The organism is Microbacterium paludicola (genome assembly GCF_015235415.1).
Lineage (GTDB): Bacteria > Actinomycetota > Actinomycetes > Actinomycetales > Microbacteriaceae > Microbacterium > Microbacterium paludicola.
Genome location: NZ_JADGLL010000008.1, coordinates 1 through 106,431 on the forward strand (window position 1 = coordinate 1; position 106,431 = coordinate 106,431).

At 71.4% G+C, this 106,431-nt stretch carries 89 protein-coding genes; 32 read left to right on the forward strand and 57 right to left on the reverse strand.

The window, feature by feature from the left end; genetic code table 11:
* Positions 1-210 precede the first annotated feature (210 nt).
* The 5 genes from IR155_RS05245 to IR155_RS05265 form a co-directional block, all read right to left on the reverse strand.
* On the reverse strand, positions 211-1,887 hold the full coding sequence (locus IR155_RS05245; RefSeq protein WP_135113775.1) for a ribonuclease J: 1,677 nt from the start codon (positions 1,885-1,887) through the stop codon (positions 211-213).
* A 139-nt stretch (positions 1,888-2,026) separates the two neighbouring features.
* A complete protein-coding gene (dapA, locus tag IR155_RS05250) occupies positions 2,027-3,004 on the reverse strand; it encodes a 4-hydroxy-tetrahydrodipicolinate synthase (RefSeq protein WP_135113776.1) in 978 nt (325 codons plus the stop codon).
* A 134-nt stretch (positions 3,005-3,138) separates the two neighbouring features.
* Positions 3,139-3,966, reverse strand: a complete 828-nt coding sequence (locus IR155_RS05255) for an endonuclease domain-containing protein (protein ID WP_167760711.1) — start codon at positions 3,964-3,966, stop codon at positions 3,139-3,141.
* A 398-nt stretch (positions 3,967-4,364) separates the two neighbouring features.
* Positions 4,365-4,868 (reverse strand): dihydrofolate reductase, encoded by a 504-nt coding sequence (locus tag IR155_RS05260; RefSeq protein WP_135113778.1) that lies wholly within the window; start codon positions 4,866-4,868, stop codon positions 4,365-4,367.
* Complete coding sequence (locus tag IR155_RS05265; protein ID WP_135113779.1) at positions 4,868-5,728, reverse strand: thymidylate synthase; 861 nt, start codon at positions 5,726-5,728, stop codon at positions 4,868-4,870. The genes IR155_RS05260 and IR155_RS05265 overlap by 1 nt, the downstream gene beginning before the upstream one ends.
* 101 nt (positions 5,729-5,829) lie before the next feature.
* Here IR155_RS05265 and IR155_RS05270 point away from each other — a divergent pair, with 101 nt between their 5' ends.
* The 5 genes from IR155_RS05270 to IR155_RS05290 all read left to right on the forward strand — a co-directional run bounded on the left by IR155_RS05270 (position 5,830) and on the right by IR155_RS05290 (position 10,768).
* A complete protein-coding gene (locus tag IR155_RS05270) occupies positions 5,830-8,118 on the forward strand; it encodes an esterase-like activity of phytase family protein (RefSeq protein ID WP_233441108.1) in 2,289 nt (762 codons plus the stop codon).
* A 107-nt stretch (positions 8,119-8,225) separates the two neighbouring features.
* Positions 8,226-8,666 (forward strand): TlpA family protein disulfide reductase, encoded by a 441-nt coding sequence (locus IR155_RS05275; protein WP_135113781.1) that lies wholly within the window; start codon positions 8,226-8,228, stop codon positions 8,664-8,666.
* Entirely contained in the window at positions 8,659-9,225 is a 567-nt protein-coding gene (locus IR155_RS05280) for a DUF4395 domain-containing protein (RefSeq protein WP_135113782.1), read from the forward strand. Before IR155_RS05275 ends, IR155_RS05280 begins: the two co-directional genes overlap by 8 nt.
* 196 nt (positions 9,226-9,421) lie before the next feature.
* On the forward strand, positions 9,422-9,844 hold the full coding sequence (locus tag IR155_RS05285; protein ID WP_135113783.1) for an OsmC family peroxiredoxin: 423 nt from the start codon (positions 9,422-9,424) through the stop codon (positions 9,842-9,844).
* 39 nt (positions 9,845-9,883) lie between these two features.
* Positions 9,884-10,768 (forward strand): TIGR01777 family oxidoreductase, encoded by an 885-nt coding sequence (locus tag IR155_RS05290; RefSeq protein WP_135113784.1) that lies wholly within the window; start codon positions 9,884-9,886, stop codon positions 10,766-10,768.
* 22 nt (positions 10,769-10,790) lie between these two features.
* Here the strand turns inward: IR155_RS05290 and IR155_RS05295 are convergent, their stop codons facing one another.
* Both IR155_RS05295 and dapB read right to left on the reverse strand, forming a co-directional pair.
* Complete coding sequence (locus IR155_RS05295; protein ID WP_135113785.1) at positions 10,791-11,234, reverse strand: hypothetical protein; 444 nt, start codon at positions 11,232-11,234, stop codon at positions 10,791-10,793.
* Positions 11,231-12,037 carry a 4-hydroxy-tetrahydrodipicolinate reductase gene (dapB, locus tag IR155_RS05300; RefSeq protein WP_135113786.1) on the reverse strand — a complete coding sequence of 269 codons (807 nt, stop codon included), beginning with the start codon at positions 12,035-12,037 and terminating at the stop codon, positions 11,231-11,233. The genes IR155_RS05295 and dapB overlap by 4 nt, the downstream gene beginning before the upstream one ends.
* 229 nt (positions 12,038-12,266) lie before the next feature.
* Between dapB and IR155_RS05305 the strand changes: the two genes are divergently transcribed.
* The gene (locus IR155_RS05305; protein ID WP_135113787.1) at positions 12,267-12,734 is read left to right on the forward strand and encodes a GNAT family N-acetyltransferase; all 468 of its coding nucleotides are present in this window, start codon (positions 12,267-12,269) and stop codon (positions 12,732-12,734) included.
* Between the two features lie 31 nt (positions 12,735-12,765).
* Here IR155_RS05305 and IR155_RS05310 read toward each other — a convergent pair whose 3' ends face one another.
* The 4 genes from IR155_RS05310 to IR155_RS05325 all read right to left on the reverse strand — a co-directional run bounded on the left by IR155_RS05310 (position 12,766) and on the right by IR155_RS05325 (position 17,784).
* Positions 12,766-13,431 carry a hypothetical protein gene (locus IR155_RS05310; protein ID WP_135113788.1) on the reverse strand — a complete coding sequence of 222 codons (666 nt, stop codon included), beginning with the start codon at positions 13,429-13,431 and terminating at the stop codon, positions 12,766-12,768.
* A 50-nt stretch (positions 13,432-13,481) separates the two neighbouring features.
* The gene (locus IR155_RS05315) at positions 13,482-14,084 is read right to left on the reverse strand and encodes a histidine phosphatase family protein (RefSeq protein WP_135113789.1); all 603 of its coding nucleotides are present in this window, start codon (positions 14,082-14,084) and stop codon (positions 13,482-13,484) included.
* A 150-nt stretch (positions 14,085-14,234) separates the two neighbouring features.
* Entirely contained in the window at positions 14,235-15,269 is a 1,035-nt protein-coding gene (locus IR155_RS05320; RefSeq protein WP_135113790.1) for an aldo/keto reductase, read from the reverse strand.
* 241 nt (positions 15,270-15,510) lie between these two features.
* Positions 15,511-17,784 carry a polyribonucleotide nucleotidyltransferase gene (locus IR155_RS05325; RefSeq protein WP_135113791.1) on the reverse strand — a complete coding sequence of 758 codons (2,274 nt, stop codon included), beginning with the start codon at positions 17,782-17,784 and terminating at the stop codon, positions 15,511-15,513.
* A gap of 344 nt (positions 17,785-18,128) precedes the next feature.
* On the opposite strand from IR155_RS05325, the gene IR155_RS05330 reads away from it, so the two are divergent.
* Positions 18,129-18,311, forward strand: coding sequence for a hypothetical protein (locus IR155_RS05330; protein ID WP_135113792.1), 183 nt, complete (start codon positions 18,129-18,131; stop codon positions 18,309-18,311).
* Between the two features lie 65 nt (positions 18,312-18,376).
* On the opposite strand, the gene IR155_RS05335 is transcribed toward IR155_RS05330, so the two are convergent.
* Positions 18,377-20,341, reverse strand: a complete 1,965-nt coding sequence (locus tag IR155_RS05335) for a GDSL-type esterase/lipase family protein (protein WP_135113793.1) — start codon at positions 20,339-20,341, stop codon at positions 18,377-18,379.
* Between the two features lie 174 nt (positions 20,342-20,515).
* On the opposite strand from IR155_RS05335, the gene IR155_RS05340 reads away from it, so the two are divergent.
* The 4 genes from IR155_RS05340 to IR155_RS05355 all read left to right on the forward strand — a co-directional run bounded on the left by IR155_RS05340 (position 20,516) and on the right by IR155_RS05355 (position 24,475).
* The gene (locus IR155_RS05340) at positions 20,516-21,721 is read left to right on the forward strand and encodes a MalY/PatB family protein (protein WP_135113794.1); all 1,206 of its coding nucleotides are present in this window, start codon (positions 20,516-20,518) and stop codon (positions 21,719-21,721) included.
* A 48-nt stretch (positions 21,722-21,769) separates the two neighbouring features.
* A complete protein-coding gene (locus IR155_RS05345; RefSeq protein WP_135113795.1) occupies positions 21,770-22,357 on the forward strand; it encodes a DedA family protein in 588 nt (195 codons plus the stop codon).
* A 35-nt stretch (positions 22,358-22,392) separates the two neighbouring features.
* Positions 22,393-23,118, forward strand: a complete 726-nt coding sequence (locus IR155_RS05350; RefSeq protein ID WP_233441109.1) for an AAA family ATPase — start codon at positions 22,393-22,395, stop codon at positions 23,116-23,118.
* 70 nt (positions 23,119-23,188) lie between these two features.
* Positions 23,189-24,475, forward strand: coding sequence for an MFS transporter (locus IR155_RS05355; protein ID WP_233441110.1), 1,287 nt, complete (start codon positions 23,189-23,191; stop codon positions 24,473-24,475).
* Positions 24,476-24,480: 5 nt separating this feature from the next.
* Here the strand turns inward: IR155_RS05355 and IR155_RS05360 are convergent, their stop codons facing one another.
* A complete protein-coding gene (locus IR155_RS05360; protein WP_135113796.1) occupies positions 24,481-25,128 on the reverse strand; it encodes a CE1759 family FMN reductase in 648 nt (215 codons plus the stop codon).
* Between the two features lie 26 nt (positions 25,129-25,154).
* Entirely contained in the window at positions 25,155-26,360 is a 1,206-nt protein-coding gene (locus IR155_RS05365; protein ID WP_167760714.1) for an LLM class flavin-dependent oxidoreductase, read from the reverse strand.
* Between the two features lie 184 nt (positions 26,361-26,544).
* On the opposite strand from IR155_RS05365, the gene IR155_RS05370 reads away from it, so the two are divergent.
* Positions 26,545-27,687: an acyltransferase family protein gene (locus tag IR155_RS05370; protein ID WP_135113798.1), complete on the forward strand. Its 1,143-nt coding sequence runs from the start codon at positions 26,545-26,547 to the stop codon at positions 27,685-27,687.
* A 951-nt stretch (positions 27,688-28,638) separates the two neighbouring features.
* Here the strand turns inward: IR155_RS05370 and aztC are convergent.
* A complete protein-coding gene (gene aztC / locus IR155_RS05375; RefSeq protein ID WP_135113799.1) occupies positions 28,639-29,568 on the reverse strand; it encodes a zinc ABC transporter substrate-binding protein AztC in 930 nt (309 codons plus the stop codon).
* 522 nt (positions 29,569-30,090) lie between these two features.
* On the opposite strand from aztC, the gene IR155_RS05380 reads away from it, so the two are divergent.
* Positions 30,091-31,101 carry an isopenicillin N synthase family dioxygenase gene (locus IR155_RS05380; protein ID WP_135113800.1) on the forward strand — a complete coding sequence of 337 codons (1,011 nt, stop codon included), beginning with the start codon at positions 30,091-30,093 and terminating at the stop codon, positions 31,099-31,101.
* Between the two features lie 27 nt (positions 31,102-31,128).
* Here the strand turns inward: IR155_RS05380 and IR155_RS05385 are convergent, their stop codons facing one another.
* A complete protein-coding gene (locus IR155_RS05385; RefSeq protein WP_135113801.1) occupies positions 31,129-32,061 on the reverse strand; it encodes a helix-turn-helix transcriptional regulator in 933 nt (310 codons plus the stop codon).
* Between the two features lie 102 nt (positions 32,062-32,163).
* Here IR155_RS05385 and IR155_RS05390 point away from each other — a divergent pair, with 102 nt between their 5' ends.
* The 3 genes from IR155_RS05390 (at position 32,164) to surE (ending at position 35,411) form a co-directional block, all read left to right on the forward strand.
* Positions 32,164-33,573: an MFS transporter gene (locus IR155_RS05390; protein ID WP_135113802.1), complete on the forward strand. Its 1,410-nt coding sequence runs from the start codon at positions 32,164-32,166 to the stop codon at positions 33,571-33,573.
* Positions 33,574-33,636: 63 nt separating this feature from the next.
* Positions 33,637-34,671, forward strand: a complete 1,035-nt coding sequence (locus tag IR155_RS05395; protein WP_135113803.1) for a PfkB family carbohydrate kinase — start codon at positions 33,637-33,639, stop codon at positions 34,669-34,671.
* Entirely contained in the window at positions 34,668-35,411 is a 744-nt protein-coding gene (gene surE, locus IR155_RS05400) for a 5'/3'-nucleotidase SurE (RefSeq protein WP_135113804.1), read from the forward strand. The genes IR155_RS05395 and surE overlap by 4 nt, the downstream gene beginning before the upstream one ends.
* Before the next feature lie 1,182 nt (positions 35,412-36,593).
* Here surE and rpsO read toward each other — a convergent pair.
* Positions 36,594-36,863: a 30S ribosomal protein S15 gene (gene rpsO, locus IR155_RS05405; protein WP_018187174.1), complete on the reverse strand. Its 270-nt coding sequence runs from the start codon at positions 36,861-36,863 to the stop codon at positions 36,594-36,596.
* Between the two features lie 185 nt (positions 36,864-37,048).
* On the opposite strand from rpsO, the gene IR155_RS05410 reads away from it, so the two are divergent.
* Positions 37,049-38,359: an MFS transporter gene (locus tag IR155_RS05410; RefSeq protein WP_135113805.1), complete on the forward strand. Its 1,311-nt coding sequence runs from the start codon at positions 37,049-37,051 to the stop codon at positions 38,357-38,359.
* 58 nt (positions 38,360-38,417) lie between these two features.
* Here IR155_RS05410 and IR155_RS05415 read toward each other — a convergent pair whose 3' ends face one another.
* The 3 genes from IR155_RS05415 to IR155_RS05425 all read right to left on the reverse strand — a co-directional run bounded on the left by IR155_RS05415 (position 38,418) and on the right by IR155_RS05425 (position 40,916).
* Positions 38,418-38,966, reverse strand: a complete 549-nt coding sequence (locus tag IR155_RS05415) for a YceI family protein (RefSeq protein WP_135113806.1) — start codon at positions 38,964-38,966, stop codon at positions 38,418-38,420.
* A 152-nt stretch (positions 38,967-39,118) separates the two neighbouring features.
* The gene (locus IR155_RS05420; protein ID WP_135113807.1) at positions 39,119-39,490 is read right to left on the reverse strand and encodes an FKBP-type peptidyl-prolyl cis-trans isomerase; all 372 of its coding nucleotides are present in this window, start codon (positions 39,488-39,490) and stop codon (positions 39,119-39,121) included.
* 217 nt (positions 39,491-39,707) lie between these two features.
* Positions 39,708-40,916, reverse strand: coding sequence for a PrsW family intramembrane metalloprotease (locus tag IR155_RS05425; protein WP_228066683.1), 1,209 nt, complete (start codon positions 40,914-40,916; stop codon positions 39,708-39,710).
* A 112-nt stretch (positions 40,917-41,028) separates the two neighbouring features.
* Between IR155_RS05425 and IR155_RS05430 the strand changes: the two genes are divergently transcribed.
* Entirely contained in the window at positions 41,029-41,898 is an 870-nt protein-coding gene (locus IR155_RS05430) for a fumarylacetoacetate hydrolase family protein (RefSeq protein WP_135113808.1), read from the forward strand.
* 122 nt (positions 41,899-42,020) lie between these two features.
* Here IR155_RS05430 and IR155_RS05435 read toward each other — a convergent pair whose 3' ends face one another.
* From IR155_RS05435 to IR155_RS05450, 4 genes are all read right to left on the reverse strand, one after another.
* A complete protein-coding gene (locus IR155_RS05435) occupies positions 42,021-43,478 on the reverse strand; it encodes an aspartate ammonia-lyase (protein ID WP_135113809.1) in 1,458 nt (485 codons plus the stop codon).
* 88 nt (positions 43,479-43,566) lie between these two features.
* Positions 43,567-44,478, reverse strand: a complete 912-nt coding sequence (locus IR155_RS05440) for a phosphodiesterase (RefSeq protein WP_135113810.1) — start codon at positions 44,476-44,478, stop codon at positions 43,567-43,569.
* Positions 44,479-44,527: 49 nt separating this feature from the next.
* Positions 44,528-44,854, reverse strand: a complete 327-nt coding sequence (locus tag IR155_RS05445) for a peptidase (RefSeq protein WP_135113811.1) — start codon at positions 44,852-44,854, stop codon at positions 44,528-44,530.
* Positions 44,851-46,116 carry an inorganic phosphate transporter gene (locus IR155_RS05450; protein WP_135113812.1) on the reverse strand — a complete coding sequence of 422 codons (1,266 nt, stop codon included), beginning with the start codon at positions 46,114-46,116 and terminating at the stop codon, positions 44,851-44,853. The genes IR155_RS05445 and IR155_RS05450 overlap by 4 nt, the downstream gene beginning before the upstream one ends.
* Positions 46,117-46,321: 205 nt before the next feature.
* Between IR155_RS05450 and IR155_RS05455 the strand changes: the two genes are divergently transcribed.
* Positions 46,322-48,448: a S9 family peptidase gene (locus IR155_RS05455; protein ID WP_135113813.1), complete on the forward strand. Its 2,127-nt coding sequence runs from the start codon at positions 46,322-46,324 to the stop codon at positions 48,446-48,448.
* 44 nt (positions 48,449-48,492) lie between these two features.
* Here the strand turns inward: IR155_RS05455 and IR155_RS05460 are convergent, their stop codons facing one another.
* The 6 genes from IR155_RS05460 to IR155_RS05485 form a co-directional block, all read right to left on the reverse strand.
* Positions 48,493-49,158 (reverse strand): SDR family oxidoreductase, encoded by a 666-nt coding sequence (locus IR155_RS05460; protein WP_135113814.1) that lies wholly within the window; start codon positions 49,156-49,158, stop codon positions 48,493-48,495.
* 110 nt (positions 49,159-49,268) lie between these two features.
* Positions 49,269-50,297 (reverse strand): 6-phosphofructokinase, encoded by a 1,029-nt coding sequence (locus IR155_RS05465; protein ID WP_135113815.1) that lies wholly within the window; start codon positions 50,295-50,297, stop codon positions 49,269-49,271.
* Between the two features lie 245 nt (positions 50,298-50,542).
* Positions 50,543-52,687 (reverse strand): DEAD/DEAH box helicase, encoded by a 2,145-nt coding sequence (locus IR155_RS05470; RefSeq protein ID WP_135113816.1) that lies wholly within the window; start codon positions 52,685-52,687, stop codon positions 50,543-50,545.
* Positions 52,688-52,998: 311 nt separating this feature from the next.
* On the reverse strand, positions 52,999-53,670 hold the full coding sequence (locus IR155_RS05475) for a hypothetical protein (protein WP_135113817.1): 672 nt from the start codon (positions 53,668-53,670) through the stop codon (positions 52,999-53,001).
* A 62-nt stretch (positions 53,671-53,732) separates the two neighbouring features.
* Positions 53,733-55,982, reverse strand: coding sequence for a heavy metal translocating P-type ATPase (locus IR155_RS05480; RefSeq protein ID WP_135113818.1), 2,250 nt, complete (start codon positions 55,980-55,982; stop codon positions 53,733-53,735).
* Positions 55,979-56,194: a heavy-metal-associated domain-containing protein gene (locus IR155_RS05485; RefSeq protein ID WP_135113819.1), complete on the reverse strand. Its 216-nt coding sequence runs from the start codon at positions 56,192-56,194 to the stop codon at positions 55,979-55,981. Before IR155_RS05485 ends, IR155_RS05480 begins: the two co-directional genes overlap by 4 nt.
* Positions 56,195-56,278: 84 nt before the next feature.
* Between IR155_RS05485 and deoC the strand changes: the two genes are divergently transcribed.
* Positions 56,279-57,016 carry a deoxyribose-phosphate aldolase gene (gene deoC, locus IR155_RS05490; RefSeq protein ID WP_135113820.1) on the forward strand — a complete coding sequence of 246 codons (738 nt, stop codon included), beginning with the start codon at positions 56,279-56,281 and terminating at the stop codon, positions 57,014-57,016.
* A 241-nt stretch (positions 57,017-57,257) separates the two neighbouring features.
* Here the strand turns inward: deoC and IR155_RS05495 are convergent, their stop codons facing one another.
* From IR155_RS05495 to IR155_RS05520, 6 genes are all read right to left on the reverse strand, one after another.
* Positions 57,258-58,289 (reverse strand): IS110 family RNA-guided transposase, encoded by a 1,032-nt coding sequence (locus tag IR155_RS05495; protein ID WP_135113821.1) that lies wholly within the window; start codon positions 58,287-58,289, stop codon positions 57,258-57,260.
* 418 nt (positions 58,290-58,707) lie between these two features.
* Positions 58,708-59,679: a bifunctional riboflavin kinase/FAD synthetase gene (locus IR155_RS05500; RefSeq protein WP_135113822.1), complete on the reverse strand. Its 972-nt coding sequence runs from the start codon at positions 59,677-59,679 to the stop codon at positions 58,708-58,710.
* Positions 59,676-60,146, reverse strand: coding sequence for a hypothetical protein (locus tag IR155_RS05505; RefSeq protein ID WP_135113823.1), 471 nt, complete (start codon positions 60,144-60,146; stop codon positions 59,676-59,678). The genes IR155_RS05500 and IR155_RS05505 overlap by 4 nt, the downstream gene beginning before the upstream one ends.
* Positions 60,147-60,191: 45 nt before the next feature.
* Positions 60,192-60,560 (reverse strand): hypothetical protein, encoded by a 369-nt coding sequence (locus tag IR155_RS05510; RefSeq protein WP_135113824.1) that lies wholly within the window; start codon positions 60,558-60,560, stop codon positions 60,192-60,194.
* Positions 60,557-61,456, reverse strand: coding sequence for a tRNA pseudouridine(55) synthase TruB (truB, locus tag IR155_RS05515; RefSeq protein WP_135113825.1), 900 nt, complete (start codon positions 61,454-61,456; stop codon positions 60,557-60,559). The genes IR155_RS05510 and truB overlap by 4 nt, the downstream gene beginning before the upstream one ends.
* 42 nt (positions 61,457-61,498) lie before the next feature.
* Positions 61,499-62,176 (reverse strand): hypothetical protein, encoded by a 678-nt coding sequence (locus IR155_RS05520; protein WP_135113826.1) that lies wholly within the window; start codon positions 62,174-62,176, stop codon positions 61,499-61,501.
* A 119-nt stretch (positions 62,177-62,295) separates the two neighbouring features.
* Between IR155_RS05520 and IR155_RS05525 the strand changes: the two genes are divergently transcribed.
* Positions 62,296-62,727: a GNAT family N-acetyltransferase gene (locus IR155_RS05525; protein ID WP_135113827.1), complete on the forward strand. Its 432-nt coding sequence runs from the start codon at positions 62,296-62,298 to the stop codon at positions 62,725-62,727.
* 38 nt (positions 62,728-62,765) lie between these two features.
* The gene (locus IR155_RS05530; protein WP_135113828.1) at positions 62,766-63,635 is read left to right on the forward strand and encodes an HhH-GPD family protein; all 870 of its coding nucleotides are present in this window, start codon (positions 62,766-62,768) and stop codon (positions 63,633-63,635) included.
* 9 nt (positions 63,636-63,644) lie between these two features.
* Here the strand turns inward: IR155_RS05530 and rbfA are convergent, their stop codons facing one another.
* The 7 genes from rbfA to IR155_RS05565 form a co-directional block, all read right to left on the reverse strand.
* Positions 63,645-64,085, reverse strand: coding sequence for a 30S ribosome-binding factor RbfA (gene rbfA / locus IR155_RS05535; RefSeq protein ID WP_135113829.1), 441 nt, complete (start codon positions 64,083-64,085; stop codon positions 63,645-63,647).
* 115 nt (positions 64,086-64,200) lie between these two features.
* A complete protein-coding gene (gene infB, locus IR155_RS05540; RefSeq protein WP_135113830.1) occupies positions 64,201-66,951 on the reverse strand; it encodes a translation initiation factor IF-2 in 2,751 nt (916 codons plus the stop codon).
* Positions 66,952-67,010: 59 nt separating this feature from the next.
* Positions 67,011-67,394 carry a YlxR family protein gene (locus IR155_RS05545; protein ID WP_322783511.1) on the reverse strand — a complete coding sequence of 128 codons (384 nt, stop codon included), beginning with the start codon at positions 67,392-67,394 and terminating at the stop codon, positions 67,011-67,013.
* Positions 67,395-67,586: 192 nt separating this feature from the next.
* Entirely contained in the window at positions 67,587-68,576 is a 990-nt protein-coding gene (gene nusA / locus IR155_RS05550; protein WP_135113832.1) for a transcription termination factor NusA, read from the reverse strand.
* 118 nt (positions 68,577-68,694) lie between these two features.
* The gene (locus IR155_RS05555; protein WP_135113833.1) at positions 68,695-70,209 is read right to left on the reverse strand and encodes an alanine/glycine:cation symporter family protein; all 1,515 of its coding nucleotides are present in this window, start codon (positions 70,207-70,209) and stop codon (positions 68,695-68,697) included.
* 76 nt (positions 70,210-70,285) lie between these two features.
* Positions 70,286-74,959 carry an ExeM/NucH family extracellular endonuclease gene (locus IR155_RS05560; RefSeq protein ID WP_135113834.1) on the reverse strand — a complete coding sequence of 1,558 codons (4,674 nt, stop codon included), beginning with the start codon at positions 74,957-74,959 and terminating at the stop codon, positions 70,286-70,288.
* Positions 74,960-75,173: 214 nt separating this feature from the next.
* Positions 75,174-76,937, reverse strand: coding sequence for a proline--tRNA ligase (locus IR155_RS05565; RefSeq protein ID WP_135113835.1), 1,764 nt, complete (start codon positions 76,935-76,937; stop codon positions 75,174-75,176).
* Positions 76,938-77,001: 64 nt separating this feature from the next.
* Here IR155_RS05565 and IR155_RS05570 point away from each other — a divergent pair, with 64 nt between their 5' ends.
* Positions 77,002-78,429 (forward strand): RNB domain-containing ribonuclease, encoded by a 1,428-nt coding sequence (locus tag IR155_RS05570; RefSeq protein ID WP_135113836.1) that lies wholly within the window; start codon positions 77,002-77,004, stop codon positions 78,427-78,429.
* Between the two features lie 6 nt (positions 78,430-78,435).
* Here the strand turns inward: IR155_RS05570 and IR155_RS05575 are convergent, their stop codons facing one another.
* Together IR155_RS05575 and IR155_RS05580 are read right to left on the reverse strand one after the other, a co-directional pair.
* A complete protein-coding gene (locus IR155_RS05575; protein ID WP_135113837.1) occupies positions 78,436-78,915 on the reverse strand; it encodes a small multi-drug export protein in 480 nt (159 codons plus the stop codon).
* A 119-nt stretch (positions 78,916-79,034) separates the two neighbouring features.
* On the reverse strand, positions 79,035-79,784 hold the full coding sequence (locus IR155_RS05580) for a metallophosphoesterase family protein (RefSeq protein ID WP_135113838.1): 750 nt from the start codon (positions 79,782-79,784) through the stop codon (positions 79,035-79,037).
* 37 nt (positions 79,785-79,821) lie between these two features.
* Between IR155_RS05580 and IR155_RS05585 the strand changes: the two genes are divergently transcribed.
* Complete coding sequence (locus IR155_RS05585; protein WP_167760712.1) at positions 79,822-80,745, forward strand: LLM class flavin-dependent oxidoreductase; 924 nt, start codon at positions 79,822-79,824, stop codon at positions 80,743-80,745.
* Between the two features lie 106 nt (positions 80,746-80,851).
* Here IR155_RS05585 and IR155_RS05590 read toward each other — a convergent pair whose 3' ends face one another.
* Positions 80,852-81,487, reverse strand: coding sequence for an SIMPL domain-containing protein (locus IR155_RS05590; RefSeq protein ID WP_135113840.1), 636 nt, complete (start codon positions 81,485-81,487; stop codon positions 80,852-80,854).
* A 25-nt stretch (positions 81,488-81,512) separates the two neighbouring features.
* The gene (gene ispG, locus IR155_RS05595; protein ID WP_135113862.1) at positions 81,513-82,643 is read right to left on the reverse strand and encodes a flavodoxin-dependent (E)-4-hydroxy-3-methylbut-2-enyl-diphosphate synthase; all 1,131 of its coding nucleotides are present in this window, start codon (positions 82,641-82,643) and stop codon (positions 81,513-81,515) included.
* Between the two features lie 210 nt (positions 82,644-82,853).
* Between ispG and IR155_RS05600 the strand changes: the two genes are divergently transcribed.
* Complete coding sequence (locus tag IR155_RS05600) at positions 82,854-84,230, forward strand: HNH endonuclease signature motif containing protein (RefSeq protein ID WP_135113841.1); 1,377 nt, start codon at positions 82,854-82,856, stop codon at positions 84,228-84,230.
* 544 nt (positions 84,231-84,774) lie between these two features.
* A complete protein-coding gene (locus IR155_RS05605; protein ID WP_135113842.1) occupies positions 84,775-86,727 on the forward strand; it encodes an anthranilate synthase family protein in 1,953 nt (650 codons plus the stop codon).
* Here the strand turns inward: IR155_RS05605 and IR155_RS05610 are convergent.
* Together IR155_RS05610 and IR155_RS05615 are read right to left on the reverse strand one after the other, a co-directional pair.
* Complete coding sequence (locus tag IR155_RS05610) at positions 86,724-87,641, reverse strand: DMT family transporter (protein ID WP_135113843.1); 918 nt, start codon at positions 87,639-87,641, stop codon at positions 86,724-86,726. The two genes, IR155_RS05605 and IR155_RS05610, sit on opposite strands and share 4 nt — an antisense overlap.
* A complete protein-coding gene (locus IR155_RS05615; protein ID WP_135113844.1) occupies positions 87,641-88,930 on the reverse strand; it encodes a M50 family metallopeptidase in 1,290 nt (429 codons plus the stop codon). Before IR155_RS05615 ends, IR155_RS05610 begins: the two co-directional genes overlap by 1 nt.
* An 88-nt stretch (positions 88,931-89,018) precedes the next feature.
* On the opposite strand from IR155_RS05615, the gene IR155_RS05620 reads away from it, so the two are divergent.
* The 3 genes from IR155_RS05620 to IR155_RS05630 all read left to right on the forward strand — a co-directional run bounded on the left by IR155_RS05620 (position 89,019) and on the right by IR155_RS05630 (position 92,100).
* On the forward strand, positions 89,019-89,612 hold the full coding sequence (locus IR155_RS05620; RefSeq protein ID WP_135113845.1) for a hypothetical protein: 594 nt from the start codon (positions 89,019-89,021) through the stop codon (positions 89,610-89,612).
* A gap of 127 nt (positions 89,613-89,739) precedes the next feature.
* On the forward strand, positions 89,740-90,405 hold the full coding sequence (locus tag IR155_RS05625) for a YcnI family copper-binding membrane protein (RefSeq protein ID WP_135113846.1): 666 nt from the start codon (positions 89,740-89,742) through the stop codon (positions 90,403-90,405).
* A 78-nt stretch (positions 90,406-90,483) separates the two neighbouring features.
* Entirely contained in the window at positions 90,484-92,100 is a 1,617-nt protein-coding gene (locus IR155_RS05630) for a Mur ligase family protein (protein ID WP_135113847.1), read from the forward strand.
* 278 nt (positions 92,101-92,378) lie between these two features.
* Here the strand turns inward: IR155_RS05630 and dxr are convergent, their stop codons facing one another.
* On the reverse strand, positions 92,379-93,473 hold the full coding sequence (dxr, locus tag IR155_RS05635) for a 1-deoxy-D-xylulose-5-phosphate reductoisomerase (protein ID WP_135113848.1): 1,095 nt from the start codon (positions 93,471-93,473) through the stop codon (positions 92,379-92,381).
* On the reverse strand, positions 93,470-94,423 hold the full coding sequence (locus IR155_RS05640) for an FKBP-type peptidyl-prolyl cis-trans isomerase (RefSeq protein ID WP_135113849.1): 954 nt from the start codon (positions 94,421-94,423) through the stop codon (positions 93,470-93,472). Before IR155_RS05640 ends, dxr begins: the two co-directional genes overlap by 4 nt.
* Positions 94,424-94,555: 132 nt before the next feature.
* Between IR155_RS05640 and IR155_RS05645 the strand changes: the two genes are divergently transcribed.
* The gene (locus tag IR155_RS05645) at positions 94,556-95,344 is read left to right on the forward strand and encodes a lysophospholipid acyltransferase family protein (RefSeq protein WP_135113850.1); all 789 of its coding nucleotides are present in this window, start codon (positions 94,556-94,558) and stop codon (positions 95,342-95,344) included.
* 434 nt (positions 95,345-95,778) lie between these two features.
* Here the strand turns inward: IR155_RS05645 and IR155_RS05650 are convergent, their stop codons facing one another.
* Positions 95,779-96,249, reverse strand: coding sequence for an OsmC family protein (locus IR155_RS05650; protein ID WP_135113851.1), 471 nt, complete (start codon positions 96,247-96,249; stop codon positions 95,779-95,781).
* Between the two features lie 56 nt (positions 96,250-96,305).
* Here IR155_RS05650 and IR155_RS05655 point away from each other — a divergent pair, with 56 nt between their 5' ends.
* Positions 96,306-97,295 carry an asparaginase gene (locus tag IR155_RS05655; RefSeq protein ID WP_135113852.1) on the forward strand — a complete coding sequence of 330 codons (990 nt, stop codon included), beginning with the start codon at positions 96,306-96,308 and terminating at the stop codon, positions 97,293-97,295.
* A 37-nt stretch (positions 97,296-97,332) separates the two neighbouring features.
* The gene (locus IR155_RS05660; protein WP_135113853.1) at positions 97,333-98,025 is read left to right on the forward strand and encodes a nucleotidyltransferase domain-containing protein; all 693 of its coding nucleotides are present in this window, start codon (positions 97,333-97,335) and stop codon (positions 98,023-98,025) included.
* Between the two features lie 28 nt (positions 98,026-98,053).
* Here IR155_RS05660 and IR155_RS05665 read toward each other — a convergent pair whose 3' ends face one another.
* The 5 genes from IR155_RS05665 to IR155_RS16150 form a co-directional block, all read right to left on the reverse strand.
* A complete protein-coding gene (locus IR155_RS05665) occupies positions 98,054-100,768 on the reverse strand; it encodes a cation-translocating P-type ATPase (RefSeq protein WP_135113854.1) in 2,715 nt (904 codons plus the stop codon).
* Positions 100,769-100,873: 105 nt separating this feature from the next.
* Positions 100,874-103,657: an FtsK/SpoIIIE domain-containing protein gene (locus IR155_RS05670; RefSeq protein ID WP_135113855.1), complete on the reverse strand. Its 2,784-nt coding sequence runs from the start codon at positions 103,655-103,657 to the stop codon at positions 100,874-100,876.
* A 57-nt stretch (positions 103,658-103,714) separates the two neighbouring features.
* On the reverse strand, positions 103,715-104,626 hold the full coding sequence (locus IR155_RS05675; RefSeq protein ID WP_135113856.1) for a PP2C family protein-serine/threonine phosphatase: 912 nt from the start codon (positions 104,624-104,626) through the stop codon (positions 103,715-103,717).
* 127 nt (positions 104,627-104,753) lie between these two features.
* On the reverse strand, positions 104,754-105,731 hold the full coding sequence (locus IR155_RS05680) for an aldo/keto reductase (RefSeq protein WP_135113857.1): 978 nt from the start codon (positions 105,729-105,731) through the stop codon (positions 104,754-104,756).
* A 72-nt stretch (positions 105,732-105,803) separates the two neighbouring features.
* A partial coding sequence (locus IR155_RS16150; RefSeq protein ID WP_135113858.1) for a DUF4870 domain-containing protein occupies positions 105,804-106,431 on the reverse strand: 628 nt, incomplete at its 5' end.

The window sequence follows — 106,431 nt, forward strand, 5'->3', positions numbered from 1 at the left end:
CGCGCACTTCGGCGTCTGGCCCGACAAGATCTCCACAATCGAACGCGGCGCCCGCCGCGACGACGACTTCGCCAACGCCTACCGGCAATGGCTCAACGCCGCTTGACAGGACATAGGAGCATCAGCCAATCGAGCGCGAGCGCCGGCGCAAAGCGTCGGTCGAGCGATCGATCCGCGCGCGGCCTCAGAAGAACTGCGCCGCAGCGAAAGTCAGGCCTCGATGACGAGGGGCACGATCATCGGCCGGCGACGCAGCGACTGGTTGACCCAGCGGCCGATCGTGCGGCGCACCGTCTGCGACAGGGCGTGCGTGTCGCGCACACCGGACGCCGCTGCCTCCTCGAGCGCCTTGGCGATCTTGGGCTTGACGGCCTCGAACACCGAGTCGTCCTCGGCGATCCCTCGCGCGTGGATCTCGGGCCCGGTGATGATGCGGCCCGTCGCCGCGTCGACCACGACGATGACCGACACGAAGCCCTCCTCGCCCAGCGTGCGGCGATCCTTGAGGTCGGCGTCGGTGATCTCGCCGACGGTCGATCCGTCGACGTAGACGAAGCCGAGGTCGAGCTGCCCGACGACGCGCGCGATCCCGTCCTTCAGGTCGATGACCGAGCCGTTCTCGCCGAGGATGGTGCGCTCCTCGGCGACACCCGTGTCCTGCGCGAGCTTGGCGTTGGCCATCAGGTGGCGGTACTCGCCGTGCACCGGCAGCACGTTCTTCGGCTTCAGGATGTTGTAGCAGTAGAGCAGCTCGCCCGCCGCGGCGTGACCCGAGACGTGCACCTTCGCGTTCGACTTGTGCACGACGTTGGCGCCGAGCTTCGTGAGCCCGTCGATCACCCGGTAGATGGCGTTCTCGTTGCCCGGGATCTGGCTCGACGCGAGGATCACCGTGTCGCCCGCGCCAGGCTCGATCGCGTGGTCGAGGTTCGCCATCCGGCTGAGCACGGCCATCGGCTCACCCTGCGAGCCCGTCGACATGTAGACGATCTGGTCGTCCGGGATGTCCTTCGCCTTCTTGTAGTCGACGAGGACGTTGTCCGGGACCTTGAGGTAGCCGAGGTCGGCCGCGATCGTCATGTTGCGCACCATGCTGCGCCCGAGCAGCGCCACGCGGCGGCCGTTGGCCGCGGCGGCGTCGAGCACCTGCTGCACGCGGTGGACGTGGCTCGAGAAGCTCGCCACGATCACGCGTCCCGGCGTCTTGGAGATGACCTGGTCGATGACCGGGCCGATCGCGCGCTCGGTCGGCGTGAAGCCGGGGACGTCGGCGTTCGTCGAGTCGGGAAGGAACAGGTCGACGCCCTCCTCGCCGAGGCGGGCGAAGGCGCGCAGGTCGGTGATGCGGCCGTCGAGCGGCAGCTGGTCCATCTTGAAGTCACCGGTGTGCAGCACCAGGCCCGCGGGGGTGCGGATCGCGATGGCGAGCGCATCCGGGATCGAGTGGTTGACCGCGACGAACTCGAGCACGAACGGCTCGATGTCCCACTCCTCCTCTTCCTTCACGACCGTGAGCACGGGCTTGATCCGATGCTCCTTGAGCTTCGCCTCGACGAGCGCGAGCGTCAGCGCCGATCCGATCAGGGGGATGTCCTGGCGCAGCTTCAGGAGGTACGGCACGGCACCGATGTGGTCCTCGTGGCCGTGCGTGAGCACGACGCCGACGATGTCGTCGAGGCGGTTCTTGAGCGGCTCGAAGTCGGGCAGGATCAGGTCGACGCCCGGCTGGTGCTCCTCGGGGAAGAGCACGCCGCAGTCGACGATCAGGATCTTGCCGTCGAACTCGTACGTCGTCATGTTGCGACCGACCTCGCCGAGGCCGCCGAGCGGCGTGACGCGCAGGGCGCCCTTCTCGAGCGCGGGAGGATCGTAGACCGGAGTGGACATGGTCCGCCTTTCGCGGACGCCGCCGAGCGGCATCCGGGGTTCGCACCGGATGCCGCGCGCGGCATCCGGTCTCGTGTGTTGTGTTGTGTGCGGCGTTCTCGGCCGCGGGGAGATCTGTGGGTGGCGCGTGGCGCCGGGGTCAGCGGGTCGTGCCGGCGATCTTGGGCAGCGCTCCGCCGGCGGCCGCGTTGCGGTCGGGACGGAAGTTGGAGAAGTCGACGCCCGCGACATCCTTCACGAGGGCCAGCTCGTCCTCGATGATCGCGGCCTCCCACTCCTCCGGGCCCACCAGCGGCAGACGCACGCGGGGGCTGGAGATGCGACCGAGGCCGTGCAGGATGTACTTCGCCGACACGGTGCCGGGAACGTGCGTCATGACGGCGCGGACGAGCGGCTCGAGCTTCTTGTGCTGCTCGGTGGCCGTCGCGAGGTCGCCGCGGTTCACCGCGTCGACGATCGTGCGGTACGGCGTCGCGGCGATGTTCGCCGTCACGCCGATGAGGCCCGAGGCGCCGATCGCCAGGTGCGGAAGCACGTTCGCGTCGTCGCCCGAGAAGTAGAGCAGGTCGGTCTGGTTCAGCACCCGGCTGACCTCGCTGAAGTCGCCCTTGGCGTCCTTGATGGCCAGGATGTTCGGGTGCTTGGCGAGACGCAGGATGGTCTCGTACTTGATCGGCACGCCGGTGCGGCCGGGGATGTCGTACAGGATGACCGGCAGGTCGGTCGAGTCGGCGACAAGGCGGAAGTGCGTGAGGATGCCCGCCTGGGTCGGCTTGTTGTAGTACGGCGTGACGATCATGATGCCGTCGGCGCCGGCCTTCTCGCTCTTGCGGTAGAGCTCGATCGCGTGGGCGGTCTCGTTGGATCCGCCGCCGGTGATGATCTTGGCGCGGCCCGCGGCCACGTCCTTGCCGACCTCGACGAGGCGCAGCTTCTCGGGATCGGTCAGGGTCGACGTCTCGCCGGTGGTGCCGGTGACGACGATGCCGTCGGCGCCGGAGGTGATGACGTCGTCGATGTGCTTCTCGACGGCGGGCCAGTCGACCTCGCCGTCGGCCGTCATCGGAGTGACGAGCGCGACGAGCACCTGTCCGAAGGGGTTGCCCGAGTGCGTCATGCTCCCAGGCTATCGCCCTGCGACTGTGCGTCACCGCCCGGCTGCGGGTGGCGGTGCGGTGCCGCCATTCGTCGGAGGTGCCGCGCTCAGGGGATGTGGTGCGGATGTGTGCGTGTCGACCGCATCGGGCCCCTTCAGCCCCGGCGCCCCTGGGCGCGGGCCGGGGAGAGCTCCGCCAGGATGGCGGCCTCTACGATCGGCCACTCGTAGCGGACGAGCGCGTAGTCGAAGCGGAGCCTGCCGAATCCGCGCGCAGCGGCGAGCGCGTCACGGCGGAGGTCCTTGTGGCGCTCGCTCGGGCCATCGTGGTTCTCCTTGCCATCGATCTCCACGATGAGCCAGCCGTCGAGGACGAAGTCGACCCGGCCGACGCCATCGATCCTCACCTGGCATTCGACGCGGATCCCGCGACGCGCGAGACGGAGGCGGACGATGGACTCGAGTCCGCTCTCGGCATCCGGGCGTGCGAAGTCCACGAGCCAGCGGTGACGTGCTGAGAGTCGCTGCCTCACGCGCCGCCTGTCGGCCGCGGTCAGCTTGCCCTGCTGCCACGCCGACTCGTACGCGGCGAGAAATGCCTCCTGACCAAGACAGTCCGCAGCCTGGACGAGCGCATCGACAAGGGAGACGACTCCGAACGCGGCACCGGAATCGTCCCAGTGGGAGACACAATCGCACGCCGTGTGCGCATGGCGGCTGCCGTGTTCCCCCAACCAGACGTGGGTCTTCTGCTCGTCGTCGAGCACCCAGACGCCGTGGTGCCTGAGAGCGGACGCACACGCGAGGGCGCCGCCGTGCTCAGCCGCCCGTACCACCTCGCTGTCGGCCGACCTCTTCCGGTACAGACCACGCCTGATCCGGATCAGGCCGTTCGCGGAGCACGCCGCCACGATGTCGCGTTTCGTCATCCCGGCGGCGTACAGATCCGCTGTCCGCCAGACACCTGCCTCGATCACCTTCATGCCGCCAGCGTTCGGCCCGTCGGCTGCCGCCGGCCGACGTAGAGCGGAAAGTGGAGCAAGGTTCCGTGAGACCTCGGCTGTGGACGAGAGGCCGGGGTCGTGGGAGTCCCGCATTCAGGGGATGCGGGACGCGTGTGCACGCGCCCGGCACGCGAGCCGCGTTGCGCACCACCTCCCCTGAGCGCGGGACCGCCCCGCGTCACTTCGCGCCGCGCCTCCGACGCGGGATGTGCCGGACTCAGGGGTTGCGGGGCAGATCGACACGTGGCGACATCATCGGTCGCCGCCTGTCGCACATCCCCTGAGCACCGGACAGAACTCCGCGGCCTGCGCGGCGGCGCACCGACGACTGGGCGGGCGCACCGACGACTGAGCGCAACCGCGCGACGCGCGGGGGCTCAGGCGCGGCGGAGGACCTCGAAGCGGTAGCGGGTGCCGGTGCGGCTTGTGTGCCACTCCCCCGGTGCGGGGTCGGCGCGCACGAGGCGCCACGAGTCGTCGATCTCGGGGGCGAACGCGTCGCCCTCAACGTCGAGGTCGATGCGGGTGACCCACAGCTCGTCGAGGCGAGGCATCGCCTGGCGGTAGATCTCGGCGCCGCCGATCACCCACACCTCGTCGTCGAGCTCCGCCGCACGGTTCAGCGCGGCATCGAGCGTGTGCGCCACCTCGGCACCGGGCGCCTCGAACGACGCGTCGCGTGTGACGACGATGTTCGGGCGGTCGGGCAGCGGGCGGAACCGCTCGGGGAACGACTGCCAGGTGCGGCGCCCCATCACCACGGGCGATCCGGTCGTCGCGCGCTTGAAGAACGCCATGTCCTCGGGCAGGTCCCAGGGCATTCCCCCCTCTGCGCCGATCGCGCCCGAGGCCGCCTGCGCCCAGATCGCGCGGAGCGGCATCAGACCGCGACGGCCGCGCGGATCGGCGGGTGGTGCTGGTAGTCGTGAACCGCGAAGTCCTCGAACTCGTAGTCGAAGATCGAGGCGGGCTTCCGCGTGATCTCGAGCGTCGGGTACGGGAAGGGGTCGCGCGAGAGCTGCTCGGCGACCTGCTCGCGGTGGTTGTCGTAGATGTGCACGTCACCGCCGGTCCAGACGAACTCGCCGGGCTCGAGGCCCGCCTGCTGCGCCATCATCAGCGTGAGGAGCGCATACGAGGCGATGTTGAACGGCACGCCGAGGAACATGTCGGCGCTGCGCTGGTAGAGCTGGCACGACAGCTTGCCGTCGGCCACGTAGAACTGGAAGAACGCGTGGCACGGCGGCAGCGCCATGTTCGGGATCTCGGCGGGATTCCACGCCGAGACGATGATCCGTCGCGAGTCGGGGTTCGTCTTCAGCAGGTCGACCGCCTGCTGGATCTGGTCGATCTGCTCGCCGCTCGGCGTCGGCCACGAGCGCCACTGCACGCCGTAGACGGGCCCGAGGTCGCCGTCCTCATCGGCCCACTCGTCCCAGATGGTGACACCGCGCTCCTGCAGCCAGCGGACGTTGGAGTCGCCGCGCAGGAACCACAGCAGCTCGAGCGCCACCGATTTGAAGTGCACGCGCTTCGTGGTGATGAGCGGGAAGCCCTGCGACAGGTCGTAGCGCAGCTGCCGGCCGAAGACGCTCGTTGTGCCGGTCCCCGTCCGGTCATCCTTGTGCGTGCCGTGGGCGAGCACATCGCGCAGCAGGTCTTCGTAGGGGGTCGGGATCGCCTGGGTCACGCCCCCAGGGTAAGCCCGGCCACGGACATCCGGATCGTCGGCGCGCGACATCCGGATCCGTCGCGACCCGTGCCGGGCGGGCCGTGGGGAGTTCTGCCCCCGTTCACCGGATGGTCGCGCGCGCGTGGGTCGCAGCCGCCAGCGTCGGGCGCGTGACGACCTTCCCTTCGCAGCGCCGCCGGCACCCCTCGCCCGCCGCGCTCATCGCCCTGTCCGCCGCGACATCGCTCGTCGCAGCTCTCGTCCCCTCCGCTGCCTCCGCGGCGGTCACCGCGTCCGGCCACTCCGGCGGACCGAAGCCCGTGCACACGCACGTGCCCACGCTCGATGCACGTGCGACCCTGTCGGCGGACTTCCTCGCCGAGGGCCCTGCCTCCGGCGCGCAGATGACGCCCGCCAACGGCCGCACGGGTCCCTTCGACGGCCAGGTCATCCCCGGCTTCTCGGCGATGCTCGACAACGGCGACGGCACGTTCTGGGCCCAGCCTGACAACGGCTTCGGCAGCAAGGGCAACTCGGCCGACTTCCTCCTGCGCAACTACCTGGTCCAGCCCGACTGGCAGACCGTGGAGGGCGGCTCCGGCGAGATCGAGGTGCTGTCCCACATCTCGTACAACGACCGCAACGACGTGCTCGACTTCCCGATCGTCAACGAGGACACCGACGAGCGCCTGCTCACGGGAGCCGATTTCGACATCGAGTCGGTCGTCCGCGCCAAGGACGGCACGTTCTGGGTGGGCGAGGAGTTCGGCCCGTTCCTGCTCCACTTCGACGAGGACGGCACTCTGCTCGAGAAGCCGTATCCGCTCACCGGCGCCCAGTCGCCGCAGAACCCGTACCTCGGCGGCGCGCAGCCGACCGTGGCCGCCAGCCGCGGCTTCGAGGCCATGGCCGGATCGCGCGACGGGCGCTTCCTGTACCCCGTGCTCGAGGGCGCCTACCTTGCCGACACCGACCAGCGCCGCCGGGTCATCAACGAGTTCGACACCCGCAAGGGCGCGTACACGGGGCGGACCTGGTCGTACCAGACCGACCTCGCCGCGAACGTGATCGGCGACGCCTTCACGACCCGCGACGGCGACCTGCTGCTGATCGAGCGCGACGACTTCGAGGGAGACCAGTCGGTCATCAAGCGCGTCTACGAGGTCAGCCTCGGCAAGCGCACCGACGCGGAGGGATTCCTCGAGAAGAGCCTCGTGCTCGATGCGCTGCGCATCGACAACCCGCACGGCATCGACGCGGGCGAGGGATACGGCCTCGGCGAGACCTACTCGCTGCCGGTGCAGTCGTTCGAGACGGTGCTGCAGCTGCGCGATGGGCGCCTGCTGATCGGCAACGACAACAACTTCCCCGGCAACGACGCGCGCAACACGGGAACGCCGGATGACACGGAGTTCGCGATCGTCGACCTGCAGCGCACGAAGACGACGGCGGATGCGCTCACCGTCGTGGCCCACCGCGGCGCGAGCGGCTACCGCCCCGAGCACACGCTCGCGGCGTACGAGACCGCGATCACGCAGTGCGCCGAGTACATCGAGCCGGATGTCGTCTCGACGAAGGACGGCGTTCTCGTCGCTCGCCACGAGAACGAGATCGGCGGCACGACCGACGTCGCCGCGCACCCCGAGTTCGCCGACCGCCGCACGACCAAGATGATCGACGGCGTGCAGGTGACCGGCTGGTTCACCGAGGACTTCACCCTCGCCGAGCTGCGCACTCTCCGCGCCGAGGAGCGCCTGCCCCAGGTGCGCCCGCAGAGCGCCGCGTTCGACGGCCTGTATGGCATCCCGACCCTCGACGAGGTCATGGATCTCGCTCGCCACTCGCAGACGTGCGACGGCCGCCCGGTCGGCGTGTATCCCGAGACGAAGCACCCCACGTACTTCGACGGGATCGGCCTCTCGCTCGAGGAGCCGCTGGTCGCCGAGCTGGGCCGCAACGGCCTCGACCGCCGCGACGCTCCGGTGATCCTGCAGAGCTTCGAGACCGGCAACCTGCGCGACCTGAACGAGATGACGGACGTGCCGCTCGGGCAGCTCGTCAACAGCTCGGGCGCGCCGTACGACCTGGTCGCGGCGGGCGATGACCGCACGTACGCCGACCTCGTCACGGCGGAGGGCCTCGCCGAGATCGCCGGTTACGCCGACGGCCTGGGGGCCGAGAAGAGCGTGATCATCCCGCGCAACGCCGACGGCACGCTCGCCGAGCCGAGTGACGTGGTGGACGACGCGCATCGCGCGGGCCTGATCGTCCACGCCTGGACGTTCCGTGTCGAGAACCAGTTCCTCGCGGCCGACTTCCGCTCGAGCACCGACCCGAACGCGCCCGGCGACCTCGCCGGCGAGATCCGGGCCTTCCTCGAGACCGGCATCGACGGGTTCTTCAGCGACAACCCCGACATCGGCGCCGCCACGGCCGCCGAGCCCATCGCCGCCCAGTAGCCGGCGACAGGATCGGCCCGTCCCCACCCGGGGACGGGCCGATCCGCGTGTTACGGGCGGTGTCGCCGGCGGCCCGTGTCGCCTTCCGGGCGGGCTATCGTGCAGGCGTGGATCCCGTCACCGCCCTCGTCGTGCTGGGCGCCATCGTGCTCGTCGCGGTGGCGATCGGCATCGTGCTGCGCCGGCGGGACGGGCGCGTGCGCGCGACGCCGGCCGCCGAGGCCGCGACACCGGCCTCGCTCGACCTTCCCGAGAGCGCGTTCGGCGCGCACGCGACGCTCGTGCAGTTCAGCACCGAGTACTGCACGCGCTGCCCCGCCACCCGCCGCGTGCTGGGCGGCATCGCACGGGAGCGGGACGGCGTCGCCCACGTCGACGTCGACCTGACCCGCCGGCCCGACCTGACGCGCCGCTTCGGCGTGCTGCAGACCCCCACCACGCTGATCGTCGATGCGAGCGGCGCCGTGCGCGCCCGCATCGGCGGCGCGCCCCGCCCGCACGACGTGGCCCGAGAGCTCGATCGCCTCCTGGAGGACGCACATGCCTGACTCCCCCGCCGGAATCGACCCGCGCGGCCCGCGCTTCGCCGCCGGCATCACCACCGTGCTGCTCGTGGTCGCGACCTACCTGGCGCTCACGGGCGTCTCGCCCCGCCTGGGGCAGGAGACCGCGAGCTTCGGCTGGTTCGCGTATCAGCCGCTCGCCGACGCGGTCTTCGTCCCCGGCGCCTCGCCGTTCGCGCAGCGGATCGCGGATGCCGGCTTCGTGGCGGTGGCGATCGCGGCCGCACTGTTCCTGTGGGGCGTGCTGTCGCCCCGCACCGCGCCGTGGGGCGTCGTGTTCCGCCGGCTCGTGCGCCCCCGCCTCGCGCCGCCGACCGAGCTCGAGGATCCGCGCCCGCCGCGCTTCGCGCAGGGTGTCGGGCTGTTCGTGACGGTTGTGGGCCTGATCCTGCACGCGGCCGGGGTGCCCTGGGCGCTCGTCGTCGCCGCCGCGGCCGCACTGATCGCGGCGTTCCTGAATGCGACATTCGGCCTGTGCCTCGGCTGCCAGCTGTACCTGCTGCTGCAGCGGGCAGGCATCCTGGGGCGCTCGCGCACCGCCTGACACGCGGAAGCGGCCCCGGCGCGCTGGACGCGCCGGGGCCGCTTCGTCTGTCGCCGGGTCGGGGACGCCCCCTGAAGCGCCGGTGACCGGGCCGCGCGGCACCGCGGCGACGCAGAATCGGGGCACATCGTGACGCCGCCGAGCCACCGGGTTAGGCTGGCGACCACACCGCTCACCCCCCGATTCGGAGGACCTCATGACCGTCACCAGCGAAGCCACCACCGCCTGGACCGGAAGCCTCGCCGAGGGATCCGGAACCGTCTCCTTCGCGTCCGGGATCGGTTCGTTCCCGGTCAACTGGAAGGCCCGCTCGGAGGGCTCCGACTCGACCACGACGCCCGAGGAGCTCATCGCCGCCGCGCACGCCTCGTGCTTCAGCATGGCGCTGTCGCACGCGCTGAGCGAGAACGGCACGCCGCCCGAGAAGCTCGACACGACCGCCTCGGTCACCTTCAAGCCGGGCACCGGCATCACGGGCAGCCACCTGAATGTGAGCGCCACGGTCCCGGGCCTCGACGCGCAGAAGTTCCAGGAGATCGCCGAGGGTGCGAAGGCCGGCTGCCCGGTCTCCCAGGCGCTCGCGGGCATCGAGATCACGCTCGAGGCCTCGCTGGCGTGATGCGCCGCCCCTCGCGACGCGGTTGAGGCAGGCGACGCTGTGCACATCGTCATCGGGGGCGCGTCCGGTCTGATCGGACGCGCCCTCGTCACCGCCCTGCGCGATCGGGGTGACCGCGTGACCCGCCTCGTGCGCCACGCGCCATCGGCGCCGGATGAGGTGCGCTGGCTGAACGGCACTCCCCTGGATCCCGATGTCGTCGCGGGCGCCGACGCCGTCGTCGGGCTGAACGGCGCGAGCATCGGACGCCTGCCGTGGACCCGCGGTTACCGCAGCCGCCTGCTGTGGTCGCGGATCACCCCGGCGCGCACGCTCGCGCGGGCCATCGAGGCACTGCCGGCAGCCGAGCGACCCCTGTTCGCGTCGGCCAGTGCGGTGGGCTTCTACGGCTCGAGACGCGGCCAGACCCTCACCGAGGATTCGCGCCCCGGCAGCTCATTCCTCGCCTCGCTGTGCGTCGAGTGGGAGCACGCGGCGCGCATCGCGGGCGAGCGCGTGGCCCTGCTGCGCACGGCGCCCATCCTGCATCCGGACGCGGTGCTGAAGCCCCTGATCGCGCTCACCCGCGCGGGCATCGCGGGGCCGCTCGGATCCGGCACGCAGGCCTGGCCGTGGATCTCGCTCGAGGACGAGGTCGCCGCGATCCTGCACGTGCTCGACCGCGGGCTGACGGGTCCTGTCAACCTCGCGGGGCCCACACGCGCGACAGCGAACGACATCGGATTCGCGCTTGCGCGGCGTCTGAACCGGCCCTACGTGCTGCGCGCGCCGGCACCGGCGCTGCGGCTCGCGCTCGGCGAGAGGTTCGCGAACGACATGCTGCTGACCGACGCGCACGTGGTGCCCAAGGCGCTCGCGTCATCCGGCTTCGCGTTCCGCCACCGGACGGCCGAGGACGCGATCGCCGCCGCGATCGCCCGCTGAGTCGAGCGGCCCGCCACGCGCGTCAGCGGCTCGCGCGCTCGCGCCGGATCGCCTCCCGCGCGGCCTGACGCGCGCGGGCGCGGTCGCCGGCGGCGTCGTAGACGAGGCTGAGTCGGAACCAGGCCCGCCAGTCGTCCGGTCGCTCCTCGACCTCCGCCCGGTAGCGGGGGAAGAGAGCCTCGGCGTCGGCGCGCGTCGGACGACCGCTCGGGGTCGTCGCCACGACGTCGTCGGGAAGGCCTCCCTCGTCCTCGAGCCGGCGGGCGACCTGCTCGGCACGGATGCCGAACCACAGCTCGCGCCCCAGCGCCCAGGCGGCGATGAGGGGCAGCACGATCAGCGCGATCCCCATGGCGATGCCGACGGGCTCGCCGGTCTGCACGAGCTGCACAGCCCGCCATCCGACCACGCCGATGTACAGCGCGAGGAGCGCGGCCATCACGGCCGCGCCGATGCGGGCGCTCACGCGCTCGTCGCCCGCGCGACCTGCCCGGGGACCGACTCGTCCGCGACCGTGCGGGGCTCCGCCGCCTTGGGTGCGCCGATCCCGATGTCGATGAAGTTCTCCAGGCCGATGACGACGCCGCGCACGCCGATCGCGTGCTCGAGCGCGACACGGATGCCGGGGGCGTACGCCGCGGCAGGATCGATCGTGTCGTGGACGATCGTGAGGGCCTCGCCCGGGCCGGACAGGATGGTCTCCTGCCGCGCGATCACGCCGGGGCGCCGCAGCGAGTGGACGGGAACGCTCGCCACCTGCTGCCCGCGAGCGCGCTGATCCACGTGCGGCGCATCCACCGGCGTGCGACGGGCGGCGGCGATGAGCTCGGCCGTGCGCACCGCGGTGCCGCTGGGCGAATCGACCTTCGTGTCGCGGTGGGCCTCGACGATCTCGGCCGAGGGGAAGAACCGCGCGCAGGCCGCGGCGATCGCGCTGCCGATCACCGACCCCAGGGAGAAGTTCGGGATGAACACCGCGCCGGTGGCGGCGGCGTCCACGAGCGGGCGCACAAGCGCGATGCGCTCGGCCGACCATCCGCTCGTGCCGACGAGGACGTTGAGCCCGCGCTCGATCGCGGCGCGCACGACGTCGATGCTCACGGCGGGAACGGAGGCGTCCACCACGAGGTCGGCCCCCTCGAGCTCGGCGAAATCGCTGCGCGAGCCGAGCACGGCCGAGACCTCGAAGCCGTCCAGGCCGTCGATCACCTCGTGGATGATGCCGCCTAGCTTGCCGGTGCCGCCGACGAGGGCGATCCGTGTCGTCATGGTCCCATCCTAGGTTCGGCACCCCGGTTCCCCGGGCGGCTTGACTTCGCGCGCCGCTTCCCCGAAGTGCGCGCGCAAGGTGCCGGGTTCTCCGGCGGGCGCAAGGTGCCGGGTTCTTCGGAGACGTCGTGTTCTCCGGAGAGGATCCGCGATCTCGACCCGGAGAAGCCGGTTTCTCCGGAGAACTGGCGCGGGCACCGCGGCCGTGGCGCCGTCATAGGCTCGAACGGTGATCACGTTCCGCGCCGCATCCCCCGCCGACCCCGACGCCCACGAGCTGATCGTCGAGTACTTCGCCGAGCGCGCCGCAGGCTTCCCCGGCGACTACAAGCCCACCCTTCCGGGCCCCGACGCGTTCCGCGCGCCCGACGGCATCCTGCTGCTCATCGAGCACGACGAGCGCGGCCTCATCGGCTGCGGCGCCATCCGGCGCATCGCCGACGGCCCGCTCGGCGCGCGCTTCGAGGTCAAGCACGTCTACACCCGCCCCGCCGCCCGCGGCCTCGGCGCCGGACGCCTGCTCATGCAGGAGCTCGAGCGCCATGCCCGCGAGTGGGGCGGCCGCGAACTCGTGCTCGACACCCACCACACGCTCGAGGCCGCGGCGGCCCTCTACGCCCGCACCGGGTTCGCGCAGATCGAGCCCTACAACGACAACCCCAACGCCAGCCGCTGGTATGGGAAGCCCCTGGGCTGATCCGCCACTCGGGGTCCGGGCCGCCGGGTTGTCAGGAGATGTCGCGTTCTCCGGACCGCCGGGGCCCATCCGCTCCGGAGAAGCCGGGATCTCCGGCGAATCCGGCGCGCGCGGGCCGCTCGACCCGGAGCAGCGCCGCACACAGCAGGGCGGCGGACGGCAGGGTCGCGAGCCCGATCCCCGGCTGGATGACCGTGGCGATCCCGACACCGACGGCCGCGGATGCGGTGAGCCAGAAGGCCGCCCAGCGACGGAATCCCAGCGCGAGGACGGCGATGGCAAGCGCGATCGTCACCGTGAGGGCGGCCGGCCCTACCCAGATCATCCAGAAGTCGACGCGCGGGACGCCCGGCGGGAAGGAGACGAGCTCGTCCGAGCCGTACCGCGTCCACGCGAGCGTCCAGACGACGGGCAGGACAGCGAGCACGGTGAACCACCCACGCGCGACCAGCTCACGACGCGCGATCAACGCGACGACCAGTCCCACGATCAGGCTCAGGCCTGTCATCGCCAGCAGGATCACCCCGGGGATGATGTAGGAGATGCCGTCGGCGCAGGTCCACGCGCCTTCGCCCTCGCTGCCGGGCGGATAGGTGTTGCAGTTGATGCGCAGCTGCTCGCGAAGCAGCCCGACCGTCGGCACGCTGAACAGCAGCGCGGCGAATCCCCCGGCGACGATCACGAGCGCTCCGGCCACCTTCAATTCCTCGCGCCGCGCCATATCAGCCTCCCGAGAACCGACCGGGATCAGACCGGGATCTGGTCGGGCAGGCCCGTGCGCAGCTCCATCGGCAGGTGCGCGAGGTCGTTGTGGGTCAGGAGCGTCCAGGGGCGGCCCTGGCGCTGCCCGATGACGGTGAGGCCGCAGTTCGCCTGGTTGAGGGTCATCCAGCGCCACTCCGGGGCGCCGAGCACCTCGCGCACGAACCACGAGATCACGAAGTTGTGAGTGATGAGCAGCTCGTGCACGTCGCCGGCCTTGCGCACGAGGAACTCTCCCACCGCGTCGGCCATCTGCGCCTTGCCCGCCTCGATCTGCGCCTCGGTGACGCCGCCGAAGAACGGCTCGAACGCGGCAGGCGTCTCGTCGGTCATCCCGGTCGGGACGCAGTCGAACAGCAGGGCGTGCGGCTCGGGCGTGACGGCCGGCAGGCGCTCGGCGATGATGCGCGCCGTGTCGTCGGCGCGCACGAGCGGCGAGTGCCACATGTTCGCGAGCGGGATGCCCGAGAGGCGGTCGGCGATGAGCTCCGCCTGGCGCCGACCCCGAGGGGACAGCGGGCCGTCCTCCATGCCGTGCTCGGCGTCCATCTGCTCGCCGTGACGGACGAGATAGATGTAGTGCGCCACTGACCCACCCCCGTCATTCACCGCGTCGCGTTCACTCGTCACGGACTCTGCGTGCGGCATCGAAGCGCCCGCGGTCCTCCCCCACACTACGTGACGGGACCGACACCCCCCGGCGGATCCGTCAGCGAGCCGCGATCGAGGCGATCCGGATCACTCGGTCGCCTTCGTGAGCTCGGACAGGTGCGCGCGGGTCAGCCGCACCCCGACGCCCTGGACGAGCTCGTCGAGCTGCGACGGCGAGAACGTGTTCACGATCGGCGCCGCCACGGAGCGCTGCGCGAGAAGCCACGCGATGGCGATGGCCGCGTGCGGTACCGCCAGCTCGGCGGCGATCGCATCCAGCGCCTTCAGCACCCGCACACCGCGGCGGTTCAGGCTGCCGGCGAGCTGGCTTCCGCGCGTGGACGCCGCGACGCCCTGGCGGGAGCGATGCCGGCCGGACAGGAAGCCGTGCTCGAGCGCCTGCGACGGCGTGACGGCGAGCCCCTGCGCACCGGCGACCAGCCGCAGGTCGCCCTCGAACTCCTGGCGGCGCATGAGGTTGTACGGAACGTCCAGCGTCTCCAGGCGCGGGTAGCCGGCGGAGGCCAGGATGCGCGCCTCGATCAGCTGCTCGGCGGTGAACCCGTACGAGCCGATGTGACGGACCTTCCCCGTCTCGACCAGCCACTCGGCGGTCGCCAGCGCGTCCTCGATCGATCCGACCCGCTCGGCCGTCGCATCCAGGTACAGCACGTCGATCCGGTCGGTGCCGAGGCGCGTCAAGGAGGCCTCGACCGCGCGGACGAGGTTGGTCGAGCCGAGGCCCGGGTTGTCGGGGTGGTCGCCGACCCGCACTGCCAGCACGATGTCGTCCCGCAGTCGGCGGGTGTGCATCCACCGGCCGATGATGTGCTCGCTGCGCCCCGCCGAGAAGCTGTCGGCGGTGTGTACGGCGTTGCCGCCGAACGCCGCGAAGTGGTCGAGCAGCGCGTTGGCGCGATCCTGATCCACGGTCCAGCCGAACTCCGCGCCGCCGAGCATCAGCGGGAAGACCTCGAGACCCGTCTCGCCCAGCTTCTCGCGCACGAGCGTGCCGACCGCGGGGCCCACGACCGGGATCGGTGCCGAGGGGTGCTCGGCGGAGGCCGACGAGCCCGGGGCACGTCCGATCGGATCGACCGTGCCGACCTGCGCCTCATCCATGGCCTGCCCCCTTCACGCGGCAGCCGAGGCCCGGCAGCATCCACGTCACGCCGTTGACGGCGTGTGCTTCGAGGGTATTCCAGGGCCCGCGGAGCGAGACGCACCGCGCCGTAACACTTTCGTCACGCCGACCCCGAGCCGCCGTCCGGGGATTCCGACGCCCGGACGCGGAACGGCCCGCCCATCCCGGAGGATGAGCGGGCCGTTCGCGATGGACGACGCGGGGCGCCGCCCGGGAGGCTCAGGCCTCGACGGTCTCCTCGGCGGGCGCGTCGCCCGCCTGGCTCTCGTCGATGACCGGCTCGAGCGCCATCTTGCCGCGGTCGTCGATCTCGGCGATGCGGACCAGGATCTTCTGGCCCACCGAGACGACGTCCTCGATGTTCTCGACGCGCTTGCCGCCGTTCAGCTTGCGGATCTGCGTCACGTGCATGCGACCATCCTTGCCCGGAAGCAGCGAGATGAACGCGCCCGAGGGGATGATCTTCACGACCGTGCCGAGGAACTGCTCGCCGATCTCCGGGTTGGTCGGGTTGGCGATCGCGTTCACCTGCGCGCGGGCCGCCTCGGCCGAGGGGCCGTCGGTCGCGCCGATGTAGACGGTGCCGTCCTCCTCGATGGAGATCTGCGCGCCGGTCTCATCCTGGATCGCGTTGATCGTCTTGCCCTTGGGGCCGATCAGCTCGCCGATCTTGTCGACCGGGATCTGCACGCTGATGACGCGGGGCGCGGTCGGCGCCATCTCGTCGGGAGCGTCGATCGCGGCGTTCAGGACCTCGAGGATGCGCAGGCGCGCGTCCTTCGCCTGGGTCAGCGCGCCGGTCAGCACCTCGGTGGGGATGCCGTCGAGCTTGGTGTCGAGCTGGATCGCCGTGACGAACTCGCTCGTGCCCGCGACCTTGAAGTCCATGTCGCCGAGGGCGTCCTCGGCGCCGAGGATGTCGGTCAGCGCGGCGTAGCGCGTCTGGCCGTCGACCTCGTCGGACACCAGGCCCATGGCGATGCCGGCGACGGGGGCGCGCAGCGGCACACCCGCGTTCAGCAGCGACAGCGTCGAGGCGCAGACGGAGCCCATCGACGTGGAGCCGTTCGAGCCCAGCGCCTCCGAGACCTGACGGATCGCGTAGGGGAACTCCTCGCGGGTCGGCAGGACGGGGACGAGCGCGCGCTCGGCGAGGAAGCCGTGGCCGATCTCGCGACGCTTCGGGCTTCCCACGCGGCCGGTCTCACCGGTCGAGTAGGGCGGGAAGTTGTAGTGGTGCATGTACCGCTTGCTCGTCGTGGGCGAGAGCGAGTCGATCTGCTGCTCCATCTTCAGCATGTTCAGCGTGGTGACGCCCATGATCTGGGTCTCACCGCGCTGGAAGATCGCCGAGCCGTGGACGCGCGGGATGACCTGCACCTCGGCGTCGAGCGGACGGATGTCGGCGAGGCCGCGGCCGTCGATGCGGACGCCCTCGGTCAGGATGCGACCGCGCACGATCTTCTTCGTGACCGACTTGTAGGCGGCGGAGAACTCGAGCGGGGCCGCGGCGGGCAGCTCGCCTGCCTCGACCTTCTCGATCAGCTCGGCCTTGACGCGGTCCTTGATCGCGTCGTCGGCGGCCTGGCGCTCCTGCTTGTCGGCGATCTGGTACACCTTCACCAGCTCGTCGTAGGCCTTCTCGTTCACGAACGCGAAGGTCTCGTCGCTGTAGGCCGGGAAGACCGGGAACTCCAGCGGAGCCTTCGACGACTTCGCCGCCATCTCGGCCTGCGCCGCGACGAGCTGCTTGATGAAGGGCTTCGAGGCCTCGAGGCCCTGGGCCACGATCTCCTCGCTCGGCTTGGTGGCGCCGGCCTTGATGAGGTTCCAGCTGTGCTCGGTGGCCTCGGCCTCGACCATCATGATCGCGACGTCCTCGTTGCCCTCGGCGTCGGTGACGACGCGTCCGGCGACGATCAGGTCGAACACGGCCGACTCGAGCAGCTCGGCGTTCGGGAACGCGACCCACTGGTCGGCGCCCTCGCCCTGGCCGGGGATGAGCGCGAGGCGCACACCGGCGATGGGGCCCGAGAACGGCAGGCCCGAGATCTGGGTCGACGCCGACGCGGCGTTGATCGCGAGCGCGTCGTAGAACTCGCCCGGAGCGATCGAGAGGACCGTCACGACGATCTGGATCTCATTGCGCAGGCCGTCGACGAACGACGGGCGCAGCGGACGGTCGATCAGACGGCAGACGAGGATCGCCTCGGTGGAGGGGCGGCCCTCGCGGCGGAAGAACGAGCCGGGGATCTTGCCCGCGGCGTACGAGCGCTCCTCGACGTCCACCGTCAGGGGGAAGAAGTCGAAGCCCTCGCGGGGGTGCTTGCTGGCGCTGGTCGCCGAGAGGAGCATCGTCTCCTCGTCGAGGTACGCAGCGACGGCGCCCTGCGCCTGCTGCGCGAGGCGACCGGTCTCGAACCGGACCGTGCGGGTGCCGTAGCGGCCGTTGTCGAGAACGGCCTCGGCGGCGGTGATTTCAGGACCTTCCAAGAGGTCTGTCTCCTTCTGTATGCCCCGCGATAGCGGGGGCTCACGTCAGGAGCAGGGGAACAGGCAGATATAGACGCATGGCGCATCGATCACGCTCGCCTGCGCTGGCCACCAGGAGAAATCCACCAGACCGGATCCATCGGATCGTGCGCCTGGGAGACCACTTCAGGGGACCAGCTTCCTGCCAGCCTGCTCCGTGTGCATATGGAATTTTCGACCCGGGATCCGCCGAAGCGGGCCCGGGAGGCGGCCTCCGCAGAGCGAGGGCCTCGCTCAGCCTATCAGCGACATCCCGATCCGGTCAGGGGCTGTCGCAAGGCGCGGCGCGCTCCTACCGTGGCGGTATGACCGACTTCCCCGAGCAGAGCACCCCCGACGAAGAGCGCCCGGTCGATCTCGACGACGAGACCGAGCTCGAGCTTCCTCCGCCGACGCTGGATCCGGATGAGCGGGTCGAGGACGCGCCGGATCCCATCGAGGACGAGACCCGCGACGAGGCGCGCGGGCTCGGCGGCCTGGACGACTGACGCGACGGAGGGGCGGACCTTCTCGATCCGCCCCTCCCGTGCGCGTCGGCCGCAGAGCCGACGCGTCAGCTGAGCTTCGAGCGCTTCGGGGCGTTGCGTCCCGGGATCACGATGTAGTCGGCGTGCTTGGACACCATGCCGTCGCCGGCGGTGCGGCCGCGCATCCGGCGCCACACCCACGGCAGCGCGTGCGTGCGCAGCCAGTCGCCCTGCGGCGGGGCGTCCTCGCTCGGGTCGAACCCGTGCAGCGCGTCGTCGAGCTGGCCGACCGCCTCGGCGTCGGGGATGCCCAGTGCCTCGGCCGCGCGATAGGCGAGGTAGCGGTGGCCGCGCGAGCTCAGGTGCACGATGTCGTCCGCGTACATGGTGCGATCGCCGAGTGACGGCAGCGCCGCGGCGTCGAGCAGGTACGAGTCGGTGGCGGCGGCGACGCGGCGCAGCTCGGCCGCGTACAGCGCAAAGCGGCGGGCGAAGATGCGGGCCGCCGGCCGGTCGGGAAGGAACGGCGTGACGAGGAGCACGTCGGCCCCGATCGCGCGCAGGTCGCGCACCGCCTTCTCGACGTGCGCGGCGAGGCGCACCGGGTCGGCCCCGTGGCTCACGAGGTCGTTCGCCCCCATGAAGATCGACACGAGATCGGGTTCCATCTCGAGGGCGCGCGGCGCCTGCTCGTTCACGAGGTCGCGCACGCGACGGCTGCGGACCGCGAGGTTCGCGTACTGGAAGCGCCCGCGCCCCTGCGCCAGTAGCGTGGCGAGGCGGTCGGCCCAGCCGCGGTACTCACCGTTCGCCATGCGCGACGTGTCGCACAGGCCCTCGGTGAGCGAATCGCCGAGGGCGACGTACCGGGTCCACTGCTTGCGCTGCGGCGGCGCGACGGTGTCGGCCCTGACGGCGCCCCTTCCCCGGGTCGCGTCGTCGAGCGGACGCAGCCGCTGGGCCTCGCAGTAATACTCGATGAGCTGGTCGCCGAGCGACTCCCAGGTGCGGGACGTCACGCTCTCGCGCGCGGCGGCCCCGAAGGAGCGGCGCTTGGCGTCATCGCCCTTGAGGTCGAGCACCCGCTCGCGCAGGTCGTCGAGGTCGCCGGGTGCGTAGAGCCAGCCGTCGACGCTCGAGCGGACGAGGTCGACGGGGCCGCCGCGTCCGGTGGCGACCACGGGAACGCCGCTCGCGAGGGCCTCCTGCACGGTCTGGCAGAACGTCTCGCTCTCGCCGGGGTGCACGAACACGTCGAGGCTCGCGAGCGCCTTGGCGAGCTGGTCACCGCCGAGGAACCCCGTGAACACCGCGCCGGGGAGCTTCTTCTCCAGGCGCTCGCGCTCGGGGCCGTCGCCGATGATCACGAGCCGCACGCCCGGGATACCGCACAGCACCCGCAGATCCTCGACCTGCTTCTCGGCAGCGAGCCGGCCGACGTAGCCGACGAGCAGCTCGCCGCGCGCGACCTTCGCGCGCCATCCGTCGCTGCGACGGTCGGGGCGGAACCGCTCGGCGTCGACCCCGCGCCCCCAGCGGCGCAGTCGATCGACCCCGAGGCCGGCGAGCTGCGCCTCGGACGCGGAGGACGGCGCGAGCGTGAGCGTGGCGCGCTTGTGCAGGCGGGCGACGTGCGCGGAGGCGAGGGGAACGGCGCCGGGAACGCCGTAGCGCTCGGTGTAGGCGATGATGTCGGTCTGGTAGACGGCGACGCTCGGCAGCCGGAGCGCGTCGGCGGCCACCTGACCCTTCCAGCCCAGCGCGAACGGGGAGGCGAGGTGCACGACGTCGGGGTGGAACTCGCGCAGCACGCGGGCGATGCGGGCCGTCGTCGGATACGCGACGCGGACATCCGGATACGACGGCATCGGCATCGACGGCAGCAGCTGGGTGAGGCCCGTGGGGGCGTGCTCTCCCTTGCCTCCAGCGTCGGGCGCGACCACCAGCGTCTCGTGGCCTCGGCGCTCGAGGTGCCGCACCATCTGCAGCACGGAGTGCGTCACGCCGTTCATGTGCGGGAGGAAGGACTCTGCGACCAGTGCGACCCTCATGCCTCCAGGGTGACGCGCCCGGATGACACGGAGCCGCACCGCACGGGCCGCTTCGCCGACCGTTCACCCGGGAGGACCGAACCTTTCACCCTGCACACCCCGGCGCGTCACGGGGCGTCACGCGGGACGGCCGTGACGCCCCGATCGAGCCCCTGCCGCCCGGAGCGGGGCAGGATGGATGAGTCACCCCCGAGGAAAGCGAGCCGCCGCGTGTTCCAGAGCCACCACCCGTTCGACGACATCACGGTCGAGTCGCTGAAGGAGGTCGGCAGCCTGAAGTGGACGGCGTTCCCGGACCGCCTCGCGGCGTGGGTGGCCGAGATGGACTTCGGCGTCGCTCCGCCGATCGCCGAGGCGCTGCACGCCGCGGTCGACCGCGGGGCGTTCGGGTACCTGCCCGAGGCCGACGCGCGCGCGATGTCCGAGGCCTACGCGGCCTTCTCCGCCGACCGGTACGGCTGGGAGGTCGACCCCGCGGACGTCCACGCGTTCCCCGATGTCATCACGGCGCTGGACGTCGCGATCGAGCACTTCAGCGCCCCCGGATCGGCGATCATCGTCCCGACGCCGGCGTACATGCCGTTCCTCACCTGGCCCGCCACGCAGGGCCGTCGCGTCATCCAGGTGCCGCTCGCGCGAGACGGCGAGGACTGGGTCTACGACCTGGATGCGCTCGAGCGCGCGTTCGCGGACGGCGGCGGCCTGCTCGTGCTGTGCAACCCGCACAACCCCATCGGCAAGGTGCTGACGCGCGACGAGATGGCGGCGATCGGCGAGGTCGTCGAGCGGCATGGGGCGCGCGTGTTCTCGGACGAGATCCACGCTCCCCTCGTGTACGGCGAGCGCCGCCACGTTCCCTACGCATCGGTGAACGAGACCACGGCCGGGCACACGCTGACCGCGACGTCGGCGTCGAAGGCGTGGAACCTGCCGGGTCTCAAGGCCGCGCAGGTGATCGTGTCGAACGCGGCCGACCGCGAGCGGTGGGCAACCGACGGGCGGATGTGGGGTCACGGCGCGTCGAACCTCGGCATCGTCGCGAACACCGCGGCGTACGCCGCGGGCGTCGACTGGCTCGACGACGTGCTGCAGTACCTCGACGGCAACCGGCGGCGCCTTGCCGAGCTCGTGGCGGAGCACCTCCCCGGCGTGCGCTACGCCGCACCCGAGGGCACGTATCTGGCATGGCTGGAGTTCGCCGCGCTCGACCTCCCGGCATCCCCGGCCGACTTCTTCGGCGAGCGCGCGGGAGTCACGCTCACCGACGGCGGGATGTGCGGCGACGTGGGGACGACCGCGGCACGCCTGAACTTCGCGACGCCGCGGCCCATCCTCGAGCGGATCGTCGCCGCCATGGGCGAGGCCCTTCGCAGCCGCTGAACGGCCGTCGTTCGTCGGCCGTTCACCGTCGGCGCGTACACATGTGTCGTGGATGAGCTGATCGCCGGACTCGCGGCGAACCCCTGGGCGCTCGTGGTGCTCGCCGGCATCGTGTTCGCCGACGCGTTCCTTGTCGTCGTTCCCGGCGAGGTCGCGGTCACGGCGCTCGGCTCGGTGGCGGTGGCGCACGGGCTGCCTCCGCTGTGGGCGGTCATCCTGATCGGCGGGGCCGCGGCCTTCGCGGGCGACGTCTGCTGCTATCTGATCGGGCGCCTGCTTCATCCGCGCTCCTGGCGGGTGATGCAGCGGCCGAGCCTGCAGCGCGCACTCGACTGGGCTGCCCGACGGCTGCGCACCCACGCCGCGACCGCCGTGTTCACCGCGCGGTTCATCCCCTTCGGGCGACTCGCCGTGAACCTCTCCGCGGGCGCCGCGATGGTCCCCGCGCTCCGGTATCTGCCGATCGCGGCCGTCGCGGCGATGGCGTGGGCGGCGTTCCAGGCGCTCATCGGCGCCGCGATCGCGTCGATCATCCCGGGCGGCACGGTCGTCGCGGTGATCGTCTCGATCGTGATCGCGCTCGCCGTCGGGTGGACGGTCGACTTCGTCCTCGCCCGCGTGCGCCCGATCGAGTGAGCCGCGCTCGAGCCCGCCGCGCTTAGAGTCGCGGTGTGGATACGAGCGCGATCGGGCGGAGGGCGCTTCCCGTGCGGCGGATCGAGGAGCATCCGCTCGCGCCGGCGGACAGGGACGCGTGGCCCGCGACCCTGCCGCCCGTGCGACAGATGCTCGCCGAGGGACTCGACCTCGGCCCGGTGACTGTGCTCACGGGTGAGAACGGCGTGGGCAAGTCGACCCTCGTGGAGGCGATCGCCGTCGCGTACGGGATGAACGCCGAGGGCGGATCGACCGGCGCCATGCACGCCACCCGGGCGTCGGAGTCGCCGCTCGGCGAGCACCTGCAGCTGGTGCGCGGCGCGGGTGCGCCGAAGCGCGGCTTCTTCCTGCGCGCCGAGACGATGCACGGCTTCTACACGTACCTCGAGGACGTCGGCATAGGCGCGCCCCTCCACGAGCGCAGCCACGGCGAATCGTTCCTCGACCTCGTCAGCGAGCGCACGCACATCCGCGGTCTCTGGATCCTGGACGAACCGGAGTCGGCCCTGTCGCTGTCGGGGTGCCTGGCTCTGCTGGGGCTTCTGCGCGAGCTCGTCGCGCAGGGCTCGCAGGTGATCCTGTCCACGCACTCCCCCGTGCTGGCGGCGTTCCCCGGGGCGGATCTGCGGGAGCTCGGAGAGTGGGGAATCCGGCGCACGTCGTACGACGATCTCGACCTGGTGCGGACGTGGCGGCTGTTCCTCGGGGCGCCGGGAAGCTTCCTCCGCCACCTCGACTGACCTCGCCGTCGCGCGACACGGGTCCGCGCCGCGTGCGCTTCGCGGCGCCTCGTGCTGGTTGACTTCCACGGTGGCACGCACCTCCAACGACCTCTGGCAGACCCTCATCACGCTGCGCGGCAACCCGCGCGCCTGTGTCTGGACCGAGCCGCTCTGGGGTCTGTCGATGGCCCTCGTGCTGCCGTACCTGTCGGTGTTCATGCTGACCCAGGGCGTTCACGATGCGCAGATCGGCCTCATCGCCAGCGTCGGCATGGTGTCGCAGGTGGCGTTCGGCCTCGCCGGCGGCATCATCACCGACCGCCTCGGCCGGCGGGCCACGACGGCGTGGTTCGACGTGATCGCGTGGGTGATCCCGTGCGTGGTCTGGGCCTTCGCGCAGAACTTCTGGTTCTTCCTCGCCGCGGCCATCGTCAACGGCGCGCTGCAGGTGACCTCGAACTCGTGGGACTGCCTCATGGTCGAGGACGCCGAGCGCAGCCAGCTCACCCGCATCTACTCGCTCGTCCGCGTCGCCGCCGACTGCTCGGCCCTGTTCGCGCCCATCGCGGCCGTGCTGGTCTCGCAGCTCGGCCTGGACATCGCGGTGCGGGTGCTGTTCGTCAACGCGGCGGTCGTCATGCTCGCGAAGGTGATCTGGCTCTACCGCTGGTCGCACGAGACCCGGCGCGGCGAGATCCGGATGGCCGAGACCCGCGACGTGAGCGTGTGGCGTCTGCTCGCGGGCTACCGCGGCGCGGTGGGCCTGCTGCTGCGGTCTCGCGGATCCATCCTCGCGCTCATCATCGCCGCCCTCGTCGCGGCTGTCACCCTCGTGAACGGCACCTTTTGGCAGGTCGTCGCCAGCCAGCACCTGAACGTGCCCGACGCGCTGCTTCCGTTCTTCCCGATGGTGCGCTCGCTGCTGTCCATCGTCTTCCTGTTCACGGTGATCCCGCGTCTGAGCTCGGGCGTCGACCTGAAGGCCGCGGCGATGTGGGGCTTCGGCGTCTACCTCGCGGGTCAGGTTGTGCTCGTCGCGATCCCCGCCCCGGAAGGTCAGGCGACGTTCGAGACCTACGCGCTGCTCGGCGTCTGCCTCCTGCTCGACAGCTTCGGCGCGGGAGCGGTGTTCATGCTCTCGGAGTCGCTCGTCGCGCTGCACGTCGACGAGGCCGAGCGGTCGCGCGTGATGGCCGTGCAGCGCACGGTGATCATGCTCGCCGCGGCCCCGTTCGGCTGGATCTCCGGATGGCTGTCGGGGATGGACCGCACCTGGCCGTTCTGGCTGACCGCGGGCCTGCTCCTGATCGGGCTCGTGCTGTCATACGCGCGCTGGGTGCCGCATCACGACGATGCGGCACCCAGCGCGGTGTGACGGGATCACTCCCCCGCGAGACCACCCAGGAGGTGACCGAACCCACGACCCGCACCGAGGTACGTGTCGGGGTCGAACGGGTCGGCGTCCTCGACGTGCGGCTTGGCGGCGATCGCCTCGGCGAGCTCGCGCGCCCCGCGCTCGATGCGGGCGCTGAGCGGGGCGACCTCGTCCTCCTTGCCGCCCCAGTCGCTCGACGCGGCGAACACGCCCGTCGACACCGGCTCGGCGTGGAGGTAGGCGAACAGCGGCCGGATCGCGTAGTCGATCGCCAGCGAGTGGCGGGCCGTCCCGGCGTTCGCACCGATCAGGACGGGAGTGCCGGTGAGCGATTCGCGGTCGAGGATGTCGATGAACGACTTGAACAGCCCCGAGTAGCTCGTCGAGAAGATCGGCGTGACGACGATCAGCGCGTCGGCCGTCGTGACCTGGGTCAGCATCTTCTCGAGCGCCGGCGGCGCGAAGCCCGCCAGCAGGTTGTTCGTGATGTCGTGCGCGTAGTCGCGCAGCTCGAACGCCTCGACGGTCGCGTCGATGCCCCGCGCATCGAGCTGCGCCACCGCGGCGGCGGCGAGCCGGTCGGCGAGCATGCGCGTGGACGACGGCGTGGAAAGTCCCGCGGAGACCACGGCGATGCGGCGTGTGTCGGTCATGTTCCCTCTCCTTGTTCAGTTGTGCGTCAGCGAGTGGCGGCGGACCCGAAGGCCGAGCCGGCCTTCGGAGCGGCCGCGGGCGTGTCCTGGTAGGGGCCACCCGCGGTCAGGTTGTTGCCGCCGGCGGCGGTGGGACGCGCCTGGCGCGGCTCGGCGTCGCCGTACGCTGCCTTGACCCGCGCGGCGTGCGTGGGCGCGTCCGGCACGTTCGCCGGACGGTTCTGCGCGAGCTCCCGGCGCAGCACCGGCACGACCTCGCCGCCGAGCAGGTCGAGCTGCTCGAGCACGGTCTTCAGCGGCAGGCCGGCGTGATCCATCAGGAACAGCTGGCGCTGGTAGTCGCCGTAGTAGTCGCGCATGGCGGCGTAGCGGTCGATGACCTGCTGCGGCGAGCCGACCGTCAGCGGCGTCATCTCGGTGAAGTCCTCCATCGCCGGGCCGTGGCCGTAGACGGGGGCGTTGTCGAAGTACGGGCGGAACGCGTTGACCGCATCCTGCGAGTTCTTCGCCATGAACGCCTGGCCGCCGAGCCCCACGATCGCCTGCTCGGGCGTGCCGTGGCCGTAGTGGGCGTAGCGCTGGCGGTACAGCGCGATGAGGCGCTGGTAGTGCTCCTTGGGCCAGAAGATGTTGTTCGCGAAGAAGCCGTCACCGTAGTACGCGGCCTGCTCGGCGATCTCGGGCGTGCGGATGGAGCCGTGCCAGACGAAGGGCGCGACGCCGTCGAGCGGACGCGGCGTGGCGGTGAAGCCCTGCAGGGGCGAGCGGAACTTGCCCTCCCAGTCGACGACATCCTGATCCCACAGCTGGCGCAGCAGCGCGTAGTTCTCGATCGCGAGCGGCAGCCCCTGGCGGATGTCCTGGCCGAACCAGGGGTACACGGGGCCGGTGTTGCCGCGGCCCATCACCAGGTCGACGCGGCCGCCCGTCAGGTGCTGAAGCATCGAGTAGTCCTCGGCGATCTTCACGGGGTCGTTCGTCGTGATGAGCGTCGTGGCGGTCGAGAGGATGAGGTTCTCGGTCTGCGCGCCGATGTACGCGAGCGTCGTGGTGGGCGACGACGAGAAGAACGGCGGGTTGTGGTGCTCGCCGAGCGCGAAGACGTCGAGCCCGACCTCCTCGGCGTGCTTCGCGATGGTGACGATGTCGCGGATGCGCTCCGCCTCGCTGGGTGTGCGGCCCGTCGTGGGGTCGGTCGTGATGTCGCTCACCGAGAAGATGCCGAACTGCATCCCCGAGGTTCCCGGCTGCGGCGTGGTGGTCTCGCTCATCCCTGCTTCTCCGATCCGTCCCGTCGTCCCGGCGGGGGTGTTGGTGGTCTCGCGCATTTGTATGCGTGTGAATATACCTGGTCCAACGTGATCGTGCCAGATCTATTCCCATGGTCGCGCACGCCGCGACGGTAGCGTTGGGGGGATGAGCGCGCCTTCCCCGGCGACCGGATCGGTCGCCCGTCACCGTCGACGGGTCCCCTACTGGGACAACGCGCGCTTCGCGTGCATCGTGCTCGTGGTGCTCGGCCACGCGATCCAGCGCCTCACCTACGATTCGGACATCGCCTACGCGATGTACCTGGTGATCTACGCGTTCCACATGCCGGCGTTCGCGATCATCTCCGGCTACTTCTCGAAGGCCGACCCGCCCTCGCGGCGCCAGATGGCGCGCGTGATCACGGACATCCTGGTTCCCTACGTGATCTTCGAGGCCCTCTGGTGGCTGACGAAGGGACTGTTCGAGGGCGATCCCGATCCCAACCTGACCCAGCCGTCCTGGACGCTGTGGTTCCTGCTCGCGCTCGGCATCTTCCGGCTGATCCTGCCGTACCTCGCGCTGCTGCGCTGGCCGCTGCTGTGGACCGTCGTGATCTCGATCGGCGTGGGATACCTGCCGAACGTCGACAGCACGTTCTCGCTCGCACGCACGCTGGGATTCCTGCCGTTCTTCGCCCTCGGCTGGTGGCTGCGCGCGCACGACGTGGTCGGCCGGCTGCGCCTGCTCGAGCGCAAGGCCTGGTGGGCGCGGGCGAGCGCCGTCGCGGTGTTCCTGCTGGCGGGCTGGGCCGCCTGGGCGGGTCTCGAGACCTGGCACGGGATGGACATGCGCAACTGGCTCTTCTACGACCAGGACTACTCGCACTTCCTCGGCGAGACGCCGTGGTGGGCCGGCGGTGTGCGGCTGCTGCTGATGGCCGTGGCGGTCGTGCTGTGCGCCGCGTTCTTCGTGATCGTGCCGCGCGGCGAGTTCCCCTTCACGAGGCTCGGCACGTACACGATGTACATCTACCTGCTTCACTCGTTCGTGCTCTACCCGTTCCGCGAGTCGGGCGCGCTGCGCGACCTCGAGCCGACCTGGATCTGGCTGCCCCTGGTGTGCCTGCTCTCCGTCGTCATCACGGTGCTGCTCGCCTCCAAGCCGGTGCGCTGGCTGTTCCGCCCGCTCGTCGAGCCGCGCTCGCGCTGGCTCTTCGCCGACGCCGCCCTCCTCCCGCACGCGGGCGGGGCGGATCCGACCGGATCGCGTCGCCCTGCCGCGACGGACCGCCCGCCGTCGCGGGGATGACGCGAACGCGCGCGACGTCACGGAACGTGAACTGCACCTCATCCGGAAGGTCGACGACCTCGTAGGTCTCGGCGGCCGTGTCGAGCAGCGTGAGCGCGTTGAGCAGGTAGCCCTCCGCGTCGGGGTCGTTCTTGTAGTCGCCGACGACGATGGGGCTCGCCTCCGAGACGTACGCGTTGCCCATGCGGCCGTACTCGTCGGGGGCGGTCAGCTTCGTGAACTCCCCGTCCTTGAACAGCAGCGCACCGTCCTCGCATCCGAAGACGACCGCCTCGTCCGCGGCCGTGCCCTCTCCGTGGATGCCGGGGCACTCGTCGCTCGACGCCGCCTCGTCCCGGTGGTCCTCGTGCGGGTGAAGCGCCATGGCGCCGGAGCGCGAGGTCTCGTCGCCGACCGTGGTGAGCAGCGTGCCGTCCTCGAGCACGATGGACACGCCGTGGTGCGCGGCGTCCGCCTCGTACGTCTCCGTCTCGGGCTGCGCGCCGGCGCCATCCACCAGCGCATCCGTCTCGAGGATCGTCGTCGTGCCCGTGCCGTCGTCGAACAGGACCGTCTTGCCGTGGTGCACGACCACGTGCCCGGCGGCGCTCGCCTCGAACACGACGTCGGTCATCGCCGGAGCGGCGGTGTCGAGCACCTCGAAGCCCTGCGAGGTGGTGACGACCACGTGCCGGCCGTCGCCGAACGGGTTCAGCCGCGTGAACGCCTCGCTGGAGATCTCGTCGATGACCTCGAGCGTCGCGGGGTCGAGGACGGCGATGCCGTTCTCGTACGAGACGGCGACGCGCCCCTCCGCGGTCGCCTCCTCTGCCTGCTGGCTCGGGGCGGCCGCACCGGGTGCCGCCGACGTCGATGCGCACGCCGTCGCCAGGAGCGCCGTCCCCGCGAGCGCGGCTGCTGCTGCGACCAGTCGCGTCTGTCGTTTCATCATTTCCCTTTCCATGGATGACCTCACTGCGTGAGGCCCTGTGCGATGCGCTCGGTGTTGGCGCGCATCATCGTCATATAGGTGTCGGCGCCCACACCCGGAGGCGTGAGCGACTCGGTGTAGAGCTCCACCACCTCGACCTCGATGCCGACCTCGCTGGCGAGCGCCTGCATCAGCCGGTCGGGCTGGGACGACTCGGCGAAGATCGTTCGCACGCCGGCCTCCTCGATCGCCGTCGCCAGGTCGCGGAGATCAGCCGCACTGGGGGCCGCGAGCGTCGTGCCGCCGGGGATGACGGCACCGACGATCCGGAAGCCGAACCGATCGGCCAGGTAGCCGAAGACGTGGTGATTGGTCACGAGCGCTCGCCGGCCCTCGTCGATCGCCGCGAAGTCCTCGGTCATCTCGGCGTCGAGCCGGCCGAGCTCCGCGCGATATGCCTCGGCGTGCTCGTGGACGGCCGCGGTGTCCACGCCCTCTATGCGGGCGACCGCCTGCTCGAGCCCGTCGACGACGTCGACAACGCGCGCGGGGTCGGTCCAGAAGTGCGGATCGGGCGCTCCGGCCGCCTCCTCGTCGCTGTAGGCGAGGGCGTCGATCGCGTCCCCGGCGACGAACAGCGGCGCTCCGTCGGCGGCGGCGCGGTCGAGGTGCTGGGTCAGCCCCTCCTCCAGCCCCAGCCCGTTGGACACGACGAGGTCGGCGGAGCCGAGCATCGCCGCCTCCTGGGCCGAGATCTCGAACGAATGCGGATCCGCGTTCCGCTTCATCAGGGTCGTGACCTCGGCCTCGTCACCCACGACGTTCTCCACGATGTCGCCCAGGATGTTCGTGGTCACGACGATCCGGGGCCCCGCTCCGGTCGGCTCGCCGCCGGCGCGTCCGGCGATAACGAGCGCGGCCGCCAGGACTCCTGCCGCGCCGGCGAGGCGGCGAGCGGGCGCGCCGCTCATCGGCCGACCTCCGCGAAGAAGGCGGCATCGGTCGGCGTCTCGAGCGTGCGGGCGATGCGCGCACCGTCGGCGTAGGCGATCTCGTGGACGACGCCCGATCCGGGGTCGTTCACGTACGCGCGCTGTGCGTCGACGAACAGCGTGACGCCGGATCCGCCGGCCGCGACGTCGACGACGGGTTCGGTCGCGGCGAGCTCGCTCTCGCCAGGCGATCGCGCTGCGACCGGCCATCCTGCTGCTGGACGAGCCGGCCTCGGGCCTGGACGCGGACAGCCGCGAGCGCGCGCGTCAGATCCTCGCCGAGGAGGCCGCCCGCGGCGCGGCGGTCGCGTGCGTCACGCACGACGACACCGCGATCGACGCGGCCGACCGCGTCATCCGCCTCACCGCGGTGGACGACGCCACGGGGTCGCAGGTTACGGATCGCCTTCCTCCACAGGGCTGATCGCGCCCTCTCGTCATATTCGCCTGCGCGGGCGTCACACTGTCGCGGGATCGCGGCCGGATTCGTACCGTCGATCCATGACCGCTCTGAACCTGCCGATCCTCGACCTCTCTCAGCTCGACGAGGGCGACGAGGCCGCCGCCCGTTTCCGCGACGACCTCGCGGCCGCGACGCGGGACGTCGGCTTCTTCTACCTCGTCGGCACCGGCGTCTCCGCCGAGCTCGAGGAGCGCGTTCACCGCGTCTCCCGCGCGTTCTTCGACCTCCCCGAGGCCGACAAGCTCGCGATCGAGAACGTCACCAGCCCGCACTTCCGCGGGTACACCCGGATCGGCGGCGAGCGCACCCAGGGAAAGGTCGACTGGCGCGAGCAGATCGACATCGGTCCGGAGCGCGAGCCCGTGACCGACCCCGAGGCCGCCGACTTCTTCCGCCTGCAGGGTCCGAACCTCTGGCCGGAGGCACTCCCCGAGCTGCGCGAGGTCATCACCGAGTGGCACGACCGCCTGACCCAGGTCGCGAGGAAGCTGCTGCGCGCCTGGGCGCTCGCGCTCCACGCCGAGGAGGACTACTTCGACAAGCACTTCGGTGACCCCGCGACGCTGATCAAGATCGTCCGCTATCCGGGGGTCGACACGGACGAGCCGCAGCAGGGCGTCGGCATCCACAAGGACTCCGGCGTCCTGACCCTGCTCTGGGTGCAGCCCGAGCGCGGCGGCCTGCAGGTCGAGCGGGACGGACAGTGGGTGGATGCGCCCCCGGTGCCCGGATCCTTCATCGTCAACATCGGCGAGATGCTCGAGTACGCGACGCAGGGCTACCTGCGCGCGACGAACCACCGCGTGTTCTCGCCGCGTGCCCCGCAGGACCGCATCTCCATCCCGTTCTTCTTCAGCCCCGCGCTCGACGCGCGACTGCCGATCCTCGAGCTTCCCGCCGAGCTGGCGGCGCGTGCCCGCGGCGTGGAGCAGGATCCGTCGAACCCGATCCACTCGCTGTACGGCGAGAACGCGCTCAAATCGCGCCTGCGCGCCCACCCCGATGTGGCCGAGCGCTGGCACGCCGACCTTCTCGCCGCCCGATCCTGAGGCGGGGCCCGTTCGGACGCGGCGCGGTCAAGCGGCGTGAAGGAGGCGCAGCCCGGCCTCCGAGGCGCTTCCCCGCGGCGCGGTGAAGGTCAGCAGACGCTGCCCGTCGCCCTGGGGCAGGTGAAGCACCTCGTAGTCGAGGTCGAGGTCCCCCACCGAGGGGTGGTGGAGCAGCTTGGTGCCGCTCGTGCAGAGGCGCACGGAGTGACGCGCCCACATGCGCGCGAAATCGGGGCTGTCCGTGCTGATCTCGCCCACGAGGTGGGCGATGCGCACGTCGTCGGGGAACTCGGCCGCGACGTAGCGCAGTGACGCGACGGCGAGCGCCGCCTCGGACTCCCAGTCCCGGTACAGCGCGCGCGTGTGCGGGTCGAGGAACAGCATGCGGATCAGGTTCGGTCGCGCGCCGCGGTCGGCGGGCGCATCGGGGTCGAGATGACCCGCGACGAGGCCATGCGCGAGAGGGTTCCAGGCGAGGACGTCATTGAAGCGGCCGAGCAGCAGCGTCGGCCCCTCGGCGATGGCGCGCACCAGCTGCACAGCCCCGGGCCGGGGCGTCTCGGGCCGGACGGGACGGGAGCGCAGCGTGGGCTCGGCGTGAGCGAGCGCATGGAGATGTGCGCGCTCGTCGTCGTCGAGGCGCAGGGCCCGCGCGAGGCCCGCCAACACGGCGTCGGAGGCGTTGCGCGACTGCCCCTGCTCGAGCCGCGTCAGGTAGGTGATCGACACCCCGGCCAGCTGCGCGAGCTCCTCGCGGCGCAGCCCGGGGACGCGGCGGCGGCCGTAGGAGATGACCCCGGCGGCTTCGGGCGTCAGCCGGTCCCGGCGCGAGCGCAGGAAGTCGCCGAGCTCGCTCGAGCGCGACTGAAGCCGCACGTCGCTCGGCCGCGACGCTGCGCCGCGGCGAGCGCGGAGCCCCTCGTCCGTGGCGAGGTCCTGGTTCACGGCGGGGACGGTCATGCGCCAAGTCTCCTCCCCTCTCGCCCCGGTGTGCCTGTCCCTGTGGGTGCCAGGCTCTCCAGGGATCTGGCTGCGGGCCATCCGCTGCCGGAGGGTCGCACCATGACCTCCACGACGTCCCTCTCCCGTCCCGCACCGCCCGACATCCGCCAGCGCCTCGCGACGGCGGTGCTGCTCACCGCGAACTTCACCCTCGCCGTCGACTTCTCGATCCTGAACGTCGCCCTGCCGCGCATCGGAGCGGAGGTGGGCTTCGCCACCGAGCACCTGCAGTGGATCATCACGTCGTTCGCCCTCTGCGCCGCGGGGTTCACGCTGTTCTTCGGGCGCGTCGCCGACCTGTTCGGCCGGAAGCGGCTGTTCCTCGCCGGCATCGCGCTGCTCGGCGCGTCGTCGCTCGCCGGCGGCCTCGCGCAGGAGCCGGCGCTGCTGATCGCCGCCCGGATCGCCCAGGGCATCGCGACCGCGATGGTCACTCCGGCGGCCCTGTCGCTGCTGACAACGACCTTCGCGGAGGGGCCGCAGCGCAGCCGCGTGCTCGGATTGAACGGCGCGCTCATGGCCGCGGGCTTCACCGCCGGGGCGGTTCTCGGCGGGGTGCTCGCGGGAACCGTCAGCTGGCGATGGGCGTTCTTCGTCAACGTCATCGTCGCGATCCTGGTCCTCGTGATCGCCCCGACCGCGGTGCGCGAGAGGAGGTCGGACGAGCGTCCTCGGCTCGATGTCGCCGGCGCGATCCTGGTGACCCTCGCCCTCGTCGCGCTGGTGTTCGGCATCAGCAACGCCGGCGAGTCGGGCTGGGCGGATCCCTCGACGTGGCTGCCGCTCGCCGGCGCGGCGATCCTGGTGGTGGTCTTCGGCGTCGTGGAGTCCCGCGCACGCGAGCCGCTCGTTCCGCTTGAGCTGCTGCGCCGCCGGAACGTCGCCTGGGGCAACATCGCCGGCCTCATCGCCTTCGCCACCGAGACGTCGCTGGTCTTCCTGCTGACGCTGTACCTGCAGGAGATCCTCGGGCACTCCGCGCTCGATGCGGGGCTCACCCTCGGCGTCCTCGGCGTCGGCACCGTGATCGGCGGGCTCATCGCCCCGCGCGTCATCGCGCGGATCGGGTCGCGGGGCGCGATCGTGCTCGGCCTGCTCGTCCAGGCCGCGGTCACCGCCCCGCTTGCTCTCCTCGGTACGGCGGCAGGCTCCCTTCCCGCGCTGCTCTCGCTCACCTTCGTGGGCGGCATCGCGAACCTCGTCGCGATCGTCGGGTACGTCGTGACGGCGACCGGTTCGCTTCCCGCCGACAGGCAGGGGCTCGCCACCGGTCTCGTGACGCTGAGCCAGCAGGTCGGCATCGCGCTCGGCACCCCCGTGATGGCCGCGCTTGTGGCGAGCAGACTCGCCGAAGGGCTGCTCCCCGCGCTGCAGTACGCGATCGCGGGCTCTGCGGTCATCGCGGGTGTCGCCGGTGCGGTGCTGGCTGTCGCGCACCGGCAGCCGGCGGGCGCGGTTGGCCACGGGTAGCGCGGCCCCGGGCACCAGGCAAGGGGGCTGAAGTCGGGCGGCACCCGGCCTACCGTGGGGACCATGCCGGACATCGCCATCTTCGCCCCGTCGCCGACCCTCACCGTGACCATCGAGGATCACGGGTCGGACGGCGACGGCGGCGACCCGGAGATCCACGTCCACGCCGGTGGACAGGGAGTCTGGCAGGCGCGCATGCTGCGCCGGCTCGGCGTCTCGGCCACCCTGTGCTGCGCGCTCACGGGCGAGCTCGGCCGGGTCGTCCGCCGCCTGCTCGAGGACGAGGGCTTCCGCGTCGTCGGGGTCGAGCGCGAGGGCCGCGGCGCCGCGTACGTGCACGACCGCCGGGACGGCGAGCGCACCGCGGTCGCCGAGACGCAGGGCCAGCCCCTCGGGCGCCACGACCTCGACGAGCTGTACGGCGCGATGCTGCGCGAGGGGATCGACGCGGGCCTCGCCATCCTGAGCGGGCCGGACGGCGACGGTGTGCTGCCCGCCGACACGTACCGGCGCCTGGCGGCCGACCTGCGCACGAATGATGTGCGCGTGGTGGCCGATCTCGCCGGCGACCGGATGATCGCCACGCTCGAGGGAGGAATCGACGTGCTCAAGGTCAGCGATGAGGAGCTCGTCGCCGACGGCCTGCTCGCCGAGGACGCCGACACCGCCGCCGTCGTCGGCGCCATCGAGGAGCTGCGACGACGCGGGGCGCGCGACGTGATCGTGACGCGCGGCGGAGGCGCCTTCGTGGTGCGCGCGGGCGACACGATCCTCGACGTCACTCCCCCGCAGCTCGAGATCGCGGACCACCGTGGCGCGGGAGACTCGCTCACGGCCGGTGTCTGCGCTGGGCTCGCCACCGGCCAGTCGCTGCGCGAGGCGGTCGTCACCGGGGCTGCCGCCGGCGCGCTGAACGTCACCCGGCACGGCCTCGGCACCGGCGACATAGAGACCATCGAGCGGCTGCGCAGGAGCGTCAAGGTGCGTGAGCACGGCGCCGATCCGGACGACAGCCACGGCAGGATCAGCCCCGACGGCCTCGCCGCGCTCGCGGACACGGGCGATCACCGGACGGACGAGAGGGAGGGGGACGCATGACGCGCGTGCTGGTGACGAACGACGACGGGATCGAGGCGCCGGGACTGCACTCCCTCGCGCGGGCGGCCGCGGCGAAGGGCCTCGAGGTGATGATCGCGGCTCCGGAACGCCAGTCGAGCGGCGCGAGCGCGTCGATCATCGCCGGCGAGGAGGAGGGCCGGATCGCGATGGAGTCCCGCACGATCGAGGGCCTCGAGGATCTGCGGGCGTACGCGGTGCGCGGCGGCCCGGGTCTCATCGCGCTGATCGCCGCGCACGGTGCATTCGGCGATCCGTTCGACCTCGTCCTGTCGGGCGTGAACCACGGCGCGAACGTGGGGCGCGCGATCCTCCACTCCGGCACGGTTGGGGCGGCGCTGACCGGCGGCCTCAACGGCGCGTGGGGGCTCGCCGTGTCGCTGGACGTCGGGATGCGGCCCGAGGCGTTCGAGTGGGACGCGGCATCCGCCGTCGCCGTCGAGACGCTGCCCTTCCTGATGTCGCTAGAGCGCGGATCCGTCGTCAACCTCAACGTGCCCAATGCGCGCGAGCATCGCGGCGTGCGCGAGGCGCCGCTGGCGCCCTTCGGCATCGTCCAGACGACGCTGAGCGAACGCGGCGAGAAGTACATCCGCCTTGCGGTGGAGGACCTGCCGAACGTGCCGGAGCCCGGGACGGATGCCGCGCTCCTCGCGGAGGGCTACGTGACGCTCACGGGCATCGAGCCCGTCTCGCACCGCCCGCTCGGCTACCCCGCCTGAATCGGCGGTTGCTGAGCGAGCGCCAGCGAGCCGAAGCGACCCACCCTAAGCCGCGCAGCCGTGGAGCCGGTCATCTCGACTCGCAAGCTCGCTCGATAACCGGGGATGGGTCCGCCCAAAGGTGCGGCGAACGCACCGAATGAGGGGCGTGATGGTGCACACGCCGCACCTTTACCCCACCGGTTGCTGAGCGAGCGCCAGCGAGCCGAAGCGACCCGCCCTAAGCCGCGCGTCCGTGCGAGCGGGTCATCTCGACTCGCAAGCTCGCTCGATAACCGGGGTGAGGTAACGGAAACGGACATGTGCCCCCCAGCGGTTGCTGAGCGAGCGCCAGCGAGCCGAAGCGACCGACCCCGAGCCGCCCACTCGTGCGACCCGTCATCTCGACTCGCTCCGCTCGCTCGATAACCGGGGTGAGGTAACGGACCTGTGCCACCGCCGGGGTGACGTCCCCGGCCGGTTGCTGAGCGAGCGCCAGCGAGCCGAAGCGACCCACCCCGAGCCGCCCACTCGTGCGACCCGTCATCTCGACTCGCTCCGCTCGCTCGATAACCGGGGTGAGGTAACGGAAACGGACATGTGCCCCCCAGCGGTTGCTGAGCGAGCGCCAGCGAGCCGAAGCGACCGACCCAAAGCCGCGCAGCCGTGCGAGCCGGTCATCTCGACTCGCTCCGCTCGCTCGATAACCGGGGTGAGGTAACGGAAACGGACATGTGCCCCCCAGCGGTTGCTGAGCGAGCGCCAGCGAGCCGAAGCGACCGGCCCCAAGCCGCGCGGCCGTGCGAGCCGTCATCTCGACTCGCTCCGCTCGCTCGATAACCGGGGTGAGGTAACGGAAACGGACATGTGCCCCCCAGCGGTTGCTGAGCGAGCGCCAGCGAGCCGAAGCGACCGGCCCGGAGCCGCCCGTCCGTGCGAGCCGTCATCTCGACTCGCTCCGCTCGCTCGATAACCGGGGCGGGGTAACGAACCTGTACCCCTTGCGAACGAAGCGAACGTGGAGCGAAGCGACCAACGCAGCGCGAAGCGCTGCCGCAACGGAGCGCCAGCGACGGTGCCTCGCTCGCAAGGGCGCCGCTTGCGGCCCCGAAGCGTGCGAGACGCTTCTAAAGGAAACGAACAAGGGCCCGTCCACACCTGGACGGGCCCTTGAGAAGACGATTGAACGCTGGTGCGCTCTGCTTATCGACGCAGACCGAGGCGCTCGATGAGCGAGCGGTAACGGTTGATGTCGACATCCTGGAGGTAACCCAGGAGGCGGCGGCGCTGGCCGACGAGCAGGAACAGGCCACGACGCGAGTGGTGGTCGTGCTTGTGCTCCTTGAGGTGCTCGGTGAGGTCCTTGATGCGCTGCGTCAGCATCGCGACCTGCACCTCGGGGGATCCGGTGTCACCGGGGTGCGTCGCGTACTCTTCGATGATCGCCTTCTTGACGTCTGCTTCCAGTGCCATAGGTGATCCCCTCTCTCCTCATTGCGCGGCGCCCGACGCCTGATGCGCGAGCTCTCTTTATCCGCGGCCGATCGAACGGCAACCACAAGAGTCTACCAGCGATCCGCGGCCATCCGCACCGTGCGGCGCCCCGGTGCGCGCGGCACCGATTAGGGTCGATCCGTGCAGCACTCCGAGGCAGACGCGTGAGCGAGACCACGACCCGCCGCAGCCACTTCGTCGACCTGCGCCCCCTGCGCGAGAGCCCCGCCTTCGCCCGCCTCTGGGTCGGAACCCTGCTCGGCGGGCTCGGCAGCCAGCTCACGATCACGGCCGTGATGCTGCACATGTACGCGCTGACGGAATCGACCTTCGCGGTGTCGATGATCGCGGTCGCGGGGCTCGTGCCGATGATCGTCGCCGGCCTCTACGGCGGCATGCTCGCCGACCACTTCGATCGCCGCATCGTGGCGCTGACCGCCGCGACGATCGGATGGACGTCGACACTGCTGCTCGCCGTCCTCGCGTGGACCGGGCACATCGATGTGTGGTGGCTGTACGGCCTGTCGATCGTGAACTCCGCGGCGAGCACCGTCGCCGGCGCGACGAAGATGGCGATGACGCCGAAGCTCGTCGGCACGCACCTGATCGCGGCCGCCGCCGCGCTCACCGGCATCACGTCGGGAGTGATGGTGCTTGTCGGGCCGGCGATCGGCGGCGTGCTCGTCGCGCTGTTCAGCTACCCGATCACGTACACGATCGACGCCGTGCTGACCCTGTCGCTGTTCCTCGGCCTGGCGACGCTCCCCCGCCTGCGGCCGGAGGGGCAGACGGAGCAACCCGGTCTCCGGTCGATCGCCGACGGCCTCGCGTTCCTGAAGGTGGCTCCGAACATCCGGATGCAGTTCATCCTCGACGTCGTCGCGATGACCTTCGGCCACCCGATCGCCCTGTTCCCGGCGATCGGCGTCGTGCTGCTCGGCGGCGGCGAGGTGACCTCGGGCCTGCTGATGGCGGCGATCGCCGCCGGTGTGCTGGTGTCGAGCCTGTTCTCGGGGCGGATCGGCACGGTGCGGAGGCAGGGGGTCGGCATCGCGCGCGCGATCCAGGCATTCGGCCTCGCGACCGGCCTGTTCGGGCTCGTCCTGCTCGCCGCGGCGCTGGGGTGGTCGGGCGCGGGACGCATCGACGAAGCGCACCCCGACATCCTGCTCATCGTGCTCGCGTGCGTCTGCCTGGCGTTCACCGGCGCCGCCGACAACATCAGCTCGATCTTCCGGCAGACGATGCTGCAGGCGGCCGTCCCCGACGCGGTGCGCGGCAGGCTGCAGGGGATCTTCATGGTCGTGGTGGCGGGCGGGCCGCGCATCGGCGCGCTCTACACGGGGATCCTCGCCGGGATCGCGCTGTGGGTGCCGCCGCTGGTCGGCGGCGTAGTGATCATCGCGATCGTCGCGACGATCCTGCGGTTCGCCCACGGCTTCCGCGCGTACGACGCGGAGCATCCGACACCGTAGGCGCCGGACATGCAAGAGGGGCGGGCGCCATCCGGCACCCGCCCCTCTCCCGAAGCGCTTACGCCTGCAGCGCACCCTGCAGGTCGATCGTGATCGTGACGTCCTTGCCGACCAGCACGCCACCCGTCTCGAGCGCGGCGTTCCAGGTCAGGCCGAACTCCTCACGGTCGATCTTGGTCGAGCCCGTGGCGCCCGCCTTGTAGTTGCCCCACGGGTCGACGCCGAAGCCGCCGAACTCCACCGTGAAGGTGACGGGCTTGGTGATGCCCTTGATGGTCAGGTCGCCGTCGACGAGGAACTCGCCGTCCTGCTCGCGCACGCCGGTCGAGACGAACTCGATCGTGGGGTGGTTCTCGGCGTCGAAGAAGTCCGCCGAGCGGAGGTGCTGGTCGCGACCCTCGTCCTTCGTGTTGATCGAGGCGACGTCGGCCTTGGCCGTCACCTTCGCCTCGAGCGGGTTCTCGGGGGCGACGATGGTGCCCTCGATGACGTGGAAGGCGCCCTTCACCTTGGAGATCATCATGTGGCGGACGGTGAAGCCCACCTCGCTGTGCGCGGGGTCGATGACGTAGGTGCCGGGACGGTAGCCGGGGATCTCGATGGTCATAGCTCTCCTCGAAGGTCGTGCCGTGGGACGGCAGTGGTATACGGATCACAATACGCATTCATGCGCATATATTCCCGATCAGTTCGTGAACGTTGCGGGAACGACGAAGCGCCCTCCCGCCGAGGAGGGCGCTCCGTGTGGTTCAGGGTGCGTCAGGCGACGTCGATCAGGTCGATGATGAAGATCAGCGTCTTGCCGCTGAGGAAGTGACCGGCGCCGGCCGGGCCGTAGGCGAGGTGCGGCGGGATGACCAGCTCGCGGCGGCCGCCGACCTTCATGCCGGGGATGCCGTCCTGCCAGCCCTGGATCAGGCCGCGCAGCGGGAACTGGATGCTCTCGCCGCGGTTCCAGGACGAGTCGAACTCCTCGCCGGTCTCGTACTCGACGCCCGCGTAGTGGACGGTGACGGTGTCGCCGGGCTTCGCCTCGGCGCCGTCGCCCTCGATGATGTCGCGGGTGACGAGCTCGGTGGGCGCGGGGCCCTGGGGTGCGTCGAACTCGGGCTTGGTGCGATCTGCGCTCATGCGTTCAATCGAACCATGAACCCCTCGGCCACGGGGATGAGGTGCCGATGATTACGCCGAGAGCTGAGGTCTCGACCGCAGGACCGCCGCACGTCCGGGAAAGCACTCAGCGCCCGGGCTGCGGCGATGCCTGCGAGTCTTCCGGGCGCTGAGTTGATCTTCATTCAGGATGCGCCTGCCCCGCCGGGGTGTCAAGACCCCCGGCGCGTGATCCGGATCAGCGGGAGAGCAGCGCCTGGCGGGTGGTCGTGATCCGGGCGAGCAGCACGTGCTCGTCGTGCGCCGCCTGCGGGTCGCGTCCCGAGATGGCGCGCTGCCGGGCGGCGGCGAGCGCGGCCGCATCCCGGATGAACGTCGTCATCAGCTTGCTGCGCCCGCCCGGGAGGGTTGCCGCCCACGCACGCCCCGTGCGGCGTCCCGCGGGGGTCGCGAGCATGTCGACCTCCTGCGGCGTGAACCAGCCGGCCGCCGCGTAGTCGCCGAGTCGCTCGCGGGTCAGGCGCGCCTCCTCGCGGCGCAGCATGACGATCCCCCACACGAACAGCGCGAAGATCGGCACCTGCAGCACGAAGTAGTACCCCAGGAACTCGAAGAGCCCGCCACCGACGACGAAGGACGCGCCGTTCCAGAGCGCGTGAAGGAGCACGGCGGCGATGTAGCCGACCGCCGCGAGGCCGATCGCCCGTCCCGCCTTCATTCCGCGCCGCGCCGCGAGCCCCAGCGCGAAGCCCGTGCAGGCGGTGAACATCGCGTGCGCGAAGGGCGACAGGATCGCGCGCAGGAAGAACGTGAAGCCGAGCGAGGCGGCGCCGCCCTCGATGGTCGAGATCGCGAAGTACTGGATGTTCTCGGTGAAGGCGAAGCCGGCGCCGATCATGGCGCCGTAGACGACGCCGTCGACGGGCCCGTCGAACGCGCGGCGGCCCATCCAGAACACGAGCAGCAGGCCGAGGCCCTTGAATCCCTCCTCGACGAGAGGCGCCTGGATCACCGCGCTGAAGAAGTCGTTGCGCTCGGGGAGCACGAACGTGAGCGCAAGGTCGAACAGCAACGTGAATGCGATGGAGGCGATGCCGCCCCACGCGAGCGCGAAGAAGACAAGCCCCTTCGGCTCGGGCTCCCACCGGTCGATGAGCACGACCGTGGCGATCACGACCGCATAAGGGATGAGCGCTGCGACCAGGCCGACGAGCGACGCGAACGGACCGAGGAACGTCACGAAGTAGGCGATCAGCAGCAGCAGGAGCAGCCCGAGGACGGGCCACAGCCACACCCAGACGCGCCGCCCGCGGGGCGACGCGACGGGAAGAGCCTGGACGGCGGGAGGCGCCGGGGCGATCGCCGCGCCCATCCCGTAGGTCGGCTGGGCCAGCGCCGTCGGGAACGGCTGCTGGTGAGGCGGCGTCAGGCCGGTCCCGTAGGTCATGAGTCTCTCCCCGCACGTCTCGCGGCGCCGGCGGCGCCGTGATCACGGTCATCATATTGGCCGCGCGCTCCGGCGCCATCGAGGCGACGGCCGGTGCCGGTAGCCTGAGGGCATGCGTTTCGCCCACGTCGTGCTGCCCGGGGGCGACGGCCCCGTCCTCGTCCTCGTCGAGGACGGCGAGGCACTCCCGGTGCACACGCTGGTGCCCGACGGCCCTCGCACGCTCGAGCAGCTGATCGCCGGCGGCGGTCCCCTGCGCGACGCCGTGCGGCATGCGGCCTCGGCCTACCGGGGCGAGCGCACCCCGATCGACGAGGCGACGTTCGCGCCCGCCGTGCTCACGCCGCCGTCGATCATGGCCGTCGGGCTGAACTACGCCGCGCACTCGGGCGAGCTGAACCTCAAGACCGACGACACGCCCACGGTGTTCACGCTGTGGCCGAACTCCCTCGCGCCGCACGAGGGCACCACGTCGTGGTCGCGCTCGCTGAGCGAGGCGGTCGACTACGAGGCCGAGCTGGGCGTCATCATCGGCCGGCCCGCACGCGACGTGACCGAGGACGAGGCGCTCGACTATGTCTTCGGCTACACGGTCGTCAACGACATCACCGCCCGCAACGTGCAGTACTCCGAGTCGCAGTGGTGCCGCGCGAAGTCGTTCGACGGGTTCACGCCGGTGGGCCCGTACGTCGTGACGGCCGACGAGGTGCCCGACCCGCAGGACCTGCACATCTGGACGGTCCTGGACGGGCACACCATGCAGGACGCCTCGACCGGGACGATGGTGAGATCGGTCGCGAAGCTGATCGCGCACCTCTCGCGCGGCATCACCCTGCTTCCGGGCACGCTCATCTCGACGGGCAGCCCCGGCGGATCCGGCTACTCCCGCACACCGCAGGTGCTGATGCGCGACCGCTCCACCGTCACGGTGGGCATCGACGGCATCGGAGAGCTGACCACGCACTGCCGCGTGGTCGCCTGACCCGACGACGACGCGACGAGGCCGCACCCGGATCGGGTGCGGCCTCGCGGTCTGCGGGCGGGCCAGGCGACGCCCACCGGCTGCCGGGCGCGGACGCGGGGCGCGCCCGGCCGCGCGCGGCGTCACGACGAGGTCGTGAGGTCCTCCGGCGAGATGATCGGAATCGCCGCGGTGATCGCCTCGATGCCCGACAGGCGCGCCGGCGAGAGCTGCTTGTCGACCTCCTCGCGGTCCATGAGCCCGGCCTCGACGACGAGGTCGGCGACGTTGCGGTTCGTCAGCAGGGCGGCCTTCGCGAGCGCGGCCGCCGCGGCGTATCCGATGAAGGGGGTGAGGGCCGTGACGACGCCCACCGACGATCCGACCATGGCGCCGAGGCGCTCGCGGTTCGCGGTGATGCCGTCGACGCAGTTCACCCGCAGCGTCCGCATCGCCTGGCGCATCCAGGTGATCGACTGCAGGATCGAGTGGGCGATCACCGGCTCGAACGCGTTGAGCTGAAGCTGTCCCGCCTCGGCCGCCATGGTGACGGTCATGTCGGCGCCGGCGACCGAGAACGCCACCTGGTTCACGACCTCGGGGATGACCGGGTTCACCTTGCCCGGCATGATGCTCGACCCCGCCTGGCGGGCGGGAAGGTTGATCTCGCCGAAGCCCGCCTGCGGGCCCGAGGACAGCAGTCGCAGGTCGTTGCAGATCTTCGACAGCTTCATCGCGTTGCGCTTGAGGGAGGACGAGAACGACATGAACGCGCCGGTGTCGCTCGTCGCCTCGACGAGGTCGGTCGCGGTCGCGAGCGGCAGCCCGGAGATCTCGGAGAGGTGGCGGCGCACCGACTCGGCGTAGCCGGGCGCCGCGGTCACGCCCGTGCCGATCGCGGTGGCGCCGAGGTTGATCTCCGTCAGCAGCGACGAGTTCTCGCCGAGCCGCGCGTGGTCCTCGCCGAGCGTCGTCGCGAAGCCGTGGAACTCCTGCCCGAGGGTCATCGGGACGGCATCCTGCAGCTGTGTGCGCCCGACCTTCAGCACGTCGTGGAACTCGTGCGCCTTCGCGAGGAACGACTTGCGGAGGAGATCCAGCTCCTCGAGCAGCGAGACGTGCACGAGCGAGATGCCGATCTTGATCGCCGTCGGGTAGACGTCGTTCGTCGACTGGCTGCGGTTCGTGTGGTCGATCGGCGAGAGGAACTCGTAGTCGCCCTTCCGGCGGCCGGCGAGCTCGAGCGCGATGTTGGTGATGACCTCGTTCGCGTTCATGTTGGTCGACGTGCCGGCGCCGCCCTGGATGACGCCCACGATGAACTGATCGTGGAACTCGCCGTCGATCACGCGCTGCGCTGCGCGGTCGATCAGGTCGGCTTTGGCGGGATCCAGCACGCCGATGTCGCGATTCGCGCGTGCCGCGGCCTGTTTGACCATCGCCAGCGCGACGACGAGGTCGGCGTACACCGAGATGGGCCGCTTCGAGATGTCGAAGTTCTCGAGCGCCCGGGCGGTATGGACCCCCCAGTACACGTCGGACGGGATCTCCAGCGACCCCAGCGAATCTGTCTCGATGCGGGTGGTCGAGTCGTCAGCCATCGTTCTCCTCGTGGGTGCGCGGCCATGCCCTCTCGCCATCGAGAGGGCGTCGTTGTCAGCCTAGGCGACGGTCATCCACCCGCCCGTCTCACCCGCGAGGCGGCTTGCGGGAGAACCGCTCGAGGCGCTCCGCGGGGCTCAGCGCCGCCATCGTCGCGTACCACTCGGGGCTGAAGTACCCGCCCGCCTCATCGGCCGCCACGGGCACGACGGTGTGCGTGATCGTGTCGTCGTACACGTGCACGAGGTGGAACGACTGACCGGCATCCATGCCGTTCACGCGCTGCGGCGGGCGGGCGACGTCCATCGTGTAGCAGGACGCGGATGCGACGCTGACCGGAACACCCGCGAACGTGCCGCTCATCGAGTAGTGAAGGTGCCCGGCGAGGATCGCGCGCACGTCGGATCCGCTGATCACATCGGCGAGCGCGTCCTGATCCCGCAGCTCGAGGATGTCGAACAGGGGAACGTGACTCGGCAGCGGCGGATGATGGAGGGCGAGGATGGTGCCGAGCGGTGCCGGCGTCGCGAGCACCTGCCGCAGCCACTCGCGCTGGGCCTCATCGATCTCGCCGTGATGCCAGCCGGGAACCGAGCTGTCCAGCGCGACGAGGCGGAGCCCGCCGAGGTCCCAGACCCCCGTGACCGGCTGCTCGTCGGCCGAGAGGCCGAGCAGGTCGCGGCGCATCTCGGGGCGCTCGTCGTGGTTGCCGGCGACCCACACGATGGGCGCGCCGAGGCGCTCCGCGACCGGTTCGACCAGCGCGCGCAGGCGGAGGTACGCGTCGGGCTCGCCGAGGTCGGTGAGGTCGCCCGTGAACACGAGGGCGTCGGGCCGGATGGCGCCGTCCGCCGCGTGCTGCTCGAGCCGCTCGAGCGTGCGCGCGAGGTTCGCCTCGGTGTCGTACCGGCCGCCGAGGGGCGCGTTGCCCGCCAGCAGGTGGGTGTCGCTCAGATGGACGATCGTCCTGTGGGCGGGAGCGTGCTGGCCGAGCTGCATGATGCCAGCGTACGACCGGCCTCCGACGCCGCCGCCGGGCGAACCGCCGTCAGCCGAGCACGATCAGCAGGATGCCCACGACCACGGCGAGCCCGCACACCGCGAAGCACGCGTACGCGCCGACGAGCGCGAGCCGCTTCTGGCCGTCCGAGAGCGGACTCTTCGCGGAGGCCTTCGCCGCCGCCTTCTCGGCCCTCGCGATCTGCTTCGCGGAGAGGACGGTGATCGCATCCGTGAAGGCGACGGGCGCGACCACGGGAACGCGCCCGCTGCTCGCAAGCAGGCGCAGCCCGAGCGCGTAGAACCCGACGACGACCACCGCACCGATCAGCGCGGCCATGAACACGAGCAGGAAGGCGCCCCAGTCGATGGTCATCGCTCTCCCCCGCTCTTCTGCTGCTTCTTCGCCGCCTTGCGCTGGGCCCTCTCGGCCTGCGCGCGCCGCTGCCTCGGCGTCGGCGGCGGGTTCTCGTCGACCTTGACCGCGAGGCCCGACTCGGCGACCTCGCTCATCGCGTTGCCCGCGTGCACCTCGTTGCGGCGCGAGCGCAGGAACAGGAACACGATCACCGCGATCGCCAGGACCGCGTCGATCGCGACGCCCAGGACGCCGAGTCCGGCCGCCTGGGTCCACACCACGAGCAGGGCGGCGAGCGCGCCGACCGCACCGGCCGCGGGGAGCGTGAGCAGCCAGCCGACGAAGATCCGCCCGACGGTGCGCCAGCGCACTTCCGATCCGCGTCGTCCGAGACCGGATCCGATCACCGATCCGGAGGCGACCTGCGTGGTCGACAGCGCGAAGCCGAGGTGGCTCGAGGCGAGGATCGTGGCGGCCGTCGACGTCTCGGCCGCGAAGCCCTGTGCCGGCTTGACGTCGGTGAGTCCCTTGCCCAGGGTCCGGATGATCCGCCATCCGCCGACGTAGGTGCCGAGCGCGATCGCCGCGGCCGCCGAGAAGACGACCCACAGCTGCGGCTCGTGGTGCTCGGACGACTGCCAGCCCGCCGCGATGAGCGCGAGGGTGATCACGCCCATCGTCTTCTGGGCGTCGTTCGTGCCGTGCGCGAGGGCGACGAGGGAGGACGTGAAGATCTGGCCCCAGCGGAAGCCGTCGCGGCCGTCCGGCTTGCCGTCGTAGCGCCGGGTGAGGGAGTACGCCATCTTGGTCGCGAGGAACGCGATGATGCCCGCGGTGAGCGGTGCAAGCAGCGCCGGCAGCACGACCTTCGACATCACGACGCCGAAGTCGATTCCCTGGACGCCGACGCCGACGAGCGTCGCGCCGATCAGGCCGCCGAACAGCGCGTGCGACGAGCTGGAGGGAAGGCCGAGCAGCCAGGTCAGCATGTTCCACGTGATGGCGCCGATCAGGCCGGCGAAGATCAGCGAGGGGAACACGGCTCCCGAGATCTGCTCCTCGCGGATCATGCCGCCGGAGATGGTCTTGGCGACCTCGGTCGACAGGAAGGCGCCGACGAGATTCAGGATGGCCGCGAGCGCGACCGCGGTCTTCGGCTTGAGTGCGCCGGTGGCGATCGGCGTCGCCATCGCGTTGGCGGTGTCGTGGAAGCCGTTGGTGAAATCGAAGAAGAGCGCGAGGGCGATGACCAGCGCGACGATGAGGGCTGCGGTTTCCACCGTCCGCCTTCCGTGATGCGGGACCCGAGGGTCGAGAAGCGCGAACGAAGAGTTCGCCAGGTGTTCACGATCTGGCAACCAGACGGTCACCAATCCTCGCACCCCGGGCAGGGGCGGTCAAACCGTCCGTTCCGCCCGCCTGGGAGCGCCGTCCGCCGCCCGTCGGCGCCGCGGCGTGCACGTCAAACACGGATAGCGTTGACGGATGAGCTCTGCTTCGGTCCCGACCGCCCCCCGCCCCGAGAAACGCCCCGTCGTCCGCTCGCACCACGGCGACACGTTCGAGGACCCGTACGAGTGGCTGCGCGAGAAGGACTCCCCCGAGGTCGTCGCGCACCTCGAGGCGGAGAACGCCCACACCGACGCGGCGCTCGCGCACCTCGAGCCGCTTCGCGAGCGCATCTTCCAGGAGATCAAGGGCCGGGTCCGCGAGACCGACCTGAGCCTGCCGAGCCGCCGCGGGCAGTGGTGGTACTACGGCCGCACGATCGCGGGCAAGCAGTACGGCGTGCAGTGCCGCGCCCCCATCGCCGGCCCGGACGACTGGACCCCGCCCCAGCTGAGCGCGGAGGTGGAGGTGCCCGGCGAGCAGGTGCTGCTCGACTCGAACGCCGAGGCCGAGGGCCACGAGTTCTTCTCCCTCGGATCGTTCGACGTGTCCAAGGACGGCACGCTGATGCTGTGGGCCGTGGACGTCGCGGGTGACGAGCGCTACACGATCCGGATCAAGGACCTGACGACCGGCGAGATCCTGCCCGACGTGATCGAGGGGACCTTCTCGGGCGCGCACTTCCTTCCCGGCGGCACCCACATCGTCTACACGACGGTGGACGACGCCTGGCGTCCCGACCGCGCGTGGCTCCACCCGGTCGGCACCGCGGGGCGGGAGGCCGACCGCGAGATCTACCGCGATGACGACGAGCGGTTCTGGGTGGGCGCGGGAGTGACGCGCAGCGACCGGTTCCTGGTCGTCGAGTCCGGGTCGAGCATCACAAGCGAGGTCGCGCTGCTCGACGCGGCGACCGTGGCGACCGATCCCGACGCCAAGCCGCAGGTCGTGTGGCCGCGTCGCGAGGGCGTCGAGTACGGCGTGGATCATGCCGTCATCGACGGCGAGGACTGGCTGTACATCCTCCACAACGACGGCGCACTCGACTTCGAGCTGGTGCGCGCCCGCGTCGGCGCGCCCGACGTGGTCGAGACCGTGATCCCGCACGAGCCGGGCCGCCGCCTTGAGGACGTCGACTGCTTCCGCGACTTCGCGGTCGTCGAGTACCGCCGCGAGGGCCTCACGCGCGTGGCTCTGCTCGACTACCGCACGCACGCGCTGACGGAGATCGAGTTCGATGAGCCCCTGTTCGCCGTCGGGCTGGGCGGCAACCCCGAGTGGGCTCCCCCGGTGCTGCGCCTCGGGTTCGGGTCGTTCACGACGCCGGGATCGGTGTTCGAGTACGTGCTCGACAGCGGCGAGCTCGTCCTGCGCCGGCAGGTCGAGGTGCTCGGCGGATACGACCCCGCCGACTACGACCAGGCCCGCCTGTGGGTGACCGCCCAGGATGGCACCCGCATCCCGGTCTCCCTTGTGTGGAAGCGCTCGTTCGGCGAGCCCGGCTCCGCACCTCGCCCCGTGCACCTCTACGGCTACGGCTCGTACGAGCACTCGATCGACCCCGCCTTCTCGGTGGCCCGGCTGTCCGAGCTCGACCGCGGCATCGTGTTCGCCGTCGCGCACGTGCGCGGCGGCGGCGAGCTCGGGCGGCAGTGGTACGAGGACGGCAAGCTGCAGGCGAAGCGCAACACGTTCACCGACTTCGTGGATGTCGCGCGTCACCTCGTCGAGAACGGCTACACGACCCCGGATCGCCTGGTGGCGGAGGGCGGATCTGCCGGCGGGCTTCTTATGGGCGCGATCACGAACCTCGCCCCGGAGCTGTTCGCCGGCATCCTCGCCGACGTCCCGTTCGTCGACGCGCTCACGACCATCCTGGACCCCTCCCTTCCCCTCACGGTGATCGAGTGGGATGAGTGGGGCGACCCGCTGCACGACCCGGCGGTGTACGAGTACATGAAGTCGTACTCGCCGTACGAGAACGTGCGCGAGGGCGTGACCTACCCGCGGATCCTGGCGATGACGTCGCTGAACGACACGCGCGTGATGTACGTCGAGCCGGCCAAGTGGGTCGCGCGTCTGCGCGATGTGGGCGCCGATGCGCTGTTCAAGTGCGAGATGGTCGCGGGTCACGGCGGCGTCAGCGGCCGCTACAACTCGTGGCGCGAGCGGGCCTTCCAGCTCGCCTGGCTCTTCGACGTGCTCGGGGTCGCCGACGCCTGACCCGTCGAGGGCCTCGCGGGGTGCAGCCGTGGCTCCGCTCGCGGTCAGTAGCGGGCGGAGAACCCGCCGTCGGCCTGCAGCAGCTGGCCCGAGACCCAGCGGCCGGCGGGCGAGACGAGGAAGGCGACGAACTCGCCGATGTCGGCGGGTGTCCCGAGACGGCCGAGCGGATGGGCGTCGCGCAGCGCGGTGCGGGTGTCGTCGTCCATCCAGCCCGTGTCGATCGGACCCGGGTTGAGGACGTTGGCCGAGATCCCGCGTGGGCCGAGCTCGCGCGCCGCGGAGATCACGATGCGGTCCAGGGCACCCTTCGACGCCCCGTACGGCAGGTTGCCCGTGGTGTGATCGCTCGTCAGCGCGACGATCGCGCCGCCGCCGTCGGGCACCTGACGGGCGAAGGCGGCGATGAGCAGAAGCGAGGCGCGGGCGTTGACGGCGACGTGCGCGTCGAAGCTCTCCGCGGTGGTGTCGAGGATGCCCGTCTCCACATCGTGCGCATGACTCAGGATGAGCGCGTCGCACGGTCCGTGGTCGCGCACGACCGCGGCGATGAGCTCATCCGGCGCCGACGGATCCGACAGGTCGCGCGGGTAATCGGCCGACGAGAGGTCGCTCGTGACGACGGTCAAGCCGTCCTGCCGCAGCCGAGGCGCGATCCCCGCGGCGATGCTGTTGGCGCGCGCGGCACCCGTGATCAGAGCGAGGGGCATGACGTCACCCTATCGCCGCCGCAGCCGCGCCCCAGCGCGGGCCCCAGGCACTGGACAATGCAAAAGGCTCCCCGGCGCCGCACGCACCGGGGAGCCTTTCGAAGGGACGATCAGCCGAACAGCGCCGCAGCCTCCTGGTAGCGGGACTGCGGGACGGTGTGAAGCTCGCCGAGCGCGTCGGCGAACGCCACGCGGACGATGTCGGTGCCGCGCAGCGCCACCATCTGACCCCAGGCGCCCTCGACGATGGCGTCGGCGGTGTGCAGGCCGAGGCGCGTCGCGAGCACGCGGTCGAAGCCCGAGGGCGAACCTCCGCGCTGGATGTGCCCCAGCACCGTCGCACGGGTCTCGATGCCCGTGATGCGCTCGATCTCCGGGGCGAGCACCTCACTGATGCCGCCGAGGCGGGGGCGGTTGAACGCGTCCAGGCCCTTGTCGCTGTACGCCTCCTCCTGGCCCTTGAGCTTGAAGCCCTCCGACACCACGACCAGCGGCGCGCGGCCGCGCTCGTGGGCCGAGGTCACCTGGGCGGTGATCTCCTCGATGGACAGGGGCACCTCGGGGATGCAGATGACGTGGGCGCCGGCGGCCATTCCCGCGTGGAGCGCGATCCAGCCGACGTGCCGGCCCATCACCTCGGCGACCATGCACCGCTGGTGCGAGTCGCCCGTGGTGCGCAGCCGGTCCATCGCCTCGGTGGCGATGTTCACGGCCGTGTCGAAGCCGAACGAGTAGTCGGTCGCGCCGAGGTCGTTGTCGATCGTCTTCGGCACGCCGAAGACGTTGATGCCGTCCTTCGAGAGGCGCTCCGCGGCCGCGAGGGTGCCCTCGCCGCCGATCGCGACGATCCCGTCGATGCCGTGCTCGGCGAGGGTGGCCTTGATGTTGTCGGCGCCACCATGCTCGCCCTCATACGGGTTCGTACGGCTCGTGCCGAGGATGGTGCCGCCGACCTTCGCGAGGCCCTTGACCTCGTGCCGGGTGAGCGGGAAGAAGTCCGCTTCGACGACGCCGCGCCAGCCGTCGCGGATGCCCACGAACTCGAGGTCGTACGTGGTGGTGCCCTTGAGGACGATGCCGCGGATGACCGCATTCAGTCCGGGGCAATCACCTCCGGACGTGAGGATTCCGATCTTCATGCTCTCGACACTAGGGGATCCGGATGACCCCCGAAGGGCGTCGCCCGGATCCCCTGGTGACGAGCGGGTGACTCGCTCTTGGCCGCGCGCTGATCGATCCCTCGCCCGACGCTCCGCGCCGGGTCTCGCGCTCGATGGACGTCGCTCCGCTCCGTCCGGGCGCGCTGGTGGGCCGCATCCGCGGCACGCTCACTTCGTTCGCAGAGCGGGCCCAGCGTGCCAGCGGGTATGGCAGGCCCGAGAAGTTAGAGAGCCCCCCGCAGGACGTGCATAAGCGCCGCCAGCTGCACCGAGTCGCTCGAGGTCGGGTCGACGGCCTCGCCGTCGAGCGCGCGCGCCGCGAGGCCCTGCTTCTGGTCGATGAGCTCGGCGATCTTGGTGTCGATCGTGTGCGCCGCGATGATGCGCCACGCTGTGACGGGCTCATCCTGTCCGATGCGGTGGACGCGGTCGATCGCCTGCGTCTGCTCGGCCGCGGTCCAGCTGAGCTCGGCGAGGACGACGTTCGATGCGACCTGCAGGTTGACGCCCACACCGGCGGCGGTGAGCGAGCACACCGCGATGCCGACATCCGGGTCGTTGTTGAACGCGTCGATCGCTGCCTGACGCACCGTGGAGGTCTGCTCGCCGCGGATCGAGACGCTCTTCACGCCCACCGCCTTGAAGTGCGCCTCGGCCTGGTCCATGACGTCGATGTGCTTGGCGAAGAACACGACCTTGCCGACCGAGCGCTGCAGCTGGGCGGCGTAGTCGGCCGCGAGGCCGGCCTTCGCCTGGCCGATGCGTCGCACCATCGTGAAGACGTTGTCCCCCGCGGTGCCGGCGGCCTTCGACTCGTCCAGCTCGCCCTGCGCGACGAGGCGCACGATGTCGTCGTCGATCTCGCCGGGGGCGAGGCCGCGGTCGCCGCGGGCGTCGATGATCCGGCGGTAGCGCGCGACGAGGCGAGCCGCGAGCTCGCGCTCGGCCTCGCGGATGCTGCGGCCGAACTCGTCGTCGAGCTGCACGGGCAGGTCGGCGATGAGCTTGTCCGGCAGGTCCTTCGCGACGTCCTTCTTGCGGCGCCGCACGATGCCCATCGAGATGACGGCTTCGCGGGCCTCTGGGTAGAAGGCCTTGTCGGCGGGCGTCAGGCCGGTGGCGTCGAGCTTCTCCATCAGCTCGGGGCCGGGCTTGTCGCCGGTGGTCCAGCCGAGGAAGCGCCAGATGGCGTCGAAGTCCTCGACGTCGTTGATCAGCGGCGTTCCCGTGAGCGCCAGGAGGAGCGGATCGCCGCCCGGCGTGTTCTCACGGATGCTCGCCGCGAGCGCGAGCACATTCTGCGAGCGCTGCGAGGTGAGGTTCTTGATGAAGTGCGCCTCATCGACGACCATGCCGCGCAGGCCGATCTTGGCGAGCCAGCCGAGGTGACGATCCAGGATCTCGTAGTTCACGATGAACACGTCGGCGAAGGCGTCGATGTCGTCGCCGTCGCCGTTGATCACGGTCGCGCGGCGGTGGGGTGTCCAGCGCTCGACCTCGCGCGCCCAGTTCATCTTCACGACGTTCGGGACGATCGCGACGATCGGGTACGCGTTCGCGACGGAGGCGGCGAGCACCGATTCCGCGGTCTTGCCGAGGCCCGGCTCGTCGGCGAGCAGGAAGGTGCGGTGCCCCGCGCGCACGGCCTCGAGGAAGCGCGACTGGTGTGCCATGATCTCGAGCCCCTTGGGCGAGAGGCGGTCGAACTCGGGCACCTCGGGCAGCGGCATGGTGGCGGCGCCCCCGCCCGCGCCCTGCTCGAACGCCTTGTACAGCGGGCCCATGAGCTCCCAGCCGTCGAGGCGACGACGCGGAGTCGGGCCGCCGACGCGGTGCGCGAGGTCGGGAGCGAGGAACGGGTTCGACTCGATGCGCGCCTCGATCTGCGGCGGTGTGACCTGACGCTCGGCCGCGGCGGGCGGCACGAGGGACGTCTGCACCAGCGGCTTCACGTCGGCGATCACGAGCTCCTCGGGAGCGAGCTCGGCGCCCGACTCGAGCAGCCAGTCGCGACGCATCCGGCGCGCGACCGGCGACGTGGCCTGGTCGACCTCGAGCAGCTGGATGAGCGACGTGTCGCGCGCGGCCGTTTTGGCGAGGATCGTCGCCACCCCGTCGAGCCGCTTGAGCAGCTCGGCGCGGACGGCGTCGGTGACCTCGGTGTCGGCCTTGACGCGGGCGCGCTCCTCGCGCACGAGGAACGCGATCACCTGGAACTTGGTGCGGTTCGTGGGGCCCAGCTTGCCGCGCTGGGCCTTCGCCTCGACCTCGCGCACCTTGCGGGCGAGGATCGGGATGAGGGGGGCCTCGTCATCGCGGCGAGCGGACGAGGACTTTCTGCGCTGTCGCGCGGGTGCCGTGGTCGGCATGCTCCTCCTGAGCGTAGAGACCATCGTGACCGAGGCGGCTTGGCCGGCGGTCGAAGTCGTGCGTGGCGCCCGCTGCGCCGTCGAGATGACGACAGCGCGGACCGATTCGCTTCCGCGATGCGGTCAGACGGACGCGGTTCCCACCCGGGGCGCGTGCACCGGCCTGCGAGAGGATCTCTCGGACGTCGATGGACGCGACGGGCGGTGGAAACCTGTGCGGCCAGTCTAGGGCATGCCCCGCCCCGGGACGACGCGCAATCGCCGATGCGCCTCGACGGAGGTGACGGGAGCGATGCGGCGGATGATCCGGATCAGCCGGGCAGGTGCGCGAGCATGTCGGCGACGGCCTCGTCGACGAGTGCCTCGTCGGCGTTCATCGCGTAGGTCGTGAGCATCATGTCGCCCCGCAGCACCACGCGCTCGAACTCGATCACGCCCTGCTGCTGCTCGCCCTGCCGCTCGCAGTCGACGGTGTCGCCGGTCGCGTCGCAGCCCGGGAAGTTCTGCGTCAGCACGTCGCGGACGAACTGCTTGTGCTGCGCGGGGACGATCGCGGCGTTCGAGACGAGGGCCGTCTCGCCCGGCGGCGTCCAGTAGCAGTTGAGGTTCGGCGCGCCCTGGATCACGTCGAGCAGGTCGACGACCTTCGAGCTCGGCACCTGAGACGCCTCCGCAGGGTTCAGCTGGCCGAACGCGTCGTACAGCCAGTCCTGCATCTGCGCGGAGTAGGCCTGGCCGCAGTCGGCGGGAAGCCCTCCGGCACCGGCGGTCGCCGTCGGGGTCGGCGTGGCGGACGTGCTCGGCGCGGGGCTCGTGGGCGCGGTGCTCGGCTGCCCACTGGGGGCGGCGCTCGACGTCGGCTGCTCCGAGGCGGCCGGGCTCCCGGTCGGCCCCGGCGTCGGCTGGCATGCCGCGAGGCCGACGGTCGCCAGTGCGAGCGCGCCGATGACGGAGACACGGGCGGCGAGGCGGTGGGAGCGCATTGCCCCATCCTGCCTCACCGCCCGTGGTGTCGACAGCGCCGACCCGTCCCGGGCCCGTGCCGTCAGCGGAACGAGCGCAGGCGCAGGCTGTTCAGCACCACGAACACGCTCGAGAACGCCATCGCGGCTCCGGCGACCATCGGGGTGAGCAGGCCCAGCGCCGCGAGCGGGATCGCCGCGACGTTGTAGCCGAACGCCCAGAACAGGTTGCCGCGGATGATCGCGAGCACGCGGCGCGAGAGCCGCACGGCGTCCCCCGCCGCGGTGAGCGAGTCGCGTACAAGGGTGATGTCGCTGGCGTGCATCGCGGCGTCCGTGCCGCCGCCCATGGCGATGCCGAGGTCGGCGGTGGCGAGAGCCGCGGCGTCGTTCACGCCGTCTCCGACCATCGCGACGCGGCGTCCGCTCTCCTGCAGTCGCCGGATCTCGTCGACCTTCCCCTCGGGCGAGACCCCCGCGATGACGGTCTGGATTCCGACCTCGTCGGCCACCGCCCGCGCGACGCCCTCGCCGTCGCCGGTCAGGAGCACGACGTCGAGCCCGAGGTCGCGCAGGCCCGTGATGGCCTCGCGGCTGTCGTCCCGCACCGTGTCGCCGACGAGGATGGCCGCGCGCGCCGTGGGGCTCATCCCCGCGGCCGCGGCCCAGCCGACGATCACCACGGTCGACACGGCGTCCCGCGCGACGGCGGCGAGGTCGTCCGGCACACGCGCACCGCGCGCGGCGGCGAGCTTCAGACCCCCGGCGAACGCATCGCGGCCGTCCACCGTTCCCGTCACCCCGTGCCCGGCGTGGTTGCGGAAGCCGGTCACGGCCGGCAGTTCGGCGCCGTCGTCGGCGGCCGCGACGATCGCGCGGGCGATCGGGTGCTCCGATCCCGACTCCAGCGCCGCGGCGATCCGCAGCACCTCGTCGCGGTCGGCGCCGCGCCCGAGCACGACGTCGTGGACGGTCATCCGTCCGCTGGTCACCGTGCCGGTCTTGTCGAGCACGACCGTGTCGATGCGTCCGGCGCTCTCGATCGCCTCGGGACCGGTGATCAGGATGCCCCGCTGCGCGCCGCGCCCGGTGCCGACCAGGATCGCGACGGGGGTTGCGAGCCCGAGCGCACAGGGGCACGCGATGATCAGCACCGCGACGGCGGCGACGAAGCCCGCCTCGAGACCCTGCCCCGCGAGAAGCCAGCCGACGAGGGTGAGGACGGCGAGCCCGATCACGACGGGGACGAACACTCCGGAGATCCGGTCGGCGAGCCGCTGGATCCGCGACTTGCCCGCCTGCGCATCCTCGACGAGCGCGGCGATCCGGGCGAGACGCGTCTCGGCTCCGACCGCCGTCGCGCGGACGACGAGCCGCCCGTCGGTGGCGATGGTGCCGCCCGTGACCGCCGCGCCCGGGCCTGCCGCGACAGGCACCGACTCGCCGGTCAGCATGCTGGCGTCGATCGCGGCCTCGCCTGCCTCCACGACGCCATCCGTGGCGATCGTGCCGCCGGGGCGCACGATGAAGCGGTCACCGGGGTGCAGCCGCTCGACGGGGATCGTCTCCCCGTCGCGGCCGTCGGACGCGGCGAGCACGACCTCGCGCGCGCCGAGGTCGATCAGCGACCGCAGGGCGGCGCCGGCGCGGCGCTTCGAACGCTGCTCGATGAAACGTCCGAGCAGCAGGAACGTCGTGACGACCGCCGCGACCTCGAAGTACACGTGCATGCCGCCGGTGACCGTGACCCAGGCGCTCCAGAGCAGCGCCGCCATGGTGCCGAGCGTGATCAGGGTGTCCATCGTCGCGGCCCCGTGGCGCGCGTTGCGCAGCGTGGCGCGGTGGAACGGCCATCCCGCCCAGAGCACAACGGGCAGGCTGAGCGCGAGCATCGCCCACTGCCAGCCCGGGAACTGCAGCGGCATGATCATCGAGACCAGCAGGATCGGCACGCTCAGCACGGCGGCCACGATCAGTCGGGTGCGCAGCGGCGTCTCCCCCGCGACGTCCTCGACGTCGTGCACGTGACCCGAATGATCCTCGTGGCCCTCGTGATCCTCGTGCGCGCCGCCCTCGTGCACGTGGTGCGCGACCGGGGCCGCGGCACGACGCACGGTGGCGTCGTATCCCGCGGACTTGACGGCCTCGACCAGCGCCTCGTCGCCGATGCCGGTCGGCGCCTGAACCTTCGCCGACTCGGTCGCGAGGTTCACCGCCGCCTCGACACCGGGAACCAGCTGCAGCCGCTTCTCGACACGCGCGACACAGCTTGCGCAGGTCATCCCCTGGATGTCGAGGACGACGTCGCGGCGGTCCTGCACCGTGCCGCTCATGACCGGCCTCCGAAGGTGTAGCCCGCCTCCGCGACGGCCGCGGCGACGTCCTCGTCCGCGATCGGGCCGGTCGACTGCACGGCGACCGTCCCCGCCTCGAGATCGACGTCTGCGGCCGTGACGGCGTCGAGCGACTGGATGCCGGCGGCGACGGTCTGGGCGCAGTGACCGCACGTCATGCCCTGGACGAGATAGGTGGTGGTGGTGCTCATTGTGCTTCCTTTCGTCGTTCCTGGACGAGAACCAGCATACCCCCCGGGGGTATTCCCGCAACGCCGGAGACGTAGGCTGGAGGCATGAGCATCGAGCTGACCGAGCGCGCCGTCGCCGCCACCATCGACCACGCGATCCTGAAGCCGGACTTCACCCGCGCCGACGTCGACCGCGAGCTCGACATCGCCGCCGAGTGGGGCGTGTTCAGCGTGTGCGTGCGCCCGTCCGACATCGCCTACGCCGTGCGCCGCCTCGACGGCACGGGCGTCGCGGTGGGCACCGTGATCGGCTTCCCGCACGGCACCACGTCGACGGCCGCGAAGGTCGCCGAGCTCCAGCGCGCGAAGGACGACGGCGCGACCGAGTTCGACATGGTCGTGCACATCGGCGCCCTGCGCTCGGGCGAGGACGACCTCGTCACGGCCGACATCGCCGCGGTGGTCGAGGCTGCGGGGGGTCGCTCGTCCGAGGGCGGCTTCGTCACCAAGGTGATCCTCGAGACCAGCTACCTCGACCTCGAGCAGATCGCGCGCGGAAGCCGACTCACCGAGACGGGCGGCGCGACGTTCGTGAAGACCTCCACCGGCTTCGCCGGCGGCGGCGCCACGGTCGAGCACGTCACCCTCATGCGCGAGAGCGTCTCCCCCGCCGTCCAGGTGAAGGCCTCCGGCGGCGTGCGCGGGCTCGACTCGGCGATCGCCATGCTCGAAGCGGGCGCGACGCGCCTCGGCACCAGCGCGAGCGCCACGATCCTCGGCGAGCTCCGCGCCCGCGCCGAGGGCCGCGAGGGCACGGCCGCGGAGGACCGCAGCAGCTATTGATCGCTCGCGCCGGCGCGCTCGCACAGGGTGAAGGCGCACTCGCGTATCGGCAGGTCGTCTCGACTCGCTTCGCTCGCTCGACAACCGGACTGCAACCCCGTGCGAACGAAGTGAGCGTGCCGCCGATGCGGCCCACCAGCGCGCCCGGACGGAGCGAAGCGACAGCCATGGAGCGCGAGCCCGTAAAGGGCTCACCGAAGCGCCCCATGTGCGAACGAAGTGAGCGAAGCTTCTATGTGTGTCAACTGGCTTCGAGGAGTCGGTAGAGGGTGCGGGCGAGGTAGCGCTTGAGGATGCGGCGGATGTCGCGGTCGGTGCGGCCCTCGGCTCGGCGGCGTTGGGCGTAGGCGAGGGTTTCGGGGTGTGAGCGCCAGCGGGTGATGATCACCCGGTGCAGGGCGGCGTTGAGGCGTCGGTCACCGCCGCGGTCGAGGCGGTGGCGGGTCCGATCTCCGCTGGAGGCGGGTTTGGGTGCGGTGCCGGCCAAGCGGGCGAAGGCCGCTTCGGAGCGGACCCGGCCGGGGTGGGACCAGGAGGCGAACACCTGAGCTGCGCTGACGGGGCCGATGCCGGGCTGGGTCAGCAGCTGCGGGACGAGCTGTCGGACCAGGTTGGTGAGGGCGTTCTTGTTCGCTGCGAGGTCCTCGCGCAGGGTGAGGGACCTGCCTGCCAGGCGGATCGCTTCCGACCGGGCTGTGGCGGTGTCGATGGGCTCGTTGGTGCGAGCGCGCCATGCGGCGATCTGCCGGGTCTGGGCGAGGGTGAGCTTCTTGCGGGCGTCGATGCCGAGGTCGAACCGGCGGGCGAGGGCATTGAGCGCGTTGATCGCTTTGGTGCGCTCGCGAGACATCTGCTCACGTGTGGTCAGGAGGATCTGGATGGCGTCGCGCTCGGGGCCGTCCTTGCGGTCGTTGAGGGTCTCGACCTCGAGGGGCAGGACCGACGCCGCTGCGGCGCGCGCGTCGAGACGGTCGTCCTTGCCGGAGGGGCGGTAACGGATCTTGGGGGCTTCGACGACGCGGATCCCCGCCCCGCCCAGAGCCTCGGCCAGGGGGCGCCCGTAGGAGCCGGCGCCGTCGAGGGAGGCGAGCATGGGGGCGCCCTCGGCCAGCGCGGTCAGCCAGGTGGTCGCGCGGGCGATGCCGGCCGGTCCTGTCGGGAAGGACCGCTCCTCGAGGAGGCGGCCGGTGCCGTCAAGGACGGCGTACTGGTGCTTCTTGGAGTGGGTGTCGACCCCGGTGATGAACCGGTAACGGTCTGCGACGATGGTCACTGCGATCTCTCCTTCTTCAGCGGATGGACGGTCGTAGCCGACGCCCGGGCGCTGAGGAAGTCGTCGCGGGACGGAACTGTCATGAGCCACTGCGAATGGCCGTGCTTCTATCAAGTCACCGCGGCGGGCAGCGCCCGGCGTCGGCACCCCCACCGGGCGGACGAATCGCTCCAAGACACACGCGGACGTGGTCAGTGCCGCGGTGAGTCACACCCGGCAGGGGTACCAGCACCGACCCTGCCAGCAAGGCACGGCCAGCCGCCATCACACTGACAGTGCCGCGGATGCGGCCACCAGCGCGCCCGGACCGGAGCGAAGCGACGTCACATCGAGCGCGAGCCCCGGCGCGGAGCGTCGGGGCGAGTGATCGATCCGCGCGCGGCCAGAAAAAAACCCGTGATCGATGCGCGCGCGGCCACTAAGAAGAAGTAGACGTCAGCACAAGCCGGGCGCGGGTGACGTCATCCGTCATCTGCTCGATGAGCTTGTCGACGCCTTCGAACGCCACCATGCCGCGGATGCGCGCGACGAATTCGATCTCGACCCGGCGGTCGTAGAGGTCGAGGTCGGTCTCGTCGAGGACGTACGCCTCGACCTGGCGCAGCTCGACGTCGTCGAACGTCGGGTTCGTGCCGATCGAGATCGCCGCGGGATAACGGACGCCGGATCGCAGCACTCCCTCGGGTGAGCGCTCTATGAGCCAGCCCGCGTAGACGCCGTCGGCGGGCACGTAGCCCTCGGCATCGGGCGACAGGTTGGCGGTGGGGAATCCCAGCTGGCGGCCGCGCTCGAGGCCGTGGACGACGTCGCCGGTCACGCTCGGGAAGCGCCCGAGCAGCTTCGCCGCGCGCTCGACGTCGCCCGCGTCCAGCAGCTCGCGGATCCAGGTGGACGACACCCGGCGGCCATCGCCGGCGCTCACGACGTCGGCGACCTCCTCGACCTCGAACCCGAGATCCTCGCCCATCCGCTGCAGCAGAGCGACGTCACCGGTTCCGCCGCGGCCGAACCGGAAGTCGCTGCCGACGAGCACGCGGCGCGCGTGCAGCCCGGCGACGATCACGCGTCGGACGAAGGCCTCCGGCTCCTCGGCGGCGAGCTCCTCGTCGAAGCGCAGCATGAGCGTGGCGTCGATTCCTGTGCGTCCGAGCAGGTCTATCTTCTGGTCGACTCCGACGAGGGGGCGGGGGCAGCGTTCGGGCGCGATGATGGCGAGCGGGTTGCGGTCGAACGTCACCGCGACGGTGCGCGCGTCGGTCGACGCGGCATCCACCAGCATCTTCTCGATCAGCGCGCGGTGCCCCGCGTGGACGCCGTCGAACTTGCCGATCGCGATCACCGTCTGGCCGAAGCCGGCCGGGATGTCCTCGACGTTCTCGAACAGGATCATCGGGTCGCCTCGACGAGGGACTCGTCGCGCGCGGCGGGCTGGGCGACGCGGTGGGTGATCAGCCACCAGAGGCCGAAGAACGGCAGCACGAGCGGGATGAAGAGGTACCCGATGCCGTACTGCGACCACACCGTCGGGTGCTGGAACAGCTCGGGAAGCACGATCGAGAGCGTGCCGATGACCAGCACGCCGACGAGCTCGAACGCGATCGCGACCCACGCGACCGCGTACCAGCCCGAGCGCCGCGAGAACACAAGCGCGAGCGTGGCGAGCACGTAGACCACGGCGGACGCGGCCGACAAGGAGTACGCGAGCGGCGCCTCGTGGAAGCGCTCGGCGATCTGGACGAACGAGCGCCCCGTGGCGGCGAGCGCCATAACGGCGTAGACGATGACGAGCACCCGGCCGATGCCGGTCATGCGGCGGGCTGGCGTGGGCTGCGAGGACGTTTCGACGGGCGCGGTCATAGCGCTGTCCAGTCTAGGCGCGCCATCCCGGGCGCGAGCCGGGGATCAGGCGACCTGGATGGTCCAGATCACCTGCATGCGCCACACCATCACGGCAACGGACAGGGCGACGATGCCCATGATCACTGTGCTCCAGCGGCTGCGCTCGATCAGCGCCCACCCGACGCCGGCGGCGGGAAGCAGCACGGCCGAGACGAGGTACGTCCAGAACTCGAGCACGCTGCCCGTGGGCGGGTTGCCGGCGAAGGGCGCCACGATCGCGACGACGACCTGGACGATCAGCAGCAGCTCGACGAGGGCGAGCGCCCCCACGGTGAGGTCGCTCGGCCGCCTGCCGGCGAGCCCGAGCACAACCCCGAGGAGGCCCGCGGCGACGGCCACAACGAGCTGGATGACGGTGAACCACAGGATCACGCCTGCACCTCCGGCATGTTCATTGCGCTCTTCAGCGCGGCGCCCCGCCGCTCGACGATGCCGACGAGCACACCATCCGGGTCGATCGCCGCCGCGTTCTGCCCCTCGATCCGCGCGGCGGCGCCCTCGAGCCGCTTGCCGTGACGCAGGTCTCGCGCCTCGTCGGCGGTGACGTCGAGGCGTCCGAGCACACGGGCGGCGACCTCGGCGGGCTCGAGCAGCGCCGGCTGGTCGGCGAGCGCCTCGAGGTCGTGTGCGTCGGCGAGCGCGAACGGGCCGATGCGCGTGCGTCGCAGCATCGTCAGGTGGCCGCCGACGCCGAGGCCCGCTCCGAGGTCCCGCGCGAGCGCCCGGATGTACGTGCCCGACGAGCAGTCGACGGTCACATCCAGGTCGATGGCGCCGTCCTGCCGCCGCGTGTTGTGCACCTCGAACCGGTCGATCGTCACCTCGCGTGCCTTGAGCTCGACGTCCTGGCCCGACCGGGCGAGGTCGTACGCGCGCTTGCCGTCCACCTTGATGGCGGAGAACGTGCTCGGGACCTGCGAGATCCGCCCGGTCAGGGCGGCGACTCCCGCCGCGATCCGCTCGTCCGTGACCGCGGTCAGCGCCTCCGGATCGGCCGTCGAGACGACCTCTCCCTCGGCGTCGTCCGTCGTGGTCGCCGCGCCGAGCCGGATCGTCGCGGCGTAGGTCTTGTCCAGGCCGACGAGATACGTCAGCAGGCGGGTCGCTCCCTCGATGCCGAGCACGAGCAGCCCGGTGGCCATCGGGTCGAGCGTGCCGGCATGGCCGATCTTGCGGGTGCCGAACGCGCGGCGGGAGCGGGCGACCACGTCATGGCTGGTGATCCCGCCCGGCTTGTCGACGAGCAGGATGCCGGACGCGGGACGCATACCCTCCAGGGTACGTGCCCCGCGCCGCGGCGCCGATGCAGCTCAGCAGTGCTCGTACGGGACGGTGCCGAGGCTGTTGACAGAGATGAGATCGATGAACTCCCCGTCGGCGGCGAAGTACATCGCGTTGCCGGCGGCATCGGCGTCGACCACCAGGTAGGGGTGACCCGCGATCGGCTGCTCACCCTCCATCGCGTCGGGATAGGCCGCGCGCACATCCGCGAACGTGCTCTGCACCGTGATCCCCTCCGCGGTGGCAGGTCCGGCCGTCGCCACCTCGGGCAGCGCCGACACCGAGATGTCGGCGGTGACTCCGTCGTAGTTCCACGCGTACATCTCGACCCCGGCCTCCAGGGGCGCGCCGACGAACGCCGCGCAGCCCTCCGTGGCCCCGGCGTTGCTCGTGTCCCAGCCGAGCTCCTCCGCGAGCGCGACGGTCTCCTCCCACGGCATTCCGAGCTCGAACGGCCCGACGGCCTCCTCCGAGATGGTCCACGACTCGACGTCGCCCGGCTCCTGCGGCTGCTGCGATGGCTCGGTGGTCTCGGTCGGCGTCGGCTCCGTGCTCGGTGTCTCGACCGGAGCGCTGGTCTCGGGAGCGGGCGTCGACGTGGCCGTCGCTCCCGGGGCCTCGACCGGCGTGGAGCAGCCGGCGAGGGCCAGCAGACAGATCGCGCCGCCGAGGATCACGGCGGGGCGACGCGTGCGGATGTCGTTCATGGTTTCCCCCTTGGGTGGGCGTCACTTCGCGCGACGATGCTTCATCTGGTCTTGCTCCGCAACCCCTGCGCCCTTCACGCCGGGCCGTCACGGTTGCGTAACGCCCCTAGGCTGAATCGGTGCTCGAGTATCACTCCGCCCCGACCGCCGACCTGCCCGCCCTCACGCTCTACGCCATCCTGCGGCTGCGGGTCGACGTGTTCGTCGTCGAGCAGGAGTGCGCGTATCCCGAGCTCGACGGCCGCGACGTCGAGCCCACCGCGATCCAGTTCTGGGCGACCGACGGCACCGAGGTCGCCGCGACGCTGCGGCTGCTGACCGACGGTCCGGATCGGCGGATCGGCCGCGTCGCCACGGCTGTCAGCGCGCGCGGCAAGGGCGTCGCCGCCGAGCTCATGCGTCGCGCGCTGGAGCTGTGCGAGGGACACACCGTGCGGCTCGACGCGCAGGCGCACCTCGCCGGCTGGTACGCCCGCTTCGGGTTCGCGACCGACGGACCGGAGTTCCTCGAGGACGGCATCCCCCACGTCCCGATGATCCGGACCGTCTGAACCTCATCCGCTCGAGGGCGCCCGCCTACGCTGGAGGGATGCCCGCTCATCCGCTCGCCGCGCGCCTGATCCCCTGGTACGCGCGCGAGAAGCGCGACCTGCCGTGGCGGGCGCCGGGGTTCGGCGCGTGGGGTGTGCTCGTCAGCGAGTTCATGCTGCAGCAGACGCCCGTCGCCCGCGTCATCCCGCGGCTCGAGGCGTGGCTCGAGCGCTGGCCGACACCCGCAGCGCTTGCCGCGGATGCGCCGGCCGAGGCAGTGAAGCAGTGGGCGAACCTCGGCTACCCGCGGCGCGCGCTGTGGCTGCACCGGGCCGCGGCGGAGATCCGCGACCGGCACAACGGCGTTGTGCCGCGGGACGTCGACGCGCTGCTCGCACTCACCGGCATCGGCGATTACACAGCGCGCGCCGTGGCGGCCTTCGCGTACGGCGACCGTCACCCCGTTGTCGACACGAACACGCGCCGGGTGATCGCGCGCGCCGTGCACGGACGCGCCCAGCCAGCGGCCCCCAGCCGGCGCGACCTCGACGACATGGCTGCGCTTCTGCCCGTGGCCGAAGCCGAGGCGGCGGTCGTCAACGCGGCGACGATGGAGCTCGGCGCCGTGATCTGCACCGCCCGGTCACCGCGGTGCGACGAGTGCCCAGTGCGCGACCTGTGTGCCTGGCTGAACGCCGGGCGTCCGGAGACCCCGGACCTGCGGCGCCGCCAGGCGAAGTACGAGGGAAGCGATCGCCAGGCCCGCGGCGCTGTCCTGCGCGCGCTGCGGGACGGCGGAGCACTCCCCCAGGAGGCGGTGCTGCCCGACTGGCCGGATGCGCTCCAGCGCGACCGGGCGATCCTGAGCCTGCTCGACGACGGCCTCGTGGAGACCGAGGACGGCGTGCTTCACCTGCCGCGGAGCTGACGCCCCGCGTCAGTCCTCGTCGTCGTCGGCCTCGCGCGGCTTGACGTAGGGATCCGCGTCGCCGGCGTACTGTGCCGCCGCGGCGATCCCCGCCACCGCCTCGTCGCGCTCGCGCGCCTGACGCAGCAGGTCGTCGAGGTGCCCGGCCGTCTCGGGAAGCGCATCCGGGATGAACTCCAGCGTGGGAGTCAGGCGCGTGTTGAGCTGGCGCCCCACCTCGGTGCGGAGCATCCCGGTCGCGGCCTTCAACGCGGCGGCGCTCGACTCGCGCTCCTCGTCGGAGCCGTACACCGTGTAGAACACCGACGCGTGCTGCAGGTCGCCCGTCACGCGCACCTCGGTGATCGTCACGAAGCCGAGCCGCGGGTCGCGCAGTCCCTTGTCGAGCCGCTCCGCCAGGATCACCCGGATCCGGTCCGAGAGCCTCGCCTGTCGTTCGTGACCAGCCATGGTGTCCTCCTCCTACGTGCCCCCGTCGAGGACGAGGTGCGTTGCTTCGTAACGAAGTGGCCCCGGTGGGCGGCCGGAGCCACCCACCAGGGCCAGTTTCTCAGAGCCCGCTCCGTCAGGAGCGCGGCTTCTCGACCATCTCGGTCGTCTCGATCTCGTCGCCGATCTGGATGTCGTTGAACTTGCCGAGGCCGATACCGGCCTCGTAGTCCGTGCGCACCTCGGTGACGTCGTCCTTGAAGCGACGCAGCGACTCGATCGCCAGGCCGTCGGCCACCACAACGCCGTCGCGGATGACCCGCGCCTTGGCGTTGCGGGTGATCGTGCCCGAACGGACGATGACACCGGCGATGTTGCCGAACTTGGAGGAGCGGAAGACCTCGCGGATCTCCGCAACGCCCGACTGCTTCTCCTCGAACTCCGGCTTGAGCATGCCCTTGAGGGACTGCTCGACGTCGTCGATCGCGTTGTAGATGACCGAGTAGAACCGGATGTCCACGCCCTCACGGGACGCGGCCTCGCGGGCCTTCGCATCTGGACGGACGTTGAAGCCGATGACGATCGCGTTGTCGATCGTCGCCAGGTTCACATCCGACTCGGTGACGGCACCCACACCGCGGTGGATGATGCGCAGCTGGACGCTGTCGTCGACCTCGATCTTGAGCAGCGACTCCTCGAGCGCCTCGACGGCACCCGACACGTCGCCCTTGATGATGAGGTTGAGCGACTCGACCTTGCCCTCTTCGAGAGCGCGGGTGAAGTCCTCGAGCGACATGCGCTTGCGGGCCTTGGCCAGCTGGGCGTTGCGCTCGGCGGCCTCACGCTTCTCGGCGATCTGGCGGGCGGTGCGGTCCTCTTCGGTCACGATGAACGTGTCGCCGGCGCGCGGCACCGAGTTCAGACCCTGCACCTGCACGGGACGCGAAGGCCAGGCCTCCTCGACGTGGTCGCCGTTCTCGTCGATCATGGCGCGCACACGGCCGTAGGCAGTGCCCGCGACGATCGCGTCGCCGACGCGCAGCGTTCCCGACTGGATGAGCACCGTGGCAACCGAACCGCGGCCCTTGTCGAGCTTCGCCTCGATCGCGACACCGCGCGCGGCCTTGTTCGGGTTGGCCGTGAGGTCCAGACCCGCGTCGGCCGTGAGCAGCACGGCGTCGAGCAGGTCCTGGATGCCGGTGCCCTGGCGGGCCGACACGTCGACGAACATGACGTCGCCGCCGTACTCCTCGGCGACGAGGCCGTACTCGGTGAGCTGCTGACGCACCTTGGCGGGGTTCGCCTCCGGCTTGTCGACCTTGTTCACCGCGACGACGATCGGCACACCGGCGGCCTGGGCGTGGTTCAGCGCCTCGACCGTCTGCGGCATGATGCCGTCGTCAGCCGCGACCACGAGGATCGCGATGTCGGTCACCTGCGCACCACGGGCACGCATGGCGGTGAACGCCTCGTGACCCGGGGTGTCGATGAAGGTGATCGCGCGCTCGATCTCCTCGTGCTCGGTCCAGATCTGGTACGCACCGATGTGCTGGGTGATGCCACCGGCCTCACCCTCGACCACATTGGTCTTCCGGATCGCGTCGAGCAGTCGCGTCTTACCGTGATCGACGTGGCCCATGACGGTCACGACCGGCGGACGGATCTCGAGGTCGTCCTCGTCCTCATCCAGCAGCTCCTGCTCGAGGTCGAGACCGAAGCCCTCGAGGAGCTCCTTGTCCTCGTCCTCGGGCGAGACCATCTGGATCTTGTAGCCGAGCTCCTCGCCCAGCACCTCGAACGTGGCCTCGTCGAGCGACTCGGTCGCGGTCGCCATCTCACCCAGGTTGAACAGGATGGTGACGAGCGTTCCGGGCTGCACGACGTAGCCGCGCAGGGCCTCGAGCTTGTCGGCGAAGTCCGAGATGGACGCGCCGCGGCGGAGACGGATGACCTCGCCGTTGCCCTTCTGGACGTTGACGCCGCCGACGACGGGCGCCGACCGCATCTCGAATTCCTGGCGCTTCGCGCGACGCGACTTGCGCTGCTTCGACTTGCCGCCGCCCTTGCCGAACGCGCCGGCCGTGCCGCCGCGTCCGCGGCCGCCGGGGCCGGGACGACCGGGGAAGCCGCCGCCGGGCGCGCCACCGGGCGCACCGCCGGGACGGAAGCCGCCGCCACCACCGGGACGACCGGGACCACCCGGACGCTGCTGGAACGGCGCGCCGGGACGACCGCCGCCGCCACCGGGACGACCCGGACGACCGGCGCCGCCGGGACCACCGGGGCGCGGGGCACCCGGACGGGGTGCACCGGGACGCGGCGGCTGGGGCTTCGGGATGTTGCCGGGCGACGGGCGCTGGCCCATGCCCTGCGCGGAAGCGAAGGGGTTGTTGCCGGGACGCGGGCCGGCGGGGCGCTGCCCCATGCCCTGCGCCGAGGCGAACGGGTTGTTGCCGGGACGCGGGCCACCGGGCTTGGGCGCGGGGCGCGGGCCACCGGGCTTGGGCGCGTCGGACGGCGCAGCCGCGGCCGGCTTCTCCGCCGCCGGGGCCGAAGCCGGAGCCGGGGTGGAAGCCGGAGCCGGCGCGGGCGCAGCAGGCGCCTGCTCGGCCTTGGGTGCCGCCGGCTTGGCCGGGGCGCCGGGCTTCGCCGAGGTCGCGCGGGCCGGACCGGGGCGACCGGCGGGCTTCGCCGGAGCCGCGGGCTTGTCGGCCGAGGGCTTCGCCCCATCGGCCTCGAAGGCGGCGCGCAGCTTGCGCGCGACCGGCGGCTCGATCGTCGACGACGGGCTCTTCACGAACTCGCCGAGCTCCTTGAGCTTCGCCAGGGCGACCTTGCTGTCGACGCCGATCTCCGCAGCGATCTCATGTACGCGTGGTTTTGCCACAATTCTCCTGTCTGGGCGGCCTGCCCCGGACAGGGCAGACCTCTAAAGGCGGACGGGTCTCATTTCGAGCCGTTCACTTTGTTTCCATAGCCGTTCAGCCATTCCTCGAAGGTCTGCGTGTCAAGCGGGCCCGACACACGCAATGCTCGTCCGAAGGCGCGGCGCCTGAGGGCGTTCTCCGCGCACTCGCGAGAGGGATGAAGCCACGCGCCCCGCCCGGGAGCCGCCTTCCGCTCATCGATGACAAGCTCGAGACCGCGCGAAACAACTCTGATCAGAGCGGTTCGGGGGGCACGCGTGCGACAGCCGACGCACGTCCGTACGGGTTCCATGTTACACCTCTGTCTCTGCTCACGCGGTCGCACGCTGCGGGGCCGCAAGCGGCGCCCTGGCGAGCGAGGCTGGTCGCTCCGCTCCCAGCGAGCGTGAGGTGGCGGGCGCATGAGCGCCCGCACGCTCGCTTCGCTCGCACAAGGGTAGAACCCACGAATGACAGGCTCAGGCGCTCCGCGGGAGGCAGCGCTTCGCGCTGCGGGGTCGCTTCGCTCCACGCTCACTTCGTTCGCAGCGAGATGGTTGCGTTCACAGACGGCGCCCCGCGCTCGCCGCCGGGGTGCTTGCGGCCGTCGAAGCCGTCAGGCCTCTTCGAGGATGCTGTCCGGCTGGATGTCGATCTTCGCGCCCGTGAGCTTGGCGGCGAGGCGGGCGTTCTGGCCCTCCTTGCCGATCGCGAGCGACAGCTGGTAGTCGGGCACCAGCGCGCGCACGGCCTTGGTGTTCGCGTCGAGCACGAAGCTCGACGTGACCTTCGCCGGCGACAGCGCGTTGGCGACGAACTTCGCCAGCTCGGCATCGAAGTCGACGATGTCGATCTTCTCGCCGCTGAGCTCCTCCGTCACCGCGCGAACGCGGCGGCCGAGCTCGCCGATGCACGCGCCCTTGGCGTTGATCGACGGGTCCTTGGCGATGACGGCGATCTTCGTGCGGTGACCGGCCTCGCGGGCGAGCGCCACGATCTCGACGAGACCGCCGGCGATCTCGGGCACCTCGAGCGCGAACAGCTTCCGGACGAGACCCGGGTGGGTGCGCGACACGGTGATCTGCGGGCCCTTCGTCCCCTTCGAGACGCTCGTCACGTACACGCGCAGGCGCGAACCGTGGCGGTACTCCTCGCCGGGCACCTGCTCCTCGGGCGGCAGGATCGCCTCGACCGAGCCGAGGTCGACGTGGATCATGCGGGGGTTGGGCCCCTGCTGGATCACGCCGGCGACGATGTCGCCCTCCTTGCCGCGGAACTCGCCGAGCACGGCGTCGTCCGCGATGTCGCGCAGGCGCTGGCTGATGACCTGCTTCGCGGCGTAGGCCGCGATGCGACCGAAGTTCTCGGGAGTCGTCTCCTCCTCACCGATCACCGCGCCCTCTTCGTCGTGGACGGGCAGGAAGATGCCGACGTGACCGGTCTTGCGGTCGAGCTGAGCGCGAGCGCCCTCGGGCACCTCGCCGCTCTGCGAAGTGTGCTTGCCGTATGCGGTCAGAATCGCCTGCTCGATGATCCGAACGAGTTCCTCGAACGGGATCTCCTTCTCGCGCTCGACCGTCCGCAGCAGCCCCAGATCGATATCCACAGCGACCTCCCTATTCAGCTCTCACCAGCGCACTTCCGCCGGTATCCCCCCGACATTACCGGACCCGATCCGGCGCACGCTGTGAGTCGCACGACGACGGATCCGGGTCCGGTGCGGATCACGAACCGCGCGTGTGCAGGTGGTCGCGATGCTTCTCCGACTGACGGCGGCGCGTGACGACATCCAACGGACCGGTCACCGACAGCGAATCCTCCCAGCAGGTGATCCCCTTCACGTCGGGAAGCAGGTCTCGCGTGAAGACGGGGTCGAGCCCTTCGCGGCGCTGCCGGGTGTAGTCCTTCAGCAGCCGGAAGACGAGGCCGGACAGCAGCGCGAGCGCGACCAGGTTCGTGATCGCCATGAGACCCATGACCCCATCGGCCGCGCTCCACACCACCGACGCGGAGGCGACGGATCCGACGAGGATCGCGAGCACCACCAGCACGCGGAACACCGTGAGCACGATCGGTCGGGCCGAGATGAACTCGATGCTCGCCTCGCCGTAGTAGTAGTTGCCGATGATCGAGCTGAACGCGAGCATGAACACGACGACCGCCAGGGCGATCGACGTCCACTCCCCGAGCGACGACTCGAGCGCGAACTGGGTGAGCTCGATCCCCTCCAGGCCACCGGCCTCGATCGGCACGGCCACGAGGACGAGGAACGCGGTGATCGAGCAGACGATCATCGTGTCGAAGTACACACCGAGCGACTGCACGAGGCCCTGCTTGACGGGGTGGGTGACCGCCGCCGCCGCGCCGGCGTTCGGCGCGGATCCGAGACCCGCCTCGTTCGAGAACATCCCGCGCTTGGCGCCGACCAGGATGATCTGCCCGAGCGTCGCCCCGAGAACCTGGTTGAAGCCGAAGGCCTGCGTGAAGATCGACGCGAAGGCGCCCGGCAGCTGCTCGATGTTGACGACCACGACGGCAAGCCCCAGCAGCAGATAGGCGAGCGCCATGACCGGGACGAGGACCTGCGTCACCTCCGCGATGCGCCGCACGCCGCCGAACACGACCAGCGCCGTCAGCGCGGCCGTCACCAGACCGATGATCAGCGGCAGCCACTCGCCGCCCACCCCGGTCATCGTCTCGATCGCGCTCGCAGAGGTGATCGCGATCGTGTTCGCCTGCAGCGCGCTGAACGCGAACGGGAAGCAGAAGATCAGGATGACAGCGAAGACGACGCCCATCCAGCGCGCACCGAGTCCCTTCGCCATGTAGTACGCGGGACCGCCCCGGAAGCCCTGGCTGTCGCGCACCTTGAACAGCTGGGCGAGGGAGGACTCTGCGAAGGCGGAGGCGGCGCCGATCGCGGCCATCAGCCACATCCAGAACACCGCCCCAGGGCCGCCGATCGCGATGGCCGTCGCGACGCCGGCGATGTTGCCGGTGCCGACGCGAGATGCGGCCGACATGGTGAACGCCTGGAACGACGACACGGACTGCGGCTTTCCGTCCGCGTCGAGCGGTGTCTTGTCCGAGAGCGTCCGGAACATCTCCGGGAGGAGCCGGATCTGCACAACGCCGGAGCGGACCGTGAGGTACAGGCCAAGCGCGGCGACGATCGGCAGCACGATCCAGGTCCAGAGGTGATCGCCCCACGTCCCTAGCCACGTCTCGAGTTCTTCCATCCCGACAGTCTGGCCGGACGGCGACGGCCCCGCCACTCCGCAGGAATGGCGGGGCCGTCGGCGCGGGCGGGTCGCGTCAGATCCTGACGCCCTCCGAGACCGCGGTCGCGGGCTCGTGGCCCTCGAGCGTGCCGGTCACACGGACGGTGATCGTCTTGCCCTTGTACTTGCCGGTGAGGTGGAACTGCTCGCCGGTCGCTCCCGCGATCGGCTCGCCGTCGGCCAGCCACTGGAAGCTCAGCTCGGCGCCCTCGGTCCACTGGCCCGGATCGACGGTGAGCTTGGCGCCCGGCTTGATGCCCTGCTTGCCGGCCTCGATGACCGGGTCGCCCGCCTCGACGACCGGCGTCTCGGCGGCCTCCACCGTGAGCGGAGCGCGCACCGTGGTGCCGGACGGCGCAACGACGATCTCGAGCGTGTGCGCGCCCGGCGTCACCGTGGACGGGACCGTCACCGCACCCGACACGGCGCCGTTCGTCACCGGGAGGGTGCCGATCGCCGCACCGTCGAGGCGCACCTCGGCGGTGGTGTTCTGCGGCGCACCGAGCGAGGTGAGGTCGAGGCCGGCGACGGAGACCGTCGCCTCCTCGCCGGCGACGACCGACGTCGAGGTGCCGGCAGACACCGCGCCCTTCCGGGCGAACGACGGCGACAGCGGCGAGTTCTGGTCGAGGTAGTCGATCCACGCGTCGCGGTCGACGAGGCCCGAGTCGCGCGCACCCGTGCCCTCGGTGAAGACGCGGAAGTTGTCGCCGCCCGTCGCGAGGAACGAGAACGTGCCGACCGTGATCTCATCCTGCGGCTGGACGAGCTCGCCGTCGATGTAGATCGCCGAGACGTTCTCCCCCGGGGTCGCGTTGGGGTCGTTCGTCGTGGTCGTGTACGACACGTTGTCCGACAGGCCCAGCGCGAGGAACGGACGCGACGGGCGGTTGCCGTCCTTGTCCGTCTGCCACTGCTGCTCGAGCAGCTCGTCGAGCTGCTCACCCGTCAGGGTGACGGTCCAGAGGTTGTTCACGAAGGGCAGCACCGCGTTCGCCTCGGCGTACGTGATGACGCCATCGGCTCCGTAGTACAGCTCGCTGCGCAGGCCGCCCGGGTTGACGACGCCGATCTCGGCCCCGCCGCGCGACTCGTCAGCGAGGCTGGTGCGCAGCGAGTCCGCCACGAGGTTGCCGAGTGCCGACTCGGCCGCGCGGTTGTCGCGCGTGCCTCCGGTCCAGACGCCGTCGACGTACGAGCCGCCCGCGAACGCCGTCGTGATGTCGGCAGTGACCGATGCGACCGGCTGGTCGCCGATCTCGGCGGCCTTGGCGAGGGCGGCGTCGACGATCGCGTCGACCTCGGTCAGCACGGCGCTGGCGTCGATCTCGGCCTGGGTCGGTGCGGCTCCGCGCTGGACGTTCTCGACCGCGTAGTCGAGCACCTCGAACGTCTGCGGGTCGACGGTGAACGACACGTGGCCGAGGAACTCGCCGTAGTTGCCGGTCTGGATGATCGGCCGGGTGTCGTCGGTGCCGGTGATCGGGGCATCCCACGCGTACTGCTTGTGGGTGTGTCCGGTCAGGATCGCGGCGACGCGGGGATCGGTCTCGGTCACGATCGAGGCGAACGGGCCGCCGGCGGCGACCTCCTCCTCGAGCGTCGAGCCGTCGGGCGTTCCGGCCCCGGCGCCGTCGTGGACGAGGGCGACGACGAGGTCGGCCTCGCCGTTCGCGTCGTCACCGTCGAGCAGCTTCTCGGTGACGCGGTTCAGCGCGGGCACCGGAGCGCCGAAGTCGAGGTCGGCGACGCCGGCGGGCGACACGAGGGTGCGCGTCTCCTGCGTCACGACGCCGACGAAGCCGATGTCGATGCCGTCCACGGTCACGATGTCGTACTCGTCGAGCGCCGGGGTCTCCGTGCCCTTCAGGTAGACGTTCGCGCCGAGGTCGCTGTAGTCCGTCGCCGGGGCGACCCGGTCGACGAGATCGGCGTATCCCTGATCGAACTCGTGGTTGCCCACCGCCGAGGCCTTCAGGCCCAGCGCGTTCAGCACGTCGATGGTGGGCTGGTCCTGCTGCACCGAGGAGGCGAACAGCGAGGCGCCGATGTTGTCACCCGCGGAGACGAACGCGGTTCCCTCCGGGTTCTGCGCCTTGAGGTCCTCGACCGTCTTTGCGAAGGCGAGGGTGTTGGCATCGATGCGGCCGTGGAAGTCGTTGATGTTCACGAGGTCCAGCTCGACCGGCGCGGAGCCGTCCGGCAGCTCGAGGCCGACGATCTCCGGGCTGTGGTCGCTCGATCGGAAGACCGACTCGTCGTACAGCAGGGTCGCGTTGTAGTTGTGGCGGCTGTACTCGAAGCCCACCTGCTCCTGCGCGTTGATCTGCCAGACGTCGACGCCGGTGACCATGTCGAACGCGGCCTGGTTGGCGAAGACGTGGTCGAGCGAGCCCTCCATGCCGTCGAAGCTGTAGGTCGCCTCGCCGCCGTTCAGCGCGATGTTGACGTCCGTGTAGCCGGCCGCCTCGATCAGCTGCACCGGGTCCTCCATCGCATACGCGTTGAAGTCACCGGCGAGGAAGACCGCCTCGATGCCGGTCTCCGTCTGCAGCTGCGACGTGAAGTCGACGAGCGCCTGCGCCTGGCCGACGCGGTCGGGGTTGGCGTTGCCCTGGCCCGTTCCGTCGTCGACGCCCGATCCCTTCGACTTGAAGTGGTTCACCGAGACGAGGAACGCGTCCTCGTCGGCGGCCCCGGCGCCCTTGAACGCCTGGAACAGCGGCTCGCGCGCGTTGTCGAAGTTCTCCTCGTCGATCAGGATGTGCGACTCGCCGACCGGCGAGACGTCGGCCGGCTTGTAGATGAAGGCCGTGCGGATGACGTCCTCCTGCCCGACGGCGGGACGCGTCTCGGGCGAGGGCACGTACTCCCAGACATCCGCGCCGGCGTTCTCGTTCAGCGCGTCGACAAGCGTCGCGACGGCGAAGTCGCGGTCCTTGGCGAAGTGCGCGGAGTTCTCGATCTCCTCGAGCGAGACGACGGATGCGTCGAGCGCGTTGATCGCCTTGACGATCTTGATCTCCTGGCGCTCGAAGTCCTCGGCCTCCGCGGCGCCGCGCGGTCCGGTGTCACCGCAGCTGTTCGCGGTCACGGGGTCGCCCGCGCGGTCGTCGTAGGTGGTGCAGGATCCGCCGAGCTGGGTCTCGTACTCCTCGACGGTGGTCGGGAAGTAGTTGAGCACGTTGAACGTGGCGAGGCGGATGTCGCCGCCGACGTCCTGGGGCTGCAGGTTCGGCGTGCGCTCGTCGCTGAAGGTGACGACGTCCGAGTCGTCGCCCGTGACGGGCGTCGTCGGCTGGAAGGACCACGCGTCGAAGCGGTACTCGAGCACGACGGGCTTGTTGAACGTCGTTGTCGAGCCGATCCGCACCGGGTTCGTGGGCGTCAGGTACGGAAGCGGCGTCGCCTTGTTCGCCGTGCTGTTGTAGTTGATGCTCGAGCCGTCATCGAGCGTGATGCGACGCGCGTCGTTCTCGGCGACGACGGCGGCGAGGCCGGCGGTGTCGTCGGCGTCGGCGATCTCGGTCGGCGTCTTCAGCGCGCCCTCGCCGTGCGCGAGCACAAACGATCCGTAGTAGTTCGCGTCGTAGTTGTCGGAGACGGTGAACGAGGAGGCGGGCTGGATGAGCTCGCCCTCGTGCGCCTCCTTCTCGGCCTCGGTGTCGAGAAGGGCCCAGTCGGTGAGCGGAGTCACGGTGCCGAGCGAGGCGGGGAGCACGGTGACGCCGCCCGCGGCGGGGGTGATCTCCGTCTTTCCTTCGTGCTCGCTCACCACGCCGGTGACGCGCACGCTCTGGCCGATCTCGGCGCGGGCGTTGGCGCCGTAGACGAACAGGCCGTCAGACTTTCCGTCGCCGGGATCGCCGGCGGGGTCCTGGAGGTTGAAGCCGTTGAAGCCGCCGGCGCGGTAGTCGGCGGTGACGACGCCCTCGACCGCGACCGTCTGGCCGTTCACGGGCGAGGTGTCCCCCGCGCCCTGCACGTCGCGGATCGGCAGCACCGTCGCGGGGTCCGTCGGCGTCGGAGTCGGGGTCGGGGTGCCGGTGGGCTCGGGGTCGGGCGTGGTGCCGCCCGAGTTCTGGGGCGTCGGGGCACCGACGACGAAGTCGGCCGCGTTGCTGTCGGTGTCGGCGCCGGCGGTGGCGCGCGCGGCGGCCGTGGAGTTGCTGAGCGCGGGGGTCGCGGCGGTCTCGAACGTGTTCGCCGTGCCGAAGCCCACCGCGTCGATCACGCCGGCATTTCCGGCGACGTCGCCGGTGCCGGTGAAGCGCGCCGTCGTGGGAAGCAGCAGCACCTGCCCGTTGGTGCCGCCCATGTTCAGGGAGCCCACCTGATCCGGCGTCGGCAGGGCGGTGGTGCCGCCGGTGCCCTTCGCCTGCTGGACGAGGAAGTAGCCGCGGGCCGGGACGGTACCGGTGAGCGCGGTCACGCCTCCGGAGCCGCCCGTGGCCGACCGGTACTCGAGGCCCAGGCCGTCGAGCGCGATCGGCGCATCGGTCGGGTTGTAGAGCTCGACGAAGTCGTGGGTGTACGTGGCTCCGCTGTTGCCGCCACCGCCGTAGACCTCGTTGATGACGACATTGGTGCCGGCGGGGGCGGCGAAGGCCGCCGTGGGGACGAATGATGCGAGGCAGCCTGCCGCGAGAGCGGCGCTTGCCGTGGCCGCGACGCGTCGACGCGTCGTGGCCGGACCGAAAAGGGACATTCAGGTCTCCGGCTCGAGAGGAGGGGTGGGTGGGGGGACGTCAGAGCATCAGGGAAACATGCTTCGGGCGACGTTCCGCGGGGTAGAACTCCCCAACTCTGCAGGCTCTCTGTTTCCGCATCCTGGCACGAAGGTTACGGGCAGGAGAACAACCCGATATAAAGCACGGCCCCGGCCCTCGAGGAGGGCCGGGGCCGGTGTCAGGTGAGCCGGATCAGCGCGCGGTGAGGCGGGCGACGGCGTCGGGGGCGGGAACGACCTCGCGCTCCCCCGTGCGGCGGTCCCAGAGCTCGACCTCGCCGTCGGCGGCTCCGCGGCCGACGACCAGCAGCTGCGGCACGCCGATCAGCTCGGCGTCGCCGAACTTCACGCCGGGCGAGACCTTCGGGCGGTCGTCGAACAGCACGTCGAGGCCCGCGGCCTCCAGCTGCGCGACGACCTGCTCGCCGAGGTTCAGCGCGTCGTCGCCCTTGCCCGTGGCGACCACGTGCACGTCGAACGGCGAGACCGAGGCGGGCCAGATGAGGCCCTTGTCGTCGTTGTTCAGCTCGGCGATCGCGGCGAGGATGCGCGTCACGCCGATTCCGTACGAGCCCATGGTGACCGTGACGAGCTTGCCGTTCTGGTCGAGGACCTTCAGGCCCAGCGCCTCCGCGTACTTGCGGCCGAGCTGGAACACGTGGCCGATCTCCATGCCGCGCTCGAGCGTGATCGGGGTGCCGTCGGGCGCGATGTCGCCCTCGCGCACCGTGGCGACATCCACGACGCCGTCGGCCGTGAAGTCGCGGCCGTAGACGAGGGAGTGAAGGTGCTTCTCGTGCTCGTTCGCGCCGGTCACCCACGAGCTGCCCTCGACCACGCGGGGGTCGACGAGGTAGCGGATGCCGCTGACTGACTCCTCGCCCAGGACGGCGCCCTGCGCCGACCAGGGCCCGATGTAGCCCTTCACCAGCGCGGGGTTGCGGGCGAAGTCGGCCTCGGTCGCGGGCTCGACCTCCGCGGGTGCGAAGGCCGCCTCGGCGCGCTTGCCGTCGACATCGCGGTCGCCGGGAAGGGCGATGATCACGAGCTCGCGCGTCTTGTCGGGGTGGACGAGCGCGAGCACGACGTTCTTCAGGGTGTGCTCGGCGGCCCACTCGCCTCCGGCGGGTGCCTCGATGTGCGCGTTCAGGTGATCGACGAGGGTCTGGATCGTCGGGGTCTGCGGCGAATCGAACACGACGGGGGCGCCATCCGGGATCGGCAGCGCCTCGGGAGCCGTGGTCTCGAACGCCTCGACGTTGGCGGTGTAGCCGCCCGCCGAGCGGACGAACGTGTCCTCGCCGATCGGAGTGGGGTGCAGGAACTCCTCCGACTTCGAGCCGCCCATGGCACCCGCGTCGGCCTTCACGATGACGTAGTCCATGCCGAGCCGCTGGAAGATGCGCTCGTACGCGTCGCGCTGCGCCTGGTACGACGCGTCGAGCCCCTCGTCCGTGTAGTCGAACGAGTAGGCGTCCTTCATCGTGAACTCGCGGCCGCGCAGGAGACCCGCGCGCGGACGCGCCTCATCCCGGTACTTGTCCTGGATCTGGAAGATCGTCAGCGGCAGGTCCTTGTACGACGAGTACAGGTCCTTCACCAGCAGGGTGAAGGCCTCCTCGTGCGTCGGGGCGAGCAGGTAGTCGGCGCCGTGACGGTCCTGCAGGCGGAAGATGCCGTCGCCGTACTCGGTCCAGCGGCCAGTCGCCTCGTAGGGCTCGCGCGGCATCAGCGCTGGGAAGTGCACCTCCTGGGCACCTGCCGCCGCCATCTCCTCGCGGACGATCTGCTCGACCTTCGCCTTGACCCGCAGGCCGAGCGGCAGCCACGCGAAGATGCCCGGCGCCTGACGCCGGATGTACGACGCGCGCACGAGCAGCCGGTGGCTGTTGACCTCCGCGTCGGCGGGGTCCTCCCGAAGGGAGCGGAAGAAGAAGGAAGAGAGCCGCGTGACCATAGGTGACCAGTCTAGGGATCCACGGGCTCCGCGCTTGATCGATCGGCGGCCATAGGCTGGCCGCATGCCGGCCCGCTACGCGCACCTGTCGCCGTCCGCCGTCCAGACCGCCCTGGCCGAGTCCCTCGCGGGGCTCCGCCGAGAGCTCGAGCTGCCAGAGGAGATGCCGGCCGAGGTCGTCGCCGAGGCCGACGCCGTCGTCTCCTCGGGCGAGGCGGTGGACGGGTCGGATCCGGATCGCGCGGACCTGCGCGAGCTCGAGTTCCACACGATCGATCCCGAGGGATCGCGTGACCTGGATCAGGCGCTGTGCATCGAGCGCAGCGGATCCGGCTTCATCGTCCACTACGCGATCGCCGACCTGGCGGCCTTCGTCCGTCCCGGCGGCGCGATCGACGCCGAGACCCGCGAGCGCGGGCAGACGCTGTACGCGCCCGACGGCTCGGTGCCGCTGCACCCCGAGACGCTCTCGCACGGCGCCGCCTCGCTGCTGGCGGAGCAGGATCGGCGGGCGTACGTGTGGCGGTTCGCCCTCGACGCCGATGGCGCCCAGCACGAGGCTGCGCAGCCGCCGGTGCGGGCCTGGGTGAGGTCGCGCAGGCAGTGGACGTACGTCGAGGCCCAGGCGGCCGTCGACGACGGCACGGCGCCCGGCCCGATCGCGCTCCTCGCCGAGGTGGGCCCCGTGCTGATCGCCCAGGAGGCCGCGCGCGGCGGCGCGAGCCTGAACTCGCCCGAGGAGGAGATCGTCGCCACTCCCGACGGCTACGACCTGCGGGCGCGGGTCACGCTTCCCATCGAGGACTGGAACGCGCAGATCTCGCTGATGACCGGCATGGCCGCCGCCGCGATCACGCTCGAGCGGGGAGCCGGCATCCTGCGGACGCTGCCCCCGGCCGACGCCGAGGCGATCGCCGAGTTCCGTCGGCGGGTCGAGCTGATCGGGCACCCGTGGCCCGAGGACATGCAGTACGGAGAATATCTGCGCCGGATCGACCATGCCGATCCCGCCGCGCCCGCCATCATGCAGGCGGCGAGCGGACTGTTCCGCGGTGCCGACTACGTCGCGTTCGACGGGGAACCGCCCGCGCAGCTCGAGCAGGCGGCGATCGCCGCGCCGTACGCGCACGCAACCGCTCCCCTGCGCCGGCTCGTCGACCGGTTCGTCCTCGCCATGTGCACCGACGCGCCGGCCTGGGCGCGCGAGGCGCTTCCCGCGCTGCCCGACGTCATGCGCCGCACCGGATCGCTCGCGAACCGTCTCGAGTCGGGCGCCGTCGACCGCGTCGAGGCGGCCGTCCTCCACTCGCGTGTCGGCGACGAGTTCGATGCGGTGGTGGTCTCGCAGACGAAGGGCGGATCGCGCATCCAGCTCGCCGACCCGTTCGTGACCGCGACGGTCTCCGGATCGCATGAGCCGGGATCCCGGATCCGCGTGCGCGTCACCGAGTCGGACATCGCCGGCGGCCGCGTGACGTTCGCGGTCGCCTGAGGCCGATCAGAAGCGGCCGGCCGCCTGCACGCCGAGCATCGCCAGCACGCCGAACACGATCCCCCACAGGATGATCGAGATCACCTGCCAGAAGATCACGGCGTTGCGCGACGCACCGAAGCCGACGATCGCCGCCGAGGTGATCTGGCTCGGCAGCACGAGCTGACCGAGCAGGCTCACTCCCGGGACGCCGAAGCGCTCGAACCGCTCCTTGAGCTTCGCCCGGCGCGGCGACAGCGGCTTCGCCTCGCGGTTCTTCGTCGCCGCGTGGCGGACGCCGTGGGCGCTGAAGACGAAGATCAGCATCGAGATCACGTTTCCGACGATCGCCGCCGGCACCGCCACCCACGGCGAGAGCCCCGCGACCACGCCGATGAACGAGCCGAAGTACGACTCGACGAACGGGATCGCGCCGAGCAGGATCACCCCCAGCCACTGCAGGGCGGGCGGAAGCGACTCGGTGAACGACTGCAGGCTGTCGAGCACGGGGATTCTCCTCTGTTCGGCGGTCTGCATCGACGCTAGGGATCGGGGCGGTCGCGCCGCCTCCCCCGCGCGACGGATCCTGCTGCATCGCGCGGCTGATCGGGTGCCGGCGTCCGGGTTCAGGCGTCGACAGGTGCGGACGCACCTCGGTAACGGGCCGTGCGGAGCTCGGATGCCCACTCGACTGCCCGCGGCATCTCGAGTCGCTCGGCCACCTGGATCTCCGCCTCGACGTCGTACGGCACGCGCACGAACTGCAGCCCGAACGCCGCGGGTTCCTCGGATCCGACGATGCCCTCGAGGATGACGTAGCTGGGTGTCGGCTCGTCGAGCGGGTTGCCGACGCTGCCGACGTTGAAAAGCGTGCGCCCCTCGTGCGACTCGATGTACGCGTCGTGGATGTCGCCGTAGCCGACGATCACCGGCGCCGGTCCATCGCCCGTCATCTCGGTGTTCGCGAACATCGAATCGAACTGCTCGGGCGTGTGGTGGAAGTGCACGCGCAAGTGCGGGCTCTCGGCCGAGGCGTGAAACAAGCGCACTCTCCGGCCGCTCACGAGGAGGTCCAGGCTCAGAGGCAGCTCCCGCAGCCAGCGGCGCTGATCCGGGCGCAGCTCGTCACGCCACCACACCATCTCGGCGGGTGCATCGTCAGGGATCGTCTCGAGGAAGTCGTCCCAGTTGCCGCGCACGGTGAGCTCGCACACTTCGGCCACACGGTCGACGGCGGCGCTTCCTCGCGGTCCCTTCCCCGCGACGTCGCCGAGGTTCAGGATGCGCGTGATCCCGCGGCCGGCGATGTCGTCGAGAACGGCCTCGAGCGCGCCGAGGTTGCCGTGAACGTCGGAGATCAGGGCGAGGCGATCCATGCGCGAAGCGTATCGGGGCGCTCGGTACGCTCGGAGCATGAAGTTCAGCCTCTGGCTCCCCGCGAACCTGCCCTGGACCGACCTGCGCGCCGCCGCGACCCATGCGGCCGGCGCGACATCCGGGGCGGCGAACTGGCGCGGGCTCTGGCTCGAGGACCACTTCATGGACAACACCCCGGAGCCGAACGACGGCGAGCGCGGCGAGTGCCTGACCCAGCTCACCGCCCTCGCGGCGACCGTGCCCGACGTGAGGCTCGGATCGCTCGTGCTCGGCAACACCTACCGGCATCCGGCGGTCGTCGCCAAGCAGGCCGCGGCGATCAGCGACATCTCCGACGGGCGCTTCGTGCTCGGCGTGGGCGCCGGCTGGCAGGAGAACGAGCACCGCGCGTTCGGACTCGAGTTCGGCGACGTGCCGAGCCGCATCCGCTGGTTCCGCGAGGCACTGCAGGTGTGGACGTCGCTGCGCGACAGTGCTCGCGACGGCAGCGGCTTCGCGGACTTCGACGGCGAGCGCTACCGGCTCGAGCACGCGTCGCTGAACCCGAAGCCGCATGCGACCCTGCCGATCCTGATCGGCGGCAAGGGCGAGAAGGTCATGCCGAAGCTCGTGGCGCGCTACGCCGACGAGTGGAACATGTGGTCGACGCCCGAGCTGTTCGCGCAGAAGAACCGGATCTTCACGAAGGCCCTCGAGGACGCGGGGCGGGAGTCTGGCTCCCTCTGGCGCACGACGCAGGCGCTCGTCTTCTTCGACGACAAGGCCCGCGCCGCCGACATGGCCGCGAAGGGCCGCCCGGCGATCGGCGGCAGCGCCGACGAGCTCGTCGAGCTGATGGGCGCGTACGCCGAGGCGGGCGTGGACGAGTTCATCCTGCCGCTCACGACGATCCGCGACGTCGCGAAGCTCAACGACCTCGGCGACCGGTTCCTCACCGAGGTCGCGGCGCTGATCCCCTGAGCCCTGACCCCGAAGTGCCGGATCGAAGCGGCAACTCGGGGACACACCCGGCGCCCTGACCCCGAAGTGCCGGATCGAAGCGGCAACTCGGGGACAGGCCCGGCGGTCAGAGCTCGAACGTCGCGACGATCGCCGCCTCGACCTCGATCTCGGGTGTCGTGAAACCCGCGACACCGGCGGCATCCGCGCGCGCGAACATCGGGATGCCGGGGCCTCCCCCGTGAACCTGCCGCTCGACGACGACGCGCAGCTCGGGCTGCGCGTGCACACCGGGACGGATCGCCGCGGCGTACGAGCTCGCGCGACGCACCGCATCCTGCACAGCGAGAACGCGCGCGGCATCGAGGAGACCCTCGCGGCTCTCGTCCGACAGCTCCCAGCGCACCTGCTGCACCCCCACGTCGGCCCGCGTGGCGAACGCCGACACATCCGCGGTCAACGCCTCGAGGTTGGTGAAGGTGAGCGTGATCGTCGACGTCAGGTGATGGATCGGCGCGCCCCGCTGATCCGGCCCGGCGGAGGGAGAGTCGGTCCATGCCCACGGGCTGCCGACCTCGAAGGCGACGACGGCGCCGGACTCGCGGCGCTCGCGCGCGATCCCGGCCAGCTCGTTGTGGATCTCCGCATGACGGCGGACGACGTCGTCGCGATCGGTGCCGTGGACCGCGACGTCGAGTGCGAGCGTGCCGCGCTCGGCCGGCTGGGTGAGGCGATGCGTCCCCTCGACCGTGATGGTGACCATGGCCGGAGCCTAGCCGCGTCGAGCGTCAGGCGGTGATGACCTGCGCCGTGCCGAGCTGGGCATCCGGGCCCATCTCGTCGGCGATGCGGCGCGCCTCCTGGATGAGCGTCTCGACGATCTCGGCCTCGGGCACCGTCTTGATGACCTCGCCCTTGACGAAGATCTGGCCCTTGCCGTTGCCGCTCGCGACGCCGAGGTCTGCCTCGCGCGCCTCACCCGGGCCGTTCACGACGCAGCCCATGACGGCGACGCGGAGCGGGACGGTGACGTCCTTCAGACCCTCGGTGACGTTCTCGGCGAGCGAGTAGACGTCGACCTGGGCGCGACCGCAGGACGGGCACGAGACGATCTCGAGCTTGCGCTCACGCAGGTTCAGCGACTGCAGGATCTGGTGGCCGACCTTGACCTCCTCGACCGGCGGGGCCGAGAGCGAGACGCGGATCGTGTCGCCGATGCCCTCGGACAGCAGGATGCCGAACGCGGTGGCGCTCTTGATCGTTCCCTGGAAGGCGGGGCCCGCCTCGGTGACGCCGAGGTGAAGCGGCCAGTCGCCCCGCTCGGCGAGCTGCCGGTAGGCCTTGACCATCACGATGGGGTCGTTGTGCTTCACCGAGATCTTGAAGTCGTGGAAGTCGTGCTCCTCGAACAGGCTCGCCTCCCACACGGCCGACTCGACGAGCGCCTCGGGGGTCGCCTTGCCGTACTTCTCGAGCAGGCGGCGGTCGAGGGATCCGGCGTTCACACCGATCCGGAGCGAGACGCCGGCGGCCTTGGCTGCCTGCGCGATCGCGCCGACCTGGTCGTCGAACTTGCGGATGTTGCCGGGGTTCACGCGCACCGCGGCACAGCCGGCGTCGATCGCCTGGAAGACGTACTTCGGCTGGAAGTGGATGTCGGCGATGACCGGGATCTGGCTCTTCTTCGCGATGATGTGCAGCACATCCGCGTCGTCCTGGCTCGGCACCGCGACGCGCACGATCTCGCAGCCGGACGCCGTGAGCTCGGCGATCTGCTGCAGCGTTGCGTTGATGTCCGTCGTCGGCGTCGTGGTCATCGACTGGACGCTGACGGGAGCGTCGCCGCCCACGAGCACCTTGCCCACCCGGATCTGGCGGGACTTGCGACGGGGGGCGAGCGTTTCGGGGACGCGGGGCATCCCGAGGTTCACGGCTGGCACGCCTCAAGGTTACGCCGCGCGGATGAAGCGAGGCTGGACGTGGCGACGGCGGCCGATATCGGGGTCGCGGGGGCGGGTCTGTCGTCCACAGGATCGGCCCAGAGGGACTTATCCACCGTTTCCGGGGTTTTGCCTACTGACCTGGGGATAGCGCGACGGAATGTCGGTGGCCCCGAGCAGGATGGGGGCATGGACTTCCTCACCGAGCTGCGTGGCCGCGTAGACGCTGTGACGTCCTTCGCGCGGCTCGACGCGGAGGCGGCCTCGGCCCTGCGCGACGACGACGTGGTCGGCGTGCTGCAGGCGGCAGCGGAGCTTGTGCGGGCGGGGCAGACGCTGCAGGCCCTGGTGGCGGGGGTGGCCGCGGCACGCTCGCGACGGGAGGACGGGCACGACGGGCTTGCCCAGTCGCGCGGGCACCGCAACACGGTCGAGATGGTGCAGGAGCTGTCGGGCGGGTCGAAGGCCGACGCCGCGCGACAGGTGCGGCTCGGGCAGGTGCTTCTGGAGGGGCTGCCCGGTCCGGCAGCACCGGACGCGGAGGCCGAGGTGCCGGTGGCGACGTGGCACGAACCGTTGGATCGGGCGCTCTTGGACGGCACGATCACGGCGCCGCAGTCGGACGCGATCCTGCGCGGGCTGGGGGTTCCGCCCGAGGACGGCGCGGAGGTGTGGCGCGTCGCGTGTGAGCAGTTGCTGCGGGAGGTGCCGCACCGGACGGTCGAGGAGCTGCGGCTCGCGGCCCAATGCGTGCGGGATGAGCTCGACCCGGAAGGGGCGGAGGAGCGCTTCCTGGCGCGGTTCGAGCGGCGGGCGTTTCGGATGTGGACGGATGCCGACGGGGTGCCGCGGGCGAGTCTGGTCTGCGACGACGAAGGCGGCGCCTTCCTCCGCGCCGTGATCGATGCGGCGATGCGACCCCGGCGAGGAGGTCCGCGGTTCGTCGACTCCGCCGAGCGGGAGCGGGCGGCCGCGCTGGTGGATGACCCGCGCTCGAACGACCAGCTCGCCTACGACGTGATGATGGACGTGCTCCGAGCCGGGGCGGTCGCGGACGCCGAGAAGGTATTCGGCACCCGGCAGCCCGGGGTGCGAGTGGTGGTCATGAAGGACGCACCCGTCGGGCACACCGAGGACGGCGGCCACCCGCTGCCGGCGCCCGCGATCGAGCAGGCGATCTGCACCACGGGCGTGCGCGAGGTGACGGTCGACTCCTGCGGCAACCCGCTGGACGTGGGGCGGGAGCAGCGGCAGTTCACGCCCAAGCAGCGCATCGCCCTGGCGGTCAGGGACGGCGGATGCATGTGGCCCGGGTGCGCGACGGTCGCCTCGTACTGCGAGGCCCACCACATCGACGAATGGGGAGCGCACGGCGGGCGGACCGATGTCGGACGCGGGGTGCTGCTGTGCCGGTTCCATCACATGAACCTCCACCACCGCAGGCACCGGATCACGCGTACCGGAGCGGGCGCGTTCATGCTGCACCCGCCCGACGGGCCGCCGGTCGAGCTGCGGTCGAACTCGCCGCGCCGGAGGATGTGGAATCCACCGCCGCGGGCCGCGTGATCGCGCGCCATCATGGTGCCGCGAGATATGTGGCCATCGACATCCCGGTGCGCGACTGGTAGCGGGTGGGCACCTGCGTCGACAACTCCATGGCCAACGACGTGGTGGACGGCGTCATCGAGACCACGCTCAACGGCGCGTGCGTTCGCGAGGCCGGCTGACGCACCGCGGCGGCTTCGACAGCGGACCTTGACTCTTTCGGGTGGCCGCCGCCGGACGAGCCGCTGCCCATCGTGCTGCGCGACGCCCACTGGCGGTGGACGCTCGAGCAGGTTGCGCGGTGGGAGGGTGTCCGGGCGGACGCGGCACTCGCCGAGATCCGCGAGCGCATACGGTCAGCGCTCCAGCAGGCACCCTGACCGTGCGCGGCCGCTCTACAGCGCGAACCCGCGACGGCGGCTGTGGTACGTTTCGTGGCATGTCCGCGAACCTCACCTCCTGGTGGCCCGCCTCCTAAGGCGGTGCTTTCGCGAACTCGAGAACAGACCGCCGCTCCAGGCGGTCTTTCTGCATGTCAGGCCGCCGTACCGCTGAGGAGAACCCGATGACCGGGCCCGCCACCGCCGACCTGATCGCCCGTCTCGCCGACGATCCCACCGCGTCGTTCGCGCTGATCGCGCGCGCCGGCGCATCCGGATCCGTCGAATCGGTCGAGGTGCTGACCGGCCCGATCCAGGACGTCGAGCTGCTCGCCGACATCCCGCTCCACGGCCCCGACGGCTCACCCCGCGAGGTGCTCGCCCTGGTGCCGTACCGGCAGGTGCGCGAGCGCGGCTTCGAGGCGCACGACGACGGCGCTCCGCTGCGCTGCCTGATCGTCGACTCCCGGGCGCGGGTCGACCTCGCCGACGCGATGGCGGCGCTGCCGACCGAGCCCGTCCCGCTCACCGACGCCGGGTTCGACATCCCGGACGACGAGTACGCCGAGATCGTGCGCCGCGTCATCACCGACGAGATCGGCCGCGGCGAGGGCGCGAACTTCGTCATCCGGCGCGACTACACCGCCGGCGTCGACGCCGACCCGCGGGTCGCGGCGCTCACCTGGTTCCGCGCGCTGCTGCAGCACGAGCGGGGCGCGTACTGGACGTTCGCGATCGTCACGCCCGGCCACGTCGCGGTCGGCGCGAGCCCCGAGGCGCACGTCACGGCGCACGCCGGCGCGCCCGGCGAGCCGAGCGTCGTCACGATGAACCCCATCTCGGGCACGTTCCGCCACCCCGCGGGCGGCGCCACGGCCGACACCCTCGCGGAGTTCCTCACCGACACCAAGGAGACCGAGGAGCTCTTCATGGTGGTCGACGAGGAGCTCAAGATGATGAGCGCCGTGTGCAGCGACGGCGGGCGGATCACCGGCCCGCACCTCAAGGAGATGTCGCGCCTGACGCACACCGAGTACATGCTGCGCGGCGTCAGCCGGCTCGACCCCCGCGACATCCTCCGCGAGACGATGTTCGCCCCCACAGTCACCGGCTCCCCCATGCAGAACGCGTGCGCGGTCATCCGGCGGCACGAGCTCACGCCGCGCGGGTACTACTCCGGCGTCGCGGCGCTGTTCACGCCGCGCGCCGACGGCGGGCACGACCTCGACGCGCCCATCCTGATCCGCACCGCCTACCTCGTCGACGGGCGCCTCCGCGTGCCCGCCGGCGCGACGCTCGTGCGGCACTCCAACCCCGACGGCGAGGTGTCCGAGACCCACGGCAAGGCCGCCGGCGTGCTCGGCGCGATCGGGGCCGTCCCCCGCGACGTCCCGGCACCGGATCCGGATCAGCCGACGCCCGTCAGGCGACCGCTCGCGGAGGACCCGCGGATCGCCGACCTGCTCGCCTCGCGCAACGCGCGCCTCGCGCCGTTCTGGCTCGAGCCGCAGGGGGCGGAGCCCGGCCCGCTCTCCGGCCGATCGGCCCTCGTGGTCGACGCCGAGGACCGCTTCACCACGATGCTCGCGCACCAGCTTCGCCACCTCGGCCTCGACGTGCGCATCGCGCACTGGTCCGACGTGACCGACGCGGAGGTCGACGCCGCCGAGCTCGTCGTCTCGGGCCCCGGCCCCGGCGACCCGCGCGACGTCGCCAGCCGGCGCATCGCCCGGATGCGCGACCTCGTTCAGCGCCGCCTCGACGCCGGAAGACCGCTGCTCGCGGTGTGCCTGAGCCACCAGATCCTCGCGGACCGCATCGGGATCTCCCTCGCGCCGCTCGCGAGCCCCCACCAGGGGCTGCAGAAGACCGTCGACGTGTTCGGCGAGCCGGCGTCGATCGGGTTCTACAACACCTTCACGGCGCGGGTGATGCCCGGGGTCTCGAAGCTCACGCCGAGCGAGACCCGCTGCGGGAAGGTGGGGGTCGTCGAGGTGTCGGCCGAGCCCGCCACGGGAGACGTCTACGCCCTGCGCGGCCGCGGGTTCGCGTCGGTGCAGGGGCACCTCGAGTCGATCCTGTCGCGCGACGGGATGCGCACGCTCGAGCGCCTCGTCCTGCACGCGCTCTCGCTCTAGCCGGCGCGGACGTCACTCCGCTCGACGACCGGGCGGGTGCGATCCCGTGGCGTCTCCTGTGCCAGTACGACCCCGGCGAGCACGAGCACGCCGCCGACCACCTGCGGCACCGTGACCGCCATTCCCAGCAGCACCGTGGCGATGGCGGTGAACACCGTGATGAGGTTCAGCGAGACCCCGGCCTGCGCCGGCGGCACGCGCTGCAGCGCGTAGTTCCACAGCACGTATGACGCGATCGAGGGGAACACAGCGATGTACGCGAGCGACCAGCCGCCCGCGGCGGTCTCCGGCAGCCGCAGCCCCTGCACGAGCACGACCGGCGTCAGCGCGGCCACCACGAATGCGCCCTGGACGGCGACCGCCGAGATGGGCGGAAGCCGCGGGCCGGTGCGGCCGATGATGGTGTAGGCGGTCCACGCGACGATCGCGCCGACCATCACGAGGCTGCCGATCTTCGGCGGATGCTCGAGGATCGTCAGCGGGCGGCCGCCGGAGATGATCCAGAACACGCCCGCGAAGGCGAGCAGGATGCCGGCGACGCCGCGCCATCCGAGCCGCGCCCCGAGGAACAGCACGGCCGCGATCGCGATGAGCGCGGGGTTGAAGGCGTTGATCAGCGACAGCTGGAACGGCGTCTCCGTGCCGAGCGCGGCGTAGAGCAGCAGGTTGTACCCCGCGACGCCGATCAGACCGAGCAGCAGCAGCCTCGGCCACTGCCGCAGCACGTCACGCCATCGGGGGCGGTCGATCAGCTGCGCGATCAGGAACAGCGGCACCACGGCGAGCGCCCAGCGCAGCCAGGTGAGGCTCACCGGATCGGTCTCGCCGACCGCGATCACGCCGAGCAGGTAGTTGCCCGCCCACGCGAGGGTCGCGCCGACGAGCGCGAGGTACCCGAGGCCCCTCCCCCGCATCAGCCGGCGATGCTGATCGGGTTGAAGATGTCAGCGGCGAACAGCAGCGCCCCCATGCCGATCATCAGCACAACGACCAGCAGCGCCACCGGCACAAAACGCGTCGCATCGGCGGGCGCGGGCTCGGGGGCGCCGCGCAGGCGCGCCCAGGCGCGCTTGATCCCGTCCCACAGCGCGATCGCGACGTGGCCGCCGTCGAGCGGCAGCAGCGGGATGAGGTTGAACACGAACAGGGCGATGTTGACCGAGGCCAGAAGGCCCACCATCGCCGACACGCGATCCAGGATGGGCGCCTCCGCCGCGGCCACTTCGCCCGCGAGCCGGCCGACCCCGACCACGCTCAGCGGGCCGTCCGGGTCGCGCTCCTGGCCCGTGAACAGGTCGACGGCGGTGTCCCAGAGGCGCACCGGGAGCTGCAGGATGATGCCCGCCACGCGGCCGAGCCCGTCGACGGTCGCCTCGGCGCCGGTCCAGATCGGCTGCTGCACGCGCGCGACGGCCGCGGTCATCCCCGCGAACCCGACCTCCTGCGTGGTGACGGTGCCGTCCTCCGCCGCGAGCTCGCGCTCGGCGAGCACGGGCGTGATCGTCAGGTCGACCTCGACACCATCGCGCATCACCTCGAGCGACAGCGGCTCACCGGGGTTCGCCTGGATGATCTTCGACGCCTCGGCGAACGTGGCGACGTCCGTGCCGCCGACCGAGAGCAGCCGGTCGCCCGGCCGCAGGCCCGCCGCGTATGCCGGGGCGGGCGGATCGTCCTCGCCGCACTCCGTGGCGGCCGAGCCGGCGGGCATCACGCACTCGCTGACCGCCTCGATCGTGGTCGTCGTCTGGTTCATCCCGATGCCCGAGTAGAGGACCGTGAACAGAACCAGGGCGAGCAGCAGGTTCATGAACGGGCCGCCCAGCATCACGACGATCCGCTTCCACACGGGCAGCCGGTAGAACGCCCGGGAGTCGTCGACGCCGACGAGGGTCTCGTGGTTCGCGTCTCGCGCATCCTGCACGAGGGTCGCCAGCACGCCGCGGGCGCGGGTCTTCTTGCGCACCGGGGCGTACATGCCCGCCATCGAGATGTAGCCGCCGATGGGAAGCAGCTTGACGCCGTACTCGGTCTCGCCGATCTGCTTCGACCAGACGACCGGTCCGAGGCCGACCATGTACCGGCTCGTCTGCACGCCGAACCGCTTGGCCGGAACCAGATGACCGATCTCGTGCAGCGCGATCGACAGGGCCAGCCCGATCACCACGACGAGCACACCGATCACGAACGCGAGGACAGCCACGCGTCAACGGTACTGCCGGCTTGCTTTGAGAACGGTCCGACCGCCGAACCGGGCGGGTGCCGGGACCGCGCCGGGTAGATTCGAGGATGTGACAACCCGGCAGCAGCGCGTCCTCCGCGGCGCCGTCGCCGCCGCGGTCGCCACGCTCCTTGCCGCCACCTCGCACACGATCGCCGGCGGGCCCGCGCCCGCACCGCTGCTGATCGGGCTGATGATGGCGCTGCTCACTCCGGTCGCCGGTTCTCTGGCGGGGCCGCGACCGAGTCTCGCCCGCCTCGCCGCCGCGGTGACCGTCAGCCAGGTCGCCTTCCACGGCGCGTTCCAGCTGCTGGGCTCACCGACGGGCGTCGGGATGTCCCCCCGTGCCGGGCACTCCCACTCCGCGCACGGCGTCGTCGATCCGGCCGTGCTCCACGCGGCCGCGGCCGCGCCGGAGGGCGCCGGGATGTACGTGGCACACGCGATCGCGGCCGTGCTGACGATCGCGCTGCTGTGGCGCGGCGAACGGGTGGTGCATGCGATCGCCCGCGAGACCCTGCGGGTGCTCCGTCGCGCCGAGGCTCCCCGGCCCGCGCTCATCCCGGATCCGCCGGCCGCCTTCGCCTCGCCGGTGCGCCCGTCCGCGCCCCGGCTCCTCCCCTCCGTCTCCTGGCGCGGACCGCCGGCGTCGCTCCGCGCCTGACACCCGCACGCCCCTTGGGCGCGCGGTGATCGGCGCATGCGATTCCCCACCTCTTCGCGAGCGCAGTCCGCACCGCCGGCGCGCGCGTCCGTCGCGCACGCTCGCATCCGATCCAGGAGACATCACCATGACCACCACCCGCACCCGCATCGCCGCCGGCTTCACCCTCGCCGCCGGCCTCGTCCTCGCCGCCCCGCTCGCCGCCAGCGCGCACGTCACCGTCACACCGGATGCCCCGGTCGCCGGCGGCTACGACGTGCTGACGTTCGCGTTCGGCCACGGCTGCGACGGCTCCCCCACGACGGCGCTGCAGATCGACATGCCCGACGGCCTCGACTCGGTCACCCCGACGATCGAGCCCGGCTGGAGCATCGACGTCCAGCGCGACGAGCAGAACGGGCTCGTGTCGCAGGTGACCTACACCGCCGACGAGCCGGTGGCGGACGACCGCCGCGCGACGATCGAGCTCAGCGTGAAGTACGCCGAGGACGCCGCGGACACCCTGGCCTTCCCGGTCGAGCAGGTCTGCGCCGAGGGCTCCACCTCGTGGTCCGAGCTCGTGGCCGAGGGCGAGGACCCGCACAGCGTCGACCACCCCGCGCCGACCGTGACGCTCGGCGTCGCGGCAGCGGGACACGACGCGGAGGCGGCCGCTGCCCCCGAGGCGTCTGCCGAGACGGAGCTGGCGGCCGACCCGCTTCCCCTCGCGCTCGGCGGCGCCGGGCTCGCCGCGGGCCTCGCCGCCCTCGTCGTGGCGGTGCTCGCGCTGCGCCGCACCTCGCGCCGCAGCTGACGCACACCCGCCCCGGCGTCACCCCGTTACGGGGTGCCGCTGGGGCGGTGCCGCCCGGCGTGAGAAACTGGTCGGGCCATGACGAAGCCTGCCTCGAACATCCCGCCGGTCCTGCGTCCGGAGAACCCGCCGAAGCGGACTCTGTCCGAGCTCGCCGAGCGCTTCGGGCGCGACAGCCGCGGCTCGCTCGAGGGCGTCGAGGTGCGCGGCGTCACCCTCGCAACCAGCGACCTCCACCCCGGCGAGGTGTTCGTCGCCATCAACGGGCGCAACCGCCACGGAGCGGAATTCGCCCAGGCCGCGGCCGACGCCGGAGCGGTGGCGATCGTCACCGACGCGGCCGGTGCGGACATCGCCGAGCCCGCCGGCCTGCCCATCGTGATCGTCGACGATCCGCGCGGCATGCTCGGCGAGCTGTCGAAATGGGCCTTCGGGACCGACCACGACCTGCCCATCCTGCTCGGCACCACCGGCACCGACGGCAAGACGAGCATCACGCACATCCTCGACGGCATCCTGACGCAGATGGGCGTTGTGGCGGGCATCTCGTCGTCGGCGCTGCGCACCATCGCCGGCGAATCGGTCCAGGCGCGCCTGACCACGCCCGAGGCCTATGAGATGCACGCCCTCCTCGCCGTGATGCGCGAGCGCCACGTGGAGGCCGCCGCGATCGAGGTCAGCGTCCAGGCGATCATGCGGCACCGCGTCGACGCCATCGTCTTCGACGTGAGCGCGTTCACCAACCTCAGCCACGACCACATGGACGACTTCTCCGGCATGGAGGAGTACCTCGAGGCGAAGCTGCCCCTGTTCCGCCCGGATCGCGCCCGTCGCTCGGTGGTCTCGCTCGACACGCCCGCCGGCGCCACCGTCGTCGAGCGCGCCGAGGTGCCCGTCGTCACGATCGCGACGCCCGCGATCGCCGTGGATCAGGATCTCGCCGCGACCGCGGAGTGGACCGTCACCGTGCACGAGGAGACCCTCGACGGCACCGGCTTCACGCTCGCGAACAACAAGGACGGCCGCACGTTCACCACGTTCGTGCCCGTGATCGGCCCGCACATGGCCGCGAACGCGGGCATGGCGATCGTGATGCTGCTCGAGGCCGGCTACTCGTGGGAGCGGATCACCGGCGCGATCGAGAAGGACGGCGCCATCAGGGCGCACCTGCCCGGCCGCGCCGAGCGCATCCACGGCGAGGGAGACGGCCCCGCCGTCTACGTCGACTTCGGCCACACCCCCGTCGGCATCGAGAAGACGCTCGAGGCGGTGCGCCGCGTCACGACCGGCAAGCTCGTCGTGATGATGGGCGCCGACGGCAGCCGCGACACCACCAAGCGCTTCGCGATGGGCAAGGCCGCCGCCCAGTACGGCGACGTGGTCATCATCACCGACCACAACCCGCGCTGGGAGGACCCGGCCGTCGTGCGCCGGATGCTGCTCGAGGGCGCCTGGTCGCTGAAGTCCGAGGACGAGGCCTACGAGGTCGTCCCACCCGAGAAGGCGATCGTCGACGCCGTCGGCCTCGTCGGTCCCGGCGACGCCATCATCTGGTTCGGCCCCGGCCACCAGGACCACCGCGAGGTGCAGGGAGTCCGGCTGTTCTACTCGGGCCGCGAACTCGCGCGCCGCGCGCTCATCGACGCCGGCTGGCCCGTGGGCGAGCGGAACTGGCGGGACCCTTACGCTGTTTGATTCCCGCTTCGCGGGGTAGTGCATCGTACGTGCGCGATCCCTCGCCCGCGTTCTTTCCTCCGCTTCGCGGGGTAGTGCATCGTGCGTGCGCGATCACTCGTGCCAACGCTTCGCGCCGGCACTCATGATCGCGGGCTGTCGCTTCGCTCCATCCCCTGGCGGACGTCACCTTCTCGAGGTAGTCGGCAGTCGCTGCGCTCCACGCTCGCTGCGCTCGCACAGGGGTACATGTCAGCACTCAACTTGGCCGGCGCGAATGATCGCGCACGCGAGCTCCGCTACTCCGCGGAGCGGGCGATAAGAGCGTCCGCCTCGCGGCGGGCCCAGGCTTCGGCGTCCGCGAGGGATTCGCGGGTGAGCTCGGCCGGGGCGTCGTGCGCGTCGACGACGCGGCGGACAGTGTCGACGATGCCGAGGAACGGCAGGCGCCCCTCGTGGAAGGCATCCACGGCCTGCTCGTTCGCCGCGTTGTAGACGCCGGGATACGTGCGTCCTGCCTGTCCGACCTGCTTCGCCAGCGACACCGCCGGGAACGCGGCCTCGTCGAGCGGCTCGAAGGTCCACGCCGAGGCCGTCGTCCAATCGAGCGGAGCGCCGACGCCCGCCACGCGGTGCGGCCAGTCGAGGCCGAGCGAGATCGGCAGCCGCATGTCGGGCGGCGACGCCTGCGCGATCGTGGAACCGTCGACGAACTCGACCATCGAGTGGACGATCGACTGCGGATGCACGACCACGTCGATCCGGTCATACGGCACGTCGAACAGCAGATGCGCCTCGATGACCTCGAGGCCCTTGTTCACGAGCGTCGCCGAGTTCGTCGTGACGACGCGACCCATGTCCCACGTCGGGTGCGCGAGCGCCTCGGCCGGGGTGACGGCCTCGAGCGACTCGCGGGAACGGCCGCGGAACGGGCCACCCGAGGCCGTGAGCACCAGCCGGCGCACCTCATCGGCGGTGCCCGAACGCAGCGCCTGCGCGAGGGCGGAGTGCTCCGAGTCGACCGGCACGATCTGCCCCGGCCGCGCAAGGCGCTTCACCAGTTCGCCGCCGACGATCAGCGACTCCTTGTTCGCGAGCGCCAGCGTCCGCCCCGTCTCGAGCGCGGCGAGGGTCGGGCCGAGCCCGACCGATCCGGTGATGCCGTTGACCACGACGTCCGCGTCGACCGAGCGCACGAGCCGCTCCGCGTCCACCGCGCCGAGCGCCGTGTCCGCGACGCCGAACTCGGCGGCCTGCGCGGCCATCGCCTCGGCGTTCGACCCCGCCGACAGGCCCACGACCTCGAACCGCTCCGGGTTCGCCCGGATCACGTCGAGGGCCTGGGTGCCGATGGATCCGGTCGATCCCAGGATGACGACGCGACGTGGGGTCACGGCTGGACCATGTCCTTGCCCGTGTCGAGGATGTCCACGACGAAGGTCAGCGTCTCCTTCTCGAGCTCGTGGCCGGGCGCCGCGCCGTAGCCGTCGGCGGGCGGCATCGTGACGAGCACCTGCGAGCCCACGGTCTGGCCCTCGAGCGCCTTGGTGAAGCCGGCGACGACGCCCTGCGTGTTGAACGGCGCGGGCTCGTTGCGCTCCCAGCTGGAGTCGAAGACGGATCCGTCCGACCACTTGACGCCCGTGTACTGCGCCAGCACCTTCTCCCCTGACGCGACGACCGCGCCGTCGCCCTTCTTCAGGGTCGTGACCACGGTCTCGGCCGGCGGCTCGGTGTCCGGCAGCGTGATGGTCGGGGCGCCGTCCTCGGCGAGCTCCACGGTGGGCTGGCCGTCGACGGGCGCCTGGTCCTCGCCCCACGCGCGCATCGGGACGTCGGTGACGACCTTGTTCACGTCGATCACGTAGACCTCAGCGGCGGACTGGGCGCTCCCGGGTACGAGGACTGCGACGCGCGATCCGACCGGCGCGCAGCCGAGCATCTGGCCCCACACGTTGGCCGCACCGACGTGAGTGGGCACCATACGTCCCTCGTAGCCGCCGACCCAGGTGACGTCGCCGGTGGCCGCGTCCAGGATCGTCATGCTGTACTCGACCCACTGGCCCTCTTCGAGCGGCTCGCCCTCACCCTCGGCCACGACGGTGCGCAGCGGCTGGGCGATGTCCAGCGGCGCCTCGAACTCCACCTCGGGCGACGCCCCTGGCTCGCCCGCGATGTTCAGGGCCTGGGTCTCCTCGCCATCCGGGAGGGCCGCACCGCAGAGTCCCTCGGCGGGTGCGGAAGCGCTCGGAGTCGCCTCCGGGGCCGGCTCGCCCGAGCAGCCGGCGAGCGCGAGAGCGCTCAGCGCGAGGGCGGACAGGACGACAGCAGGACGAAGACGCACGGAGATACCTCGATCGTTGTGGGGTTCGTCCCATCCTGCCGCATGAGCCTGACGAACGTCCTGAGCATCCCCGGCGAGCGCTCCCCGGCGGTCATTCCCCGGTCGGCATGGATCCCGCGATAACCTCGGATGATGACCTCTGCGGACGCCGTGGCCCCGGAACCCGACGAGACGCCGGGCGCCGGTGACGTTCCGACCAATCCCAGCTGGTTCTATACGCTCGGCCGCCGTGCCCTCGCCCCGCTCGCCCGGGCGATCTACCGGCCCCGCGTCGAGGGGAAGTCGAACATCCCCCGCGAGGGGCGCGTGATCTTCGCCAGCAACCACCTGTCGTTCATAGACTCCATCGCGATCCCGGTGGCCGTGGCACCGCGCCCCGTCCACTTCCTCGCGAAGTCGTCGTACTTCGAAGGAACCGGCTTCAAGGGCTGGCTCTCCAAGACGCTGTTCACCGCCGCGGGAGCGATCCCCGTGCGCCGCGGTGCCGGCCAGGCCGCGCTGGACGCGCTCGACCAGCAGCGTCAGATCCTCGAGACCGGCGCGGCCGTCGCGCTGTACCCCGAGGGGACGCGCTCGCTCGACGGCCGCCTCTACAAGGGCCGCACCGGCGTCGCCTTTCTCGCCCTGCAGACCGGCGCCCCGGTCGTGCCCGTCGGCCTGATCGGCACCGACAAGGTCATGCCCGTCGGCGCCAAGTTCCCTTCGCTACGCGAGCGCGTGACCATCCGCTTCGGGGAGCCTCTCGACCTGTCGCACCATGGCCCGGCCAGCTCGGGCAAGGCCCGCCGCACGGCCACCGACGAGATCATGGCCGCCATCCACGCCCTCTCGGAGCAGGAGCTCGCCGACGCCTACAACGAGGCTCCTGCGCAGTCGCCGATCGAGAAGATCCGGCGCGCGCTTCCGCACGAGCGGCGCTGATCCTCACCCGTGCCGGTCGCTTCGGCTCGCCGGCGCTCGCTCAGCAACCGGTGGTGACGCAGCCCCGATCCGCGGCCATCAAGCGACCACCCCGGTTATCGAGCGAGCTTGCGAGTCGAGATAACCGCCCCGCACACACGGCATGCCTCGTGCCGGTCGCTTCGGCTCGCCGGCGCTCGCTCAGCAACCGGTGGTGACGCAGCCCCGATCCGCGGCCATCAAGCGACCACCCCGGTTATCGAGCGAGCTTGCGAGTCGAGATAACCGCCCCGCACACACGGCATGCCTCGTGCCGGTCGCTTCGGCTCGCTGACGCTCGCTCAGCAACCGGTGGTGACGCAGCACCGATCCGCGGCCATCGCGCGACCGCCCCGGTTATCGAGCGAGCTTGCGAGTCGAGATGACCGCCCCGCACGGACGGGATGCCTCGTGGGTCAGCCGACCGTGACCGTGGGTTCGTGGAGCACGGGGAAGTTCACCGAGCGGGCGATGAAGCACCAGTCGTGCGCCGTCTTGTGCGCGGCTTCGGCGGCCTCGACCATCGACGCGTCCGCGACGGTGACGCGCGGGTGCAGCACGACCTCCTCGAACTGGGCGCTCCCCTTGCCGTCCTCCCGCAGGAGGCCCGTCGCCTCATCGGTGTAGGACGTCACGACGACCCCCGCCTGCACGCACGCGTGGAGGTACGACAGCAGGTGGCATTCGGACAGCGCGGCCACGAGCAGATCCTCGGGGTTCCACCGCTCAGGATCTCCCCGGAACGGCTTGTCCGACGACGCGAGCAGCGCGGGCTTGCCGCTCACCTCGAGCGTCACGTCGCGTGAGTAGTCGCGGTAGCCGGAGGTGCCGGTGCCGAGGTTTCCGGTCCACGTCGCGGTCAGGGCATAGCGGTGCTCTCCGTGCATAGCGCCAGTCTTCCACCCGGACGGTGGGGTCCGCCCCCGTCGTTAGGCTGGAGGACGTGTCACAGACTTTCAGCGTGCAGGATGCGGCGGAGCTCGCGATCGTCGAGCGGGGTGGGTTCGTGGAGTCGCGCCACGGCGGGTCGGCGATCGTCCTCGCGCCGACCGGCGACGTGGTCGCGCGCCTCGGAGACCCGGATGCGCTCATCCTTCCCCGTTCCTCGCTGAAGCCCCTCCAGGCCGTCGCCGTCGTCACGGCCGGCGCCGTGCTGCAGGGTGAGCAGCTCGCCCTCGCGACCGCGAGTCACGCCGGCACCGACCGCCACGCCGCCGTCGTCCGCGAGATGCTCTCGGCCGCCGGCCTCACCGAGGACCACCTCGGCTGCCCCGCCAGCTGGCCGAGCGACACCGCCACGCGCGACGCGATGGTGCGCGAGCACCTCGAGCCGGCCTCCATCCGGCACAACTGCTCCGGCAAGCACGCCGCCATGCTGACCGCGTGCGTCGCGACCGGATGGGATGTGTCCGGCTACCTGGATGCGGCCCACCCGCTGCAGGTGCACATCCGGGAGGTCGTCGAGCGCCTGACGGGCGAGAAGATCGCCGCCACGGTCGTCGACGGATGCGGTGCTCCGGTCCACGCGATGACGCTGAGCGCGCTCGCCCGCGGCATCCACCGCCTCGGCACCTCGTCGGAGCGGTCGCCGTTCGCCCTTCACCGCAGCGCCGGCGCCCTCGTGCGCGCGGTGCGCGAGAACCCCTGGACGGTCGACGGCCCCGGCCGGTCGGACACCCTGGCGATCGAGCGCTTCGGCGTGTTCTCGAAGCTCGGCGCGGAGGGCGTGCAGATCATGGTCGCCCCCGACGGGACGACGGTCGCCCTGAAGACGCTCGACGGCTCGCTGCGCGCGGCCCCGCTCGTCGCCCTGCAGCTGCTGGCGAACGCCGGCGCCGTGCCGGTCGGCGAGGTCGCGGACTTCGCCGCCCACCCGCTGTTCTCGGTGCAGGGCGGCGGTCGCGAGGTCGGCCGGATTCGCGCGACCGTCTGATCCCGCGCTCCGCCCGCGCGGGCCCTAGTGTCGATCCATGGATCACGCCGAGATCGCCCGCCGGTTCGTGGAGCGGGAGTACCCGCAGGCCGAGGCCGTGGTGCTCGCGGGCAGCACGGCACGCGGCGAGCGCACGCCCACGAGCGACGTCGACCTGCTCGTGATCGGCCCCGCGGAGATGTTCGGCCCGGGCGAGGACAGCCGCGCGGCGACCTACGCCTTCGGCGGCGAGGTCTTCGAGGTGTTCGCCTACACGCCGGACGCCTTCACCCGCTGGGTGGAGCGGGGGCTCGCCGACCACCGGCCGCTGCTGCTCAACATGCTGATCGACGGCCTGCCCGTCCGCGCGGGCGCGCTGCTCGAGTCGCTGCGGGCCCGCTGGGCGCCAGTGCGGGATGCCGGCCCGCAGGTGGACCCACACGAGCTGGAGGTGCGCCGCTACATCGTGACCGACGTGCTCGACGATCTGCGCGATGCGACCGATTCGCTGGAGCGGCACGTCCTCGCGGCGCTGCTGTTCGAACGGCTCGGTCAGCTGCTGCTGCTCGACGCCGGCCGGTGGCTGGCGACGGGAAAGCATCTGCCGCGGTGTCTGCGCGCCTGGGATCCGGATCGCACGGCGCGGCTTGCCGATCCCCTTCTCGAAGGCGACGACGCGGCGTTCCTCGCCGCGGCGGAGGCCGAGCTCGAGGCGCTGGGCGGCCGACTGCAAGCGGGCTTCACCCGCTGATCGGCCGACGACCCCGAACCCGTCGGGCCTAGCGTGCGGGGAGCCGGCGCCAGAGGGCCTTCACGCCCTCGAGGACCAGGAACAGCGCGACCGCCAACACGAGGGGAAGCAGCCAGTCGGCCGGCGAGAGCGGGGCGGACTCGAACAGGCCGTTCATGAACGGCACGTAGGTGTAGAACAGCTGCAGCGCGATGAGCGCGATCGCCGACCACCACACCGCCGGATTGCCGCGCAGCGCGTCGATGCTCAGGCTCGAGTGCGACAGGATCCGGCAGTTGAAGAGGAACGCGAGCTGCCCGAGCGCCAGCATGAGCACGGTCTCGGTGCGGGCGACGTCGAGCTCGTGCCCGCGAGCCAGGGCCCCGTAGAACACGGCGAGCGCGACGCCGCCGATGAGGAGCGACGCGCTCAGCACGAACGCCAGCTCCCGCAGCGAGATGATCGATCCCCCGGGCTTGCGCGGCGGGCGCTCCATGATGCCGCGCTCCGCCGGCTCGTAGGCGAGGGCGAGCGACAGCGTGATCGCCGTGATCATGTTGACCCAGAGCACCTGCACCGGACTCAGCGGCAGCGCCAGCCCGAAGAGGACCGCGACGAGGATCACGAGGGACTGCGCGCCGTTCGTCGGCAGCAGGAACACGATCGACTTGCGGAGGTTGTCGTAGATCCGCCGCCCCTCGCGGATCGCCGAGCGGATGGTCGCGAAGTTGTCGTCGGCGAGGACGATCTCGGCGGCCTCCTTCGTCGCCTCCGTTCCCTTGATCCCCATCGCGATGCCGACGTTCGCCCGGGTGAGGGCGGGGGCGTCGTTGACGCCGTCGCCGGTCATCGCGACGACCTCGCCGTGGGTCTGCAGGGCGCGCACGATGCGGATCTTGTGCTCGGGGCTGGTCCGCGCGTACACGTCGACGTCGCGCACGACCGCCGTCAGCTGCTCCTGGCTCATCGCCTCGAGGTCGGCGCCCGTCAGCACGCGGGCGTCGCCGTCCCGGACGATGCCGACCTCGCGCGCGATGGCGGCGGCGGTGCCCGCGTGGTCTCCGGTGATCATCTTCACGCGGATGCCTGCCGTGTGGCAGTCGGCGATGGCGGCGATCACCTCGGGGCGCGGCGGATCCACGATGCCGAACACGCCGAGGAACTCGAGCCCCCACAGGTCGTCGAGGCCCGGGGCCTGCTCGAGCGCGGGGGCCGTCTGCCGCGCCGCGGCGAGGACCCGCAGCCCCTCGGCGCTCAGCGCGTCGATCACCGCCTGCCAGTGGGCGAGGTCGAGCGGCTCGCTGCCGGATGCGCCGAGCTGGGTCGTCGAGCGATCGAGCAGGCGGTCGGGGGCGCCCTTCACGAGCAGCACCCGCGTGCCGTCGGCATCGGCGTTCACGGTCGCCATCAGCTTGTTCGCCGAGTCGAACGGCAGCACGGTGATCCGCGTGTGCCCCGCGCTCTGGAAGCCGCCCTTCATCGCCACGACCTTCAGCGCGCCCTCGGTCGGCTCGCCGACGAGCTGCCAGTGCTCGCCCTTGGGCACCAGGTGGGCGTCGTTGCAGAGCGAGGCGACCGTGAGCAGCGCGGTGACGTCCTCTCCCGTCGGCGCCCGTCCGTCCGCCGCCGGGGCGATGAAGCCCTCGGGCGTGTAGCCGAGCCCCTCGACCTCGTATGTCGCGACGCCGGTGACGATGCGGCGCACCGTCATCTCGTTGGTGGTGAGCGTGCCGGTCTTGTCCGAGCAGACGGTGGTGACGGAGCCGAGCGCCTCCACGGCGGGAAGCTTGCGGGTGATCGCATTGCGCCGCGCCATCTGCTGCACGCCGATCGCGAGCGTGATGGTGACGAGTGCCGGAAGGCCCTCGGGGATCGCCGCCACGGCGAATCCGATCGTCGCGGAGATGAGGCCGCCGAACTCCATCTCGTGCACGAAGCGGCCGATGAGGAGCATGACGGCCGCCATGCCGAGGATGACGAGCGTGAGCACGCGCCCGAAGTCGCCGAGCTGCTTTGCCAGCGGGGTGTCCAGGGATCCGGCCTCGCCGACGAGCGCCTGGATCTTGCCGATCTCGGTGCCCGCTCCCGTGCCGGCGACGACGCCGCGCGCCTGTCCGGCCGCGACGATCGTGCCGGAGAAGACCATCGACCGGCGGTCGCCGACCCCCGCATCCGCCGGCACCGCTTCGACGCCCTTCGACGCCGGCACCGACTCGCCCGTGAGCGCCGCCTCGTCGACGCGCAGCTGCGTCGAGGTGAACAGGCGCATGTCGGCCGGGACCTTGTCACCCGGGGCGATGCGCACGACGTCGCCGGGCACGAGCTCTGCCGCGGGCACCACGCGCCATGCGCCGTCGCGGCGGACCTGCGCGGTCGAGGAGAGCATGCCGCGGATACCCGCGAGCGCCTTCTCGGCACGGCCCTCCTGCACGTAGCCGATGACCGCGTTGATGATGGCGACGGCCATGATCACCCAGAAGTCGAGCCAGTCGGCCATCACGGCCTTGATCGCGGCCGCGCCGAGCAGGATGTAGATGAGCGTGTCGTTGAAGTGCGACAGGAACCGGAGGATCGCCGGCTTGCGCTTCGCCTCGGGCAGCAGGTTGGGCCCGTGCTCCGCCGCACGCCGGCGCGCCTCGTCCTCCGTGAGGCCCGCGGCGCTGCTGTCGAGGCGGTCGAGCACGTCCTCGGCGGGCCGAGACCATGGCCGCAGTTCGCCGTCCTGCTCGCTCAGCGTGCCCGTCCCGTCGCCACCCGTGGTCATTGCGCCTCGCCCTCCCGACAGGGCCGTGCGCCGACCGCTGCTGCGCGTGCTGTCCCTCGTCATCCTGACCAGACGGCGGCGACGGTGTCAACCGCGCGGCGGGGATCACGGCAGGACGATGCGCTCGGGGGCGAGCCCGTCGCGGACGAGCCAGGCCCGGGATGCCCGCGTGCGCGCGTACGGCGGCAGCTCGCGCTCCCCCGCGATCGTGCGCAACTCGGCGGCGCAGTCGGCACCGACGATGAGCGGCGCCGAGGCCTTGAGCTCCTGCAGCAGCGCCCACTGGCGTTGCCAGGCGTCGCCGTCGCCGACCAGGACGAGCCGCTCGCCGGCGCGGTCGAGGGCGCCGAGTCGCGTGCCGGGAGGGATGTCGTCGATCACCATCACGCGCACGTCGCCCGGCCACGCCGCCGCGAGCTGCTCGCCGCGGCGGCGGGCGGCGCGCAGCACCATCGCGGTCACGGGAGCCTCCGGCTGCCAGCGCACGGGATCCCGCGGCTCGGGCAGGGGCGGCGGCGGCGCGTGGATGAACTGCACCTCGAGGCCGTCGAGCATTGCGCGGCCCGGCGGACGACGGGGATCGAAGGACGCCCCGTCTCCGCCCGCGGCGGAGTGCTCGGCGCGGCTGGGGACGGCGAGCAGGGCGCGTCGGGGAAGGAGGTCGGCGAAGCGCAGCACGCCGCCGGTCAACCGGGCCGCGGTGAGCACGATCGTCGTGCCGCTCTCGCCGGCGTCGCGCACGACAGCCTCGATGCGCTCGGCGGCGGCCTGGGAGTGCTCCACGGGGAACCGTGCGAGAACCGCGTCGACGTCGTCGATCACGACCAACTCGGGCCGCACCCGCTCGATCAGCTCGAGGGCGTCCCACGCCCCCTCCGCATCGCGCGGCACCACGACGGCCCCCGGCCATGCGGCGGCGACGAGCCCCGCGAGCGACGAGCGCCCCGTGCCGCCGCCGCCGACCACCACAAGCCCACGATCGATGCCCGGCCTCAGCAGTACCGGAGACTGCCGCTGGTGGGCCGGCTCGTCCGCGACGCCGAGCAGGATGGCGCCCTCCGGCGGCTCCCCTACCAGCGCGACGGCGTCGTCGGCGGTAAGCCGCCGCGGCAGCGGCGGCAGCCAGGGCCCGGGCCGCGTCGTCCGCCCGGCGAAGCGCTCGACCCCGGCTGCCACGTCGCTGGGAGCCGACAGCGCGATGCGCGTGAGGCGCGCCCGCGCATCCCCGGCCCGCCGGATCCAGGCGAGCCCGCGTCCCTCGGCGCCGCCCGGCAGCGTCGCGGCCTCGTCGGAGCCGATCAGCGCGCGGCTCTCGGCGGGCTCGGACATCCGCAGCCCGATCCGCAGCGGGCAGTTGGCGACGAGGGCGTCACGCAGCACACCGCCGGCGCGCTGCGTGCCCAGCACGAGGTGCATGCCGAGCGCGCGCCCGCGGGCGCCGACGTCGGTGAAGAGCGCGTGGAGATCCGGATGCTCCTGCAGCAGCGCGGCGAACTCGTCGACAACGATCACGAGCCGCGGCAGGTCGGCGCGGGGATCGGAGACGTCCCGCGCCCCGGCCGCCGCGAGCGCGGCCTCGCGCGAGCGCAGCTCTGCCCGCAGGCTCTCCACCGCCCGGCGGGCGCCGCCCTCGTCGAGATCGGTGATCACTCCGGCCACGTGCGGGAGCGCGGCAAGCGGGGCGAACGCGGTGCCGCCTTTGAAGTCGGCGAGCAGGAACTGCACCCGCTCGGGCGGCAGCGTCGCGGCGAGCGAGGTGACCAAGGTCACCAGCAGCTCGCTCTTGCCGCTTCCCGTCATCCCGACGACCACCGCGTGAGGCCCATCGGCGACGAGATCGATCGTCGCCCGTTCGCCGCCTTCCACGCCCACAACGGCCCCCAGCGCGCCGAGCGACTCGGCCTCCGCCGGCCCGGCCGTCAGCACGTCGGCGAGCGCGACGGTCCCGCCGTCGTGCCGGAGCGGGCCGACGACCCCGGCTCCGCGCTCGGCGAGGCGCTGCGCCACGGCGCCGGCCTGCGCGGCCGACAGCCCCTCGACGGCGATGTCGACCGCATCCCCGCCGTGGATCAGGCGACCGCCGCCGGGAACCGGCGCGAGCTCGAGCAGGGCACCGCACGCCGTCGGCACGTCGCCGCCGGGCGCGGGTACGGCGATCACGACGTCGACGGCCGGCGCCGGCTCATCCGGACCGAGAAGCGCCACCCGCACCGGAGCGTCGCCCGTCGGAGCCCAGTGAGGAAGCGACTCGGCCCACGCCCGCTCCCCCTCGGGCGCGGCCACCAGCGCGAGCTCGCCGACCGGCCTTGCAAGGCACAGCTGCAGCACGAGCGCCCGCGCCACCGCCCGCGCGGTGACCGGGTCGCCGAGCACCGCGACTCCGGCGCGCAGCGGCACGGTCAGCGGCGCGTCCTCCAATGCCGCGGCGTGGGCGCGCAGCGCCCGTCCCTCGTCGTCCTCGCCTCCCGAGACCCGGACGGCGCTCGGCACACGTCCGCGGCCGACCACGAGCTCGTCGGCGCCGCTGCGCCACTGCCGCCGCACGTCGGCGACCAGCGCGGCGGCGTCCGGCCGCTCACGCCAGCGGGTCGCGCGCTCCGCCTCATGCCGGCGGTCGATCTGCTCGCGCGCGCGGAGCAGAGCCTCCGCGCGTTCGCGCTGATCCTCCCGCCGTCGCCGGCGGCCGCCGCGCGCGCCGTCGACAAGGGAGGCGACGGCCATCAGCGGGCCGAGGGCGGCGAAGCACAGGGCGATGAGCGATCCGGTGACCGCCCAGATCGCCACCGCGGCGATCACCGGGATGATCGACGCGACGATCGGGAACGGCCCGCGCCGGGGTGGGGGCTGCGGTGTGGGAAGCGTGATGGGCTCGTCGAGCAGCGTGCGCATTCCCCGAGTCCAGCGCACGGCAGGACCCGCCGGACGCCCGAACCGGGCGTCCCGGCACTACTCGCGCGCGGCGTCCCCTGTGGACGAGTCTTCGGCCGGCTCCTCGTCGTCGACGATCGGCTCCTCGGCCGTCACGGGGGCAGCGTCCCGGCTCGCCGGTGCCGCATCGGCGGCGTCATCCTGCGGCCCCTGGCCGGGAACCGCCACGTTCAGCACAACGATCGTGATGTTGTCGCGGCCGCCGTTCTCCAGCGCTGCCTCGAGCATCGCCTCGACCGCGTCCTGCGGGTCGTCGTGCAGGCGCAGGAAGTGAAGGATGCCGTAGTCGGTGAGCTCCTTGGTGAGACCGTCGGAGCAGATCACGAACCGGTCGCCGTCGCGCACATCCAGGCGCACGTAGTCGGGCACCGCGCCCTCGCTGGGCCCGACGGCGCGCGTGATCACGTTGCCGTAGGGGTGATTCTCGGCCTCCTCGGGGCTCAGCCGACCCGCGGCCACGAGCTCCTGCACGAGCGAGTGGTCGGTCGTGACCTGCGCGAGGGCGTCGTCGCGCTGGATGTACACCCGCGAGTCGCCGATGTTCAGCGCGACCCAGGTCGCATCCTCTTCCGTGATGTCGAGGTAGACGCCGGTCACCGTCGTGCCGGTGCCCTCGTCGGTCGTCTCGGGGTGCTCGCCGATGTCGCGGACGGCCTTGATCAGCGCCTTCTCGATCGCCTCCGGCGACACCGGGCCCTTGCCGACCATCCGCTGCAGGCGGTCGATGGCGCTCGCGCTGGCGATCTCGCCGCCGATGTGTCCGCCCATGCCGTCGGCGACGACGAACAGCGGGTAGGCGGTCAGCAGCGCGTCCTGGTTGATGTCGCGCTTGCGTCCGCGGTGCGTCACTCCCGCCCAGGTGAGGATCGCGTCGAGACCTGTGGGCAGGGCCACAGTCTGCGACTGCGTCTTCGTGGGGGCATCGGACACGGGCGGGACCTCCGGATCGGGGGAAGCGACGGGTACGCGAACGGCTCGGGCGGGTTGCGTCGCAGGCACTCACATCCTAGCCGGAGGGCCCGTCATCGCCGGGCCACGGCACCCGTGCCCTCGGCGGTCAGATCGCCGGGCGCTCGGGGCCCGGGAAGAACTCGTCGATGCGCGCGAGCTCGTCCTCCGTCGGGCGCCAGGCCCCACCCGCCGCGGCGTTCGAAGCCACCTGCTCGGGCGACGTCGCCCCGGCGATGACGCTCGCGACGCCCGGCTGGGCGAGCAGCCACCCGAAGGTGGCCTCGAGCATCGTGATGCCGCGCTCGTCGCAGAACGCGCGGTACGCATCGAGCTCATCCCACGGCGCCGTCTCCCACAGGTGCGAGCGCTGCGACATGATCCGGCTCTCCGCCGGCCCGCCCTCGCGGGTGAACTTGCCGGTGAGCAGGCCGTTGTAGAGCGGGAAGTAGGGGAAGAACCCGAGCCCGAAGCGGCGCACCGCCGGCAGCACCTCGCGCTCGGCGTCGCGCCGCAGCAGCGAGTACTCGTTCTGGGACGACACGAAGCCGGACCGCATCCGGCCGCGCGCCGTCAGGTGCGCCTCGGCGATCTGCCACCCCGTCAGGTTCGAATGCCCGTAGTAGCGGATCTTCCCCTCGCGGACGAGATCGTCGAGCGCGTCGATCGTCTCCTCGATCGGGGTCTCCGGATCCGGCGTGTGCAGCTGGTAGAGATCGATCCAGTCGGTCTGCAGGCGGGTGAGCGACTCCTCCACCGCGCGGCGGATGTAACCGCGGGATCCCTTGGCGCCGGCGGGGCCGTATCCGAAGTCGATGGCGTGGTGCCCGAACTTGGTGGCGAGCACGACCCGGTCGCGTCGCCCGGCGAGGGCCTCGCCCATCAGCGTCTCGCTGCGTCCCTGACCGCCGTACATGTCGGCGGTGTCGAGGAACACGACGCCCTGCTCGATCGCCGCATCCAGCACCGCGCGCGTTCCGTCGAGGGTCTCGGTCTTCGTCCCCGGCCTTCCGAAGTTGTTGCAGCCGAGGCCGACCTCCGACACCAGCAGACCCGACTCCCCGACCCGACGCATCGCGACACTCATGCCCCCACGCTACGCCGAACGCCCCCGCCTCGACGGATCGAGACGGGGGCGTGTGCGGAGTGAGGCTGCGGCCTACTTCACCCAGTCGGGGGCGAGGTAGAACTTGCCCTCCTGGCCGGCCTGCAGCTGCGGCGGCACGTTCACCGCGTGGATGATGCCGATGATCAGCTGGGCGATCGGGAGCAGGAAGTACAGGATCGACGCGAAGCCGAACGTCACGACCGTGAGGACACCGACCGCCGCGTAGGCGATGACGACGATCAGCTGGTAGTTGAGGTTCTTCGCGTTCGCCCGCTGGTAGTTCGGGGCGACCTTGTCCTTCTCCATGAAGTAGAAGATCAGCGCCGGCACCCAGCTGAAGAAGACCGAGAGCCACAGGTTCAGCGTGATGTTGCTCTGCACCTGCTGGCCGTAGCCGTAGGCGGGAGCGCCGTACGGCTGGCCCGCGGGTTGACCGTAACCGGGCTGCGGATAACCGGGCTGGCCGGCGGGCTGGCCGTAGCCGGGCGCGCCGTAGGGCTGCTGGCCCGGGGCGGGCTGGTTCCAGGGCTGCTCGGTGGACGGCTGGCCCGCGGGGGGCTGCTGGCCGTAGGGCTGGTCCGTGGCGGGGGCGGCCGCGGCAGGCTGCTCGCCGAAGGAGGGCTGCTCGGGGGCCGGCGGGGCAACCGGCTCTGCCGGCGGCTCGGGGGCCGACGGCGGG

Bases quoted from the DNA above. Each gene is read 5' to 3' on its own strand.
- IR155_RS05245 (WP_135113775.1), bottom strand. From the start codon at position 1,887: ATGTCCACTCCGGTCTACGATCCTCCCGCGCTCGAGAAGGGCGCCCTG.
- dapA (WP_135113776.1), bottom strand. From the start codon at position 3,004: ATGACGCACTCGGGCAACCCCTTCGGACAGGTGCTCGTCGCGCTCGTC.
- IR155_RS05255 (WP_167760711.1), bottom strand. From the start codon at position 3,966: ATGAAGGTGATCGAGGCAGGTGTCTGGCGGACAGCGGATCTGTACGCC.
- IR155_RS05260 (WP_135113778.1), bottom strand. From the start codon at position 4,868: ATGCCGCTCCGCGCGATCTGGGCGCAGGCGGCCTCGGGCGCGATCGGC.
- IR155_RS05265 (WP_135113779.1), bottom strand. From the start codon at position 5,728: ATGTCGCGCGCCGACGATCCGGATGTCCGTGGCCGGGCTTACCCTGGG.
- IR155_RS05280 (WP_135113782.1), top strand. From the start codon at position 8,659: ATGCCTGACTCCCCCGCCGGAATCGACCCGCGCGGCCCGCGCTTCGCC.
- IR155_RS05285 (WP_135113783.1), top strand. From the start codon at position 9,422: ATGACCGTCACCAGCGAAGCCACCACCGCCTGGACCGGAAGCCTCGCC.
- dapB (WP_135113786.1), bottom strand. From the start codon at position 12,037: ATGACGACACGGATCGCCCTCGTCGGCGGCACCGGCAAGCTAGGCGGC.
- IR155_RS05320 (WP_135113790.1), bottom strand. From the start codon at position 15,269: ATGGATGAGGCGCAGGTCGGCACGGTCGATCCGATCGGACGTGCCCCG.
- IR155_RS05330 (WP_135113792.1), top strand. From the start codon at position 18,129: ATGACCGACTTCCCCGAGCAGAGCACCCCCGACGAAGAGCGCCCGGTC.
- IR155_RS05335 (WP_135113793.1), bottom strand. From the start codon at position 20,341: ATGAGGGTCGCACTGGTCGCAGAGTCCTTCCTCCCGCACATGAACGGC.
- IR155_RS05340 (WP_135113794.1), top strand. From the start codon at position 20,516: ATGGATGAGTCACCCCCGAGGAAAGCGAGCCGCCGCGTGTTCCAGAGC.
- IR155_RS05360 (WP_135113796.1), bottom strand. From the start codon at position 25,128: ATGACCGACACACGCCGCATCGCCGTGGTCTCCGCGGGACTTTCCACG.
- IR155_RS05365 (WP_167760714.1), bottom strand. From the start codon at position 26,360: ATGCAGTTCGGCATCTTCTCGGTGAGCGACATCACGACCGACCCCACG.
- IR155_RS05370 (WP_135113798.1), top strand. From the start codon at position 26,545: ATGAGCGCGCCTTCCCCGGCGACCGGATCGGTCGCCCGTCACCGTCGA.
- aztC (WP_135113799.1), bottom strand. From the start codon at position 29,568: ATGAGCGGCGCGCCCGCTCGCCGCCTCGCCGGCGCGGCAGGAGTCCTG.
- IR155_RS05380 (WP_135113800.1), top strand. From the start codon at position 30,091: ATGACCGCTCTGAACCTGCCGATCCTCGACCTCTCTCAGCTCGACGAG.
- IR155_RS05385 (WP_135113801.1), bottom strand. From the start codon at position 32,061: ATGACCGTCCCCGCCGTGAACCAGGACCTCGCCACGGACGAGGGGCTC.
- IR155_RS05390 (WP_135113802.1), top strand. From the start codon at position 32,164: ATGACCTCCACGACGTCCCTCTCCCGTCCCGCACCGCCCGACATCCGC.
- IR155_RS05395 (WP_135113803.1), top strand. From the start codon at position 33,637: ATGCCGGACATCGCCATCTTCGCCCCGTCGCCGACCCTCACCGTGACC.
- surE (WP_135113804.1), top strand. From the start codon at position 34,668: ATGACGCGCGTGCTGGTGACGAACGACGACGGGATCGAGGCGCCGGGA.
- rpsO (WP_018187174.1), bottom strand. From the start codon at position 36,863: ATGGCACTGGAAGCAGACGTCAAGAAGGCGATCATCGAAGAGTACGCG.
- IR155_RS05415 (WP_135113806.1), bottom strand. From the start codon at position 38,966: ATGACCATCGAGATCCCCGGCTACCGTCCCGGCACCTACGTCATCGAC.
- IR155_RS05420 (WP_135113807.1), bottom strand. From the start codon at position 39,490: ATGAGCGCAGATCGCACCAAGCCCGAGTTCGACGCACCCCAGGGCCCC.
- IR155_RS05425 (WP_228066683.1), bottom strand. From the start codon at position 40,916: ATGACCTACGGGACCGGCCTGACGCCGCCTCACCAGCAGCCGTTCCCG.
- IR155_RS05430 (WP_135113808.1), top strand. From the start codon at position 41,029: ATGCGTTTCGCCCACGTCGTGCTGCCCGGGGGCGACGGCCCCGTCCTC.
- IR155_RS05435 (WP_135113809.1), bottom strand. From the start codon at position 43,478: ATGGCTGACGACTCGACCACCCGCATCGAGACAGATTCGCTGGGGTCG.
- IR155_RS05440 (WP_135113810.1), bottom strand. From the start codon at position 44,478: ATGCAGCTCGGCCAGCACGCTCCCGCCCACAGGACGATCGTCCATCTG.
- IR155_RS05445 (WP_135113811.1), bottom strand. From the start codon at position 44,854: ATGACCATCGACTGGGGCGCCTTCCTGCTCGTGTTCATGGCCGCGCTG.
- IR155_RS05455 (WP_135113813.1), top strand. From the start codon at position 46,322: ATGAGCTCTGCTTCGGTCCCGACCGCCCCCCGCCCCGAGAAACGCCCC.
- IR155_RS05460 (WP_135113814.1), bottom strand. From the start codon at position 49,158: ATGCCCCTCGCTCTGATCACGGGTGCCGCGCGCGCCAACAGCATCGCC.
- IR155_RS05465 (WP_135113815.1), bottom strand. From the start codon at position 50,297: ATGAAGATCGGAATCCTCACGTCCGGAGGTGATTGCCCCGGACTGAAT.
- IR155_RS05470 (WP_135113816.1), bottom strand. From the start codon at position 52,687: ATGCCGACCACGGCACCCGCGCGACAGCGCAGAAAGTCCTCGTCCGCT.
- IR155_RS05475 (WP_135113817.1), bottom strand. From the start codon at position 53,670: ATGCGCTCCCACCGCCTCGCCGCCCGTGTCTCCGTCATCGGCGCGCTC.
- IR155_RS05480 (WP_135113818.1), bottom strand. From the start codon at position 55,982: ATGAGCGGCACGGTGCAGGACCGCCGCGACGTCGTCCTCGACATCCAG.
- IR155_RS05485 (WP_135113819.1), bottom strand. From the start codon at position 56,194: ATGAGCACCACCACCACCTATCTCGTCCAGGGCATGACGTGCGGTCAC.
- deoC (WP_135113820.1), top strand. From the start codon at position 56,279: ATGAGCATCGAGCTGACCGAGCGCGCCGTCGCCGCCACCATCGACCAC.
- IR155_RS05500 (WP_135113822.1), bottom strand. From the start codon at position 59,679: ATGATCCTGTTCGAGAACGTCGAGGACATCCCGGCCGGCTTCGGCCAG.
- IR155_RS05505 (WP_135113823.1), bottom strand. From the start codon at position 60,146: ATGACCGCGCCCGTCGAAACGTCCTCGCAGCCCACGCCAGCCCGCCGC.
- truB (WP_135113825.1), bottom strand. From the start codon at position 61,456: ATGCGTCCCGCGTCCGGCATCCTGCTCGTCGACAAGCCGGGCGGGATC.
- IR155_RS05520 (WP_135113826.1), bottom strand. From the start codon at position 62,176: ATGAACGACATCCGCACGCGTCGCCCCGCCGTGATCCTCGGCGGCGCG.
- IR155_RS05530 (WP_135113828.1), top strand. From the start codon at position 62,766: ATGCCCGCTCATCCGCTCGCCGCGCGCCTGATCCCCTGGTACGCGCGC.
- rbfA (WP_135113829.1), bottom strand. From the start codon at position 64,085: ATGGCTGGTCACGAACGACAGGCGAGGCTCTCGGACCGGATCCGGGTG.
- IR155_RS05545 (WP_322783511.1), bottom strand. From the start codon at position 67,394: ATGCGCCCGCCACCTCACGCTCGCTGGGAGCGGAGCGACCAGCCTCGC.
- IR155_RS05555 (WP_135113833.1), bottom strand. From the start codon at position 70,209: ATGGAAGAACTCGAGACGTGGCTAGGGACGTGGGGCGATCACCTCTGG.
- IR155_RS05560 (WP_135113834.1), bottom strand. From the start codon at position 74,959: ATGTCCCTTTTCGGTCCGGCCACGACGCGTCGACGCGTCGCGGCCACG.
- IR155_RS05565 (WP_135113835.1), bottom strand. From the start codon at position 76,937: ATGGTCACGCGGCTCTCTTCCTTCTTCTTCCGCTCCCTTCGGGAGGAC.
- IR155_RS05570 (WP_135113836.1), top strand. From the start codon at position 77,002: ATGCCGGCCCGCTACGCGCACCTGTCGCCGTCCGCCGTCCAGACCGCC.
- IR155_RS05580 (WP_135113838.1), bottom strand. From the start codon at position 79,784: ATGGATCGCCTCGCCCTGATCTCCGACGTTCACGGCAACCTCGGCGCG.
- IR155_RS05585 (WP_167760712.1), top strand. From the start codon at position 79,822: ATGAAGTTCAGCCTCTGGCTCCCCGCGAACCTGCCCTGGACCGACCTG.
- IR155_RS05590 (WP_135113840.1), bottom strand. From the start codon at position 81,487: ATGGTCACCATCACGGTCGAGGGGACGCATCGCCTCACCCAGCCGGCC.
- ispG (WP_135113862.1), bottom strand. From the start codon at position 82,643: ATGCCCCGCGTCCCCGAAACGCTCGCCCCCCGTCGCAAGTCCCGCCAG.
- IR155_RS05600 (WP_135113841.1), top strand. From the start codon at position 82,854: ATGGACTTCCTCACCGAGCTGCGTGGCCGCGTAGACGCTGTGACGTCC.
- IR155_RS05605 (WP_135113842.1), top strand. From the start codon at position 84,775: ATGACCGGGCCCGCCACCGCCGACCTGATCGCCCGTCTCGCCGACGAT.
- IR155_RS05610 (WP_135113843.1), bottom strand. From the start codon at position 87,641: ATGCGGGGGAGGGGCCTCGGGTACCTCGCGCTCGTCGGCGCGACCCTC.
- IR155_RS05625 (WP_135113846.1), top strand. From the start codon at position 89,740: ATGACCACCACCCGCACCCGCATCGCCGCCGGCTTCACCCTCGCCGCC.
- IR155_RS05630 (WP_135113847.1), top strand. From the start codon at position 90,484: ATGACGAAGCCTGCCTCGAACATCCCGCCGGTCCTGCGTCCGGAGAAC.
- IR155_RS05645 (WP_135113850.1), top strand. From the start codon at position 94,556: ATGACCTCTGCGGACGCCGTGGCCCCGGAACCCGACGAGACGCCGGGC.
- IR155_RS05650 (WP_135113851.1), bottom strand. From the start codon at position 96,249: ATGCACGGAGAGCACCGCTATGCCCTGACCGCGACGTGGACCGGAAAC.
- IR155_RS05660 (WP_135113853.1), top strand. From the start codon at position 97,333: ATGGATCACGCCGAGATCGCCCGCCGGTTCGTGGAGCGGGAGTACCCG.
- IR155_RS05665 (WP_135113854.1), bottom strand. From the start codon at position 100,768: ATGACCACGGGTGGCGACGGGACGGGCACGCTGAGCGAGCAGGACGGC.
- IR155_RS05670 (WP_135113855.1), bottom strand. From the start codon at position 103,657: ATGCGCACGCTGCTCGACGAGCCCATCACGCTTCCCACACCGCAGCCC.
- IR155_RS05680 (WP_135113857.1), bottom strand. From the start codon at position 105,731: ATGAGTGTCGCGATGCGTCGGGTCGGGGAGTCGGGTCTGCTGGTGTCG.